The following is a 113897-nucleotide window of genomic DNA, read 5'->3' as shown; positions in this document are numbered from 1 at the left end:
TCCAGCTCCACCCAGTGGAACTGCACGGCCGCATAGGGATTGCCCGCGATCTGGCGGCCCTTGCGGCTGTCATAGTTGGTGAACCAGACGATGCCGCGCTCGTCGTAGCCCTTGATGAGCACGATGCGGGTGCTGGGGCGCATGTCGCTGCCCACGGTGGCCAGGGTCATGGCGTTGGGCTCCGGCACTTCGGCGCTGATGGCTTCCTGGAGCCACTGGTCAAACTGCTGCAGGGGGGCGGCGTGCGAGGCGTCTTCGTTGAGTTCAGCGCGCTCGTAGCTCTTGCGAAGGTCGGCGATGGAGGTGGTCATGGGCACGATTGTGCACGCCGGTTTTGTGGCGTCGCGGGGCCTTCCGTGGCCCCGGTTGTTGCCGAATGGATATTCGCTTATATTGACACACCGATGAAACCCAAAGACGACGAAAAACAGCGCGCCATTGCCCAGGCCACCTTCGAGCTGGTGGCCCAGACGGGCCTGAGCGGCCTGACCCTGGCCGACATCGCCCGCGCAGCGGGCATTGCCACCAGCACGCTGTATGTGTATTACCCGTCCAAGGATGAACTCATCAGCCAGCTCTACCAGGATGCCAAGACGGTCACGGCCGCCCGCATCATGGAAGGCATCGCGCCCGGCATGCCCTACCGCGCCCGCGTGCGGCGCGCCTGGGGCAACCTGCTGCGGCACCGGCTGGACCAATATGCCGAGGTGGTGTTCCAGGAGCAGTACTACAACTCGCCCTGGTTCACCGAGGGCAACCGCGAATTCTCGACCCGTTTGATGGCCGGTTTTTTTGCGTTGATGGAAGAAGGCCAGCAGCAAGAGATCCTGAAGGCAGTGCCCATCCCGCTGCTCACGGCCAGTCTGGTGGGGTCGGTGCGAGAGACGGGCAACCTGATCCGCACCAAGGTGCTGCCCGATGAGGAGGCCGTGCACCAGATGGCTTTTGGGCTGTGCTGGGACGCACTGAAGGCCTGAGCAGGAGATTGCGATGAATTTGTCTACCTGAGGTTGATCTTTTAATCGAATTTATATTCTCTTAAAAATGCCACTCACCACGCTCCAACCGTTTCATGGCCGATGGCGTCGCTGACACCATCCCGCTCTGTTCAATCGCCTCCCACCAAACAACAACACCTTCCCCACGGAGAACCCCACGATGCCTACCCTCAACATCAATGGCAAAGACACGGCTGTGGATGCCGATGAATCCACCCCCATCCTCTGGGCCCTGCGCGACACGCTGGGCATGACCGGCACCAAGTTCGGCTGCGGCCAGGCCCTGTGCGGGGCCTGCACGGTGCACCTGAACGGCGCGCCGGTGCGCTCGTGCATCACGCCGATCTCGGCCGCTGCGGGGCAGAAGATCACCACCATCGAGGCCGTCACGGCCAGCGACAAGGTGGGCAAGGCCGTGCACGCCGCCTGGGTGAAACACGACGTGGCGCAATGCGGCTACTGCCAGAGCGGCCAGATCATGAGCGCCACCGCCTTGCTCAAGGGCAAGAAGAAGCCGAGCGACGCCGACATCGACGCCGCCATGTCGGGCAATGTGTGCCGCTGCGGCACCTATGTGCGCATTCGCGCGGCCATCCATGACGCTGCCAAGACCCTGGCTTGATTGAAGGAGAACACCATGCACTTCGACGCACAGGCCCTGCAGGGCCAGGCCCATGTTTTCATGCCAAAACACCTTCTGGCGCTTATGGATAAAGCGCAAGCAGCTACCAATTCAGGAGTAAACGATGCAATGGAAGGCATCGGAGGTCTCGCACGGCGCACCTTCCTCAAGGTGTCGGCGGCTTCGGGCTTTGCCCTGGGCGCGTTTCCGCTGGTGGCTGCCGCGCAGGGGGCCGCAGCAGCAGCCCCCGCAGGCCTCAAGCCGTTCGAGCAGCCCTCGGCCTTTGTCCGCATCGACGCCGATGGCACGGTCACCGTCACCATCAACCGCCTGGACTTTGGCCAGGGCGTGCAGACCGGCCTGCCGATGATCCTGGCCGAGGAGCTGGACGCCGACTGGAGCAAGGTGCGCAGCGTGCACGGCGATGCCAACCAGGCCTATGCCGACCCGATGATGGGCATGCACCTCACGGGCGGCTCCAACTCCATCAAGAACTCGTACACCCAGTACCGCGAGCTGGGCGCCCGCACCCGCGCCATGCTGGTCTCGGCCGCCGCGGCGCAGTGGGGCGTGGATGCCTCGGCACTGCGCACCAGCAATGGCTTCGTCGTCGGCCCCGGGGGCAAGAAGCTGGGCTACGGCGCGCTGGCCGAAGCGGCCATGAAGCAGCCCGTGCCCGAAAAGGTCACCCTGAAGGACCCCAAGCAGTTCCGCCTCATCGGCAAGCCCACCGGGCGGCTCGATGCCAAGGCCAAGTCGAGCGGCCAGCAGGACTACGGCATCGACGTGCGCCTGCCCGGCATGCTGACGGCCGTGGTGGCCCGCCCGCCCGTGTTTGGCGCCAAGCTGAAGTCGCTGGACGACAGCGCCGCCAAGGCCATCAAGGGCGTGAAGGCCGTGCTGCGCGTGCCCACCGACCGGGGCGGCGAGGGCGTGGCCATCGTGGCCGATGGTTACTGGCCCGCCAAGCAGGGGCGCGATGCGCTGAAGGTGGAATGGGACACCAGCGCGGTGGGCAAGCCCGACACCACGGCACTGCTAGCGCAGTACCGCGAGCTGGCCGCCAAGCCCGGCAACGTGGCCATGCAGGCCGACATGGCGCCGCTGGCGGGTGCGGCCCACAAGATCAGCGCCGAGTTCGTCTTCCCGTATCTGGCGCACGCGCCCATGGAACCGCTCAACTGCACGGTGAAGCTCGATGGCGATAAGGCCGAGCTATGGATGGGCACGCAGATGCCCGGCCTGGACGCCATGGCCGCCGCCAAAACCCTGGGCCTGCAGCCGCAGAACATCAAGGTGAACACGCAGATGGCCGGTGGCGGCTTTGGCCGCCGCGCCATCCCCACCAGCGACTACGTGGTGGAGGCCTGCGGCGTGGCCAAGGCCGCGCGCACGGCGGGAATCACCGCGCCGGTGCGCACCCTGTGGAGCCGCGAGGACGACATCAAGGGCGGCTACTACCGCCCCATGCACGTGCACCGCGCCGAGATCGGCTTCGACGCCAAGGGCAAGATCCTGGCGTGGGACCACACCATCGTCGGCCAGTCCATCACCAAGGGTTCGCCGTTCGAGGCCTTCATGGTCAAGAACGGCATCGACGCCACGACCACCGAGGGCATGGGCGAGCCGTACAACGTGCCCATGAAGCTGTCGGTGCACCACCCCGACGTGAACGTGCCGGTGCTGTGGTGGCGCAGCGTGGGCTCCACCCACACGGCCTACGCCATGGAAACCCTCATCGACGAAGTGGCGCGCACCACGAAGCAAGACCCCGTGGCCTACCGCATGGCCCTGATGGGCGACAAGCACCCGCGCCACAAGGCCGCGCTGCAGCTGGCCGTGGCCCAGTCGGGCTACGGCAGGAAGAAGCTGGCGGCCGGCCGCGCCTGGGGCGTGGCGGTGCATGAATCGTTCGAGTCGGTGGTGGCCTATGTGGTCGAGGCCTCCGTCAAGGACGGCACGCCCAAGCTGCACACGATCACGGCCGGCGTGCACTGCAACCTGGTGGTCAACCCCAAGAGCGTGGAAGCCCAGGTGCAGGGCGCGGCGCTGATGGGCCTGTCGATGTGCCTGCCCGGCGGCGCCATCACGCTCAAGGACGGTGTGGTGGAGCAGAGCAATTTTGGCGACTTTGCCGTGCCGCGCATCACCGACATGCCGCAGGTGACGGTGCACATCGTGCCCAGTGCCGACCCACCCAAGGGCATGGGCGAGCCCGGCCTGCCACCGCTGGCGCCGGCGTTCGCCAACGCCATCTCGCAACTCACGGGCAAGACCCCGCGCGAGCTGCCGTTCAAGCTCGCCTGACGGCGTTGGCGCCCGGGGAGGGCAGGGAAGGAGGGGGCATGCCATCACCGGCACGCGCCCTGCTGCAGGCGTCCCCGGCGGGCCGCCCCGCGCTGGCGCACGAGATGGCGGCGCCAGTGCTGTTCCAGCTGCCGGGCGCCGCCAGCTTCATCAGCGTCCACCACCTGGTGGTGGACGGCGGCTACACGCTGGCCTGAGGCGCGCGGCGGCCGCGTTGCCGTAGCATGCTGGCGATGTCCACCCCGCACCTCGCCGATACCCCCCCCATGAAGCCGGACGGGCCGCCGGTGCCCGTCGTGCTGGTGCTGGCCTCCGGCCGGGGCGCGCGTTTCGCGGCCTCCGGCGGCCAGGTGCACAAGCTGCGCGCGCTGCTGGCCGGGCTGCCGGTGCTGGAGCACACCCTGAACGCCGTGCGCGCCAGCGGGCTCGCCTGGCACCTCGAGGACGCGGGCCATCCAGGCATGGGCGATTCGATCGCGGCGGCCGTGCGCGCCACGGCGGGGGCGGGCGGCTGGCTGGTGCTGCCCGGCGACCTGCCGCTGGTCCAGCCCGCGACGCTGCGCACCATGGCGGCGGCCCTGGGGCGCTGCGCGGTGGCCATTCCGCTGTTCCACGGAGAGCGCGGCCATCCGGTGGCTTTTGCCGCGCCGTGCCTGCCGGATCTGCTGGCGCTCTCCGGCGAACAGGGCGCTGCCGGCGTGGTGCGCCAGCAGGCGCTGCGGGGCGGGGTCCGGACCGTGGACGTGCAGGACGAAGGCACGGTGACGGACATCGACACGGTGCAGGACCTCGCGCGGGCCGAGCGCATCCTGGCCGCGCGCCGGGCCTGACACCCGCAAAGGAAACGACCCGCTGGCCGAGGTCGCGGCGAGCGGGTCGTGTGCCGGACGCGCCCTTCCGGCGCGCCGTCTTTTCCTTTTTCGGCGGTCTCTACTTCGCTGCGATGACCGCGCAGGCCAGGCGCGGGCCGGCGTTGCCCGTGGGCTGGGTCTTGTAGTCGTCGGGGTCGCGGTGCACGATCAGGCCCTTGCCCACGATGTCGTTGGCCGTGCTGCCCACGCGGATCGTGCGCGACTCGAAGCTGAAGGTGGCCACGCCGTTGGCATCCGCCTTCAGGCTGGGCAGGTCACCCGTGTGGTGCTCGCCCGCGCCGTGGTGGCCGTGCGGCTTGCCGCCCGGGTTGAAGTGGCCGCCGGCGCTCATGCCGTCGCCGCTGGAGCAGTCGCCCTTTTCATGGATATGGAAACCGTGTTCGGCGCCCGGCTTGAGCCCGCGGACCTCGCCCGACACCTTCACCACGTCGCCGGACTGGGCAAACGCCACCGTGCCCGAGGTGGTGCTGCCGCGCGTGGGCTCCAGCTTGGCCGTGGCAGACGGGCCCGACGAATAGGCGGCGCAGCCCGCCAGGGCCAGCACGGCGATGGACGAGAGCCCGAAGGCCCAACGATTCCTTTGCTTCATCAAATACTCCTTGAACGTTAAGAGACGGTGCATCATGCGGACGCCCTGCGCGCTGGTGCAAGACAGGGAGCAGGTTCGCCCGCCAAAAGTGTGCACTATTTGTGGGTCAGCGCAAGCAGCCTGGCGAGCGCGCGGTCGTGGATGCCGTGTTTGCGCAGTTCCTCGTACGTGGCCTGGGCATAGTCGCGCGTGGTGCCAAAACGGCCGCAGGCCTGCGCGAAGATGCGGCGGTACTCGTCGTCGGGCAGCTCCCCCGTGTGGTTGGGGCTTTTTCGTGACAGAGTGAAAGCGAGCGCGGACACGGTCCCCTGGGGCGTGCGGCAGGGCAGCCAGCGCGGGTCGTACACGGCCGTGACCATCTCGCGCTGCCACAGGTTGATGAGCACCTGCCGGGCATGCGCCTTGTCCACGCGGAAGACCATGCCCCGGCAGCTGCCGCCCGACAGCATGCCGAACACCAGGCCCGGGCATTCCGGCGTGCCGCGGTTGATGCGGCTCCACATCCGGAGCGCCCGGTGCCAGCCGTGCACCTTGGCGGCGCGGCGCTCGGCGTAGTCGAAATCCGGGCGCCAGATGAGCGAGCCGTAGCCAAAGATCCACAGGTCGTCGTGGCCACCCCATTCCTTGAGCGCCCGCTCCAGCATGGGGGCCGGGTCGCGAAGGGGCGCGGGAAGATTCGTCATGCGATCACTCTACAATCGAAAGCTTTGCTTCAGCGCCCTGGGGACTTGCGCCGCGAGGTTCCAGGGCCGCCACACCTTCTTTTTCATCACTTCGGGGATCTCCAATGTCTAGTTCTGACGACGATAGCCAACAACGTTTCGCCCTGGGTTTCCTGTTCGCCCTGATCGCACTGGTGATCTCCGTGGTGGTGGGCACCGTGGTGGTCAAGCGTGTCGGCGCTTCCGGCGCCGCCAAGCCCGCGCCCGCCACGGCCGTTGCAGCCAGCGCGCCCGCCGTGGTCGCCGCGGCTGACGCGGCCAGCGTCCGGGTGGAAAACGGCGTGGTGAAGTTCTACTTTGCCAGCGCCAAGGCCGACCTTGCCGCAGGCGCCAACGAAGCCCTGGCCGACGTGGTCAAGGGCGTGGCCGAAGGCAAGAAGGCCGTGATCTCGGGCTTTCACGACGCCACGGGCGACGCCGCCCTGAATGCCGAGCTGGCCAAGCAACGCGCCTTTGCAGTGCGCGATGCGCTCAAGGGCCTGGGCGTGGCGGAAGACAAGATCGAGCTGAAGAAGCCCGAAGAAACCACCGCCACCGGCAGCAACGCCGAAGCGCGCCGCGTGGAAGTGGCCCTGGGCGCCTAGTCCCTGTGCAGTGACCTCCAGCAGGTCGCCCCATGAAAAAACCCGGCAGTGCCGGGTTTTTTTTATGGGTTAAAATTTGCCTCTAGCGCTTATCCATCATGCGCCAGCAGCTATATATTTGATAGTTATTATTAGCGCAAGCCTGCGCCACCAGTCCCCTCGGCGCGCTGTATCAATTCAATCTTGTAGCCATCGGGATCCGTCACAAACGCGATGACCGTGGTGCCGCCCTTGACGGGACCCGCTTCGCGCGTGACGTTGCCACCCGAGGCCTTGATCTTCTCGCACGCGGCGTACGCATCGGGCACGCCCAGCGCGATGTGGCCATAGGCGGTGCCCATCTCGTAGCTCTCGGTGCCCCAGTTGTAGGTCAGCTCGATCTCGGCCTGGCCGGGGTTGCCGCCGTCAAAGCCCAGGAAGGCCAGCGAGTACTTGTACTCGGGGTTCTCGGACTGGCGCAGCAGTTGCATGCCGAGCACCTGGGTATAGAAATCAATCGAGCGTTGAAGGTTGCCAACGCGCAGCATCGTGTGGAGGAATTTCATCCCTTCGATTGTGCAGGCATGTCAAAAACCAGGCAGGTGGTGGTGGCGTGGGCATACAGCGTGCCGTCGGGCCCCACCAGGCGGGCCTCGGCCGTGGCCAGCTGGCGCCCGCAGTGGATCACGCGGCCTTCGGCGCGCACGCGCTGCACCTTGGGCGTGAGCGCCTTGACGAGGTTCACGCCCAGCTCGGCCGTGGTGTAGCCGCGCCCCGGCTGCATGCGCGTGTGCACGGCGCAGCCCAGGGCCGAGTCGAGCAGGGTGGCGAACCAGCCCCCGTGTACGGTGCCCATGGGGTTCAGGTGGGCCGCGCCAGGGGTTCCCTGGAAGATGGCCAGGCCTTCGCCCACCTCCATCAGCTGGAAGTCCAGCGTGCGGGCGATGGGAGGGTAGGGCAGTTCACCGCGCAGCATGGCCTGCATCATCTGCAGGCCGTTCAGGCCGGCGACCTGGTCGGGGCGCGAGACCCCCGCGCCCACGCCGGCCTCCAGGCGGGCTGCGATTTCACGCTCTTGCGCGAGCCATTGCTCGAGTTGGTTGTTCTGGGTCATGCGATACCTCGGAAGGGAATGGGGTTGATGGGCCAGCCGGCTAGTTGCATATGCAATTATTGCAGATACAATTGATCGCATGCAAGCTGAAATCACCCCCGCAAACGCGCCTGCTGCCGTGCCGCCCCAGGGCTGCACCAATTTCAAGCTGCGCCAGCTGATGCGGCGCGTGGCGCACCACTATGACACCGAGATGGCCCGGTGTGGGCTCAAGACCACGCAGTACTCGCTGCTGTCGCACGTGCTCAAGCTCGGGCCCATCCGTCCGGGCGACCTCGCGGTGGAAATGAAGATGGACGCCTCCACGCTCACCCGCAACCTGCGGCCCCTGGTGGATGCCGGCTGGGTCACGCTGGAGGCGGGGGCCGATGCGCGCAGCCGGCTGGTGCACATCACCGACGCGGGGCGCGACAAGCGTGCGCAGGCCCAGCGCTGCTGGAAAGTGGCGCAGCTGTCCCTCAACGACACCCTGGGCGCGGAGCGCGTGAACGCCCTGCATGCGCTGGTGGACGACTCCCTGGCTTTGCTGGCCAGCATGCAGGAAAAGCAGGAGCACGGCGATGACGAATGACACCCAACCTTCCCGCAACCTGGGCGGCGGCAACGTGTTCGCGGCGCCCGCCGCTCCTGCCACCCCGGGCTCACCGATCGCGCTGTGGCTCGTGCTGCTGGCCGCTGCGGGCGCGTTCGCCCTCACCATGGGCACGCGCCAGACCATGGGCCTGTTCCTGTCGGCGCTCAACACGTCCACCGCGCTGGGCATTGGCAGCATCAGCCTGGCCTTTGCGTTCGGCCAGCTCTGGTGGGGCCTGACCCAGCCGTTTGCGGGGGCCGTGGCCGACCGCATCGGCACGGGCCGCGTGATCCTGCTGGGCGTGGCGCTGGTGGCGCTGGGCACCTTCATCACGCCCTACATGACCACCACGGTCGGGTTGATTTTTGCGATTGGCGTGTTGGCCGCCGGCGGCGCGGGCATGGCCGGGCCGTCGGTGCTGATGGCGGCCACCGCGCGGCTGGTACCCGCCCACAAGCGCGGGCTGGCCAGCGGCATCGTCAACGCGGGCGGGTCGTTCGGGCAGTTCGTGATGGCGCCCATTGCCATTGGCCTGACCGCCGCGGTAGGCTGGGCCAGTGCCATGCAGTGGCTGGGTGTGCTGGTGCTGCTGGCGCTGCCTGCGGTGTGGGTGCTCCGGGGCAATTCGAACGCCTTGGCCGCGCAGGCCGCCGCCGCATCCGGCCAGAAGGCACTGACGGCGCGCGAGGCCATCGCGCAGGCGCTGGCCACGCCGAGCTACCGGTATCTGGCGGCGGGCTTTCTGGTGTGCGGCTTTCACGTGGCGTTCCTGGCCACGCACCTGCCGGGCGTCATCGCCGCATGTGGCCTGCCGCCTGAGATCGGCGGATGGTCGCTGGCCATGATCGGCTTGTTCAACATTGTCGGCAGCCTGGCCATGGGCTGGGCCGTGGGGCGCTGGCGCATGAAGTCGTTGCTGTCGCTGCTGTATGCCACGCGCGGCCTGGCGGTGCTGATCTTCTTGCTGGCGCCCAAGACGCCCGCCGTGGTGCTGGTCTTTGCCGCCGTGATGGGTGTGACGTTTCTCTCCACCGTGCCCCCCACGGTGGGGCTGGTGGCCAAGATGTTCGGCACGGCCAACATGGCCATGCTGTTTGGCATCGTGATGCTGGCGCACCAGATTGGCGGATTCTTCGGTGCCTATCTGGGCGGTACCGTCTTCCAGGCCACCGGCAGCTATGACTGGGTCTGGTACATCGACATCGTGCTGGCCGTGGGCGCGGCCCTGGTCAACCTGCCGATCCGCGAAGCCCGCCTGGTGCGCCCCGCGCCCGCCGCAGCCTGACCACGACAACATCCACCCGCCATCCCCTCATCTCCCCATTTGTTGCCATGACCGCTCACCCTGTTTCCACCGCATCCGCCCCCACCGGAATGCAGCCCGTGTACCTGGACGACCTGACCGTGGGCGACCAGTTCAGAAGCGGCGAACACGCCATGGACGAAGCGCAGATCAAGGCCTTTGCCGCCCAGTTCGACCCGCAACCCTTTCACATGGACGATGCCGCCGCCCGCGCCACGCTGTTCGGCGGTCTGGCCGCAAGCGGCTGGCATACGGCGTCCGTGACCATGCGCCTGCAGGTCACCACCGGCCTGCCGATCGCGGGCGGCATCATCGGCGCCGGCGCCGAGGTGAGCTGGCCCCGGCCCACGCGCGCCACCGACGTGCTGCACGTGGTGAGCGAGGTGCTGGAGATCCAGCCCTCCAAATCCAGGCCCGACCGTGGCATGGTCACCGTGCGCAGCGAAACCCGCAACCAGCACGGCGATGTGCTGCAGCTGTCCACCGTGCGCATCGTGGTGCCGCGCAGGCCTGCGGCCGATGGGGCAGGGGCCTGATGTGACCGAACCCCTGAACCCACGCACCCGCATGCTGCTGGAGGCGCCGATCGCGCCCACGCTGCTGCGGCTGGCGGCGCCCAATGTGCTGGTCATGCTGGCGCAGGCGGGCGTCGGGCTGATCGAGACCTACTTTGTCGGCAAGCTGGGCACCGATGCGCTGGCGGGCATGGCCCTGGTGTTCCCGGTGGTCATGCTGATGCAGATGACCTCGGCCGGCGCCATGGGCGGCGGCATCGCGTCGGCCATCGCCCGCGCCCTGGGAGCCCGGCGGCGGGACGATGCCGATGCGCTGGTGCTGCATGCGCTGGCCATTGCGGCGGTGTTTTCGCTGGTCTTTGCCGTGGGCGTGGTGGGAGGAGGGCGCTGGCTCTACACCCGCATGGGCGGCACGGGCGGAGCGCTGGATGCCGCGCTGGTCTATTCCAACTGGGTGTTCGCGGGCGCGTTTCTGGTGTGGCTGTTCAACACCTTGTCGGCCGTGATCCGGGGTACCGGCAACATGGCCGTGCCAGCGTATGTGACGGTGCTGGGCGCCTTCGTGCTGGTGCCGCTGTCGCCGCTGTTCATCTTTGGCTGGGGCCCCATGCCCGGCCTGGGCATCGCTGGCGGAGCCATCGCGCTGATGGCGTACTACCTGATTGGCAGCGCGGTGCTGGCAGCCTACTTGTGGTCGCCGCGCAGCCTGCTGCGGCCATCGTTGGCGCACATCCGGTTCCGCTGGACTCTGTTCAAGGACATCCTGCGGGTCGGGCTGGTGGGCACGGTCTCCACCGTTGCCACCAACCTGGCGATCGGCGTCACCACGGCGCTGGTGGGCGGCTTCGGCACGGCGGCCATCGCGGGCTACGGCACCGCGTCGCGCCTGGAATACCTGCTGGTGCCCTTGGTCTTCGGCCTGGGTGCACCGCTGGTGGCCATGGTGGGCACCTGCATTGGCGCGGGCCAGCGTGAGCGGGCCTTGCGCGCCACCTGGATCGGCGCCGGCATGGCATTTGTGATGGCCGAGGCGATTGGCTTGTGGGCGGCTACGTTTCCCAACGCGTGGCTGTCCTTGTTCAACAGCGATCAGGCCATGCTGGAGGCCGGCGCGCTGTATCTGCGCACCGTCGGCCCGGTGTACGGCTTTTTCGGCCTGGGCCTGGTGCTGTACTTTGCCTCGCAAGGGGCAGGGCGCCTGCTCTGGCCCGTCATCGGCAACATCACGCGCCTGGCGGTGGCGGTGACGGGCGGCTGGCTGGCGCTGCGCTGGGGCGGCGGCTTGGCGGCAGTGTTTGCCGCACAGGGCGTGGCGCTGGTGCTGTATGGCGTGGTCAACGCCTGGGCGATTGCTGGCGGCGCCTGGTTCGGCCCGGTCGGCTGGCCGCGCAGCATGGCGGGCCTGCTGCGGCGCATGCCGCAGGCTTGAAAATTGAATAAAAATAGCCGACGGCGCTTGTACCTCAAGCGCTGGCAGCTATCAATTCAATAGTAATTCGGCGCGTCAGACCGGAACGGTGTAGTTCAGCGTCATGCGCCCGCCATCCACGGTCACGATCTCGCCGGTCACATAGCTGGCGGCATCGCTGGCCAGCCAGGCCACCACATCGGCAATCTCCGACGGCTCGCCCAGCCGCTTCATGGGGGTGCGGCTCATGATCTTCTGCTTGGCCTCGTCGCTGGTCAGCACGGCCTTGGCGGCCAGCTCGGTGGCGATGGTGCCGGGGGCCACGGCGTTCACGCGAATATTCTTGTCAGCCAGCGCCAGGGCCATCACGCGCGTGAGCTGGTTCACGCCGCCTTTGCTCACGTTGTAGCTGGCGATATTGGGGATGGTGAGCACGCCGTTGACCGAGCTCATGTTGACGATGGCGCCGCCGCCCGAGACCACCATGGCGCGCGCGACGGCCTGTGCGACAAGAAACGAGCCTTTCAGGTTGACCCGCAGCACGGCATCGAAATCGGCCTCGGTCACGTCCAGAAAATCCGCCGCGCGAAAGATGCCCGCGTTGTTCACCAGCACGTCGATGCGCCCGTGGGCCGCCAGGGTCCGGGCCACCAGCGCATCCACCTGCGCCTTGTCGCCCACATCGCAGCGCACATACAGCGCGCCCAGTTCCTGCGCCAGCGCCTGGCCGCGCGCATCGTCCACATCCGCGACGACCGTTTTGGCGCCCTCGGCGGCAAACCGCCGCACGCAGGCCTCGCCAATGCCCTGGGCGCCGCCAGTGACGATGCAGACACGGCCCTGGTGGCCGAAGTGAATGGAAGAAGACGGAGTGGATGGGGTCGTGGTGGGGAGGGTCATGGAGAGGGATGGTAGCGGCTGATGGCGGCACGGATCTGGCGGGGTTTGGTGGTTCCCTTATGATTTTATACGATGTATATTATGTTAAATAACAAATATCATTGAGCGCGCTTGAGTTCGAGCATCCCTTCGCGGCACGCTCTGCGCAACCCCGCGCTCTCCTTGGATGAAAGATCCCGGATGACCGCCCGGGCCAGCTACGGCGTGCGGTTGACGGTCAGCCAATACGACCCGGCCTGACAGACCACATCCGCCATCTCGTCAAAGTCCATGGGCTTGACCACATAGCTGTTGACCCCCAGGTCATAGGACAGTGTCAGGTCCCGCTCTTCCTGGGACGACGTCAGTATCACCACGGGAATGCGGCGCGTGCGCTGGTCCTGCTTGATGGCGCGCAGCACCTCCATGCCATCCACCCGCGGCATCTTCAGATCCAGCAGCACCAGCTTCGGGCTGGTTTCATCGTGCTGTTGCGAATACTCGCCAAGCCGAAACAGGTAGTTGATGGCCTGTTCGCCATCCTTGACCCACAGCATCTTGTTGGCAAATCCCCGCTTCTTCAGGGCGCGGATCGCCAGCTCCGCGTCGTTGGGACTGTCCTCTACCAGGAGGATGTCGATTTCTTCAAACAGCTCCATCGCGGCTCTCCCGTGGGACAGTGAAATAAAACGTCGCGCCTTCGCCCAGGCTGCCATCGGCCCAGACGCGGCCTCCGTGGCGGTGGACTATCCGCTGGACCAAGGCGAGACCTACGCCCGTTCCCGGAAATTCGCTGGTGTCGTGCAGGCGCTGAAAAACGCCGAACAGCTTGGCCTTGTACTTTGGATTGAATCCGGCACCATTGTCACGCACAAAGAAAATGTGTTCCTGATCGTCCGTGATGGCACCGATTTCAATGCGTGGATTTTCCTGTTTCGAGCTGAATTTGAGGGCGTTCGACAACAGATTGGTCCACACCTGTCCGAGGAGCACGCGGTCTCCCGTCGCCACGGGCATGGCGCCGATGTGAAGCTGGACCCGGCTGAAATCCTCGCGCTCCTTGAGCGCATTCCAGGTGGCCAGCACCAGCGCCCCCATCTCCACGTCACTCACCTTGAGCGCACGCCGCCCCAGCCGAGAAAAGGCGAGCAGGTCGTCGATGAGCACGCCCATGCGCCGCCCCTCGTTCTGGATGATCTGGATTTTCCGCCGGGCCTCGTCGTCCAGGTTCGCGCCGTGGTCTTCCATCAGCGCCTCGGAGAAGCCAACGATCCACCGCAGGGGCGCGCGCAGGTCATGCGACACCGAGTAGCTGAAGCTCTCCAGTTCCTGGTTGGCGGTTTCCAGCTGCAAGGTGCGCTGGGACACCCGCTGTTCCAGCTCCGCGTTGAGCTGGCGCACGTCCTGGTCGGCGCGCCGGCGCTCCTGCGCTTCGCGCTCCAGGGCCCTGTTGGCCGTTTCCAGGTCTTCGGCGCGCCGGCCGATCTCCGACAGCATGTCGTTGAACGCATCCGCCAGATAGCCCAGCTCGTCCTTCGTCGTCTTCTGCACGCGCAGTGAAAAGTCCTTGCGCTCCGTCACCTGGCGCGCCACGTTCGTGACGGCGAGGATGGGCTTGGTCAGGGCCGACTGAAGCCATGCCGACATGCCTGCCGCCACCAGCAGGCTCAGCCCCATGACGCTCGCGAGGATGCCCAGGTAGCCCCGAAACCGTTGCGCCAGTTCGTAGTCCGCGCTCATGTAGACCGTTCCGACGATCTCCTTGTTTTCGAGAATCCGCTTGAAAACGACCAGTTCGCCGTCTTGCAGTCGCACGCCGTCGGCTTCGGGCAATGCAGGGACCTTGTGCTCGGCATGGGCACCCGCACCGCGGTACTGGGCCACCATCTTTCCGCGGGCGTTGTAGATGGCGGCTGCCCGGATCTGGCGCCGGGTTTCCAGCAGGGACAGGTTTTCCTCCGCGGATTTGTGGTCGTCAAACGCCAGGGCGGGGCCTGTCGCGCGCCCCAGGATTTCGGCCTGCGTCAGCAGGTCACTGGTCACGTTCTGCTTGTAGGCCTGGAGTTCATACAGGGCGAGCGCGGTTCCCGCCACCGACAGCGACACGAAGGTTGCCGCGAGCATCGCCAACGCGAACTTGTGGCGCAGCGAGCGTGCTATGGCGTTGAGCATCTAGCGCCCTTCGGCGTGGACTCTCTGGGCCACCGCGAGCAAGCGGGAGCTGAGGCGCAGCCCGCTTTTTTCCACGGGCGCCAGCGCAACCTCGAAACGCACATGGCGATCCACCAGCAGAAAATTGATCATGCCGCCCAACGCAAGGCCTGCGGGCTCCTCGGTGACTACCAGGATGGGCTGCGCCTGCAATGTGCCCCGCACGGGTTTCAGGCGGGCGGCGTCCCCCTTGCCCACAAACAGGATCGCCACGTCCTCCAGCGGGTCTCCGGCCTTGAGCCGGCTCACCACGATGCTGCGCGAATGGATCTTGCGCCCCTGGACGATCTGCACCAGTTCATCTGCAATGGGATCGGCCCCCAGCACGCCGATCGTGAATGGCGTCTCCACGCTGCCCAGAAAGCCTTCGGGCCAATCCACATACCCGGCAAACTTGTACAGGAACGCGGCCTTGATCTGCGACTCGTCGTTCGGCCAGTCCGGCTGGGCGGCGCAGGGCCCGCAGGCCAGGCCGACCAGGAGCACCCACAGCGCCACCCCTCGCTCCAGCCGCCACGGCGATCTCCAGGTGTTCACAGAGACCACCTGACTCGCAACGCCACGTTGCGCGGAATTTCCCTGCGGTTCAGTGTCGCATTGAATTCCGGGTGGGATCCGTCGAACAGGTTCTGGCCCACGATCGACAGTTCAACGCCAGGCCGCACCGTCCAGCCAAAACGCAGATCGACGGCCGTGTACGCAGGCACGGCGGGGTCCGGCAAGGCCCCTACCCTGCGCACGATGACATCGAGCTCCTGGCGGTGGGGCAGATTGAGCCCGGCACGCAGCATCCACTGGTGGCGGGGATCATTGCCCAGCGCGCGGGGCCCCTCGGGGTCCGAGCTGCCCGGCCGGACCCGAAGGTTCTTGCGCAGCAAGGACAGCCCGCCCGCAAGGCGCAGATGGCGTGCCGCATGCCATTCACCCCAGGCTTCCAGGCCCCAGGTCTTTCCCTCGATCATGTTCTGCACCTGTGCCCCGGGAGGACGCTGACCGCTGCGCAATTTGTCCCAATGGTGCTGAAAGGCGGTGACGGAGTAGGAGAGCGAGGCCGAGGGCTGGGAGCGGTAGCCCAGCTCCAGCACCTTGGCGATTTCCGACTGGAAATCCGGGCCTCCGGCGATCAGAAATGGGGGGTTCGGGGGCAGGTGTATGTCGCGGTCCAGGCGTGCCGGGGCCCGTACCGCCCGCGACACGGCGCCCCACCAGAGCTGCTGCGGGCTCGGTTTCCATTCGAAGCGGGCACTCGGAAGCGACTCCATCCCCGTGAAGTCATTCTTCTCCAGTTTGGTGCCAAGCGTCAGGTTGAGGCGGTCGGTCAGCTTGAATTCATCCTGCACAAACACATTGGCCCAGCGCAGCGAAGCTGCTGCTGGCGTGAATCCAAATATCACGCCAGGGCGGATGTCGTCCCGGGCCTGCCTGTATCCCCCGCCCCACAGCAGCCGGTGGGCTCCCAGGGGCACGCCATGCTGGAACTCCACATCCAGAACCCGTTGCCGCGGCTGGTAGAGGAAGGCATCCTTGCGGTCCGTATAGTCGTAGTAGGCCTGCAGGCGAACGTCCTGCCCTGCCGGAAGTTTTCGCGTCAAGCGCCCAAGAACGTTGCCCCCCGACGCCTCGACCCGCCCCAGGTCAAAGCGGCCAAACAGGCCACGGCTGTCGGTGGCCCCAGCGTATACGTCGCCCTGAAAGGTCAGTTCGCTGCCATTGTCCACCCAGTCCGCGCGCCATCCCATTTGCCCGCGCGAACGTCCATCCGTTGCCGCGGCACTTCCGGTCTGTACCACGGGCCGGGTCGCGTCGCCCTTGGCGTAGACACGGAACGTCCCCCCTCCTCCCAGCACGCCGCCATATCGGAACGATGCGTCCCGGCCCTGATTGCCGGCACCCACGGCGACAAGCCCACCCTGGGTGCTGGCGGAGGATTTCGTGATCACGTTGATCACGCCATTGACGGCGTTGGCGCCCCACAAGGTACCTCCCGGTCCACTGATGACCTCTATCCGGTCAACATCTTCCAGCATGACGTCCTGTTGGTCCCAGAACACCCCGGAGAAAAACGGCGTGTAGACCGTGCGGCCGTCGATCAACACCAGCAGCTTGTTGCCAATGGCATTGTTGAAACCGCGCGCGCTGATCGCGTACTGGCTCGCGTCCAGGCGGGCCACCTGGAGATTGGGCGCCAGCCGCAATGCCTCGGGCAGCGTGGAGGCGCCGGAGCGGCGGATGCTGTCGGAGGTGATCACAAAGATGGCGGCGGAAGCATCCCCGAGGAACTCGGGGTGCCGGGCCGCGGAGGTGATCTGGATGCTTGCCAGTTCTTCCAGTGAGAGTTCGGCAAGCGCGGAGGCTTTGTTATCCTGGGCCTGGATCGGCGACAGGGACAGGGCCAGCAATCCTGCCAAGCATGCTCTGGGTTGAATCACCGCCTGCCTCCCCGGGTTTATGGATGCCAAGCCGTCAGCGCCGACTTGGAAACAATGGTAGGTTGAAAACCGGGTATTGCCTACCGTTCAACGGCGGCCGCGCACGCGAACCGCGCAAATTAAGAATCTCTTGATACCTGGGGTGCAGCCCCCTAGACTCGTCTCCACACGGCAGTGTTCCACAGGGGTGTCCCTGTGGCAGGAGGAATATTTGCAAGTGGTCCCCTTGAATATCCTGATGGTCGAGGATGAGCCCAACGACGCGGAACTCGTAGCGCACGCGTTGCGGCGCGCGGCGTTCAACTTCACGAGCCGCCGCGCGGACACCGAGGAGCGGCTGCGCCATGAGCTGCGGGTGGATGTGCCGGACATCATCCTGTCCGACTTCAGCATGCCGCGCTTCAGTGGCCTCGATGCCCTGTCGGTGGCCAGGGAGGTGTGTCCGGACGTCCCGTTCATCTTCGTGTCGGGAACCATCGGGGAAGAGAACGCCATCAATGCCCTCAAGAGCGGGGCGACGGACTACATCCTCAAGCATGACCTGGGGCGGCTGGCCCCCGCGGTCCGCCGCGCCCTCAATGACGCCCTGTCCGCACGCGAGCAAAAGCGCACGCAGGAGGCGCTAAGGCACAGCGAATTGCGGTTTCGGCTGGCGGCCTCCACCGGCGATGTGTGGGACTGGAATGTCGACACGGGCATCGCGCAAATCTCCGCGCAATGGAAATTTCGCCTGGGCTACCAGGACCATGAAATAGAAAATACCGCGGCGGCGTGGCTGGGCCTGCTGGAGCCGTCCGACCGCCAGATGGTGCTGGACGCTTTCGCTGCCCACATCAGGCAGCAGGTTCCCTACGACGTCGAATACCGGGCACTCGCCAAGGATGGCTCCTACCGCTGGTCGCATGCCAAAGGGCAAGCTGTCTGGGATGAAAGCGGCAAGGCAACCTATATGGCGGGCTCCGTGGTGGACATCACCGAGCGCAAGAATGCGGAACTCAAGGTCAAGCGTCTCAACAGGATCTATGCGGTATTGAGCAGCATCAACTCGCTGATCGTGCGGACGCAGGATCGCAAAGAGCTGTTTCACGAGGCCTGCCAGATCGCCGTCAATGCAGGGGGCTTTCGCCTGGCCTGGATCGGCATCGCTGACATGGAAGAGCAGCATGTGGCGGCGGCAGCCTGGGCAGGGGCCGGAGAAGATTACATCGAGCACATTCCCATGGGGCTGAATGTTCTCGAGCGTGAGAACCACGGCCTGGTGGGCGAATGCGTCGGGAGCTCGGAAACCCTCCTGGTTCAGGACGTCAGAACCGACCCGAGAATTGTCTTGAGGGATGAGGCAATCAACAGGGGATTTCAGAGCTTTGGCCTGTTCCCGCTGTCGGTCAACAAGAAAGTCATCGGACTGATGGCACTGTATGCGTCCGAGAGAGATTTCTTTGATGATGCCGAAATCCAGCTTCTGCAAGAACTGGCCTCTGACATTGCCTTCTCGCTGGACCATCTTGAAAAATCCGAGCGGCTCAATTACCTGGCCTACTACGATGCACTGACGGGGCTTCCCAATAGAAGCCTGTTGCAGGACCGCCTGGACCAGCTGATTCAAGGCGCCGCCAGCACTGCGGAGGACGCGGCGTCTGTGGCCTTGGTCTGGATGAACATCGACCGCTTCAAGAATATCAACGATACCCTGGGCAGGCATGCGGGAGACGCGGTGATCCAGGCGGTGGCCAGGCGGCTGGTGGAAGCCCTGGGCTCCAACGACAAGATTGCCAGAATGGGTGCCGATCATTTCGGCATCATTGCGACCTATCGCAGTGTTCCCGCGGAAATAGCGCATCTTTTGTCGGAAAAGATATTCCCCTTGATGGACCGTCCATTCGTTGTGGAGGGGAAAGAGCTGTACCTGACTTTTCGCACAGGCATATCCCTCTATCCGGACGATGGGCGGGAGGCGGACATGCTGTTTGCGCATGCGGAAGCCGCATCGCGCGAGGCCGGTGCGGCCAAGGGACGGTATCAGTTCTATACCGCCTCGATGAATACCCGTGTGCACAGCCAGCTGAGCATAGAAAGCAAGCTGCACAGGGCCTTGGAGAACGACGAGTTCGTTCTGCACTACCAGCCCAAGGTCGCGCTCCTTGACGGAAAAATCACCGGCATGGAGGCACTCATTCGCTGGAATGACCCCGAGTCAGGATTGGTTCCACCTTCGGTTTTCATTCCCATCCTCGAAGAAACGGGAATGATCATCGATGTGGGCCAATGGGTTCTGGAAAGAGCCATTCGCGACCATGACAAGTGGCGCAGCCAAGGATTGACACCTCCAAGGATCGCCGTGAATGTTTCAGCCGTCCAGATGCGGCGGTCCGATTTCTCGAAGATCCTCGGCCTTTGCCTTAAAGGCAGCAAGGGCGGTGAAGTCCCCATCGATATCGAGATCACGGAAAGCCTCTTCATGGAGGATATTGACGTGAACATCCAGCGCCTCCACGACATCCGTGAAATGGGTGTCCGCCTGGCGATCGATGATTTTGGGACGGGCTATTCTTCGCTGGCCTATCTGAAGCGGTTTCCCATCGATTATTTGAAAATCGACCAGAGTTTCGTCAAAGAGGTCATCTACGACCCCGATGCCGCTGCGATCTGCACTGCGATCATCGACCTGGCCCACAATCTCAAGCTCAAGGTCATTGCCGAAGGCGTGGAAACAGAGGCGCAAATGAGCTATCTGCATCGCAAGAAGTGCGATGAAATCCAGGGGTACTATTTCAGCAGGCCGGTACCTGCCGAGGATTTTGGAGGCCTGCTGGCCGATGGCGTCACCCTCAGGATTCCCCAAAAATCCGCAGAACCCCCCAAGAGAATTCTGATCGTGGACGATGAACCAGGAATACTGGCTTCGATGCGGCGTCTGTTGCGGCGTGATGGATATGAAATATTGACCGCCAACAGTGCAAAAGATGGTTTCGACATCCTGGCGCAACAAGAAGTGCAGGTCATTCTTTCGGACCAGCGCATGCCCGAGATGTCTGGAACGGAATTTCTCTCCCGGGCGCGGGAACTCTACCCCGAAACCATCCGGATTGTTCTTTCCGGGTATACCGATCTGGAATCCATTTCGGACGCGATCAACCGAGGCGCCATCTATAAATTTCTGACGAAGCCCTGGGACGACGATCTGCTGCGGGAAAATATCCGCGAAGCATTCAGGCACCATGACGCTGCCCAGCGCAAAGGCGCTTGAATGGCGCAAACCGCCCCGGGGATTTTGAAGGCCCAGGGCTGTGGGGCCGCGGTCCTTAGCTGTCCGGCCCCAGGACTTCTCCATTCGGCCCCCATGTCACATGGGTCAGTCCCGGCTCCAGAGCCTCCAATCGGCGGCGTTCCAGTTCCGTGGCGCTGAGTTGGCCAAACTCGTGACGCCCGACATCGGCCAGATCGTTCTCGTGGCGAAGCTGATCGGCCCGCTCCAGGGCCGAGCGCACATGCCCGAGAAGGTCTTTCTCATCCCAAGGTTTCAGCAGGTAGCGGAAGACTTCCGCATCATTGACCGCCCGCATCAGGTTTTCCGAATCTGACGATGCGCTCAGCACCATCCGCACCGCCCTGGGCTGAATGGTCCGCACGAGGCTCAGAAACTCCACGCCGGTCATCAGGGGCATCCGGTAGTCCGAAATCACCACATCGAAAACGGCCTCTCTCAGCTTGGCCAATGCCACTTCCGGTTCCACCGTTTCTTCAATGCGCAGATCAGCCCCGAGTCCCGCTCGCAGGCTCCGCTTTATCGCCGCCAGGACATGGGGCTCGTCATCCAGTAGGAGAATTCTCTGCATGCCTGAGTCCTTCGTATTACGGTTTGATCGGCAGGATCATTTCAATACCGTCCCGTCCCTCGCGCAACCTCAGCCGCTTGATCAGCTCGGCCGTCAGCACGTGGTCCGCCGCGAGCAGCACGGCGCCTTCGGTGGACAGGAGGTCCCGCGCCAAGATCATTCCCGGCCGCAGCTGTACGGTGCGCAGCATGCGCGGGGGCGTTTCCGCGCCGGGCGCAGCCTTCAGCAGCATTTGCAGGAAGACATCAACGACTTCGGGGTGGAACTGGGTCCCCCTGCCCCGCGCGATCATCGACCTGGCATCCGCGGCATTCAAGGGCGTGGAGCTGAGGTGGCCGATTTGCAGGTCGTCATACGTGTCCGCCACGGCGAGAATGCACGCGCCCATGGGAATCATCTCCCCCACCAGGCCATCCGGATAGCCCAGGCCGTCGTGCCGCTCATGGTGGCTTCGGATGATGTTGGCCACCGCCTGCATGTCGTCAAGCGCCATGAGCGCCTGCTCCCCGAGCACGGCGTGACGGCGGTACTGGACGGTTTCTTCCTCGGATAGCTTGGGAACAGGCCGGGCCAGCAGGGTATCGGGCAAGGCGATCTGGCCGATGTCGTGCATCAAGCCGGCGATGAACGCGTCCTGCTGGTCCGCCTCGCTCATGTTCATGGCACGCGCGGTGCGGCGGGCTAGGTCCGCCACGCGCCGTGAATGGCCGGAGAGCTGCCCTCCCCTCCACTCCATCAGGTTGGAGAACACCTTGATGGAAGTGAGGTAGTTTTTCTTGATCTTCTGGCTCAGCTGGAGCAACTCACTGGTGCGCGCAGCAACCTTTTCCTCCAGGGTCTCATTGAGCTCCATCAATGCCTGGTTCTTGGACCTGAGAAGGGCCTCCAGGCGGTCCTTCTCATGCTCCAGGGCATGGCGCTCGAACACCTGGTGGGCCGTCGCAAGCACTTCCCCGTCATCCCAGGGCTTGGTGATGTACCGATAGACTTCACCGCTGTTGATGGCCGCGATGGTGGATCCGATGTCCGCGTACCCCGTCAACAGGATTCGCGTCGTTCGGGGCCAGCGCTGGCGCACCTGCTCCAGCAACTGGGCGCCGCTCATTCCCGGCATCCGCATGTCGGAAAAGATCAGGTCCACGGGTTCCTGCTCCATCTGGGCAATCGCCTCGGCACCGCTGGTGGCGGTCGTTACCTGGTATCCACTGCCCCGGAACAGGCGCTTGAGCGAAGCCACGATGTTGGGCTCGTCGTCCACGCACAGAATTCGCCAGACGCGTGCCTCCTCCTGCGATTGGCCGACCTCCGGAGACAAGGTCGGAAGAGCGGCCGTGAGGTCGATATCGGCGTTCACCCCTTACGCCTCCGCTGCGTGGCGTATCGGCAGCGTGACACGAAAGCGCGTCCCGACACCCGGTTCGCTGAAGACATCGATGCTTCCCAGGTGCTTCTTGACGATTCCGTACGAAAGCGAAAGGCCCAGCCCGGTGCCCTTGCCGACCGCCTTGGTGGTGAAGAACGGATCGAAGATGCGCCCCAGATTCTCCTTGGCGATGCCCTCGCCCGTGTCCTGGATCTCCACCCACACCCGTGAGTCGTCGGCGCCGGTGAGGATGGTGATGGTGCCCCTGTCCGCCTGGATGGCATGGGCGGCATTGACCAGGAGGTTCATGAAGACCTGGTTGAGTTCGGAGGGGAGGCACTCGATGTCGGGAAGCTCCCCATATGCCTTGACAACGTCCGCCTTGTATTTGATTTCGTTGTTGACGATGTTCAGGGTGGAATCGATGCCGTGGTGCAGATCGGCCAGCACCCACTTCTGGGAGGTGTCCACCCTCGAGAAGTCCTTGAGGTTCTGAACGATGTTGCGCACGCGGGTAATGCCGTCTTTCGATTCCGCCATCAAGGAGGGAATGTCTTCCTTCAGGAAATCCAGCTCTATTTTTTCGCGCAATGCCTTGAGGCGCACCGCCACCGGGGTATCACCGAGCGCAGACTCCGCCTCTTCATAGGCCGCGAGCATCTGGAACAGGTCGCTCAGATAGCGCTCCAGGGTGCCGAAATTGGAGAATATGAATCCAATGGGGTTGTTGATTTCGTGGGCGACACCCGCGGCCAGCTGCCCGATGGATGCCATCCTTTCCGACTGCATCAGCTTGTCCTGCGCATCCGAGAGCTTTGCATTGAGCTGCGTCAACTCTTCGTTGGATCGCAGCAGCTCCTTGACCCTGTCTTCCGTGGTGTCAGGGGACGACACGGCCGACGGCGTGTCCATGGTGCTTTCGCGAAGTAGTGGGTCGTGAGAATTCATGTAGGGCACCTCTTTCAGGCCAGGAGTGCGTGGCAGACAACCTCATGCTGCTCTGCCACCGCATCGAAAACTGCCATGTAGTCACCGTCGGCCAGTGCCAGTCTGCCCCAGGCATCCAGGGCCAGCAAGGGCACCATATCGTTTTCCTTGTGTGAGAGATCCAGGCCGTGCGCAATGTTGTCGGCGACATGCACGAGGTCCGTCAGGCACAGGCCGCTGGCAGGCGGCGGGCGGTGGTGGCATGAAATGGCCGCAACAATCTCCGGCGCAAAATGCCAATGCTCCGCGATCACCCCGCCGACCTCGGCATGGTCAACACCAAAATAGTGGCGCTCCGCGGCATGCATCAGGCAATCGTGTTCCAGCTGGTAAGCAATGGCCTGGGCATACTCGTCCTCGTAGGAGCTCACGAGCACCAGCCGCCCGATGTCATGCACCAGCCCCAGGGTGAACGCCGCATCCTCGTCCAATCGCGTGCGCTGCGCCAAGGCTCTGGCGGTGAGTGCCGTGCCGATCGCATGGCGCCAGAACGCATCAAAGTCGAACCCTTGGCAGCGGGAGTTCGCAAAACCGCCCACCAATCCCGCGGCCGTGGCCACGCTGCGCAGGGTGCGAAGCCCGAGAATCGCGGTGGCCTCTGCGATGGAGGTGACCTGGCGAGGAAGGCCATAGAAGGAAGAGTTCGCCAGCCGAAGCGTCTTGGCGGCGATGGCCTGGTCGTGCGATATCTTCACGGCCAGCTGTTCGGCGGAAACATGGCTGTCCCCAAAGGACTGGATCAGTTCCAGCACCACCGCGGGAAGCGCCGGCAGCTCATGGACACTGCGCAATATGGCATCTGCAGTGAGCTGCTTCATGGTGTCTCCGCGGAGCGATATCGCAGGATCAGATGAAACAGCGGATTGAGCTGGCCAGCCCGCATGGCAGGCCGGAACAGATGCAGCAGGCGTTTTTCCGTCTGTGCCTGCTGTGTGGCTGGATCCAGCTTGTCGACAATGCCCGAAACACCTTCCGGCGGATTGACGAAGACGGTGTCGATGCCCCGCTGCTGCAGGCTGTTCAGGATCCCGCGCGTGATGGGCGTCCCCGCCGGGAGCAGAAGCTGTCCGTGCGCGTCCAGCACCGGCTGGGCCAGGAGCATCCCCTCCGGGGTCCATTCAATCGAGGTGGAAAGAGCTTGCATGGGAGTCCGTAGGTGTCAGGCCGCGCTGCTGGGAACCAGGACCAGCAGCCGCCCCCGTGAATGATTTTCCCCTCCCACCGATCTGCACACCACGCGAAACGCCCCGCCGGCAACCTGGACATCGTGGTAGCTCTGGTCCGCGAAATGCCATACCTTGCGAAGATCCTCCGGCAGGACCTGTTCCGCGTCCTGCCCGAGCAAAGCCGCCGTGGTGCCAAAGAGCGCTTCGGCATCCGCGTTCACAAACGCCACCATGCCTTCCAGGTCGATCCCGATGACGGCGGCCGGAATATTGTCCAGCACCTCCCGCGCAACGCTCAGGCTACTCTCTTCACGGTGGATCTGCTCCCGCTGGTTCGCCAGCAGCTGTTGCAGGCGGTCATTGACCGCGCTGAGCTCCTCGTTGGCACTGAGCACCGCATTGGCCAGGCGCCGATTCTCATCCGCCATCTCCTTCTGGGAGAACGCTTCCGCGACGTGGCTGCGAAGCCTCTCGTCATCCCAGGGCTTGGTGAGGAACTTGTAGATGGCCCCTTCATTGATGGCATCCGTGATGGATTGCAGTTCGGTATAGCCGGACAGAACCATGCGGATAGTGTCGGGATACAGCTCCTTGGCCCGGCGCAGAAACTCCACCCCCGTCATGCCGGGCATGCGCTGATCCGAAACGATCACGTCCACCGAATTCTCGGCCATCCGCTGCAAGCCCTGCGCGCCGCTGTTGGCGGTCACGATGTGATAGCCATCGCGGCGCAACAACCTGCGCAGCGCCGAAACGATGCTGTCCTCGTCATCGACCAGCAGCAGCGTGCGCCGGTGGGTGCGGCGCAGCAGCAGGTGCTCCGGCAGTGCCTGGCCTTTGCTCAGCAACGCGCTCATGTCGTCGGCGCAGACGGGGCCGCTGAAGTAGAAGCCCTGCATCTGGTCGCAGCGGTTGGCGATGAGCAGCGCCAGCTGGCCTTCGGTTTCCACGCCTTCCGCCAACACCTTCATCTGCAGACTGTGCGCCATGTTGATGATGGCGCGCGTGATGGACACGTCCTGCGATGCCGCCGTGACGTCGTGGACGAACGAACGGTCCACCTTCACGACATCGATGGGCAGTGTGCGCAGGTAGCTCAGGCTGGAATAGCCCGTCCCGAAATCATCGAGCGAGATCTCGATGCCCAGCGCCTTCAGGTCGCCCAGAATCCGCGCGATGCGCGTGCTCTCGCCCATCAGGGCGCCTTCGGTGATCTCCAGTCCCAGCAGCCGGGGATCAAGGCCGGTTTCAATGAGCACCTTTTGTATCCGCTGGACCAGATCAGGCTGCTGGAGCTGGCGGGCCGAGAGGTTGACGGCAATCCGGAAGCTGGCGTGCCCGGCACGCTGCCACTCCAGCGCCTGGCGGCAGGCAGCGCGAAGCACCCATTCGCCGATGGGCACGATAAGGCCGGTTTCCTCGGCGACGCGTATATAGCTGGACCTGGGTATCAGGGTGCCGTCCGGGGAGTTCCACTCCAGGAAGGCCTCGGCGCCAATGACGGTTCCACTGACCAGTTCCAGCTTGGGCTGATAGTGCAGATCAAGCTCATTGCGCTCCAGGGCCCGGCGCAGCCCGGACTCCATGGCGAGCCTGGAGATGGCCTTGGAGTGCATGCCGGAGCTGAACACGCAGATCTGGTTCTTGCCCAGTTCATGGGCACGGTACATGGCCGCCTGAGCCTGCTGAAGCAGCTTTTCCGGGTCCTCGCCGTGCGCCGAGTACAGGGATATTCCGATGTCGCACGTCACCTTGATTTCGTTGTCGCCAATCGCGACGGGCAGCGACAGCGCATCCACCAGCGAGGCCGCGACGGTGCGCGCCAACTGCTCGTCCACATTGCCCTCGCGCGCCAGCACCAGCGAAAACTCGCCACTGCCAAAGTGCGCCAGCAGGTCATCCTCGAACGCCTGGGGCTGCAGCCGCGTTCCCACCTCCATGAGCAGCTGGTCCCCTGCCGCGTAGCCCAGCGATTCACTCACGAGCTTGAGCCGGTCGATCTCCACGCTCAGGACGGCAATCTGCCGCCCTTCCCGCGCCGCCTCGCGCATCCTCGTATCAAGATACTCCGTCAACGCGCTGCGGTTGGGCAATCCGGTCACTTCATCCGTGTTCGCAAGCTTGTCCAGCCGCTGCTCCGCCGCGCGCTGCAGCGTGATGTCCTGCAGGAGCGTGACCGTCCTGACCACCCGGCCCTCGTCGTCGGCGTCGGCCAGCACGCGGTGCAGCACCGTGCGCAAACTGCCGTCCGAATGAACGATGCGGTGCTGGAACTCGCAGACATCGTCAGGTGACACGCCTTCGCTGATCGCCTGCACATACGGCCGTTCCACAGCGGGAACCCGGGCCAGCAGCCAGTCCTTTCCGGCCGGAGCATCAGTCTGGGGGATTCCGAAGATGGCGTGCATGCCGGACGACAGGGTGACGGTGCCTGACACCAGATCCATCTCGGCGGAGCCGATGCGGGCGAGTTCCTCGGCATTGCTGAACAACTGAGCGCGTTGCTGCGCGTAGCGGGTCGCCGTTCGAATGGCGCTGACATCGTGCAGCGTGACCAGATCCGCCGCTTCCTCCCCCAGAAAGATCCGCACGCCCCATACCTGGGCATTGAACTTCTCGCCGTTCTTTCGCAGGCATTCGATCTCATAGGCTTTGCCGGGGACTCCGGCGACCCGCGCATTGGCCTGCTCGCGCACCATGTCCCGGTGCTCCGGCGCGCACAGCAGCATGGGATCCATGCTCTCCAGCATTTCCTCCTTGGTGTAGCCGAAAAGCTCCACGAGCTTGGGATTCACGAAGAGGAATCTGCCCTTGCGAATCACAAATACGGCCGCTTGCACCTGCTCCACCAGCCGCTGGTAGTCGGCATCGGACAGATGAACCTCCGTGTCGAAGGGGGTGCCTTCGGCTGTGTGGGTACTCATTGCAGAAAGCCTTTGCCGCCGGGGAAAGGGACGCAACCGAGTTCGTTCAACGGCGTCGGGTATTTTCGACTCAAAGGGGGACCCTCGACTCTGAAATTGGCCATGCGTTGCGAAGAATGAAGCGAGGCCGACCGTGAGCCGGATGCTTCATCATTGATCAGTGCCCAAGGGCCGCAATAGCCCGCTGCGGCGCACAAGGCTTGCTGGCAACTTTACCCATCTCGTTGCCGCTTGTCACGATATTGCGATCAATGCACCACGAGGGTATTCCCAGCAACGCGAAGGCGCTTTGCGCGGAGAATATGCGCCGGTGCTGCGGCCCCTTGCACACCATTTTTTGTGCCGGACGCGGTAGGCGCCCGTCAACCCGGCGGGATGGAGGGAGCCCCTGGCGGGGCGGCGCAGAATTGCTCGAACAGCACGTCCAAGACCGCCAGGGCCTGCGGACTGGCGATCTCATAGTAGATGTGTTTCCCTTCCCGGCGCGTGTTCACCAGGCGTTCTTCGCGCAGTACGCCCAGTTGCTGGGACAGGGTCGGCTGGGAAACGCCCACCAGTGCTTCCAGCTCCCCCACCCTTTTCTCGCCTTGCGTGAGCTGGCACAGGAGGAGAAGGCGGTCGGGGTTGGACAGCACTTTCATCAGGCGGCAGGCAGCGTCGGAGGCGCGGCGAAGTCGGTCGAGGTCGCTCGCGGTGTCGATGGGCATGGTCATCGCTGTGGTTTCGATTCAGGTGTCATGGGTTGCGAGGGAACAAGTCTGCGCCAGCGCGGGACATCGTCGCCGGCCCGGGTTTCAGCAGCGCCTTCGGATTTTGATGCTTCAGAGCGCGCCTTCAGCCCGGGGCCTCGCGGGCGGCGGGTGCAGCGCGTGCCGCGGCCGCCCAAAAACGATACCTCACACTGAAACAACAGGCACCGGCCACAAATCAGTTTACATTTTGAGCGACGGTCTGTAAGACTGTTGCAAAAAAGGGGGTCGACATGCTCTCCAGGTTTTCGGCGGCACGTTGCGTTGCCTGCTGGGTGAAAGTGGCGGTTCTGGTCGGATTCGCGCTGGCAGGGCCCGCAACCCATGCGCTGGACAAGCCCACGGGTCCCGTGGTCCTCACCATCGAGGGGGCGATCAGCCAGGCGAACAACGGTTCGCAGGCCCAGTTCGACATGGCGATGCTGGAAAAGCTGCCCCAGCACAGCTTCTCCACCCAGACGCCGTGGTATCCCAGCGCGGTCTCCTTCACCGGCCCGCTCCTGCGGGATGTCCTGGCGGCGGTCGGGGCGAAGGGGACGAGCATCACGGCCGTGGCGCTGAACGACTACAAGACGGAGATTCCCGTGGATGACGCCACGCGCCACGACGTGATCATCGCCCGCCTCATGAACAACCGCCCCATGCGCGTGCGCGAGAAAGGCCCGCTTTTCGTCATCTACCCGTTCGATACCAAGGCGGAATTGCGCAGCGAGCTGTACTACAACCGCGCGGCCTGGCAGCTGAACGTGCTGCGCATCCGCTAGCGTCTGGGCCCTTGATCCCCAGCACCACGCCATGCTGCGCAGCAAACACCTTCTGCGGCTGATCATTGCGGGCCTGGTGGTGGCGTATGTGGCGATCGCCGGCGTGCAGTACCACCAGTACCGCAGCGTGGAAGCGGTCATGCGCCGGGGTGACGTCAACGCGCTGTGGTCGTTCCTGCAGCTCAGTGTCGAATACGAGAAGCTCGACCACGCGCTGCACCAGTTCGAGATCGATCCCGCCAGCATGCCCCCCGACCGCCTGGAGCTGCGCTACGACCTGTTCCTGAGCCGTTTCAGCGCACTGGAGAGCGGTACCGCCCGCACCCTGATGCAGGGAGAGCCCATCTACGGCAACGCCCTCGACGCATTGCAGAACTTTGTCGCCGCGGGAGACAGCCATTTTGGACAGAGCGTCGACGCGGCCTCCCGCCACGCGAACATGAAGCTCTTGCGGGTGGAGCTGAACAGGCTTCGCGACATCATCCAGGAACTGTCGCTGCAGGCATCGCGCATCTCGGCCCTGCTGGGCGACCGGCGCAATGCGGAAGTGAAGCGCCAGACACTGCTGACCACCGGGTTGACGGCATTCCAGGCCATCCTGACCTTCCTGCTCGCGTTCGCGATGGCCCGGCAGTTTCTCAAGCGCGAAAAGGCCAGATCCCTCGCCCTGGCAGCACAGGCCGAACTGGTGGACGCCCTCAGGCGCAACGAGGAGGCGCTGGAAGCCCGCGTGGCCCAGCGCACGGAGCAGCTGCAGCAGGTCAACGCGGCATTGCGGGAACACGAAGATGAACTGGTGGTGGCCCAGGCCAAGGCCGAGGATGCATCGCGCATGAAATCCGACTTCCTGGCCAACATGAGCCATGAGATCCGCACGCCCATGAACGCCGTGATTGGCATGAGCCATCTGGCCCTGGGAACGGAGCTGACCGCACGCCAGCGCGACTACATCGAGAAGATCCAGCGGTCGGGCCAGCACCTGCTGGGCCTGATCAACGACATCCTGGATTTCAGCAAGATCGAGGCAGGCAAGCTCGAGGTCGAGGTGGTGGATTTCGACCTGCATGGCGTGCTCGACAACGTGGCCAACCTGCTGAGCGACAAATGCGCCGCCAAGGGCCTGGAGCTGATGTTCGATGTGGACTCGCACCTGCCCGCCGACCTGCGGGGAGATCCGCTGCGGCTGGGGCAGATTCTCGTCAACTACGCCAACAATGCGGTCAAGTTCACGGACGAGGGCGAGATCATCGTGCGGGTCCGCGAGGCAGCGCGGGATGCCCAGGGCGTGCTGCTGCGCTTCGAGGTGCAGGACACCGGCATTGGCCTCACCGAGGAACAGCAATCAAGGCTGTTTCGCTCTTTCGAGCAGGCCGACACTTCCACCACGCGAAAGTACGGCGGTACCGGGCTGGGGCTGGCCATCTCCAAGAAGCTGGCCGGCCTGATGGGCGGGGACGTGGGCGTGCAAAGCCTGCCCGACCGGGGGAGCACGTTCTGGTTCACGGCGCGGCTCGGCCTGGGAGACTCCACCCAGCGCCCGCTGCTGCCGGAGCCCGACCTGCGTGGGCGCCAGGTGCTGGTGGTGGACGACAGCGAACAGGCGCGGCAGATCCTCGCGGAGCTGCTGTCCAGCATGAGTTTTTCGGTGACGCTCGCCAGCTCAGGGGCCCAGGCCGTGGAACTGGCACGCGCCGCCGGCGAGGCCGGGCGGCCCTGTGAAATCGCCTTTCTGGACTGGAAAATGCCCGGCATGGACGGGTTCGAAACCGCCCGCCAGCTCGCACGGCTGCCCCACCCTCCCCGCCCCGTCATCGTCACCGCGCATGGCCGCGACGATGTGCTGGACGAACTCACCCGCACGGGCGTCGGGCTGATGCTGACCAAGCCGGTGAACCCATCACAGCTGTTCGATGCCGCCATGCGGGCATTGGGCGGAACACAACGGGTGGACGAAGCGCGGCGCCTGCCGCCCCCGGCGCGGGGCGCAGGCCTGGACTCGATCCGGGGTGCGCGCGTGCTGCTGGTGGATGACAACGACCTGAACCAGCAGGTGGGCCGCGAACTGCTGGCCAGTGCCGGGCTGGTGGTGGATTCGGCCGCCAACGGCCAGGAAGCGCTCGACATGCTGGCCCGCGGCGCCTACGACATCGTGCTCATGGACATGCAGATGCCGGTGATGGACGGCCTCACGGCCACCCGCCGGCTGCGTGAGAACCCAGTCTGGGCGCGCCTGCCGGTGCTGGCGATGACGGCCAACGCAATGAGTGGCGACCGCGAACAGTGCCTGGACGCCGGCATGAACGGCCACATCGCCAAGCCCATCGACCCGGAGGCCCTGTTTGCCGCGCTGCGGCAGTGGATTGCACTGCCCCACACGGGGGGCACCGGCGATGCAGCGCTGGCAGCGCGGCCCACGGCGGATGCGCCCGCCGCGGCAATGGCGCCGGCAGCCGACCCCCTGGCACACATCGAAGGCCTCCATACGGCCGCCGGGCTGCGGCGGGTGCTGGGCAAACGCGCCGCCTACGAAAGCCTGCTGCGCAAGTTCGTGGTCGGCCAGGCCCGCGCCGTGCAGGAGACGCGCGCCCATCTGGCGGAAGGCCAGCCACAGGCGGCTCGGCGCGCCATGCACACGCTGAAAGGCTCGGCAGGCACCATTGGCGCGGTGGGCCTGGCCGAACTGGCGCATGCCGCGGAACAGGCCATCGCGCAGAACGCGCAGGCCGGCCCCCTGGAGGCCCTGCTGCAGCCGGTGGAAGCTGCCTGCCAGGCGCTGGTGACGGCCCTGCAGAAAGCCCTGCCCCCCGAGTCCGACGCCGCCACCAGCGCGGCCGCCGCGCCCCCTGGGTCACCACACGCGCCCATGGATGCGGCGCACGCCCGCGACCTCCTGGCACGCCTGGACGCCTTGCTGGCGGACAGCGACTCGGAAGCCGTGGAGCTGTTCAGGGACTCCGGCCCCCGCCTGCAGGCCCGGCTGGGGCCCGCCGCCTATGCCGACATGAAGCGGCTGCTGGACAACTATCTCTTCGCCGACGCACTCGCGGTGCTGCGCCAGGCGTGGATTCCCGACGCACGACACACGGAGGACCCAGTTCATGAATAGTCCATTGGAATCAAGCGGCGGCAAATGCACGGTGCTGGTGGTGGATGACACGCCCGGCAATCTCTCCTTGATGAGCGACCTCCTGCGGCCGGACTACAAGGTCAAGCTGGCCCCCAGCGGCGAGCGCGCGCTGCAGATCGTGGCGGCCGAAAAACCCGACCTGATCCTGCTGGACATCATGATGCCGGACATGGACGGCTACGAGGTGCTGCGGCGCCTGCAGTTCAACCCCGACACCGAGGCCATCCCGGTGATTTTCCTCACGGCCATGAGCGCCACCGACGACGAGACGGTGGGACTGGAGCTGGGCGCCGTGGACTACATCACCAAGCCCGTCAACCCCGCCATCACCATGGCCCGGGTGCGCAACCATCTGCAGCTCAAGCGCGCGCGGGACCTGCTGGCCCACCACAACCACTTTCTGGAGCAGGAGGTGGCCAACCGCACGCGTGCCCTGGCCGAACTGCAGGACGCCACCATCCGTGCCATGGCATCGCTGGCGGAAACGCGCGACAACGAGACAGGCAACCACATCCGGCGCACGCAACACTATGTGGAAGCGCTGGCCCGCAAGCTGCAAAACCACCCGCGCTTTCGCGATGAGCTCACTGAGGATGCCATCGAGGTGATCTTCAAGTCCGCCCCCCTGCACGACATCGGCAAGGTGGGCATACCCGACCGCATCCTGCTCAAGCCGGGCAAGCTCACGCCCGAAGAATTCGAGATCATGAAGACCCACACCACGCTGGGGCGCGACGCCATCGTGGCGGCCGAAAGCGAAACCACGCAGGACAACCCCTTCTTCCGCTACGCCAAGGAGATCGCCTACAGCCACCAGGAAAAGTGGGACGGCTCAGGCTATCCCGAGGGGCTGGTGGGCAACACCATTCCCCTGTCGGCACGGCTGATGGCGGTGGCCGACGTGTATGACGCGCTCATCTCCGAGCGGGTCTACAAGCCCGCCTACTCCCACGAGCACGCGGTCGAGATCATCCGCGACGGCCGGGGCAGCCACTTCGATCCCGACATGGTGGACGCCTTCCTGTCGCTCTCCGAGGAGTTCCGGCGCATTGCCCAGCGTTTCGCCGACGGAGAGCACGCGCTGCAGGCCCAGATCGACCGCATGGCCAGCGACCTGACCGAGGAAGACCGCCTGGTGCCAGGCGGCCAGGGCGCCTAGCCGCAGATGCCCTCTTCATGCGGGTGGTGGCAAGGAGATTGCACGCTGCCACCGTCCTCCTGCGCTGCCATCGCCGCCGTCCGGTGGCCGTCCAGTCCCAGCTTGGCGAGCAGCCGCACGTCGGCATCCACATCCGGGTTGCCCGTCACCAGCAGCTTGTCGCCATAGAAGATCGAATTGGCCCCGGCCAGGAAACACAGTGCCTGCACGGCTTCGCCCATCTGCTGGCGCCCCGCGGACAGGCGCACGCGGGCCTTGGGCATGGTGATGCGGGCGACGGCGATCATGCGCACGAAGTCCAGCGGGTCGATGGGCTCGCTGTCGGCCAGCGGCGTGCCCGGCACGCGAACCAGGCTGTTGATGGGCACGGACTCGGGGTACGGGCTGAGGTTGGCCAGCTGCGCGATGAGCCCCGCGCGGTGCACGGGCGCCTCGCCCATGCCCACGATGCCGCCGCAGCACACGCTGATGCCCGCGCTGCGCACGTGCTGCAGGGTGTCGAGCCGATCCTGGTAGGCGCGGGTGCTGACCACGTCGGTGTAGTACTCGGGCGCGGTGTCGAGGTTGTGGTTGTAGTAGTCCAGGCCCGCATCCTTGAGCGCCTGCGCCTGGTGCGATTCGAGCATGCCCAGCGTGGCGCAGGTCTGCAGGCCCAGGCCCTTCACGGCGCCGATCAGGGCGCTGACCTTCTCGATGTCCCGGTCCTTCGGGGCGCGCCATGCCGCACCCATGCAGAACCGCGTGGCGCCGGCGTCCTTCGCGGCCTGGGCAGCCCGCACCACCTCGTCCACCTCCATCAGCTTGTCGGCCTTCACACCGGTGTCGAACTCGGCGGCCTGCGGGCAGTAGCCACAGTTCTCGGGGCAGCCTCCGGTCTTCACCGACAGCAGCGTGGCCAGTTCGATGTCTCCCTCGGGCCAGTGCTGGCGATGCACCGTCTGCGCTTCGAAAAGAAGGTCCATCAGCGGCCTGTCGAGCAGCGCCTGGATGGCGTCCACGCTCCAGGGGCCTCGCGGCGCTGGCGACGCGGGCCGGCGATGCAGCTGAACGGTCTGGGTGGCCGCGGTGGCGGAGGTCATGGAAGTCATGGCGATCGGTTCCCTTCAAGTCATCTGCTCCATGGCGGCACGGGGCCGCCATCGGCAGGGGTTACACAGCGCGCGCCGGCCTGGGCCAGGAGGTTGTCCGGCCGGTGCGCGGCGACGTGGGCGGATTCTGGAGGAGAAAAAGGCACAAACGCATGCCGAAGGGTCACAAAAAGTGCCAACAAAAGTACGTCGCCAACAGCCCCCAAGTCCTTGTTTTTTTGTGCGCAGAACACGGGATTTTCAGCGCATTTGACGGCAGGTTGGCGCGTGGTGGAGGGCGGCCATCGCGATGCAACCGCAACGCGGCGCTATCTGTGCCCATCTGCCGCCCCGCGTGGCCCAGGGGCGCCTGACGATGGGCGACGTTGGCGCATGCCGTCGCCCCCGCACCATCGGCAGCCAGCCGTTGTTCAGCCCAGCGCCGCGATCACCTCGGCCGGCGCCTGCACCAGCTCGATCAGAACGCCTTCGCCAGCGATCGGAAACTCGTCGTTGCTCTTGGGGTGCAGGAAGGTGATGTCATAGCCCGCAGCGCCCTTGCGGATGCCGCCGGGCGCAAAGCGCACGCCTTTGGCAGTGAGCCATTCCACCGCCATGGGCAGGTCGTCGATCCACAGGCCGATGTGGTTGAGCGGCGTGGTGTGCACGGCGGGCTTCTTGTCGATGTCCAGCGGCTGCATGATGTCCACCTCCACCTTCCAGGCGCCCCGCCCCATCGCGAGGATGTCTTCATCCACGTTCTCGCGCTCGCTCTGGAACGTGCCCGTCTGCGTGAGGCCCAGCATGTCCACCCACAGGGTCTTCATGCGTGCCTTGTCCGTGCCGCCGATGGCGACCTGCTGAATGCCCAGGACTTTGAAGGGCCGCTCTTTTGCCGTCATGATTTGCTCCTTGATTGATAGCTATAAATGCAGTTACGTACAGCGCAAGCGGCCTATTCCGCGCAGAAGGCCGCTTGGCCTCATGCCTCGCGCAGCACCCAGCTGCTCAGCGTGGCGAAGTATTCGCGCAGCCGCGCGTTGTAGCGCGTGGCCAGGGGGGTGGGCGCCGCCACCGGCACCATGGCCGTGAAGCCGTGGCCTCGCGCGATGCGCAGGGCGCGCGGCAGGTGGAAGTCGCTGGTCACCAGGGCCAGCGGGGCCGTGGCCGGCACCCCACGCGCCAGCAGCAGGGGGCGCCCCAGCGCCAGGTTCAGCGCGGTGCTGGTGCTTTCCGCCTCCAGCACCAGGCGCCCTGCGGCGACGCCATGGCGCTGCTGCAGATAGCGGGCCATCACCTCGGCTTCGGTGTGCGTTTCACCCCATACCTCGCCGCCGCACACGGCGATCAGGGCGGTGGGCTGCAGGCGGGCCAGCGCGGCCGCCGTGTCCAGCCGTGCTGCCAGCGCCGGCCGGGGTTGCCCGTTCTGGATGCCGCCCCCCAGCACCACGATGGCCTGCACGGGCGGCACCTGTGCAGGCGGGATGCCGGCATTCTCCAGAAAGGCCCAGAAAACCCCCAGGCTGGCCATCCAGGCCGCCAGGCCCCACCAGCCCGCGCGCCACAGCTGCTGGCGCCGCCGCCCACGGTGCCGCCAGCCCGCCAGCGGAGTCCACCACGCGGCCAGGGCCAGGAAGACCGCCCCCAACGCGGCGGGCAGCATGGTGCCCAGATCGAGGTGCCCCAGGACCATGAGCACGGCGCCATCCACCAGCAGCACGGCGCCGGCCAGCCCGAGCAGCACACGCAAGACCACGGTCATCGCGGTGTGTGGCCAGGCCAGCGTGTTGCGCGGACCGGGGCGCTCGGCGGCATCACTGGAACTCAATGATCACGTCGTCCACCGCCAGCGACTCGCCCTTGCCCGCCACCACCTTGCCCACTACGCCATCCTGCGCAGCAAAGAGGATGTTCTCCATCTTCATGGCCTCGATCACGGCCAGCTTTTCACCGGCCTGCACCTTCTGGCCGGGCTGCACCGCCACATCCACCAGCAGGCCGGGCATGGGCGAAAGCAGGAACCTGGACAGGTCCGGCGGCGCCTTGAAGGGCATCAGCTTGTGCAAGCGTGCACCGAGGGGTGACAGCACGAGCGCATCGATCTGCGTGCCGTTGTGCGCGATGCGCAGGGCCAGCGGGTTCTTGCCCACGCCGCGCTCGACCTGCGCGGTAAACCCGGCGCCATTGCACTGGCCTTGCACCCGGATCTGGCCCAGCGTGGCGGCGCTGCTGATCTGGTAGCTCTTGCCGTCCACGGCCACCACGCTGGAGCCCGACTTGTCCTGGAAGTCGGTGACCGAGACCGCATGGTGCTCGTTCTGCCCCTCGGCCCCCAGCGTGACCACCACGAACTGCTCGCCCACCTTCACCTCGTGCCCTGCCAGCTGGCCGCTGATGCCCGAGGCGCGCGCACGGTAGCGGCGGTTCATGAAAGCGGCCAGCGCCACCAGGAACAGCGGGTCCTCGTGTGGCACGTCCTCGGAGTGGAAGCCCTTGCCGTAATGTTCGGCGATGAAGCCGGTGTTGAACTCGCCGGTCACGAATTTCGGGTGGGCCAGCAGGGCCGCCTGGAACGGAATGTTGCTGCTGATGCCCCGGATTACGAAGCCGTTGAGCGCCGCGCGCATCTTGGCGATCGCATGGTCGCGGTCGGTGCCGTGCACGATGAGCTTGGCGATCATCGAGTCGTAGTACATCGGGATCTCGCCGCCCTCATACACCCCTGTGTCCACGCGCACGCCCAGCTTCTTGTCGGTGTCGCCCTGGAACATGCTCTGCTCCGGCGGCTGAAAACGCACCAGGCGGCCGGTCGATGGCAGGAAGTTGCGGAACGGGTCCTCGGCGTTGATGCGGCACTCGATGGCCCAGCCGTCGCGCTTCACGTCGGCTTGCGCGAGCGGCAGCTTCTCGCCTGCGGCCACGCGGATCATCAGCTCCACCAGGTCCAGGCCGGTGATGCATTCCGTCACCGGGTGCTCCACCTGCAGGCGGGTGTTCATTTCGAGGAAGTAGAAGTCCTGGTCCTTGCCGACCACGAACTCCACCGTGCCCGCGCTCTGGTACTTGACCGCCTTGGCCAGCTGCACCGCCTGCTCGCCCATGGCCTTGCGGGTGGCATCGCTGATGAAGGGCGACGGCGCCTCTTCAATCACCTTCTGGTGGCGCCGCTGGATGGAGCATTCGCGCTCGTTCAGGTAGATCACGTTGCCGTGGCTGTCGCCCAGCACCTGGATCTCGATGTGGCGCGGCTCCTGCACGAACTTCTCGATGAAGATACGGTCGTCGCCAAAACTGTTGCGGGCTTCGTTCTGGCAGCTGGTGAAGCCTTCAAACGCTTCCTTGTCGTTGAACGCCACGCGCAGGCCCTTGCCGCCGCCCCCGGCCGAGGCCTTGATCATCACGGGGTAGCCGATGCCCTTGGCGATTTCCACCGCCTGCTCGGGGCCCGCGATGGCGTCGTTGTAGCCCGGGATGGTGTTGACCTTGGCCTCGTTGGCCAGCTTCTTGGAGGCGATCTTGTCGCCCATGGCCGCGATCGAATGCGCCTTGGGGCCGATGAAGGCAATGCCTTCGTCCTCGCAGCGCTTGGCGAAGGCTTCGTTCTCCGACAGGAAGCCGTAGCCGGGGTGCACGGCCTGCGCGCCGGTCTGTTTGCAGGCGGCAATGATCTTGTCGGCCAGCAGGTACGACTCGCGGCTGGGCGCCGCGCCGATGTGCACAGCCTCGTCGGCCAGCTTGACGTGGCGCGCTTCCTTGTCGGCGTCGGAGTAGACGGCGACGGTGGCGATGCCCATCTTGCGGGCGGTAGCGATGACGCGGCACGCGATTTCGCCACGGTTGGCGATCAGGATTTTGGTGAACATAACAAGTTCCTCAAAAGGAAATTTCAAAAACCAGTAACTAGGACGGAAGGACAGCGCTGAAGTAACGTGTCAATGAAGCGCTGCTTTTCACGCGGCGACACCAAAACGCTTCGACCCGCTCCATAGCGAATGCATAAGCGGTCCAGCGACAGGGCGGGCGAGGAAATCCAACTGCGCGATGGCGAGACCTCGCATACATCGCCCAAGGCTATGCGCCAGCGGAACGGACCACTGCGAACCAGCAACTCCTCAGCCGTGAATGTGTAGTTGGTGTCAAGCGCCACCCACGCCGGCAGTACCAGCGCAAAGGCCAAGATGACCGCCACCAGCGCAAGCACCGGTGGCGTGGCGCCCGAATTCAGCACCAACGGCCCAGTAAGCCCTGCTACTGCGGTTATCGCCGTCAACGCAGCGAGCGGGCCGATGGCGACAAGCCATGAGTCCACTCTGGAGGGGAAGAACGCGCGGGTCTGTGCCATTTGCCTGCTGCCGATGCCCTGCTTACAGCGGGATGTTCCCATGCTTGCGCCATGGGTTTTCCAGCTTCTTGTCGCGCAGCATGACCAGCGACCGGCAGATGCGCTTGCGTGTCTCGTGCGGCAGGATCACGTCGTCGATAAAGCCACGTGCGCCGGCCACAAACGGGTTGGCAAAACGCTGTTTGTATTCCGCCTCGCGTGCGGCCAGCTTCACGGGGTCGTTCTTGTCTTCGCGGAAGATGATTTCCACGGCACCCTTGGCACCCATCACCGCGATCTCGGCGTTGGGCCAGGCCAGGTTCACGTCGCCGCGCAGGTGCTTGGAGCTCATCACGTCGTACGCGCCGCCGTAGGCCTTGCGGGTGATGACGGTGATCTTGGGTACGGTGCACTCGGCATACGCGTACAGCAGCTTGGCGCCATGCTTGATGATGCCGCCGTATTCCTGGCTGGTACCGGGCATGAAGCCGGGCACGTCCACAAACGTGACGACCGGAATGTTGAACGCATCGCAGAAGCGCACGAAGCGCGCGGCCTTGATGGAGCTCTTGATGTCCAGGCAGCCCGCCAGCACCAGCGGTTGGTTGGCCACGATGCCCACGGTCTGGCCTTCCATGCGGGCGAAGCCGATCAGGATGTTCTTGGCGTACTCGGGCTGCAGCTCGAAGAAATCCCCGTCGTCCACGGTCTTGAGGATCAGCTCCTTCATGTCGTAGGGCTTGTTGGGGTTCTCGGGCACCAGCGTGTCCAGGCTCCGGTCCATGCGGTCGGCCGGGTCGTTGCTGGGACGCACCGGGGCCTTTTCCCGGTTATTCAGGGGCAGGTAGTTGTACAGGCGGCGCAGCATCATCAGCGCCTCCACGTCGTTCTCGAACGCCATGTCGGCCACACCGCTCTTGGTGGTGTGCGTCACGGCACCGCCCAGTTCTTCGGCCGTCACTTCTTCGTGCGTCACGGTCTTCACGACTTCGGGGCCGGTCACGAACATGTACGAGCTGTCTTTCACCATGAAGATGAAGTCGGTCATGGCGGGTGAGTACACGGCGCCGCCGGCGCTCGGGCCCATGATCATGCTGATCTGCGGAATCACGCCGCTGGCGAGCACGTTCTTCTGGAACACGTCGGCATAACCGCCCAGCGAGGCCACGCCTTCCTGGATGCGGGCGCCGCCCGAGTCGTTGAGGCCGATGACCGGTGCGCCGACCTTCATGGCCTGGTCCATCACCTTGCAGATCTTTTCGGCGTGCGTTTCGCTCAAAGCACCGCCAAACACCGTGAAGTCCTGGCTGAACACGAACACCAGGCGGCCGTTGATCATGCCGTAGCCCGTCACCACGCCATCGCCGGGGATCTTGTTGTCCTCCATGCCGAAGTCGGTGCAGCGGTGCTCGACGAACATGTCCCATTCCTCGAACGTGCCGTCGTCCAGCAGCAGCTCGATGCGCTCGCGCGCGGTGAGCTTGCCCTTGGCGTGCTGCGCATCGATGCGCTTTTGCCCGCCGCCCAGGCGTGCCAGCGCACGCTTTTTCTCCAGTTGATCCAGGATGTCTTGCATGGTCGTCGTCCTTTGGTGAATTCGGTGGTTTGTTTACTATTTATTTGATAGCTGCTTGCGCTGTACTGGATTGCGCCAGCAGCAGATTTCGTGCTGCAGTCGATGCCGCGATGCGCCCTGCGGCCACATCGGCCTGCATCTGGGGCAGCAGCTCCCTGACCTGCGGGTGCTGGCGAAACGCGAGCTTGAGGCCCGCGTCGATGCGCTCCCACATCCAGGCGAGCGATTGTTTTTCGCGCCGCGCTGCCAGGCGGCCGTTGGTGGACTGCATGTCGCGAAACAGCGCCACGGTGGTCCAGAAAGCATCCACCCCCTGCCCCAGCAGAGCGCTGATCTGCAGCACGCGCGGTTGCCACAGCGCGCCGTGCGTCGCGTGGTCAGGGTTGCCGTGCATGCCGAGCAGGCGCAGGCTGGAGGTGATCTGGGCCTCGGCGCGCGTGGCGGCGTTCTTGTCGATGTCGGCCTTGTTGATGACCACCAGGTCGGCAATCTCCATCACGCCCTTCTTGATGGCCTGCAGGTCGTCGCCCGCGTTGGGCAGCTGCATGAGCACGAACATGTCCGTCATGCCCGCCACCGCGATCTCGCTCTGGCCCACGCCCACGGTTTCGACGATGACCACGTCGTAGCCCGCGGCCTCGCAGACCAGCATGGCCTCGCGCGTCTTCTCTGCCACGCCCCCCAGCGTGCCGCTGGAGGGGCTGGGGCGGATGTAGGCCTTCTCGTGCACCGACAGGTGTTCCATGCGCGTCTTGTCACCCAGGATGGAGCCGCCCGAGACGGTGCTGGAGGGGTCGATGGTGAGCACGGCCACGCGATGGCCCTGGCCAATCAGGTACAGCCCGAGCGCTTCGATGAAGGTGGACTTGCCCACGCCGGGCACGCCGCTGATGCCCAGGCGAAACGCCTTGCCGGTATGGGGCAGCAGCTGCGTGAGCAATTCATCCGCCTGGGCGCGGTGGTCCGCCCGCGTCGATTCGAGCAGGGTGATGGCCTTGGACATCGCGCGGCGCTGCGTGGGGCCGGGCTGGCCAAGCACACCTGGATAGAGGTTCATGGCGACATCCTCGCGGCGGCCTTCTCGAATGCGGGGCTCCACCGGTACTCCAGGTCGAACTCCTGCTCCTCCACCAGTTGAAAGCCATTGCGCACGTAAAAGCGGTTGGCGCCACTGCCGCGCAAGGCGCCCAGGGTGATGTCCTGGCCCAGCGCCCTGCCCTGTGCCTTGGCCCACTCCAGGGCCCACGCCCCGGCGCCCCGGCCCTGGCGACCGGGTCGGACGTACAGGTGGTGCAGCCTCATGCGTGCGGGGTCCGCATACGGGAGCAGCGTGAGGTAACCAATGCGCTCGTCACCTGCCACGATGTGCCGCATATAGGCCGGCACAAAGGCATCGCGAAGCCTTTCCCGCACCCGCACGGGGTCAAAGCGTCCCAATCGCTCCAGGCTTTCGCGCATGGCCTCTGCACGCAGGTCGGCCATGGACTCAAAGTCTGCTTGCGCAACGCTTTCAAAGCCAAACATGGGATGGCGAAAAGGCTCGGAAGGAAAAGGCGAACTCAAGCGGTAACCGCCTTGCGAATCTGCTCCAGCACATCCTTGGCGCTGGCCGGAATCGGCGTGCCCGGGCCGTAGATGCCCTTCACGCCCGCTTCGTACAGGTGCTCATAGTCCTGCGCCGGGATCACCCCGCCCACGAACACGATGATGTCGTCCGCGCCCTGGTCCTTGAGGGACTGGATGATGGCGGGCACCAGTGTCTTGTGGCCGGCGGCCAGCGTGCTCACGCCCACGGCGTGCACGTCGTTTTCAATCGCCTGGCGCGCGCACTCCTCGGGCGTCTGGAACAGCGGGCCCATGTCCACGTCGAAGCCCAGGTCGGCAAACGCGGTGGCCACCACCTTGGCGCCCCGGTCGTGGCCGTCCTGGCCCAGCTTGGCGATCATCACGCGCGGGCGGCGGCCTTCCTTTTCGGCAAATTCGTTGATCTCGGTCTTGAGTTTGTCCCAGCCTTCGGCCGAGTCATAGGCTGCTGCGTACACACCGGTCACCTTTTGCGTATCGGCGCGGTGGCGCCCAAAAACCTTCTCGAGCGCATCCGACACCTCGCCCACCGTGGCGCGCAGGCGCACCGCCTTGATGGCCAGGTCGAGCAGGTTGCCTTCGCCGCTTTCTGCTGCGGAAGCAAGAGCATCCAGCGCTTGCTGTACAAGGTCTGGATCGCGTTTTGCACGGATATTTTTCAGGCGCTCGATCTGCCCGTCTCGCACCTTGACGTTGTCGATCTGCAGGATATCGACCGGGTCTTCCTTGGCCAGCCTGTACTTGTTGACACCCACGATCACGTCCTTGCCGCTGTCGATGCGCGCCTGCTTCTCGGCGGCGGCGGCCTCGATCTTGAGCTTGGCCCAGCCGCTGTCCACGGCCTGGGTCATGCCGCCCATGGCCTCGACCTCCTCGATGATCTTCCAGGCGGCATCGGCCATGTCCTGGGTCAGCTTTTCCATCATGTAGCTGCCGGCCCAGGGGTCCACCACGTTCGTGATGTGCGTCTCTTCCTGGATGATGAGCTGCGTGTTGCGCGCGATGCGCGAGGAAAATTCGGTGGGCAGCGCGATGGCCTCGTCCAGCGCGTTGGTGTGCAGGCTCTGCGTGCCGCCAAACACGGCCGCCATGGCCTCGATGGTGGTGCGCACGATGTTGTTGTAGGGGTCCTGCTCCGTCAGGCTCCAGCCGCTGGTCTGGCAGTGCGTGCGCAGCATCAGGCTCTTGGGGTTCTTGGCGCCGGTCTCTTTCATGATGCGGCACCACAGCAGGCGCGCCGCGCGCATCTTGGCCACTTCCAGGTAGAAGTTCATGCCGATCGCCCAGAAGAAGCTCAGGCGCCCGGCGAACTCGTCCACGTCCATGCCCTTGGCGATGGCGGTCTTCACGTATTCCTTGCCGTCGGCCAGCGTGAAGGCCAGCTCCAGCGCCTGGTTGGCGCCAGCTTCCTGCATGTGGTAGCCGCTGATCGAGATCGAGTTGAACTTCGGCATGTTCCTGGCCGTGTACTCGATGATGTCGCCAATGATCTTCATCGACGGCTTGGGCGGGTAGATGTAGGTGTTGCGCACCATGAACTCTTTCAGAATGTCGTTCTGAATCGTTCCGGAGAGCTTGTCCTGGCTCACGCCCTGTTCTTCCGCCGCCACCACGTAGCCCGCCAGCACCGGCAGCACGGCGCCGTTCATGGTCATCGAGACCGACACCTTGTCCAGCGGGATCTGGTCGAACAGGATCTTCATGTCCTCCACCGAGTCGATGGCCACGCCGGCCTTGCCCACGTCGCCCGTCACGCGGGGATGGTCGCTGTCATAGCCCCGGTGCGTGGCCAGGTCGAACGCCACCGACACGCCCTGCCCGCCTGCGGCCAACGCCTTGCGGTAGAAGGCGTTGGATTCCTCGGCGGTGGAAAAGCCCGCGTACTGGCGGATGGTCCAGGGGCGCACCGCGTACATGGTGGCCTGGGGGCCGCGCAGGTAGGGCTCGAAGCCGGGCAAGGTGTTGGCGTATGGCAGGCCGGCCGTGTCCTGCGCGGTGTACAGCGGCTTGACGGTGATGCCGTCGGGCGTGACCCAGTTGAGGGCGCCGACGTCGCCACCCGGTGCCGACTTGGCGGCGGCCTTGGCCCAGGCTTCGAGCGAAGACGCGGCGAATTCGGGAGTGTTGTTGGGGGGGGTGTCACTCATGGCGAAAACTTCTCCGAAGATGGCGTTGCAGGCGTAAAACGGCGCGGGGACGGTTCCCGATGTGGCGGCGAGTTTACATCATTCATAATTATTGATTCAAAATATTCCTCTGAGCTTACAATCCGCCCCATGTCTGCCCTTACCCTCACGCCGCGTGCCCTCTACGAAGAAGTCGCCGAGCAATTGCGCCAGCGCATCTTCCGCCGTGAGCTGGAGCCCGGCAGCTGGATCGACGAACTCAAGATCGCCGAGGAATTCGGCATCAGCCGCACCCCCCTGCGCGAGGCGCTCAAGGTGCTGGCCGCCGAAGGCCTGGTCACGATGAAGGTGCGCCGTGGCGCCTATGTGACCGAAATGTCCGAGAAGGACCTGCGCGATGTCTACCACCTGCTGAGCCTGCTAGAGAGCGACGCGGCCGGCGTGGTGGCCGCCACCGCCACCGCGGCGCAACTCCAGGCGCTGCAGGCCCTGCATGCCGAACTGGAGGCGGCCGCCGGCGAACGTGAACGGTTCTTTGCCGTGAACGAGCGTTTTCACATGCTGCTGCTGGAGCTGGCCGACAACCGCTGGCGCAGCCAGATGGTGGCCGACCTGCGCAAGGTGATGAAGCTCAACCGCCACAACTCGCTGCTCAAGCAGGGGCGGATCGAGGACTCGCTGAACGAGCACCGCGCCATCCTGGCGGCGATGGTGGCGCGCGATGCCCAGGCCACGGCCCGCGCCATGCAGGCCCATTTCGCCCACGGCCTGGAAGCCGCGACCTGACCGGGCATTCAGCCAGCCACTTCCACCCGGTTGCGGCCCCCGGTCTTGGCCGCGTAGAGGGCTTCGTCCGCTCGGTGCAGGAGCTCGTCAAAGCTGCTGTCCCCCTCGTTCTTCAAGGCCACGCCCAAGGAAATGGTCATGGCCAGCGGCAGTCCGTCCACCGAGAGCGGGCGGGTGGCCACCAGCCTGCGCAGCCTCTCCCCGGCGGCCCGCGCGGCCCGGCTGTCCGCGGCGTCCCACAGCACCACGAACTCCTCTCCGCCGTGGCGCGCCGCGAAGTCGGCCCCACTGCAGGAGGCCTGCAGGTGCCCGGCGACATGCCTGAGCGCCACGTCGCCCACCGCATGCCCATGGCAATCGTTGATGGCCTTGAAGTGGTCGATGTCGATCAGCGCCAGGGCCAGGCCGCCCCCGCGCGCACCCGCCTGCGCGAAACGCTGTTCGCCCACCGCAACCAGGGTGCGGCGGTTGGCCAGGCCCGTCAGATAGTCCGTTGAGGCGGCCAGCTCCCACTGGCGGCCGATGCGCTGCGAGCACATCAGCAGGAAGCCGGTGGTGCCCACCACGGGCAGGATGGCGGTGATCATCGGGCTGGCCATGTTGATCCAGGCCCCATCTCCCGTGACATCGAACGACGGGCTCACGCCCTTGAGCAGGAAGTAGCCTGCGCGAAATACCGTGAACGCCGCCACGGCGGCAAACAGGCTGGCCATCACCCGGCGGCTGCGCGCGCCGTCATGCGACTTCTGCGAGGCCAGCAGCGCGAAGCACGCCAGCAGCAGGAAGGCGCAGCTGCCCGACAGGATCAGCACGCGCATGCCCGTGTGCGGCCGTGCGATGGCGAACCAGGCAATGCCGCCAATCCCCACGATCGCAGGGGCCAGCAGCCAGAGCCTGTCCGGCAGCCCATAGAACTGGCGCAGCGCGCGCCAGTAGCCGGTGCACCCCAGCAGCACGAGCCCATTGGCCATGGGCGATGCCAGCCCCAGCGGCAGCCGGTACTGCACCGCGTACAGCACCGCGCTGGCGGCCAGCAGCAGCGTGGCCGTGCGCCAGGTTCCCGCGCTGGGCCGCAAGGCCTCGGGAAAGTCGTTGCGCATCAGCCCCAGGACCCAGCCATTGGCCAGCATCATCAGCGTGGCGACGATAAAGATGGTGATGGGGTCCATGGCGGAAGGGCGCGGTAGAGACGGCGGTCCGGGCAGCGGCGGGAGATGGAGAGGAAGGGGTCGGCACGCCACGGTGATGCCATGGCTGTGCGAGGGACGTGCGAGCGAGCCTGTGCGGATTGTGGCCGAGGCGCCGCACCGGTGCCACGGATTTCGCGCGGCACGGGGCACACTGGGGCCCATCATTCCACAAACCGGAATGCACCATTTGCAACGCAACAGGGTGTTGCGCCCCGCCCTGGTGCGGGCCCGGTCGTTATGATCCCCCGGGTTTCCACCGAGGCAACGGCGCGGCCCGCGCCCGACGCCGCCACCGCCGCCGAGTTCGATGACCCCCTCCCTTCCCGATATCGCCAGCGTCCAGACGCTGCCGCAGCTTCTTGCCTTGCGCACGGCCCTCACCCCGGACGCCGAGGCCTACCGTGCCTTCGACACCACCGCGCAGGCGTGGGCCAGCCTGACCTGGCGGCAGACCGCGCAGCGCGTGGCCGAATGGACGCAGGCCCTGGCCGCCATGCAGCTGCCCGCGGCCGCGCGCGTGGCCATCCTGCTGCCCAACGGCCTGCACGCCATGTGCGCCGACCAGTCCACCCTGGCCGCCGGCTGCGTGCCGGTGCCGCTGCACGCCATCGACAACCCCGGCAGCATCGCCTACATCCTCTCGGACTGCGAGGCCTCGATGCTCATCGTGGCCAGTGCCCAGCAATGGGAGAGGATCCGCGACACAGGCACGGAATTCCCCGCGTTGCGCGCGGTGATCGTGACCGAGCCGGACGCCGCCTTCGCCGCCACCCCGCCCTCGTCGCACGGCCCCGCCGTGGGCTCGCTGGCGCAGTGGCTCGAAGGCGCCGCACAGGCAGCGCAGCAGGCCTTGCCCCCCGCGCCCGGCCCGGACAACCTCGCCGCCATCGTCTACACCTCGGGCACCACCGGCAAGCCCAAGGGCGTGATGCTCACGCACCGCAACGTGGTCAGCGACGTGAAGGCCGTGCTGGAGCGCATCGCGCCCACGGTGGACGACGTGTTCCTGTCGTTCCTGCCGCTCTCGCACACGTTCGAGCGCACGGGCGGCTACTACCTTCCCATCGCGGCAGGCAGCTGCGTGGCGTATGCGCGCTCCGTGGCCCTGCTGGCCGAGGATCTGAAGACGGTGCGCCCCACGGTGCTGGTCTCGGTCCCGCGCATCTACGAACGCATCCACGCCAGGCTGCTCGAAAAGCTCTCGCCATCGCCCTGGAAAATGCAGCTGTACGAGGCCGCACAGAACAGGGGCTGGGCCCGCTTCTGCGCGGCGCAGGGTTTGCCGGCGCCCGCCCCCGAGGCCGGCAAGACTGCGGGAGGCTGGATGGCCGCACTGCCCTGGCCGCTGCTGCAAGCCCTGGTGGCCACGCCCTTGCTGGCCCAGTTTGGCGGCCGTGTGCGGGTGGCCGTGAGCGGCGGCGCCCCGCTGTCGCCCACCATCGCCAAGTGCTTTCTGGGCCTGGGCCTGCCGCTCATCCAGGGCTACGGCATGACGGAGACGGCGCCCGTGGTGTCCGTCAACGCACTGCACGACAACGATCCGGCGTGCGTGGGCAAGGCCTTGCCCGGCGTGGAAGTGCGCATTGGCGAGAACCGCGAACTGCAGGTGCGCGGCCCCATCGTCATGAAGGGCTACTGGAAGCGGCCCGAAGACACGGCACGCATCCTCGGCCCCGACGGCTGGCTGGGCACGGGCGACCAGGCGGACATCGTGGGCGGCCGCATCTACATCAGGGGGCGCATCAAGGAAATCATCGTCACCTCCACCGGCGAAAAAGTGCCGCCCGGGGACCTGGAGCTGGCGCTGCTGGCCGATCCGCTGCTGGAGCAGGCCTTCGTGGTGGGGGAAAACCGCCCCTTCATCGCCTGCGTGGCCGTCCTGCAGCGCGACGAATGGCAGCGCCTGGCGGCCGACCTGGGCCTCTCCGCGCAGGACGCCGCCAGCCTGAACCACCCCAGCGTGCACCGGGCCGTGCTGGCGCGCATCGAAAAAAACACCGCCAGCTTCGCCCGCTATGCCGTGCCCCGCGCCGTGCACTGCACGCTCACGCCCTGGACGATCGAGAACACTTTCATGACGCCCACGCTCAAGCTCAAGCGCAACAACCTGATGGCGTTCTACGCGGAGGCGATCGAGGGGATGTACCAGAAGCCGGGCGGGCGATAGACAGGCAGGCAGGCAGGCAGGCAGGCACGAAAATCCGCCCGCCATCGCCAGTCCCCCACCCGCAGCGCATGGGGGTCGGGCTTCCTCTGCCCGCCGGGGCCGCGCTGGGGGTCAGCCGCCTGTTGGCTCTCCGGCTTGCTGGTCCAGTCGCAGCAGGCGGCAAGGGTGTGTTGTTTTGGGATGGGATCTACGCCGCCATGGCCGTCCAGCCCGCCTCTGCCGCATAGGCCGCGCCAAACCGGTTCGCCAGAAAGTCCCGCAGCCGCACCGACTCCTGCCCCACGAACCCCTGCTGCGGCAGCCGCCCCTGTGCCACCAGGTCCAGCGCCGTGCAGATGCCCGCCGCCGTGGTGAGCTGGATGGCGCTCAGCGTGTGCCCTGCCACCTGGCTGCCGACGATGCGGGCGGAATACGACTCCTGCACCAGCCGGCCTCCCCGCAGGCCCGCGGCGGTGGCGAAGATGACGATCACATCCTGGTCGGTGGTGGGAACCGCGGTTTCCAGGATGTCCTTGAGCAGGTCGCGCCGGTCGCGCAGGCGCAGGTCGTTGAGCAGCAGTTTCAGGATGGCGCAATGGCCGGGATAGCGGATGGACTGGTAGTCCACCTGCCGCGCTTTCCCGGACAGCGTCTCCGTCAGCGTGCCCAGGCCGCCCGAGGTGTTGAAGGCCTCGTATTCCACGCCGTCGAGCGCGAAGGTCTCCAGGCCCTCCAGCGCCGGCACGGTGGTGCGCACACCATCCACGATGGCTTCGCAGGGGTTGCAGTATTCGTTGAGGAGGCCCTCGGTGCTCCAGGTCAGGTTGTAGCGCAAGGCGCCCTGCGGGTAGCGCGGCAGCGCCCCCACGCGCATGCGCAGGGTGTGCAGCGTGTCGAAGCGGCGGGCCAGGTCGTTGCCCACGATGCCGATGAAGCCTGGCGCCAGACCGCACTGGGGCATGAGCACGCTGCGGGCACTGGCGCCGAGTGCGCGGATGGCCTGGGTGCTCGCCACGTCCTCGGTCAGGTCAAAGTAGTGCACGCCTGCGGTTGCGCACAGCGTGGCCACGGATACGGCGCGGTGAAACGGCAGCGCGTTCAGCACGGCGAAACGGCCGTCGATGACCGCCTTCAGGCTCGCGTCGTCCGTCGCCAGCCGGGTGGATACGCCCAATGCGGCCACTTCGGCCAGGCGCGCCGGGTCACGGTCCACCACCAGGATGTCGTAGTCGCCAGCCTGCTGCAGCAGCAGCGCCATGGCAAAGCCGATGTGGCCCGCGCCGAGGATGGTGATGGCACGGCGGGCGGCGGTGCTGGAAGTGGTGGAAAGGATGGTCATGGCGGTGCTCCCGGTGGTGCCCACCGCGTGAAGCGGTGAGAGGTGTTGCAGATGCCTTGATGCTAGGCAAGGGCGCTGTCAATGTGTAGTGCTTATATCGTCGAAAACTGCTCTTTGTTTTTTCATAACGGCGAATATGATGGACGTTATGACTTTCTGGAGAAATTGCCCATGACCCAGGCCCTGGACGACACCGACCGCCAGCTGCTGAGCCTGCTCCAGGCCAACGCCCGCGAGGGCACGGCCACGCTGGCGCGCAGGCTGGGGCTGGCCCGCACCACCGTGGTGGCGCGCATTGCACGGCTGGAGCGCTCGGGCGTGGTCGCGGGGTACGGCGTGCGGCTGGGGGCCCGGCTCGATGCCACCACCGTGCGCGCGTGGTGCTCCATCAGCGTGTTGCCCAAAACAGCGCCCGCCGTGTTGCGCGCGCTGGAGGCCATGGCCGAGGTCGAAGAGGTATCCGCCGTGAGCGGGCCGTTTGACTACCTGGTGTTCCTGCGCTGCACGAGCCATGAGCAGCTCGACACCCTGCTCGACAAGGTGGGCCAGCTCGACGGCGTGCACCAGACGCAGACCAGCATCGTGCTCAGCCGCAAGATCGACCGGCGCAGTGTGGGGGTGTGACGGCGGCTGCCGCCAGCGTATTCACTTCAATTTTCATAGCTGCCAGCGCTTTATAGATAAGCGCCAGAGGCCCATTTCATTGAAAAACCTTGACAGGCAAACTCAGGCGTCGAACTGCGCCGGGTTCTTGCCCTGGATGGGCGCGTAGAACGCCTTGATGCTCGCCAGGTCGCGTTCCACATCGCCCGTGGGCTCGAACACAGGCCCCAGGCCTCCCACCTTGCGGCCGTAGTCCACGAAAGCCAGCACGATGGGTACGCCCGCCTGCTGGGCGATGTAATAGAACCCCGTCTTCCAGTGCCGCGTCTTGCCGCGCGTGCCCTCGGGCGGCACGATCAGCTGCATGGGGCCGTCCGCGTCCCGCATGGCCTGGGCCGAGCTGGCCACCAGGTTGTTCGCCTGCTCCCGGTTCACCGGAATCCCGCCCAGCCAGCGCATCACGCCGCCAAACGGCGCCCTGAACAGGCTCTGCTTGCCCATCCAGTACACCCGCAGGCGCAGCGAAAACGCCAGCATCAGCGTGTACGGCAGATCCCAGTTGCTGGTGTGGGGGGCGGCGATCAGCACGCTCTTGGCGGCGTGGGCGGGCAAGGCTCCCTCCACCTTCCAGCCCGTCAGGCGCAGGGTGGCGCGCGAGAAGGCGCGCAGCAGCGTGTTGACAACCGGCGTGTCAAAAATCGTGTGGTGCATGGGGAAACAGGGGCAGGCGACGCCCGCGCAGAAGGCGGCTGCAAGGCAGCCAGCCACCCGGCAGGCATGGGGCAGGAACATCAAAAAGCGCCGCGAGTATCGCCGATGCGGCCTTGGCCCCGCCTTGCGGCAGGACAAGGCTTGGCGCCTGTCGCCACGGCGGGGACGCGGGGCGCTTTCATTTTGATAGCGGCAAGCGCTTGTGGATCAAGCGGCAGCGTCCTTTTTTTCTCATGACCACGGGCTGGCGCGGATCGTTGGCCAATGGGATAATCACGGCCCTCCCCTGCAGCCTCCGTCGCCCGCCCCGTCCGGGCGTGCCGCTGCGGGCCTTTCCCCCGTTCTCCTTGCCTGTTTGCCTGCTGTGGAATCCCCCGCTTTGAGCCCCTGGCGCATGTCCGTCGCGCCGATGATGGATAGTTGCGATTAACCAACATCCATGCGGCTTTCCAGGGTTTTGTGTGCAATCCGTGTGCAGTCTTGGGCAGTGCGCAAGAAACGTGTGACAGTGGTTTTACTTGCCCGCACAATGTTTGTTCAACTTTCCAGGATCTCAGATGAACGAATCAGTTGCCTCATCCAAAGCAGACGCAATGCTCTTGGCCATTCTCACAAATCAACCAGAGGTGCTCTACAAAGGCACGATGACGGACATTTCCAACGCTGAGCAGACCGCAGAGGCGCTTGCAGCTTTCCGCCGGCGGCTCATCGTGAAACTCATGGAACAGGCCACGTAGTCAGCCCACCGCCTTGCACATCAGCACCAGCTCGCGGTGGTCTGAGCGCACGTCTACCAGGCTCTCAATGCCGTAGGTGGTGCCGTTGTGGACCACGCGATCCTGCGCGGTCATCCATGGGCGAAACCGCATCCTGATGCGCGCCGTCACCTCAGACACGGCAGCTTGCGCGGCCAGGTACTCCCGGCCCGTCAGCGGCTCCACAGCAGCCCAGCAGGTGAACAGTGGTGCCCAGGACTCGATGGGCTGGCCTAGCTCGTCGTAGGTGGTGCTGTAGCGCTCCACCGTAACGCGCTGGTCAAGGTCGCCCGCTTTCATGAGTGCACCCGGTACGGGTTCAGCAGAGCCTCGAAAGCCGGGTTCTTGCTGTACGGGCGGTCGCTCACGCTCTCGCGGTGTTCGTAAAGCGTGCCCACCAGCAGCAGCGCGGCCGACTTCACCGGGGCGGCGGCGGTGTCGTCCACGCTGGTGACGTTCATGTAGTCGGCCACGGCAGCGGTGGCGGTAGCGATCAGCGCGCCCAGCAGAGCGTCTTCGTCGTCGTGGTCAATGCGGCAATGCTGCTTCGCTTCGTCCAGGGTCAATAGTGCGGCCATGTCGGTTCCTCAGTTGTAGGGGTGCCAGCGCCGTGGTGAAAGGTAATCAGGGGCCCGGCAGCATTGGTGAATCACTCACTTCTGCACGCCGTCCGTGAAAGCCCACTCGCTGGCTGTCGGGGTTTTGCTGAAACGCGGCACTGTCCGACTGATCCGCGTCCGGGCTACGCCTTGCGGCCCCTCCCGGCTAGGGACATCACACGAACGTGAAGGCGTCAAACCCCACGAACTGCGCTTGCTCTGCTCTGGATGCCACGCCCATGGCCATCGCCAGGGCCTGCAATCCGTCAATCCGTCCTGTTGCCTTCGCCTTGTCCAGCTTTCTGGCGCCGGTCGGGTCTTTCGTCACCACGGCATTGGCGGCGCACATGGTCAGCACCGGGTGGCCGCCGTGGGCGATGCGCCCATTCAGCAGCTCGGCTTCCAGGGCATCCAGCGCGGGCGCCATGTCCTTGAAGCCCTGGCCCCACTCCACCAGGGGCAGATCGGCGCCGATCTTGTCCAGCTCCTTGCGCAGCAGCTCGATGCGCCATCGGTCATAGGCCACGGCCTGCACGTCCAGATCGGACAGCAGCGCGGCCATGTCCTGCGCGACGTGCTCATAGTCCACCGTGGCGCCGGGTGTGGTGTGCAGCAGGCCCTGGCGTGCCCACACGTCATAAGGGGCACGATCACGGCGCGCGCGGTCTGCCAGGCCGATTTCAGGCGTCCAGAAGTGCGGCACCACATGCCACACACCATCGACCTGGCCCACGATCACCAGGGCGGTAAGGTCGGTGCGGGCCGACAGGTCCAGGCCCGCGAACACCGGGCCGTCGAAGGGCAGCACGCGCGCTGCGCAGGACTTCCACACGTCCGGGCTGATGAAGGGGGAGACAGTCGAAACCCGTTGGTTCAGCAGCAGGTTGCGGGCGGTGTTCTCCATGCTCGGCATGCGCCGGGCCTGCGTCAGTTGCTCGCGCAGGTCGTCCAAGCTGCGGAACGTGCCCAGGGCGGGGTTTGCTGCCTTCCATGCGGCCTCATCCAGCAGGTCGCAGCCTGCGGGCGCTTCGTACACCTGGCAGACGATGCGTGGGTCTTTGCTGGCCCTGGCGTCGTCAATCCACTGGCTCAACAGGTCGGCATCGTTGGCAGCTTGGGTGCTGATGGCGATCAGCAGCGGCGCTTCGTGCGCGCCCTGGCTGGTGGTGATGGCGTCCACAAAGTCGGACTGCGGGCCACGCACTTGGCCGATTTCGTCCAGGATGGCCAGCACCGGGGACAGGCCGTGTGCCGTCTTGCCGTCCGCTGCAAGGGCCTTGTACTCGGTGTTCAGGGGCAGGCCCAGCAGGCGCTTGCCGCTCGGCACAATCCGCACAATGGGCGTCAGCTTGGGAGACAGCTGCACCATCTTGGCGGCCAGGTTGAACACCAGAGCGGCCTGGTCGCGGCTCATGGCGCCGGACACTAATTGGCTGTTTTGCTTCGCCTCGGGGCCCACCAGGTGCGCCAGCAGCAGGCCCGCGATCAGCCCGCTCTTGCCGTTCTTGCGGCTCACGCTCAGGATGGCGCGGCGCGTGCCTGCGGGGTTGTCGTAGATAGCCCGGATGAAGTCTTTCTGAAACTGGTCCAGCACCAGCGGCTGGCCCACCTGCGCGCCATCGGGCACCAGGCAATAGCGCTGGATGAACTCGATAACGCGGTCGGCTCTGGTCATACCGCGCGCAGCCTCGGGATCAGGTCGTCGCCTTCTTCCTGGCGGGCCTTGCGCTCCAGTTCCAGGGCCTTGGCGGCGTCCTCGGATTTGCCCACGGTGGCCTCGGCATGGACGTGCAGCACGCGGGTCAGCGCGACAGCACGGCGGGCCAGCGTCTCCACCACGGCGGCCAGGGGGTGCGGCTTGTCGCCCAGCAGGTAGCCAGCGGCCGCCAGGGTAGCGTGCAGGTCTTCAATGTCGGCCTGCGTCCTGGCCAGCGTTGCGGCGGTGGTCAGATCCACCTCGGTCCAGGTGTCGCGGGCGCGGGCCAGCATGATGGCGTTCCAGAATGGGCGATCACCAGGGCGCAAGGTGACGTGCGCAGGTGGCTCCAAGGGCCCCAGGGCTGCGGCTTGGGTGGCTGCGATGGCGGCTGCAGCGGAGTCGGAGCGCTTGCGGCGGGGCGTCACCTTCATGGCTCGTTTCCTCGGTTAGCGATTGCGTGAGGGGAACTGGTCGGTTCTGGGCTATCGGTTGCCCGTGATTTCTCATTCCATGGATGCGCCGGGTTGATGGGGTTGCCCTCGGCATCGCATCCCATGCGCGCCGGTCTGCCGTACATGTCGGCCATGGTCTTGATGCTGTGACAGGGCTTGCAGCAGCTCACCAGGTTCTCCCGGCTGTTGTCCGCTGGGTCGTTGTTCTTGTGGTCCACCTCAGTGGCAGGCGTGATGACACCGGGCGGGCAGTATTGGCACAGCGGCTGTTCTGCCAGCACTGAGCGGCGCAGCCGATACCAGGCTTCGGAGTTGAGGGGCAGCAGTCGCCCGTTGCCCTTCTTCGTCCAGCGCTTGGTGCGAATGTCCGCCATCTGCAAAGGCTTGCGCGGCAGGTCGTCCACCATCTTCAAGCCTCGTGCCTTCCAGGGGTCCAGCATCTTCACGCCATGGCCTCCTGTTGCTTGCTCGGGTATGGCAGCGGCGCCGGAGTGGAATCGGGTTCCACTGCCTTGGGCTGGTCGTCCAGGCCCTCAATGGCTGGCAGGTTCTCCAGCTTGCGGGCTTCGGACTTGAGCATCCATCCGTCTGCAATGCCTGAGCTATAGAACGCGGCGCGGTTGGCACTGTCACCACGCAACAAGCCCTCCACCTGATGCTCGGCAAAGTACATGCGGCGCCCTGCATCGGTCAGGCACTTGGCTGCAATGCCTTGCTCCCATGCCACCAGGTGGCGGCGTAGGGTTTGGGTCACGAACTGGCGGGCCATCTCCACGCTGTTGGAGTAGTTGCCATTCCTCAGATCACCGATGACCGTGGGCGGGCAGCGGAACAGGCGGGCCACTTCCTCCACGCTGAACTGGCGGGCGGCGATCCACTCGGCATCCTCCAGGGTCATGGACAGGGCCTGAAAGTCCACGCCTTCCTCCAGCACAGCAGTGCGGCCCGCGTTGCTGCCTCCAGCGTGTTGGCTGGCCCAGCTCTCGCGGATGTTGGTGCGCTGTTCGGGCTTGAGCTTGCCGGGGAACTTGAGCACGCCCAGCATCTTGGCGCCGTTGGTGAAGGTGTTCACCCCATGCTCACCCTCTGCAAGGGCCAGTTCCACCACACCACGGGCGGCAGCGATGGGCGAGATACCCAGCACGCCGTCATCGCCCAGGCGGTGGCGCAGGTGCAGCACCTCATGGGCCAGCAGGCGGTGAACAATGCCCTTGGTGTCGGTGTAGTCGTAGGCCAGCTTGTCGCCCACGCGCAGCACTGAGACACGATCCGGCGACAGCGGCCACAGCTCGCGCACCTGGCCATCCCAGCCGCGCACGATACGGGCAAAGGCGTTGCCGCGCAGCAGCACGGCGGCTTGCAAGTACTCGCGGAACTCCAGGGCGGTCTGCTCAGGGTTGGCCTGGTCGTGCAGCACCTTGTAAAGCGGGTGGTCTGCGGCGCGCTCCCGGTCTTCTTGAACAGGATCAGGGGCAGGCTGGCGGTCGTTTCGCTGATGGCCTGCACGCAGGCATAGACAGCGCTCACGCCTTGGGCGGTCTTGTCGTTCACCGGCCCATTGCGCAGGCTGGCGAAGTTGCTCCAGTACGGATCACCGCCGGAGACGCTGCGGCGCTCCAGGCCGATGGCAGACAGGGCGCGGGTGATGATGCTCATACGGTTTCCATCCATGCGCGGTTCAGGTCAACAAAGCCCTGTTGATGCGGGCGGCTGCGCATGGCTACCGTGGTGTCTTGATAGGCGGGGTCTGACGTGAGGGTGATTTCCACCAGATCCACGTCCAGCAGCTCGCGCACCAATTGCGCACCGCGTTGCTCCCAGCGGTCGCCACCGTCGCGCACCTTGAACCCGAAGGAACAACCGGCCACGTCGCCACGATCCACCAGGATGGCCAGATCACGCCCATGGCTGGTGTCAGGCAGGGCAAGGGTGAAAGCCAGTCCATGCGAGTCCTCCCTCAGTTGCAGCGTGCCGCCTCGGGTCGTGCCCAGCAGCGCGGTGCCGTCGTGGTGATACAGGGCGCGAATGTTGGAGCCCGTCGCCAGCGATTTGGCGAAGGCACCTTGCCGGATGACCTCTGAAAAGTCTCCCAGGACTGCCTCGGAATTGAACACGGCGGCATAGCCGGTCAATGTCTTGTTGCCGGTCGCCTTGAGCGTGCCGTGTCCGCGAAGCTCCAACATGTCGCAGCTCCTTAGATGGCCAGGTCGTCGGCCACCACGAACGCCTCGGGGTGTCGCACTGCGGCGTCCACCGTGGCCATGGCGCGGATCAGGACATTGCCCTTGCTGTAGGCGCCTTCGGCGTAGGGGTTCACCAGAATGTCCACCTCGGACCAGATACCCAGCATCACCTGGCTCCAGTCGCCAGCGATCACGCGGCCAGTGTTCGGGGTGCCGGTCTTTTCTGCGACTTGGTTGGAGAAGTACGCGGGCAGGTCGCCCACCTTGCCGCCCTCCAGGATGTAGCCCGCGATGCCTGCGGCCTTGAGGGTTCCGGCCAGCTTGGCTTTGGCCTTGGTGCTGGCCACGATGTTGGCGGCGCTGGCGTTCACGATGTCCAGCTTTTGCAGCATGGCCAGGACGTTCTGCCAGCTCAGGGTGGCGAGGCTGGCGGTCTGGATGCCGCTGGTGGACAGCACGCCCACCGGCTCATTCGTGCCGCCACCCTTAATCAAGGCGCTGTCGATGGCTTGGGCCAGCATGAAGGACAGGTCATCACGCACCAACTGCTCAATGTCGGGCGAGCTTTGCATGATGAGCTGGCGGGACTGTTCGGTGATGCCCCCCGCGTGCTTGGGGGCCAGGGTCACGCCGTCGAAACTCATATCGCCAGTGGGCAGTGCGGCGTTTTCAGCCACCCAGCCCACGGTGGTGCCGGTGCCGTGCTTGGGGATGCTCAGGTTGCCGGACAGGCCCGACAGCACGCGCACGCCCAGGCGGCGGGCCAGCAGCGAGTTGCGGAAGGGCTCGATGTACTGGTCTGCGCGGTGGATAGTGGGCACCAGTTCGGGCGCGGTGCTGGTGGTGTTCACTGCGCGCGACTCGATGGCCGACAGGGGAACAAACACGCCCTGCGCCTTGCGGCCTGTGCGGCGCTCGGTTTCCTGCGCGAACTCGGCAGCGGCGCCCGACAGGCTGCGGCCTTCCATCTGGGCGCGGATCACTTCCACCACGTTGACCTGGCGCTGTACTGCGGAGAAAGAGCGGTCGCCCACCGGATCACCCAGGGCGCGGCGTTCACAGTCTTCCATGAAGGTGGCGCGCTGTTCGTCGGCCTCCAAGCTGGTGATTTCCGCCTTGAACTTGTCGAAGGCCGATTGCTCGGCAGGGTTCAGGCTGCGCTTTTCCGTTTCGGCGGTGGCGAGGATGCGGCGGGCTTCGGCCACCTTGGCGGCGCGGGCTTCACGAATGGCTGCGAGTTGCATAGCGAGGGTCTTTCAAGATTGGCCCACGCTATCGGCGGGCGGGTTGCGATAGTATTAAAGCTATCACAAATTAGAATCGATAGCAAATATCTATCGAATGGACAAAGAAGAACCCGCACTTGGCGGGTTGGTGGTCAGGGCTTCGGGTACTGGCGCTGCAGGTGGTCCAGCAGGTCACCACGCTGGTGCGGTGGCACCTCCATGCACTGCCTGCGCCATTCCTCGGGGTCGTCTTTCCAATGGGCGGCGGCTCGCATGGCGGTGTCCAGCAGTTCGGTGGTGATGCGTGCCGATTCCAGAATGCACGCGATCAGCGCAGGCTTGTGGCCCAGGACGGCGGCGCGCTGCGCTTCTGTCAGCTTCCCAGCGGGCACCACGATGCCTGTTTTATCTGGCGTCACGTCGGGCTCAATGCCGCACTCGATCAGGTCGGCCAGGATGGCTTCGGGCGTCATAGAACCTCCGTCGCCGAAGACTCCAAGGCTCCCGAAGATTCCAAAGATTCCACGTTTCCAAAACTGGAGCCTTCGGAATCTTCGGCGGAATCTTGGGGCGAGATCATCGTGAAAGCCACTTCGGTGGCATTGCGAAGGCGCCACATCCACCCGCCTTTCATGCCGTCCTTCTTGCGCATGACGCCCACCTTTTTGGACGCGGCCCAAATTTGTTTCTTGGTGAAGCCTGCGGCCTTGAGTGGCTTTGCGGCCTCGTCGCAGCTTGTCCAAAGAACGCTATCCAGCTCGGAGCGAAGCATCTCCACCGCGTCGCTGGTGTCGTCCTGCGGTTCGTCGTCCGGGTCTGTCAGCAGCTCGCGTGCCGTGCCTTCTACCGCCTTACCCCACGCGATGTGCGAGGCATGAATGCTTGGCAGTGGTTCGGACTGTTCCAGGTGGTATTGGAACCCGCCATCGTCCGGGCCGATGTTGCTTTTGCTGCGGGCGAGGATGCGCGTGTCCTGGCCTTCTTCGTCGCCCTTCACCTTTGCCGCCACCATGACCACGCGGGCCACAGCAGTAAACGCCACGCTTCCCACCACACGCTGCGCCGGGTCGGTGCCCTGGCCACCTTTGGCAAAGTGGGTGATGCCCAGCACTGCGCAGTCGCACTTTGCAGCAAGATCAACCAGGGGTTGCAGTGCGCGGCGTACCTCGGTGTTCTTGTGGCTGTCGCCAGTAACGGCGCTCACCACAGGGTCGATCACCAGCAGACTGATGCCGCCGATTTGCTCGATGGCCTCCAGCAGTTGCCCCAGGTCGCGGGCGGGGTCGAATGGCACTACTTCACCGTCACGGCGTGCGCCCTCGATGAAGTAGCACCGGGCGCGATCAGCACCGGCAGCCATGAGTCGCGGCACCAGCGTATCGGCGGGGTCGTCTTCGCCGCTCCAGATCAGCACGTTGCCGGGTGCGCAGCGCGATCCGTCTGGCCAGCGTCCTCCGATGGTGATGGTTGCTGCCATGGCCAGCGCGATGGTGGTTTTGCCCTGTCCGGGTGCCCCAGCGAGGATATGCAGCTTCCCCATGGCAAGCCAGTATTGCCAAAGCCAGCGATATGGCTCTGGCATCAGGTCGCTGCCACAGGTCAGGATCACCTTGTCCAGCGGTGGCAAGCCAGAAATATCTGGCGAGTCCGGCAAATTCGGAAAGATGGGGCCACGTCGTTGGATGTCTGCGTCCAGCTGGGACACCGTTTTTTGGTAGTCGCGCTTCATGCAAACACCTCCACCAGGCGAGAGATGCGGCCCGATGCGGTCAGCACGCGACACAGATCCACCTGCGACAGCACCACGCCGTGCGCCACGTTCCCGGCGGCGATGGCCACTAGGTTGGCTTCCACTGCCAGCACCTCCAGCGCCTGGCGCGGCGAGAGCGGAGCGGGCTTGTGCTGGGTGGCGGGGCGTCCGTCATCAATCCAGGCGTCCAGGGCCTTGGCGGCCTCTACGAACTCCAGGCCATGCTGGGCCATGTGGTAGGCCAGCACATCGCCACCACGGGCACCACAGCCAGCCATGCACGCGAATGCACCGCTTTCTGTGTTGATCCGCATGGAATCACTGCCGCCGTGGAATTTGCACTCGGTGGTGCGCCACTTGCCGCGCCCGGTCAGCTTCAAGCCTTCGGACTCGTAGTAACCCACCGCGTCGGGGAGATTTCGGCGGTCGAACCCCATTACAGCGCCTCCTTTGCGGCCACGCTGTTGCGCTCACGGGTAATGCCCTCCAGGTACTTCGCCACCGCCTTGCGCGGGTACAGGTAGCGATTACCCAGCAGGATATAGGCAGGCCCCATGCCGCGTTTGCGCCACGCTTCAACCGTTTTCGGCGTAGCGGCTGCGAGCGCCTGAAAATCCTCCTCGATAAAACAGTCCAGGCGTTCGGCCATGTGGCGAACGCGCTCTGTCTCTTGAATGGCTGTAGCGGTCATTAACCCATCCTTTCCGGCTTATGCGCCAGTCGTTGCGATGGGTCGAATGTGCTTGGCAGGTAGCAAAATTGCACCGCAATTGCGGTTACTTCGCCGCAAGTGCGGTATTAGCCCCCAATACTCTTACGAGCCAGGGGGAACACCTTCTCTAGGTTTCTTGTGCTCACGCCATCAAAGTCTGTGTAACGCTGTTGATCTAGGAATGCCTTAACCGCCGCCTCATCAACCCCGTGGTGATTGAGGCACGCCAGCAGTGAACCGATGATGTTGTACAAGCTATTGCGCTCGCGCTCTCTGAGCGGCTTCTCTTGCGACTCCACAATTTTTTTCGTTGTCGAATCAGTGTGCGATTGCCCATTGATGTTAAGCAGATACTCTTTGTAGAGCCTTTCGACAACCTCTGAAATCTTAGTATCGTGCCCAACGCTTACCATAAATGCGTCAGCCATCTCCAACGGGATAATCCAGTCAAAATCTACGGGGCGTCTCGTCATCCTTAGTAGCGTTATTTGATGATATGGAGTTACAACACCTTTGCGCGCGGCCTCGTTAAGTTCAGCCAGCCAATGGAGAAACAATAGCTCTTCTTCTTCTTTTGAAATTGGTCGTGCGGGTATTCCAAAATACAGCAAAATCACAGCCAATATTTGCCATGCCGCTATTTGCTTCGCTTCGTAGACTGTTTCAATCCAAGTGTCGATTCCAATCCCGCGATACTCTCCGAACGGGGTTTTGATAATTGCCTGTCCGTGTACCGCATCTAATACCTTCGCATATAGCTTCTTCACAGCGTTCCCTCACGCTCCCTGAAAAGGTGCCAGCCCAGCCCGCCAGGGGAAGCGGGTTTTCGGGGATCAGCCTAGGGCTGGCGAATGGTTTAGGCCAGCGACTTGATAAGGGAGTGCTGCCGAGAAATAACGTAGGCTAAGCCTTGGGGGGCTTCGGAAAAAAGCCACTCCGGCTCATTGATGGCTATGTCGTGCCGCTTCATGGATTCGTGCAGCTCTCCATTCAAGCTGTCCCGATCCCGGATTTCGTCTATGAGGTCGCGCGCCTTGCTTATCCAAGCCACCAGATCAGACAGGGCGGCAGCCTCCAATGCAGCCGACTCGCGGTCGATAGGGGTTACAGTTTCGATAGCCATGGTGAAAGTCCTTCTTTCGTTGTGGTCAGACAGCCTCGGCGGTTCCATCGCCTTGGCTGTCGCCTTGTTGCCCTGCTTTGTCCGGTGCAGGGCTTGCCGGTTTCTTGATAGCGTCGTGCACGTCTTCGGGCTTGATGGCCGTGTACCGGCGCAGCATGGCCCAGGTCTTGTGCCCAGTGAGTAAGGCCACCTGCGGGATGCCCAGGCCCATGCGGAAGAACTGAGCGGCGGCGCGGTGGCGCAGGTCGTGAAAGTGCAAATCCTCGATACCCAGGGCGGTGCACGCCCGCGTGAACGATGCCGATATGCTGCGTTCGTCGTAGGGGAACAGGAACCCGGTTTCGCGCTCCTTGATGATGGGTTCCACGATGGCCCAGGCATCGGGCAGTAGTGGCACGGTCTGGTTGTTGCCGGTCTTGTTGCGTGGGTCCTTGCGGTCGCGGATCATCACCGTTTTGGCTTGTCGGTCCACATCCTCGATTTCCAGCCGGGTGATTTCGCCCTGGCGCATCCCCGTGGCCAGTGCGAACTGGCACACCGTCTGCATGGGGATTTGCTGGCGCGCCTTGGTCGCCCAATGGGCATAGATGCGGGCCAGCTCGTCGTCAGTCGGCTCCCGCTCACGCTCTTTGCCCCGGGTGCTCAATCCCCGGTGCGTGAGGCTGGCGCGGGCCTCCAATGCCAGGCGCTCGGGCAAGTCGAGTTGGCGCGCGTGCCTGCCCCACTTGAGCACTGCCGACAAATAGGACAAGTCGGCGGCGATGGTCACGCCCCCTGCCCCGTCGTCCTGGCGGCGGTCGATAAAGTCGCGCAGCACCACGGCATTCAGGTTGGACAGCTTCACCTTGCCCAGCTCGCGCTTGAGCATGGCGAGCGTGGCCTCTTTCGTCTTGCCGGGTAACTTGGTGCTGGCCTCGGTGTACTTTTCGATCAGGTCTGCCAGCGTGGCACCCTTGGGCACAGGGGCATATCCACCGGCGGCGATGTGGCTTGCCTGCGCTTCAATTTGGGTTGCCCAGTCCTTGGCTTCGCGCTTGGTGGCGAAGGTGGCAGCGCGGTACATGCCCGCCCTTCTTATCTGGGCGCGCCACTTGCCGGACGGTAACTGAGAAAATGTCGCCATGTGTGTGCAGTCGTGTGCATCGGTTGATGCCCAGATTCTGCACTTTTAAGGCCTCTCATGTGCACGCCGTGTGCACTTTATCTTGCACACAGCAAAAAACACCGGTTTCCACCTTGGAAAATATCGTTAAAAATCAATTACTTAGCCCATGGCGCATGAGCGTTGCGCCGATGATGGATTGGACCGACCGCCATTGCCGCTACTTTCACCGCCTGCTGACGCGCCAGACCTTGCTGTACACCGAAATGGTGAATGCGGGCGCGATCATCCACGGCGGCACCGAGCGCCACCTGCGCTTCAACACGGAAGAGCATCCCGTGGCCCTGCAGCTGGGCGGCAATGAACCCGACAAGCTGGCCCAGGCCGCGCGGCTGGGCGAGGAATGGGGCTATGACGAGATCAACCTGAACTGCGGCTGCCCCAGCGACCGGGTGCAGCGCGGCGCGTTTGGCGCCAGCCTGATGAAGGCGCCGCAGCTGGTGGCCGACTGCGTGAAGGCCATGAAGGACGTGGTGGCCGTGCCCGTGACGGTCAAGCACCGCATCGGCATCGACAAGCAGGAAGACTACGGCTTCGTGCGCGACTTCATCGGCACGGTGGCCGAGGCGGGCTGCACCGTGTTCATCGTGCACGCGCGCAACGCGTGGCTGCAGGGCCTGTCTCCGAAGGAGAACCGCGACATCCCGCCCCTGCGCTACGAGGTGGTGCACCAGCTCAAGGCCGAGTTCCCGCAGTTCACGATCGCCATCAATGGCGGTATCCAGGCCGACGAGGTGGTGCTGCAGCAGCTCGAACACCTCGACGGCGTGATGATCGGCCGCGAGGCGTACCACAACCCCTGGTGGATGGCGCGCTGGGATCAGCTCTACTACGGCAGTCAGGGTGGCACGCCCTGCCCCCTGACCCGCGAAGAGGTCGAGCTGGCCATGGTCGAATACATGGAGCGCGAGGCCGCACAGCATGGCACGCCCTGGCCCCACATCGCCCGCCACATGCTGGGCCTGCGCCACAGCCTGCCGGGCGCCCGCGTCTGGCGCCAGGTGTGGAGCAACCACCTGCTCAAGGACCGCCCCGCGCGGGAAGTGCATGCGCTCGCGATGCAGTCGTATGCGCCGTCCGCTGCCGCACAAGCGGTGGCATAGCGCGGTTCACGCCCGCGGCGCCTGTCTGGCCAGCCAGGTTTCCAGAGGCTCTGGCCTCCCGAACAGATAGCCCTGCAGGCAGTCGCACTGGCTGTCGGCCAGGAAGTCCGCCTGGGCGCGGGTTTCCACGCCCTCCGCCACCACACGCAGGCGCAGGTGGCGGGCCACGGAAATGATGGACTGCACGATGGCGGTGTCGTCCGGGTCGTCGGGCGTGTCCTGCACGAAGCTCCTGTCGATCTTGAGTTCGTACAGCGGCAGCCGCTTGAGGTAGGCCAGGCTGGAGTAGCCCGTGCCAAAGTCGTCGATGGAAAAGCGCACGCCCAGCCGCACGATCTCGGTCATGCGGGCAATGGTGTCGTCCAGGTTCTCGATGAGAAGGCTTTCCGTGACCTCCAGGATGAGGTTCGCCGGCAGGGCGCCGGTGCGGGCCAGCACATGGCGGATGCGCTCCACGAAATCGTCCTGGCGGAACTGCCGCTGGCTCACGTTGACCGACAGCGACAGGCTGTGCCCCGCCGCCTGCAGGCGTGCCAGGGTTTCGCAGGCCTGCTGGATCATCCAGTCCCCCATGCGCAGGATGAGCCCCGAACTTTCGGCGATGGGGATGAAGCGGCTGGGCGGCACGGCGCCGCGCTCGGGGTGGTCCCAGCGCATCAGCAACTCGCCGCCGACCACCGTCCCGGCCGCATCCACCTGGTTTTGCACGAAAGCGGCCAGCTGCCCTTCCGCGTGGGCCTGCTTGAGGTCCTGCTCCAGGGCCAGGCGCTCCTGCACGTCGGACTGCATCGCAGCCTCGTAAAAGCGGACGCGGTTGCGGCCCAGGTCCTTGGCGCGGTACATGGCCGTGTCGGCCTCGCGCAGCAGGTCCTCCACGCCCTCGTCCCGCTGGGGAAACAGCGTGATGCCGATGCTGCCGGTGCTGCTGTAAAGATGGGTGTCGATGGTGTAGGGAGCCTCCAGCGCCAGCCGCATCTCCTCGGCCATCTGCAGGGCGGCCCGGCCGGCGGATTCCATGTCGGAGGCCAGGTTGTGCACGAGCACCACGAACTCGTCCCCGCCCAGGCGCGCTACCGTATCCCCGGGGCGCAGCCGCTGCACGAGGCGGTCGGCCACCTGCATCAGCAAGGCATCGCCCAGCGTGTGGCCGCGCGCGTCGTTGATCTGCTTGAAGTTGTCCAGGTCGATGTAGAGCACCGCGCCGACCTGGGCCGCTTTGCGGGCACTGCGCAGCGCCTGTTCCATGCGGTCGAGCAGCATGCGCCGGTTGGGCAGGCCGGTGAGTCCGTCGAAGTAGGCGAGCTGATGGGTGCGCGCCTCGGCCAGCTTGCGTTCGGTGATGTCGCGCGACAAGGCGATGAACCGTGGCCCGGCGCCCGGCGCCGCGCTTTCCTTGCGCGCAATGGACAGCTCGAACCAGTGCGTGGTGCCATCGAGTTCCAGCCGGTACTGCTGGCCGGTGGAATAGCCGGTGCGGTGCGCCTCCTGCAGCGCGGCATGGCAGCCAGCGGCCGCCTCGGGGGGCACCACGTCCGTCACGAGCCGGCCAAGGAACATCTCGGGCGGCAGCGCCAGCAGCTCGGAGCGCGCCGACCGGTAGTGGTGGATGCGGCCGTCCAGCCCCAGTTCAAAGAGCAGGTCGGGAATCGCGTTGAGGGTGCTTTCCAGGTCGTCGCGCGTGGCCCGCAGCGCGGCCGTCATGTCCAGCGCCAGCGCCACCGCCCTCTCGCGCCCCGTGGCCAGCAGCCACGTGAACCACGCCAGCAGCAGGCTCAATGCCGTGCCCATCACGGCCACGGGCAGGTGGCTGTTGTCCTCGTGACGCAGCTCGAACGCGGGCAGTGGCGACATCTGCAAGGTCCAGCGCCGCCCGCCAAACTTCAGCTCCCGGGTGGCCTGAAGCCCTGGGGCTTCCGCGGCGGGGGCCTGCGCCGCGGGCTCGGTGTTGGTGAACAGGCGCGTGCCGGATGCCGTGGGGCCCGGCACCATGCCGTCGAGGATCTGAAACCCGATGTCCGAATCGAACTCCCTGGCCATGCCGCGGACCACATCGGCGATGCGAAAAGTGGCGCTGACCCAGCCCACCAGTCCCGCACGCCGGCCATCGCCAGACCGCATGTCGGCCACGGTATCGTGCAAAGGCAGGTACATCGCCAGGCTTGGCTCGCTGTCCGGGCGAAGCGCCAGCGGGCCGGACAGCGCCAATTCGCCCGTGAGGCGGGCCCTGTCGAGCGCATCCCTGGCGGCGGGAACCGTCAAGGTGTCGAAACCCAGGGTGTCGAGGTTGCCACCTTCCAGCGGCTCGACATGGGTGATGGGCGCGTAGAGGGGCCGCGCTCCTGCGGGCCGCACGCTGTAGCCCGGAAAACCGCGCGTGCGCATGTCGTGGGTGTGCGCTTCAAGGGCCGAGGCGGGCAACTGCAGGATGAGCGCGATGCCCTGCAGGCCGGGCCGGGTCTCCTGCAGCTGCAGCGCGCCCACATAGGCCTGAAACTCTTCACGGTCAATGCGCTCCGACCCTTCGAAGTACCCCTTGACCCCGCGCAGCACCACCTCGTACGTCGCGAGGCGGTCCGCCAGGTTGTAGGCGATGTGGTCAGCCGCCACCTGGAAATTCTGCTCGCGCTTGGCCCGCGCGCCGCGCTCCTCGCTCTGCCAGTACAAAAAGGTCAAACCGAGCATGAGTGCCGCGACCAGGGGTGGCAGCACCACGGCCAGCCACCGCTGGCTGGCGGCGCCGTCCAGGCGCGAAGCCTCGCGCACGCCATCAGCCGCCGCAGGCGGGCCCCCTGGGGGATGCGGCGGCCGGGTCATGGCTTTCCTGGCCTTGCCGGGAAGGGCGTGGGGGACGGCGGATGGGACAAGGCGTGCGGGTTCCCTTGGACAGGTGGGGACAGATCGGCACCATTATCGGCCCCGGCCCCCCGCGGCAAAGAGGCAGGGGCGTCCCCACGGGCTTTCCGTACATCCTGCATCAGGCTCCGGCGCCGTGGCGGATATGCTTGCATGGACAGGCGCCACGCCAGCCCACCGATCCGAACCCACCCAGAACGCAGAGACACGGCATGCCATCCCTTGATTTCGACCTGGAGGAATCCCATTTCCGCGCGTTCTACGCGCAGCAGTCCGCCGCGCTGGAGGCGGCTTGCGCAGCCCTCACGGGCATGGTCGCGGCCGTGGTCACGCGTGCGGGAGGCGTGGACATCGCCAAGGTGGAAGGCCGGGTGAAGGAGGTGGATGAATGCATCCGCAAGTTCGTGCGCAAATATCGTCCGTCACTGGAAGAAAGCAACACGGCCTACGAAATCCAGGGCTACATCACGGACCTGGTCGGCGTGCGCGTGGTGTGCCTCTATGAGGATGAACTGGAGAAGATCGCCCAGATCGTGCGTTCGCACTTCGCGGTGATCGATGTCACGGACAAGGTGACGGCGGTGGAAAGCACCGAGGCATCGTTTGGCTACAAGGGCCTGCACCTGGACCTCAAGCTGAGCACCGCCGAACGCGGCTTGCCCGAGCACGCGGCCTACGCCCACCTGCCCTTCGAGCTGCAAGTGCGCACCATCATCCAGGACTCCTGGAGCGTGCTGGACCACCGGATCAAGTACAAGAAGTCCATTCCCGGCCAGCTCAAGCGGCGCATCAATGTGCTGTCTGCCTTGTTCGAGCTGGCCGACCGCGAGTTCCGCCAGATCCGCGATGCCACGGCCGCGGAACTGCTCCAGGCGCCCGACGAGACGGAGGAACCCCTCGCCGATGCCGCACCCGACGACAGCAACCCGCAGGCTCCCAGCAAGGCGCCGGCGCCCAGCAGCGAGCTCAACGCGTTCACCTTCCTCAAGATCGCGACGCACTTCTTCAAGGACTTCGAGTTCGAGCCGTCCAAGGTGGACGGTTTCGTGGATGACATCCAGGTCTGGTCTCCCGGCATGACACGGGCACGCTTCAACGCGCTGATGCGCGAGACCGTGGGCGTGGTCAAGCGCTACAAGCAGCATTTTGAAGAGCAGAACCCCCAGGCGAGCTTCAACCCCTACACCGTGATCCGGCACTGCCTGTACCTGAGTAACAAGGCGGCGTTCCGCCCGGCATTGCGCAACTCGGCGCGCGAATCCTTTGAAGCGTGGCTGCAGGAGCACGCGGAGCCCAGGCCGCAATAGTCTGCGAAAGGCATTCCACGGCCTCTCTCATTACCTTCTTTGCTATTGGGTTTGTAGCAAGGCGGGCTTGGGGCATCCGGCAGGAGCGGGACGTGCCCTGGACACCCCCGGCCTGTCGCATAGGTGACTGGTCATTGGTGGTTTTCCTCCATGCGCTTGTTACCAAGTGCTGCTATATTGCACTGCAACAAAACGGAGTTTCGCCCATGCTGTATCACATCTACGAAACCCAGCGCTCGCTGATGGAGCCATTTACCGATTTCGCACAGGCCGCTGCCAAGCTGTTCAGCAACCCCATGTCGCCGTTCAGCGAAAGCCCGTTGGCGCAGCGCATGTCCGCAGGCTACGAACTGCTGTACCGCCTGGGCAAGGACTACGAAAAGCCGGCGTTCGAGATCCACTCCGTGGACGTGGATGGCGTGGGCGTGGCGGTGCATGAACGCATCGAGATGGACAAGCCGTTCTGCGAGCTGCGCCGCTTCAAGCGGTTCTCGGACGACCCCGCGACCCTGACCAAGCTCAAGGCCCAGCCCGTGGTGCTGATCGTGGCTCCCTTGTCGGGCCACTACGCCACCTTGCTGCGCGACACCGTGCGCACCATGCTCAAGGACCACAAGGTCTACATCACCGACTGGAAGAATGCCCGCCTGGTGCCCCTGGCCGATGGCGAATTCCACCTCGACGACTATGTGAACTACGTGCAGGAATTCATCCGCCACCTGCAGGGCGTCTATGGCAATTGCCATGTGATCAGCGTCTGCCAGCCCACGGTGCCGGTGCTGGCTGCCGTGTCGCTGATGGCCAGCCGGGGTGAAACCACGCCGCTGAGCATGACCATGATGGGGGGGCCGATCGACGCCCGCAAGTCGCCCACGGCCGTCAACAACCTGGCAACGAACCGCAGCTTCGAATGGTTCGAGAACAACGTGATCTACCGCGTGCCAGAGAACTTCCCCGGCGCGGGGCGGCGTGTGTACCCCGGCTTCTTGCAGTACACCGGCTTCGTGGCCATGAACCCTGACCGCCACGCCAGCAGCCACTACGATTACTTCAAGGACCTGATCAAGGGCGACGACGCCAGCGTCGAGGCCCACCGCAAGTTCTACGACGAATACAACGCCGTGCTCGACATGGACGCGGACTACTACCTGGAAACCATCCAGACCGTGTTCCAGGACTACAAGCTGGTGAACGGCACCTGGGACGTACGCTCCCCCGAAGGCAAGATCGAGCGCGTGCGCCCGCAGGACATCAAGACCACCGCGCTGTTCACCGTCGAGGGCGAACTCGACGATATTTCAGGTTCGGGGCAGACCGAGGCCGCGCATGACCTGTGCAGCGGCATCGTGCGCAAGGAGCAGCGCCACCTGGAAGCCAAGGGTGCAGGCCATTACGGCATCTTCAGCGGCCGGCGCTGGCGCGAAGTGGTGTACCCGCAGGTGCGCGCCTTCATCCTGCAGCATGAACAGCCCCAGAAAAAGGCCGCGGTACCCGTGACGGAAACCCCGGACGACAACCCCCCCAGCCTGGCGCCAAAAAAGGTCGCTGCCCCCAAGGCCGCCGCCAGGACGGCTGTGAAAGCCGTAGCGCCCGTGGCCACCCGCTGGGTGGCCCCCGCTGGCAACCGCACCAAGCCCACGGGAGCGGCGGCGCCCGCCGAGGCAGACCCGGTCGCGGCGGCCAAGGCGACCGTCAGCGCCGCAACGCCATCCCGCACCCGCCGCAGCGCGGCCCGCAAGGCTTGAGCGTACCGCCGCACATTCCCAGCCCTCCCCCCGCAGCACCGTCAGCGCTTGCGGTGCGGATTGACGCGGCATTGCCCCAGACGCAATGCACGCGCTGCGGCTACCCGGATTGCGCGGCATACGCCCACGCCATTGCGGAGCATGGCGTCCCCATCAACCAGTGCCCTCCCGGCGGGGCCGAGGGCATTGCCCGCCTCGCCGCCATCACCGGGCAGCCGGTCTTGCCGCTGAGCGCCGAGCATGGCACGGAGGCCCCGCGCGCCGTGGTTTTCATCGACGAGGCGTGGTGCATAGGCTGCACGCTGTGCATCAAGGCCTGCCCGACCGACGCCATCGTGGGTACCCACAAGAAAATGCACACGGTCATTGAGCCTTACTGCACTGGCTGCGAACTGTGCGTGCCTGTGTGTCCGGTGGATTGCATCCACATGGAAAACATCAGCGGCGCCACCACCGGCTGGTCCGCCTGGTCCGCGCCGCTGGCCCAGCAGGCACGCCAGCGCTATCAGGCACACCGCGAACGCCTGCCCCTGGAGGCGGTGGTGGAAGACAAGGATTTTCCCGAGATCAACGGGGCTGCCATGCCCACCATAGCCTCGGCAGACCACAATCCGTCCACCTCTCTCATCCGAGGCGAAGAGGACAAGGCCCAGGCACTGCGCCAGGCCGCCATTGCCGCCGCGCTGGAACGTGCCCGCCAGCGGCGCGCCCAAAACCCGCGCTAGACGCACAAGGCAGTGAGGAGGCCTCCGCCCCTCCTTCTGCCTTTCTGCACAGAAGCCCGCCAGGTGTGCTCAGCGCGCCGCCAGCGCCTTGTACACCCCACACCCCACATACAGATCTCCCACGCGGCTGACATAGGACATCTTTGTCTGCACCGCGCCGGTGGAGGGGTTGGTGATGTTGTACTCCACCCAGCCCGGGGCATGGTCGGCCTGGCCGACGATATCGCTCACGAGGCGGTCCCCCGCGATGCCCGGGATGTCCTGTACGCGTGTGCCCACCTTGGCGGTGTTGCCACCAAAGGCAAGATAGGTGCCGGCGGTATCCAGCACGAACACATACATGTCCCGGTCGTGGTACGGCTGGCTCTTGTCGGTAATGCTGCGCAGGAACTGGTCGCGCGAAGTGCTCTTGTGCAATGCCACTGCCCTGCTCACCAGCGCCACGGCCTCCTCGGCGGTGCCCTGCTGCAGGCGAAATGCCGACACCGCGCGCGACAACGTGGATGCCCGGCTCTCCAGGGCTTCGGCCTGTTGCACGGCATGGCCCACCATCTGGGCGTTGTGCTGGGTGATCTGGTCCAGCTGCTGCACCGCGGCACTGACCTCGCGCAGGCCCGTGCTCTGCTCGGTGCTCGACCCGGAGATCTCGGACATGCTGGCCGCCACGCTGCGAATACCTCCCGCCATGTCGGAGATGCCCTCCCCGGCCGAACGGATCAGGCCTGCGCTGGCCTCGACCTGGCTGACCGAGGCGCCGATCAGCTCGCGGATTTCGTGCGCCGCATCGCTGGACCGCTTGGCCAGCGTGCGCACCTCCGCGGCCACCACGGCAAACCCGCGGCCCTGCTCACCCGCCCGTGCGGCCTCGACGGCGGCGTTCAGGGCCAGGATGTTGGTCTGAAATGCAATGCTGTCGATGACGCCGATGATTTCGGTCATGCGCCGCGCCCCTTGCTGGATGGCTTCGACCGATTGAACGGCACGTGCCATGGCTTGCGCGCCCGCATCGGCCGCGCTGCGCACCTGGGCGGCCCGCGCATCGGCACTCTGGGCCGTCTGCGCGTTGTTCTGCACGGCGGACGACAACTGTTCCACGCTGGCCGCTGTCTGTTCCAGATTGGCCGCCTGCTGCTCGGTGCGGTCGGCCAGGGACCGGTTGCCCTCGGCCAGGCTCTGGCCCGCATGGGCCACCAGCGCCGCGTTGCTGCGGATGTCGGCCACCATGGAGGAGAGCGTGATCACCATGCGGTCGAGCGACTTCGCCATCTCTGCGACCTCATCGTGCCCATGGTCGCCGCGGGCCTGTGCGCGCAGATCCCCGCCCTGGGTCAGCTCGATGGTCCGCGCCAGCCCGGCGAGGTCGCTCGAGAGGCTGATGTAGAGCGCCAGCAGGGCATAGGCCACCGCTCCGGCACCCAGCGCGAACAACCACCAGGGCGATCCCCATGCCGCGATGGCGAGCGCGGCCGCCACCAGGAAACCCAGCGAGAGCAGTTTGCCAGGCAGATGCCACCTGCGCATCCACCAAAGTCCCGGACGCAGCGGTAGGAATCCTGACATCATGTCTCCTCTTGTCGTTCTTGCAACTGGCGCGAATCCTAGGGGCCGGCACTTACGGCGGATTGACAGACCGGGTGCAGGGGGCCTGCCGGGGCGCCGCCCACCCGGGCCCGCAGCCCGCGCATGCTGCGGCAATGGACCGGGCCCATCGCCCATAATGGCGCCCCATGAATCCCCTGCTTTCCCATCTCCAGCCCTACCCTTTCGAGCGGCTGCGGCAGCTATTCGCGGGGGTGGCTCCCCCGGCAGCCTACAGTCCCATCAGCCTGGGCATGGGCGAGCCACGCCATCCTACACCGCAGTTCATCAAAGATGCACTTAGTAACAACCTCAGTGGGCTGGCGAGCTACCCGGCCACGGCGGGGGAGCCGGCTCTGCGCGAGGCCTTCACCCGATGGCTGAATCAGCGGTATGCGATCACCCTGGACCCCGCGACCCAGGTCCTGCCCGTGAACGGTTCGCGGGAAGCGCTTTTCTCGTTTGCGCAGACCGTCATCGACCCTTCACAGGGCCAGCCGCTGGTGGTCTGCCCCAATCCGTTCTATCAGATCTACGAAGGCGCCGCGCTGCTGGCGGGCGCCACCCCCTACTACGCGGCCAGCGATCCGGCGCGCAACTTCGCGGTGGATTGGGACGCCGTGCCGGAAGCGGTGTGGCAGCGGACCCAGCTGCTTTTCGTGTGCTCCCCCGGCAACCCCACCGGCGCGGTCATGCCGCTCGGCGAATGGAAGAAGCTCTTTGAACTGAGCGACCGCTTTGGTTTTGTCATTGCCTCGGACGAGTGCTACAGCGAGATCTACTTCCGCGACGAACCTCCATTGGGCGGCCTGCAAGCCGCAGACCAGCTGGGCCGCGGCGGCTACAGGAACCTCATTTCCTTCACCAGCCTCTCCAAGCGCAGCAACGTGCCCGGCATGCGCAGCGGCTTCGTGGCGGGTGACGCGGCCCTCATCAAGGCGTTCCTGCTGTACCGCACCTACCATGGCAGCGCCATGAGCCCCATCGTGCAGGCGGCCAGCATTGCCGCCTGGGGCGATGAACAGCACGTGGTGGAGAACCGCGCGCGCTACCGCAAGAAATTCGCCCAGGTCACGCCCTTGCTCGCCGGCGTCATGGAAGTCGCCCTGCCGGATGCCGGCTTCTACCTGTGGGCCAAGGTGCCCGAAGCCCTGGGCATGGACGACGCCGAGTTCGCGCGCGCCCTCTTGGCTCAATACAATGTCACCGTGCTCCCCGGCAGCTACCTGGCCCGCGAGGCCCAGGGCAGCAACCCCGGCGCCCAGCGCGTGCGCATGGCCCTGGTGGCCGAAACCGAAGAATGCGTGGAAGCCGCGCTGCGCATCGTGCAATTCATCCAATCCCGTACTGCCTGATCTGATCGACAACGACATGACCCAACAACTCCAAACCCTCATCGACAACGCCTGGGACAACCGCGCCAGCCTCTCGCCCTCCGCCGCCCCCAAGGAAATCCAGGACGCTGTCGAGCACGTGATCGCCGAGTTGAACAACGGCAAGCTGCGCGTGGCCACGCGCGAAGGCGTGGGCCAGTGGACCGTGCACCAGTGGATCAAGAAGGCCGTGCTGCTGTCGTTCCGCCTCAAGGACAACGAAGTGGTCAAGGCCGGCGACCTGGGCTTCTACGACAAGGTGCAGACGAAATTCGCCCACCTCTCCGAAGAAGAGATGAAAGCCACGGGCGTGCGCGTGGTGCCCCCCGCCGTGGCGCGCCGCGGCAGCTTCATCGCCAAGGGCGCGATCCTGATGCCGTCGTACGTGAACATCGGCGCCTACGTGGGCGAAGGCACCATGGTCGACACCTGGGCCACCGTGGGCTCGTGCGCGCAGATCGGCGCCAACGTGCATCTGTCGGGCGGCGTGGGCATCGGCGGCGTGCTGGAGCCGCTGCAGGCCGGCCCCACCATCATCGAAGACAACTGCTTCATCGGCGCGCGCTCCGAAGTCGTCGAAGGCGTGGTGGTGGAAGAAAACTCGGTGCTGGGCATGGGCGTGTACCTGGGCCAGAGCACCCCCATCTTCAACCGCGCCACGGGCGAGATCAGCTATGGCCGCGTGCCCTCTGGCTCGGTGGTGGTCAGCGGCAACCTGCCCAAGACGGCCGCCAACGGCGCGCCCTACAGCATGTACGCCGCCATCATCGTCAAGCAGGTGGACGCGCAGACGCGCTCCAAGACCAGCATCAACGACCTGCTGCGCGACTGATCGCGGCTGACCGGCCCCGCACCTGACCGGCACGATCAGCGCCACCCCAGACAAAGACGACAAACAGAGGGACACACCATGAGCACGATGGAACGGATTCTTCGCCTGATGGCCGAGAAAAAAGCCTCCGACGTCTATTTGTCGGCCAATGCGCCGGCGCTGATCAAGATCAACGGCGAGTGCGTGCCGATCAACAACCAGATCCTGCCGCCGGATGCTCCGCGCAACCTGCTCTCCGAAGTGGTCCCTCCGGACCGCATCGAAGAGCTGGAAGAAACCGGCGAGCTCAACATGGGCGTGCCACTCAGCGGCGTGGGGCGTTTTCGCGTCAGCGCCATGCGCCAGCGGGGCAGCTATGCGGTGGTGATCCGCTTCATCTCGCAGCAGATCCCGGAATTCAGTTCCCTGGGCCTGCCTCCCGTGCTGCGCGAGCTGATCATGGAAAAGCGCGGGCTCATCCTGGTGGTGGGCGCCACGGGCTCGGGCAAGAGCACCACGCTCGCGTCCATGATCGACACCCGCAACGAAGCGCTGACCGGCCACATCCTCACCATCGAGGACCCGGTCGAGTACCAGTTCAAGAACAAGAAATCCATCGTCAACCAGCGCGAGATTGGCAGCGACACGCAGTCGCTGCAGACGGCCCTGAAGAACGCGCTGCGCCAAGCGCCCGACGTGATCCTGATCGGGGAAATCCGCGACCGCGAAACCATGTCCGCCGCCATTGCGTATGCGCAATCGGGCCACCTTTGCCTGGCCACGCTGCACGGCAACAACAGCTACCACGCGCTCAACCGGATCCTGTCGTTCTACCCCGTGGAAGTGCGCCCCACCATGCTGGGCGACCTGGCTTCCGCGCTCAAGGCCGTGGTGTCGCAGCGCCTGGTCCGCAAATCGGATGGCGGCCGCGTCCCCGCGGTGGAAGTGATGCTCAATTCCAAGCTGGTGTCCGAGCTGGTGGAGAAAGGCGATTTCTCCGGCGTGAAGGAAGCGATGGAGAAATCCATGGCGGAAGGTTCGCAGACCTTTGAGGAAGCGCTGGCGCACCTGATCATGGAATCCAAGATCGACCGCAAGGAAGGCCTGGCGTACGCGGATTCCCCCACCAACCTCATGTGGCGCCTGCAGAACGACTTCTCCCTGGCGGCCAATGCGGCCAAGGCCCAGAAAGAAGCGCGGGATACCCCGGACGACCAGCCTTCGTTCACCGAGATCGTTTTGGACGTGAAACCGGCTGCATGATCCCTCCTGAGTCGCCTTCGGCGCACTGCCCCCGGGGTGACGGCGCCCTGGCTGCGGCGCGTGCCCGGGGCCACACGCCCGGGCCGGGTCCGTGCATGACGCGGCGTCTGGGACAATCGACTATTTAAACGCCCCCTGTCTTACCCACCCCTTCCCATGTCCCGCACACTGCATCTGGCCGAACAGCTCATCGCCCTGCCCTCCATCACCCCCGAGGACGCGGGCTGCCTTGACGTGCTGGCGGCCCGCCTGGCCGCGCTGGGATTCGTGTGCGAACGGCTGGACAGCGGCCCGGCGGATTTCCGTGTCAGCAATTTGTGGGCAAAACGGGCTGCAGCCCAGGGTGGAAAAGCGCCATCAGCTATCAAAACAATAGTATTCGCAGGCCACACCGATGTCGTGCCCACGGGGCCGCTGGCGCAGTGGAGCAGCGATCCCTTCGTCCCCACCCACCGTGGCGGCAAGCTCTACGGCCGGGGCGCCAGCGACATGAAGACTTCCATCGCCGCGTTCGTCGTGGCGGTCGAGGAATTCCTGGCGCACACGCCAGAGCCCCTGGTCCAGCTCGCCTTCCTGCTCACCAGCGATGAGGAAGGCCCGTCAGTGGACGGAACCAAGGTCGTGGTCGAGCAGCTCAAGGCGCGCGGCGAGCGACTGGACTACTGCATCGTCGGCGAGCCCACGTCGGTCGAACGCACCGGCGACATGATCAAGAACGGCCGGCGCGGCACGCTCAGCGGCAAGCTCACCGTGCGGGGCATCCAGGGCCACATCGCCTACCCGCAACTGGCGCGCAACCCCATCCACCAGGCGCTGCCTGCCCTGGCCGAACTGGCCTCGACGGTATGGGACCAGGGCAATGCCTTCTTCCCGCCCACCAGCTGGCAGATCAGCAACATGCATGGCGGTACGGGCGCCACCAACATCATCCCGGGGGACGTGGTGGTGGACTTCAATTTCCGCTTCTCCACCGAATCCACGGCGGAAGGCCTCAAGCAGCGCGTGCACTCCGTGCTCGACCGCCACGGGCTGGAGTACGACCTGCGCTGGACGTTGGGCGGACAGCCTTTTCTCACCACGCCGGGTGAACTGGTGGACGCCGTGCAACAGGCCATCGCGGCGGAGACCGGCCTCACGACCGAGCTCTCCACCACGGGTGGCACCAGCGATGGCCGCTTCATCGCGCAGGTCTGCCCCCAGGTGATCGAACTGGGCCCGCCCAACGCCAGCATCCACAAGATCGACGAACACGTGGTGGTGGCCGACATCGAGCCGCTCAAGAATATCTACCGCCGCACACTGGAAAACCTGCATGCGCAGGCGCTAGCAGCCCCCGAGGCCGCCCCGGCGGTGCGTGCATGAGCACGGCGGCACCCCACGCCGTGGCGGGCACCACGGTCGGCGCGCTCGTCGAATCGGGCAGCCGGCAGCTGGCCGCAGCTGGCGTTTCCTTTGGCCATGGCACCACGAACGCCCACGATGAAGCCGCCTGGCTCGTGCTGTGGCGCCTGGGCCTGCCGCTGGACAGCGACCTGTCGGACGCGCCCGATTCCCTGAGGAACCAGTCTGTCGCACCCGAGCAGGTCGCCCTGGTGGCCACCCTTTTCGAAGAACGCGTCCGCACGCGCAAGCCCGCCGCCTACCTCACGCAGGAGGCCTGGCTCCAGGGCGTGCCGTTCTACGTGGACGAACGCGCCATCGTCCCGCGCAGCTTCATCGCCGAGCTGCTTGTCGACGGCGGCGCGGACGAGTACCTGAGCGACCACACCCACCGGGTGCTGGACCTGTGCACGGGCAACGGCAGCCTGGCCGTGCTGGCCGCCATGGCCTGGCCCGAGGTGCTGGTGACGGGTGCCGACATCTCGCCCGACGCCCTGGCCGTGGCCCGGATCAACGTGGACAAGCACGGCCTGCAGGACCGCATCCAGCTGCAGCTCTCCGACGGCCTTCAGGCCCTGCCCGGCCCCTGGGACCTGATCCTGTGCAACCCGCCCTACGTGAATGCGGCCAGCATGGCCACCTTGCCCGCCGAGTACCGCGCCGAGCCCGCACTCGCCCTGGCCGGCGGCAGTGATGGCATGGACTTCGTGCGCCAGCTGTTTGCTGCCGCGCCCGCCTGCATGAGCGAGGATGCCGTGATCATTCTGGAGATCGGCAACGAGCGCGCCTACTTTGAAGCAGCCTTCCCCCAGTTGCCTGTGTTCTGGCTCGATACCAGCGCTGGCGAAGACCAGGTTTTGCTGGTGACCCGGCGGGCCCTGGCCGCCCAATCCCGTCTCGCGGCACAATAGAGGGTTGCGCGCCGCTGCCGCTTGCATCGGCTGCACCGATTGCAGCAGCGCTGGCCCCCTGCTTTTTCATGCCACCCGCCCAGCGCGGGTGCGCCTTTTTGTGAACTCCGGATGATCACCCTCAAGAACGTTACCTTGCGACGCGGCGCCAAAGTCGTGCTCGACAGCGTTTCCGCCACCATCAACCCCGGCGAGAACGTCGGACTCGTGGGCCGCAACGGCGCGGGCAAGTCCAGCCTGTTCGCCCTGCTCAGCGGCAAGCTCCATGAAGACGGTGGAGACTTCTACATCCCCGCGAGCTGGCGCATGGCCGAAGTCGCGCAGAACATGCCCGAGACGGACCAGTCCGCGACCGAGTTCGTGCTGGAAGGCGATACGCGACTGGCCGAGGTCCAGCAGCAGTTGGTGGAGGCCGAGGCCAGCGACGACGGCATGGCCATTGCCCATGCGTATTCCGACCTGCACGACGCCGGCGCACACGACGCCGTGGCGCGCGCCCAGGCGCTGATCCTGGGCCTGGGCTTTCGCGTGAGCGAGCTGGAGCAGCCGGTCAACAGCTTTTCGGGCGGCTGGCGCATGCGCCTGCAGCTGGCGCGGGCCCTGATGTGCCCCAGCGACCTGCTGCTGCTGGACGAGCCCACCAACCACTTGGACCTGGACGCGCTGGTCTGGCTGGAAGCCTGGCTCAAGCGCTATGCGGGCACCATGATCGTGATCAGCCACGATCGGGAGTTCCTCGACGCCATCACCAACGTCACCCTGCAGATCCAGCAAGGCGAGTTGAACCGCTACGGCGGCAACTACAGCAAGTTCGAGGAATTGCGCGCCCAGCAGCTCGAACTGCAACAGGCCAGCTTTGCCAAGCAGCAGGAGAAGATGGCCCACCTGCAGAAGTTCATCGACCGCTTCAAGGCCAAGGCCAGCAAGGCCAAGCAGGCGCAAAGCCGCGTCAAGCAGCTCGAACGCATGGAGAAGATCGGGCCGGTGCTGGCCGAAGCGGACTTCACGTTCGAGTTCAAGGAGCCGGCCAACCTGCCCAATCCGATGCTGGCGATCAGCGACGCATCGTTCGGCTATGTGGATGACGAGGGCGCGGCCACCACCATTCTCAGGGGCGTGAACCGCTCGGTGCTGGCGGGCCAGCGCATCGGCATCCTGGGCGCCAACGGCCAGGGCAAATCCACCCTCGTCAAGACCATCGCCCGCACCATGAAACCCCTGGGCGGCAGCGTGACCGAGGGCAAGGGACTGAACATCGGCTACTTCGCCCAGCAGGAACTGGACGTGCTGCGCCCCGCGGAGAACCCGCTGGAGCACATGATCCGCCTGGCCAAGGAGCTGGGGCCCGATATCAAGCAACCGAGCCGCGAACAGGACCTGCGCAGCTACCTGGGCACATTCAACTTCACGGGCGACATGGTCAAGCAGGCCGTGGGCACCATGAGCGGCGGCGAAAAGGCGCGGCTGGTGCTGGCGATGATCGTCTGGCAGCGCCCCAATCTGCTGCTGCTGGACGAGCCCACCAATCACCTCGACCTGGCAACTCGCGAAGCCCTGGCCATGGCGCTCAACGACTTCGATGGCACGGTCATGCTGGTCAGCCACGACCGTGCGCTGCTGCGCTCGGTCTGCGAGGACTTCTGGATGGTGGGCCGGGGCGTCGTGGGGCCTTTTGACGGCGATCTGGACGACTACCAGCGCTACCTGCTCGAGGAATCCAAACGCCTGCGCGAGGAGGCCCGCCTGGCCGAGCAGGCGCAGACATCCTCAGCGGCGAGCCAGGCACCACCCCCAGCCGCCGTGGCACCTTCGCCAGCGGTGGCACATCCCGCCCCCGCGACCGCCCCGGCCCCCACACCGGCCGCCGCCCCCGCCCCTTCGCGCGATGGACGGGAGCAGCGCAAGCTCGATGCCCAGGTGCGTCAGCAGCAGGCGGAAAAAACCCGGCCCCTGAAAAAGGAGCTGGAACAAATCGACAAGCGCCTGGCCGCCCTGTCCACCGAGCGGGCCGCGTTGGAGCACAAGCTCACCCAGGCCCTTGCGCCGGCGGAGATCGCCGAGTGTGGCCGCAACCTCAAGGCAGGGAACGACGAGACAGCCAGGCTGGAGGAGCGTTGGCTGGAAATTTCTTCGGCCCTGGAAGAAATGTCGGCGTCGGCAGCGGGTTGAAAATGTAAATCCATGTAAGCCAAAAAACTCTATTTTTTGGCATTGGCGCATATCTGGAAAGCATTTAGTGCTTCATTTTTAATAGCGATTTACATTGTAAACAGACGGGCACTGGCGGTTGCATTTTTTTGCGAAACGCTGTCAACGGACTGTGGATTGGCTGCGTTGTTGGTACATCACAGGAGTTTTCAGCATGAATACCACCGCAATCTTGTCCGCCTGGCCAGAAGACGAACGCGACCGCAAGCGCGCTCCCGCCCGCCTCTGAAGGCGCCGCAGCCAGCGTTTCCCGCCCGAAGGCCCTCAAATGCCAGCCACCACCATGAAGCACGAACCATACCAAGGTGTGGGCCATGCTTGCACCGGGTGGCGCATTTCATAGCCCCATCGAGGCAAGACGCCCGGCAGTCCTTCCCTCTTGCTCCTCCCCAACAAAAAACCCCGCACTGCGGGGTTTTTGTTCTTTTGCGGCAAACAGCGGGCCCGGGCCATCAGCCCATGTGCAAGCCGCCATTGACCGAGAAGTCAGCCCCGGTGGCATAGCCCCCTTCTTCCGATGCCAGCCAGGCAATGATCGATGCGATTTCGCTGGGTTCGCCCAGGCGCTTGACGGGAACGGTCGCCACGATCTTTTCGAGCACGTCAGGGCGGATCGCCTTGACCATGTCCGTGCCGATGTAGCCAGGGCTCACGGTGTTGACCGTCACGCCCTTGGTGGCCAGTTCCTGCGCAAGGGCCATCGAAAACCCATGCATGCCCGCCTTGGCGGCCGAATAGTTCGTCTGGCCTGCCTGGCCCTTCTCGCCATTGACCGAGCTGATGTTGATGATGCGGCCCCAGCCCTTTTCCACCATGTCGGCCACCACTTGCTTGGTGACGTTGAACATGCTGTTCAGGTTGGTCTCGATCACCGCATCCCAGTCTTCGCGCGACATCTTGAGGAACATGCGGTCGCGCGTGATGCCCGCGTTGTTCACCAGCACGTCGATGTTGCCGTGTTCCGCCTTGGTCTTGCCAAAGGCCTCGACCGTGGAATCCCAATCGCCCACATTGCCCACTGACGCATGGAAGGTGTAGCCCAGGGCCTTTTGCTCACCCAGCCACTTGGCATGGTCGCGGGTCGGTCCGCAACCGGCAATGACCTTGAAGCCCTCCTTGTGCAGGCGCTGGCAAATGGCGGTTCCGATGCCGCCCATGCCGCCGGTGACGTATGCAACTTTCTGGCTCATGTGATTTCTCCTTGTTGATTGGTGATGCCTTCAGCGTCCACTCTACCCAAGAAATCGGACACTGCCGTGAAGGAAAACACTGAAGCCCTTTCCTTTTTGACAGATTGGCCTGCACCGCGGCCAGGACACCCTGAATTCGGCGCGCGCTGCCACGCCTTGATACAAAAAAGGTCCACGGCCATACCGGCATGCGGACCGCAGCCTGACGGCGTTCGGAAATAAAAAAAGCCGCGCGAACGCGGCCTCGGCCCGGGATCGGTGGAGGTTGCGCGGCATGGACTGCCGCGCCCCCCCTGGCGCCTCAGCGCTCCACCGCGAGCGATACGCCCATGCCTCCGCCAATGCACAGCGCGGCGAGCCCCTTCTTGGCGTCGCGGCGCTGCATTTCATGCAGCAGCGTCACGAGGATGCGGCAGCCGGACGCGCCGATGGGGTGGCCGATGGCGATGGCGCCGCCGTTCACATTGACCTTGGCCGGATCGATGGCCAGCTCCTTGTTCACGGCACAGGCCTGGGCGGCAAAGGCTTCGTTGAGTTCGAACAGGTCCACATCCGCGGCACTCCAGCCCGCGCGCTGCAGCGCCTTGCGCGATGCAGGCACAGGGCCCATGCCCATGGTGGCGGGGTCCAGGCCGCTGGTGCCGAAGGCCGCGATGCGTGCCAGGGGCTTGAGACCCAGTGCGGCGGCCTTCTTGGCGCTCATCACGACCACGGCGGCCGCGCCGTCATTGAGACCCGAGGCATTCCCCGCCGTCACGCTCCCTGCCTTGTCGAACGCGGGGCGCAGGCCGGCCAGCGCTTCGGCATTGGTCTTGCGGTTGAGGTATTCGTCGGCATTGAAGACGATGGGGTCGCCTTTCTTCTGCGGCAGGCTCACGCCCACGATTTCGTCAGCGAACCTGCCGGCATCCTGCGCGGCAGCGGCCTTTTGCTGGCTCGCCAGCGCCAGGGCGTCCTGCATGTCGCGGGTGATGCCGTACTGCTTGGCCACGTTCTCGGCCGTGATGCCCATGTGGTACTGGTTGTAGACGTCCCACAGGCCATCGACGATCATCGAGTCGACCATCTTCCAGTCGCCCATGCGCTGGCCGTCGCGCGAACCGTTGAGCACGTGGGGCGACAGGCTCATGCTCTCCTGCCCGCCGGCCACGACGATCTCGCTGTCGCCCCATGCCACGGCCTGCGCCGCCAGCATCACGGCCTTGAGGCCCGAGCCGCACACGGCGTTGATGGTGAGCGCGGGGGTCTCCTTGGCCACACCGGCCTTCATGGAGGCCTGGCGCGCCGGGTTCTGGCCCACGCCCGCGGTCAGCACCTGGCCCATGATGACTTCACCAATCTGGTCGGACGAGAGGCCCGCGCGCGCGATGGCTTCGCGTATCACGATGGCGCCCAACTCGGTCGCGGGCGTCTTGGCCAGTGCGCCACCAAACTTGCCCACGGCGGTGCGGGCGGCCGAAACGATGACGATGTCTTCCATGGAATGTCCTTGTGGTTGGGGGTTGTTGCTTGGTAATTCTCGCAGCGCCGCGGATCAGTGCTTTTGCGTATCCGCCGGTGCCGGCGCTGCCCCGGCGCGGGGCGCCAGACAGGGGCCGCAATGGGGGGCGGCGCCGCCGTCCCTGATCGGCAATGCACGCCAGAGGCGACCCGGGGGCTTGCGCATGTCACGCCTTCTGCTTGACGTAGCTGCCCGGTGCCGGCTCGGTGGCCCTGAATTTCGTGCCCTTGCCGTAGGCCTTGGGGGCCGCGATCTGCTTGCCGGCATGGCCCTTGAGCCATCCGGACCAATCGGTCCACCAGCTGCCGGGGTGTTCGGTCGCGCCCTCCAGCCAAGAGTCCAGCGTGGCGGGCAGCTTGCCGTCCGCGCGGATCCAGTGGCTGCGCTTGCCCTTGGCGGGCGGGTTGATGACGCCGGCGATGTGGCCCGAGGCCCCCATCACGAAGCGCTTCTTGCCGGGCAGCACCTGGGTGGATGCATAGGCGGCGTTGATGGGCACGATGTGGTCTTCGCGCGAGCCGTAGATGTACACCGGCAGCGTGAGGTTTCCAAGGTCCATCTTCTCGCCGCACACGGTGAGCCTGCCGGGCTTGACCAGGTTGTTCTCCAGGTAGAAATTGCGCAGGTACCACGCGTAGAACGGCCCGGGCAGGTTGGTGCTGTCGCTGTTCCAGTACAGGAGATCGAACGGCGGCGGCGTCTCGCCCTTGAGGTAGTTGCCCACCACGTAGTTCCACACCAGGTCGTTGGGACGCAGGAAGCTGAAGGTCGATGCCAGGTCCTGCCCCTTCATCAGCCCGCCCTGCCCCATCTGCATCTCGCGGAACTTCACGAACGCCTCGTCGATGAACACATCCAGAATGCCGGTGTCCGTGAAGTCGATCAGGGTGGTGAGGAACGTGGCGCTGGCCACGGGCTCGTCGCCCCGCGCCGCCAGCACGGCGAGCGCATTGCTCAGGATGGTGCCGCCCACGCAGAAGCCCAGCGCGTTGATCTGTTCGGCGCCGGTGATGTTCCGCACCACGTCGATGGCCGCCATCGCGCCATCTTCCACATAGTCGTCCCAGGTCTTGTGGGCCAGGGCATCGCCGGGGTTGCGCCAGCTCACGACAAAGGTGCGATGGCCTTGTTCGACGGCGTAGCGGATCAGCGAATTCTCGGGCTGCAGGTCGAGGATGTAGAACTTGTTGATGCACGGCGGCACCAGCAGGAAGGGGCGCTCATAGACCTTGGCGGTGAGTGGTTTGTATTCGAGCAGCTGGAACAGCTCGTTCTCATACACCACGGCGCCCTCGGTGGTGGCCACGTTGCGGCCCACCTCGAACAGGCTTTCGTCGGTCATCGACACATGGCCCTGTGTGATGTCGTGCAGCAGGTTCTGCATGCCCTTGGCAATGCTCTCGCCCTTGGTTTCGATGGCCTTCTTCTGCGCCTCGGCGTTGAAGGCCAGGAAGTTGCTCGGCGCCATGGCGGCCATCCATTGCTCCACGCCGAAACGGATGCGGGCCTTGGTCTTTTCGTCGGACTCCACCGCCTCGGCCAGGCCCATCAGGGTGCGCGCATTGAGCAGGTAGGCGGCGGCCGAGAAGGCCGCGACGGGGTTGCTGGCCCAGCCCTCGCCGGCGAAGCGGCGGTCCTTGACCTCGGGCGCGCCCTGCAGGCCCTGGGCCCACAGTTCCTGCGCTTCCTTCAGGTACTGCTGCTGCAGCGCCTGCAGCTTGCTGGGTGAAAACTTCAGAGGGGGGGTGGCGGGTACCTGCGTACCAAGGTCCAGCTTCTGGAACGACTGCAGTGCCTGTGACCAGCTTTGCCCGAAAATCTGCTGGAACTGCTGGGCGCTCTCGGCCCATGGTGATTCAGAATTCATGCTCTTTCCTCAGTGATTGGTCGCTCGCAGCGGCAGGGCTTCTTGTTTTTTGTGTCTCGGGTTCATTGTTGCCGACCCACTTCAGCATGGCAACGGATTCAACGCTCGCAGCGAACATAAACCAATGTACCTCATCGTCATCGCCTGGACCTACGTCACCCTCATGATGGCGGTGGCCGAAGCCACCAGCCCCACCGGGACGCTGCTGGGCGCCGTGATCACGTTCGCGCTGTATGGGCTGCTGCCCATGGGCATTCTGGTGTACATCCTGGGCACGCCTTCGCGCAAGCGCGCGATCAAGGCGCGTGAAGCCGCGGAGCAGGCCGCCCACGATGCCGAGCAGGCCGCGGGGGCCCGCGAGGCTGGCGGCCCCGGTTCCTCAGCCGCGCCAGATGCAGGCAGCGAAGCGCCCGCTGCCGCCCAGGGCGGCGCTGTCGCGCCGGTGGGAAAAGAACCTTGATGCGTTCGTGACGGTGCACCATGGCGGTGTTCCGTCATTGCCGTGGACATGGGTGATTCCGAGCGCCTGCAACCGCCGCCGCGCGAGGCCCGCCAGATCGCACAGGTACTTGCCGCTGGCGTGGCCGCTGGGCGCGAAGCAATCCTGCAAGGCCGGGGCAGTGTCGCAAAAAGCCGCCCGCACCTCGGGACCCACCTCGAACGCCTGCGGGCCGATGCAGGGCCCCAGCCAGGCCAGCGTGTCCTGCGCCACCCCTTGCAAGGGCAGGATTGCTTCAATTTTTATAGCATCGCGCGCTTGATCCGCCTGGGCCAGCGCGACAAAACGCTTGAAAACCGATTCCAGCACCCCCTGCCCGTCCACCCCCGCGAGCCCGCGCCATCCCGCATGGGCCGCCGCCACGGCCCGGCCTGAGCGGTGGGCGAACAGCACCGGCAGGCAGTCGGCCACCATGATGGTGCAGGCGACCGCGGGAACCGCCGCCACGCAGGCGTCGGCCTCGATGCCGTTGGGCGTGCCGCCGTCGAGCTGCACCACGCCATCGCCATGCACCTGGCTCAGAAACACGGGCCGCGTGCCCGCTGTCACTCCTTCGAGGGCGGACTGAAGCCGAAGGCGGTTGGCGCGGACAGCGGCGGGGTCGTCCCCCACATGCGTGCCCAGGTTCAGGCTGTCATACGGCGGCAGGCTCACGCCACCCGCGCGGGTGGTGCACAGCGCATGCACGCCCGGCGGCAAGGGCCAGTCCGGCACCAGCCAGTCGGTGGCCTGCGGGGAGTGCGTGCGAAGGGTCAAGCTTCGTTGTCCGGACAGGCGGAAGGCTGGGCCTTCTGGAATGCGGGCAGCGCCATGCAGGCGTCGAACGCGCCCATGGTGAGCGGCAGGCCGCCCAGGTCGACCTTAAAACGCTGGGCGTTGAAGATCTGCGGCACCAGGCAGCAGTCGGCCAGCGTGGGGGTGCCGCCCCAGCACAGCACCGAGGGCGCCAGCCCCTGGGCCGCGCGCTCCTGCGAGAGCAGCACCAGCTGCCGCTCGAAGGCCTCGAGCCCGCTGCGCAGCCAGTGGTGGTACCACGCGTTCTTGGCGGCTTCATCCACCTTCAGCTCCCGCACCAGGTACTTGAGCACGCGCAGGTTGTTGATCGGGTGGATCTCGCACGCCACCATCTGCGCCAGCGCCCGCACGCGCGCCCGGTCCAGGGCCGTGGCGGGCATCAGGGCGGGTGTGGGATGGGTCTCGTCCAGGTATTCGATGATGGCCATCGATTGCGACAATGCCTCCCCGCCATCGGTCACCAACGTGGGCACCAGGGCATCGGCGGCGAGGGCCGCGTAGGCAGGCTGCTGGTGCTCGCCCTTCACGAGGTGCACGGGAATGTAGTCGTAGGCCAGGCCCTTGATCTGCAGCGCGATGCGCACGCGAAACGAGGCCGAGGAGCGGAAGTAGTTGTACAGCTGCATGGGGATGGGGATGGGGATTGCTTCGATGGATAGGTGGGCGTGCGTGCCGTGGAGAGCGGCGGTTGTACGGTGCGTCCCGCAAGCCCTGCCACGGCCCGGCGGGGCCGGCGTCATGCGCCCGAGGCGCCGGCCGGGTCCTGGTGGTTGTAGACGACCTTGGTGAGCAGCACCATCAGGTCGCCGCGCTCCTGCGCGTTGAGGGGCGCCATCAGACGCTCCTGCACGCGCTGGGCGGCATCGCGCATCTGCAGGGCCGCCACTTCGCCTTCCGGCGTGATCCACAGCAGCTTGCGGCGGCGGTCGCGGGTGTCGGGTTCGCGGCGGATCCAGCCGCGCTTTTCCAGGCGCCCGATCACCGACCCCGAGGTGGCCGCGTCGAACGCCACGCGGGATGCCAAGGTGACCTGGTCTTCCCCGGGCCGGGCCAGCAGTTCATGCAGGATGGCGAACTGCACGGGCGTCACGTCAAACCCCGCTGTCTCCTCCATGAAAAGCGCCACGGTACGCTGGTGGGCACGGCGCACCAGGTGGCCTGGCGTGTTGTGGAAATCGAAGCTCTTTGCCATGGGCGCGAGTGTAGCGTCCCACAGCAAGACGCCCGCACCCATGGCACACTGCCACACTTCGGCCCGGCCCGCAGGGCAACCCGCCCGCACGCCAGGCCCGCACCCGTTCCATCGCACCCAGAGACAAGAAGAAAGGCAGACATGAGCTACGTGTTTTCTCCCGCACCGGTGGCCAGCGTGCCCGTGGCCGGCAGCGCCGACCGGTTCCCCGTGCACCGCATCTACTGCGTGGGCCGCAACTACGAAGAACACGCCAAGGAAATGGGCTTCACCGGTCGCGAGCCGCCGTTTTTCTTCATGAAGCCGGCCGATGCCATCGTGGTGGTGAATGCGGGCGAGACGGGCCAGTTGCCCTACCCCAGCCTCACGGCCAACCTGCACCATGAGATCGAACTGGTCGTGGCCATTGGCAAGGGCGGGAAGAACATCCAGGCCGCCGATGCGCTCACCCACATCTACGGCTACGCCGTGGGCCTGGACATGACGCGCCGCGACCTGCAGAACGACATGAAGAAACAGGGCCGCCCCTGGTGCATCGGCAAGGGCTTCGACGCGAGCGCGCCCATCGGCCCCATCACGCCCGCCGCGCAGGCCGGTGACGTGGAGAAGGCCGGCATCTGGCTGCAGGTCAACGGCGCGGACCGCCAGCGCAGCACCGTGGCCCAGCTCATCTGGAACATCGCCGAGACCATCGAGCACCTGTCGGCCGCATGGGAGCTGCAGCCCGGCGATCTGATCTACACCGGCACGCCCGAAGGCGTGGGCGCCGTGGTGCGCGGCGACGTGCTCGAGGGCGGCGTGGACGGCCTGGGCACGCTGCGGCTGAGCGTGGTGTGACGCCCTGCGGCCTGGGCCACCTGGCGCACAGGCCCGGGCGCGCAGCCAAAAGCTATCCTTTCATAGCTGCCAGCGCTGATGGAACAAGCGCCAGCAGCCTATTTGAATCAAAACCCCCGATGACCTTCCGCAGCCCCATCAAACACTGCCGCGCCTGTGGCACCGCCGTGGTCTACCGCCTGCCGGACGACGGCGACACCAAGCAGCGCGCGGTGTGCCCCACCTGCAGCACGGTGCACTACGAGAACCCGCTCAACGTGGTGGGCACCGTGCCGACCCTGCCCGATGGACGCGTGCTGCTGTGCAAACGCAACATCGAACCGCGCTGGGGCAAGTGGACGCTGCCGGCGGGCTTCATGGAACTGGACGAAACCACGGCCCAGGGCGCTGCGCGCGAGACGGACGAGGAAGCCGGCGCACAGATCGAGATGGGCCCGCTGTTCAGCCTGCTCAATGTGCGCCGTGTGGGGCAGGTGCACCTGTTCTACAGGGCCCACCTGCTCAGCGACCAGTTCAACCCCGGGTATGAAACCATAGAGGCGCGGCTCTTCACCGAAGACGAGGTGCCCTGGGACGAGATCGCCTTCCGTACCGTCAAGGAAACGCTGGAAGCGTTTTTTGCCGACCGCAAGGCGGGCAGCTTCGGGCTGCACTGCATCGATATCGAATAGCGCCCGGCCCCTGGACGGCCCAGCCCGGGGGGTACGTGCCCCCGGTCCGCCGGACGTGCCGACCCTGCCTCAGTGGAGAAACAGGTTCCAGGGTGCAGGAACGGTGGTGAGGATGGAGCGGCCGCTGAAGCCCGCCTGCGCCGGCTGAACCACCGACGCATTCACCACGCCCGCGTTGCCGCCGTTTCCGCCGCTGGCCCCGCCGCCCCCTCCAGCAAGGGACGATCCCCCCGAGAAATCGTCCAGACCCATCGCGCCGCCATTGACCAGCAGCGATCCCGTGACCACGGGCGTGGAGGACGCCACCAGGTGGATGATGCCGCCCCCACCACCACCTCCCGCGCCCGCGCCCACCGCGTTGCCAAGGTTGCCGTTGAAGCCATTTCCGCCATGCCCGCCGTTGGCCAACAGTGCGCCCGCCACCGTGATGTCGCCGCCGGCCGCGATGACGATCACGCCTCCTGCCCCGCCACCGGCCCCGGCGGCGTCCGCGCCCGGGGGCATGGCGTTCTGCCCGTTGCCGCCATTGGCCTTGATCACGCCCGATGCGGTGACGGTCACATTGCCCCCGGCAAGGATCACAAGTGATCCGCCCCCGCCTCCACCCGTGTCCTGCGCGTTCGGCCGGCTACCCGCCCCACCCGCGGCGGCTGGCGGTTTCAAGAGCCGCGCGGCAGAGAGTGCTGGCAGTCCGATACCGCCTTGGGGTGTCCCGGGTGACGACAGCGCAATACCGGGGTGTGGCGTGACATTGCTGGCCCCTTGCGACCCTTCAAGGACGGTGATGGAGCCGGAAATGGTCACGTCGCCGGTCGCGCGCAGCACGGTCCCGCTGGGAAGCGTCAGCGCTCCCGCGATGTCGATCGTGGAAAACTGCATGTGGTGCCGTCCGCCAAGGCTGTTGAACCCTGCTGTCGTGGACAGGTCGATGGTCGAGGCGATCGACACGGTATAGGCCCCCGCGGAGCCATCACCATACGCCGCGACGGAGCCTGCGGGCCCTTGGGGCCCCGCGGGCCCCTGCGCACCTGCAGGCCCTTGCAGCCCCGTGGCGCCCGCTGGGCCCACGGGGCCGGTGGCACCCTCAGGACCGGCCGCGCCTGCAGGGCCCACCGCTCCCGGGGTTCCCGGGGCACCTGCCGCTCCGGCAGGCCCTGCGGGCCCCATCGGCCCCGTGGCGACGCCCGCCGTGCAGCCTCCCACCGCGCCGCTTGCGCTTTCAAAACAGAGCAGGCTGCCTTGTGCGGGCGCGCCAGCCAGTCCGGGCATCCGGATCCTGCCCGCATCGTCCACGCGAAAACGCACGGTCTGGGTTGCCGAATCGGTCACCACGAGGGCGCCGCCAGGTGGAGGCGTCAACCGGATATCTGCGGCCCCGCCGAGGCAGGGGGTCAGTGCAAAACCGCAAGCAAGGGCATAGCTCGGCAGCGAGAAACGAAAGCGTCTTGGAGTCATTTTCTGTGGGTCGTGGATGCACGATGGGCGGGACGCGGCGAGCTTCGCTCCCTGCCAAGGGCGACAGGACCGGTTGCAGGCACACCGCGGTGAAGGGATGAATGAAATGGGTCACGGCGGTCTCCGGTGGCCCGTAAAAGCACCCGGCGGGAGCGCCCGGCCCCAGGCAAAGCGCATTTGCGGAAAATGCCCCCGGGGACGGCACACGTAACAATTTCATCGCCGCGCATCCTAGCGGCGGTCATGGGCTGGCGCCAGCAAAAAGTGACCGAACCGGCCCGGCCGGGACCGCGAGCCGCCCGCAGCCGTGCTCAGCCGCCCACGCGCTCTTCGGCGGGTGCCGGGGGATAGCCCGGATCGGTCGTGACGGGAGGCAGGCCCTGGCCTCCAGGCGGCCGGGGCGCTGCAGGGCCCAGGGGCCACGCTGCTGGCGCGGAGGGCACCGGTGCTGGCGGTGCCGTATCGCTGCCAAACAGCCCGCGTATCCAGTCGCGCATGACGCCGAGCGAGCTATCCGCCGGCGGGGGCGGTGGGGTGGTGTCGAACTCATCGAAGAACCGCTCCTGGCCGTCGATCACCTTGGCCCGGATCGCCTGCTGCATGAACTCGCCCACCATGGGCAGCGCGCTGCGGGCGCCCTGCCCCCAGTAGTCGCTGCGCAGCGTGATGCGGCCATCATTGAAGCCCGCCCAGGCCCCCGCCACCACGCGGGCATGCATGAGGATGAACCAGCCATCCGTGTTGTCCTGCGTCGTGCCGGTCTTGCCCGCCACATCGGCCTGGATGCCATAGCGTGAGCGGATCGCGGTGGCGGTGCCCCTGTCCACCGCGCCGCGCATGGTGTTGCGCAGCGTCTGGGCCGCGCGGCCTTCGAAGACCGCCTCGGGCACCGGCTTCGCGAAGGTCTCGAGCACCTTGCCGTGGCGGTCCTCGATGCTGGTGATGAGCACCGGCTCCACATAGCGCCCCAGGTTCACGATGCTGCTGTAGGCCGAGATCATTTCCTTGAGCGTGACCGGGCTCGTGCCCAGCGCCAGCGATGGCACTTCCTCGAGTGGCGACTGCCGCACCCCCAGCGCCCGCGCCACTTCGGCCACGCGGGCGGGGCCGACCTGCTGCATCACCTGCGCGGTGATGGTGTTCTTGGAGAGCGCCAGTCCATCCGCCAGCGTCATGGGCTCGTCGCTGGGCGGGCGCCCGTCGGTGGGGCGCCACACGCGGCCACCGCCCAGCGGTATCTCCACCGCGGCATCCATCAGCGTGTCGCCGGGCGATGCCCCCTTGGCAAAGGCCGCGCCGTACACGAAGGGCTTGAACGTGGAGCCGGGCTGGCGCCGGGCCGCCTGCACGTGGTCGAACGGGTCCTGCGCGAAGTCGCGGCTGCCCACCCAGGCCAGCACATGGCCCGTGACGGGATCCTGCGCGAGAAACCCCGCCTGCACGCGCGTTTTCTCGGAGCGCAGCTTCTGCAGGAAGGCGTCGTCGGCCAGGAGCGCCTTGAGCGCCTCGGCGGGCTCTTCCCCCTTGTCCAGCGCGGCGCGGTATTCGCTGCTTTCGCGCACCAGGGTCTGCACCAGTTCGTTCTGGGGCCCCCAGCCATCGCGCTTGCTCCAGGCGGCATCGGCCACGCCCTGCAGCTGGCGGCCCTGGCGCGCCACGGCCTGATTGGCATAGGCCTGCAGGCGCGAGTCGATGGTGGTGCGGATCACCAGGCCATCCGAATACAGGCTGTAGCCCTTGCTGTCGGCCCAGTCGATGAGCTGCTTGCGCAGCTGGATCGCAAAGTGCGGCGCGGGCCCCATGACCTCGGTCTGGCGTTCGAAGTTGACGCGCAGCGGGCGCTTTTGCAGCGTGTCGAACTGTGCCTGCTCCAGCTTGCCGCGCTTGACCATCTGCGACAGCACGGTGTTGCGCCGGGCCTGCGCACGCTCGGGGTTGAGCACGGGGTTGTAGTAGGCCGTGCCCTTGAGCATGCCGATCAGCGTGGCGCTTTCCAGCACATTGAGCTTGTCGGCCGACTTGTCGAAGTACGTGCGCGCGGCCATCTCGATGCCGAACGCGTTGTACAGGAAGGGCACGGTATTGAGGTAGGTTTCCAGGATCTCGTCCTTGGAATACGACAACTCGATCTTGAGCGCCGTGATGGCCTCCTTGAGCTTGCGCGTGAGGGCCTGGGGGAACACGCGCGAGCGGCCGATCTCCTCCGGAAACAGGTTGCGCGCCAACTGCTGCGTGATGGTGGAGCCGCCCTGCGGGGCGCCGCGCAGCGTGTGCACCACCGACGATACCGTGCGCCTCCAGTCCAGGCCGAAGTGGTCGTAGAAGCGGTGGTCCTCGGTGGCGATGAGCGCGTTCACCACATGCGGAGAAATCTTGTCGAGCTCCACCCATTCGCGATTGGCCCAGCGGTACTCGGCCAGCAGCTTGCCGTCCACCGACATGAGCTGCGCGGGCAGCTCGCTCTTGGCCTTGCGGATGTCGCTGATGGAGGGCGTGAACGGGATCAGGACCAGGGTGTATGCCAGCACCGCGGCAGGCAGCGCGAGGGCGCCCCACAGCAGCGCGCGGCGCAGCGGGCGGGGCATCCAGGCAAACAGGCCGGCCAGCCAGCGGAACAGGGCCGCGGCGCGGGCCTGGAAGGAAAGCAGCAATGTGCGCATCAAGAACTCGGAGTAAGGGGGAGAGCGCCTCAGGCGCCCGGACCCGACAGCAGCGCCAGCATGCCCGCTTCGTCCAGCACCGGCACGCCCAGCTCCTGGGCCTTGGCCAGCTTGCTGCCGGCTTCATCGCCCGCCACCACATAGCTGGTCTTCTTGCTGACCGAACCGGCCACCTTGGCGCCAGCGGCTTCCAGCATGTCCTTGGCCGCGTCGCGGCTCAAGGTCGGCAGGGTGCCGGTCAGCACCACGGTCTTGCCGGCAAGGATCTGCGGGGCGCGTTCGGCCACCGGGCCCTCGGGCCAGGTCACGCCGCAGGCGCGCAGCTGCTCGACCACCTCGCGGTTGTGCGGCTGCTGGAAGAACGTGTGCAGGCTCTGCGCCACCACCGGGCCCACATCGTTCACCTCCAGCAACTGCTCCACGCTGGCGTCCATGATGGCGTCCAGCGTGCCAAAGTGCCGCGCCAGGTCCTTGGCCGTGGCCTCGCCCACGTGGCGCAGGCCCAGGCCGAACAGAAAACGCGGCAAGGTGGTCTGCTTGGATTTTTCGAGCGCGGCCAGCACGTTCTGGGCCGACTTCTCGGCCATGCGCTCCAGCGCGATGAGGGAGGTGAGGCCCAGGCGGTACAGGTCAGGCAGCGTGCGGATCACATTGGTGTCCACCAGCTGGTCCACCAGCTTGTCGCCCAGCCCCTCGATGTCCATGGCGCGGCGCGCGGCGAAGTGCAGGATGGCCTCCTTGCGCTGCGCGGCGCAGAACAGGCCGCCCGTGCAGCGGTGGTTGGCCTCGCCCTTTTCGCGCACCACGGCGCTGCCGCAGACGGGGCAGGCCTTGGGCATCTTGAAGTTGGGCACATAGCCGGTCCGATTGCCCGGCATCACGCCCACGACTTCGGGAATCACATCGCCCGCGCGGCGCACGATGACGGTGTCGCCCACCCGAACGCCCTTCTTGCGGATCTCGAACAGGTTGTGCAGCGTGGCGTTGGTGACGGTGACGCCTCCCACGAACACGGGCGCGAGGCGCGCGACGGGCGTGATCTTGCCGGTGCGGCCCACCTGCACGTCGATGCCTTCGATCTTGGTGGCCATCTCCTGCGCCGGGTACTTGTGCGCCACGGCCCAGCGCGGCTCGCGCGTCTTGAAGCCCAGGTCGCGCTGCAGCTGCAGCGAGTTGACCTTGTAGACCACGCCATCGATGTCGTAGGGCAGCGCATCGCGGCTGCCGCCCACCTGCTGGTGAAATGCTACCAATTCCGCAGCACCCGCCGCAATCTGCACCTGCGCCGCCACCGGAAAACCCCATGACTTCAGGGTCTGCAGCATCTCGTAGTGCGTGCGGAACACCGGCCCTCCCTCGCCGGGCGGCGTGACGGCGCCCAGGCCATACGCAAAAAAGCTCAAAGGGCGCTGGGCGGTGATGTTCGAGTCCAGCTGGCGCACCGCGCCGGCTGCGGCGTTGCGCGGGTTCACGAAGGTCTTGCCGCCCTGCTCCCGCTGCCGCTCGTTGAGCGCATCGAAATCAGCGCGGCGCATGTAGACCTCGCCGCGCACTTCGAGCAGCGGGGGCACGCCCTCGGGCAAGGTCAGGGGTATCTGGCGAATGGTCCGGATGTTGTGCGTCACGTCCTCGCCCACCTCGCCGTCGCCCCGCGTGGCGGCCTGCGCGAGGCGGCCGTTTTCATAGCGCAGGCTCATGGCCAGGCCATCGAACTTGGGCTCGGCCACGTATTCGATGGCGGGGTCCGATTCCGCCAGGCCCAGCTCGCGCCGCACGCGCGCATCGAACGCCTGCGCGCCGGTGGCCTCGGTGTCGGTTTCGGTGTGGATGCTGAGCATGGGCACCGCGTGGCGCACGGGTGTGAGGCCTTCCATCACCGCCCCGATCACGCGCTGCGTGGGCGAGTCGGACGTGATGAGGTCGGGGTGCGCCGTCTCCAGGGCCTGCAGTTCCCGGAACACGCGGTCGTACTCGGCATCGGGCACGGTGGGCTCGTCCAGCACGTAGTACTGGTGCGCCCAGCGGTGGAGTTGCTCGCGCAGCGCTTTGATTTTGATAGCTGCCTGCGCTTGGCTGGTCTGCGCTGCGGCCGAAAAAAGTTCTGATTGTTCAGTCATGGTGGCCCAAGCTGGGATTCCTTTTGACAAACCCCAGTTCCCTGCCGCCCGCGAAGCCCACGGATTCATAGAGCCGGTGGGCCTGCGCGCGCTGCGCGCCCGACAGCAGGAAAACCTTGCAGCAGTTCAGGGCCCAGGCCGCGTCCAGGGCGAACTCCAGCGCTGCCCGGGCCAGCCCCTGGCGCCGGAAGCGCCCGCCCGTGATGACATGCTCGACGACGCCGATGGGCATCCCGGCGCTGGCGAAATTGGGCACGAGCGCCAGCATGCAGGTCGCACCGACCTCGCCATGCCGCAGCGCCACCACCAGCCGCGCGCTGGGGGACCGCAACACGGCGCGAAAGCTGTCCAGCGATGCATCGTCGCCCAGCACAGGGTCCTGGGGCCGCAGTTCGCGGTACAGCGCCCTGACGGCGCCGTGATCGGCCTCGTGCGCCAGCCGGACCAGCGTTGCGCTCATGCGGCGGCCTAGCTGAACAGCCGGCGCGCCAGCACCGACCCCGCCGACAGGTCGCGCCCGTCGAGCTGGTCGTACAGCAGCTCCAGGTCCGAGGCGATCGGGTCCATGGCCATGGCAGGCAGCGGCTGGCCGTTCTGGTCACAGAGCACGCCGTCCATGGCCTCGCACAGCGCGGCGGCGGCCTCGCGCAGGCGCGCAAAGGGTTGTTCGGTTCGGTGGACCTGCGCCACGTCCAGGCTCAGGGTGATGTCGCGGATGGCGGACTGGTCCGGGTCTTCGGCCAGTGCCGCCTGCGTGTCGTAGCCGAGCGTGAGCAATGGCGGCAGGCCTTGCGCGCCGGCCGGCAGCACCAGGCGCCCGGGCATGGCGCCCGGCACGAAGCCCACGCGCGCGGCGTTCTGCTGCACGTAGCCGGGGCTCCAGGCGGCCTGGCGCGCGCGCAGCATGAAGGCCAGTTGCGCGTCGTGGTCGCTGGCGAACTGGTCCAGCTCGCGGGCGCGGGCCACTTCCTGCAGCATGTCGGGAAAATCGGGGGCGGCATTGATGGCGTCCGCAAACGCCTGGGCCTTGACGACGAATTCCGAGAACTCGATCTCGTTGAGCGCGCCCATGCGGTTGGCAAGCTGCACGCCCGCCTGGAAGCTCTGGTAGCGCTGGCCGGGCGCCGGCGTCTCCCACTGCTGGGTGGCTTCGTTCAGGCCTTCGATCGCAAACGGCTTGCTGCCGGCCCGGCGCGTGGGAGGCAGCGCCGCCAGCGCGGCATCGCCGGACACGGACACCTCCGGCTGCAGCGGTGCGATCACGTCGATGAGCGGGTCCAGCCCGGGGCGGCGCTCCAGCGAGAACGGCGGCACGGGCATCTGCAGGGCCTCGCTGGCATCCACCGTGTGCTCGGAAGGCTCGGGCCCGCGGTCCAGGCCGTGAAAGTCCCCGGGGGGCAGGTCGGCGGCCGCGCCCGCCTCGAAACCTGGCTCCTGGCGCAGCGCGGGCTCGGCCGCGCGCTCGCGTTCCGGCTCTGGCGGCAAGGCGCGCTTGGGCGCGTTGCGGCGCGAGGTCCAGGTGTTGTAGGCCACGATGAGGGCCAGCACCAGGCCGCCGATGATGGCCAGACTCAGTTGCAATGTGCTCATAAAAGAAATTCTCGGCTAACGGCTATCCGCTGCATGGCGCAAGGGCCGCCGCGGTGAAAATGCGCGCGGCCTGTGCGCGAGACGCCGAGCAAGGGCCGCCCCGCAGCAAGGGCGTCGTCCCCCTGGGGGGAAGGTGCGAAGCGCCTCAGGGGGGTGCTCATATTTCCGCCATGGAGAGGGCCGATTCCATATCGACAGCCACGATGCGCGACACGCCCTGCTCCTGCATGGTCACGCCGATCAGCTGTTCGGCCATTTCCATCGCGATCTTGTTGTGGCTGATGAACAGGAACTGCGTGCCCTTGCTCATGCTGGACACCAGCTTGGCGTAACGCTCGGTGTTGGCGTCGTCCAGCGGCGCGTCCACCTCGTCCAGCAGGCAGAACGGCGCCGGGTTGAGCTGGAAGATGGCGAACACCAGCGCGATGGCCGTGAGAGCCTTCTCGCCGCCCGACAGCAGGTGGATGGTCTGGTTCTTCTTGCCGGGCGGCTGCGCCATCACCTGCACGCCGGAATCGAGGATTTCGTCGCCGGTGATGATGAGCTTGGCCTGGCCGCCGCCGAACAGCTCGGGGAACATGCGGCCAAAGTGCGCGTTCACGGTGTCGAAGGTGCCCGAGAGCAGCTGGCGTGTTTCACCGTCGATCTTGCGGATCGCGTCTTCCAGCGTGTTCATGGCCTCGGTCAGGTCGGCCGTCTGCGCATCGAGGAAGACCTTGCGCTCGCTGGCGAGCTTGAGTTCGTCCAGCGCGGCGAGGTTCACAGCGCCCAGGGCGGCGATCTCGCGGTGCAGGCGGTCGATTTCGCTTTGCAGACCGCCCACGCGCACGTTGCCGTCGGTGATCGACTGGGCCACGGCCTCGAGGTCGGCCTGCGCGTCGGCCAGCAAGGTGGTGTACTGCTCCAGGCCCAGGCGCGCCGCCTGTTCCTTGAGCTGGAATTCGGTGATGCGGGCGCGCAGCGGGTCGAGCGCGCGTTCGAGCTGCATGCGGCGCTCGTCGCTGGCGCGCAGCTTGGTGGTGAGGTCGTCGTATTCGCTGCGCTGGGCGCCGAGCGCTTTTTCGCGCTCCATCTTCACCTCCAGGGCGGCCTGCAGGCCACCTTGCGCGGCGGCGTCGGACAGGCGGGCCAGCTCATCGCGCGCGCGCTGCTGCTCGTCGGCCAGGGCCGTGGCCTGCTGCGTGGCGGTTTCGATGGAACGGTTGAGTTCGGCGCGGCGCGCCTCCAGGCTGCGCTGCGAGAACGTGGCCTCTTGTGCCTGGCGCTCCAGCGTGCGCTGCTGTTCGCGGCAGGCGGTGAGCTTGCGCTCGGCCTCGATCACGCGGTCGCCCAGCTGGGCCTCGCGCTCCTGGCTGTCGGCCAGCTGCATGTCGAGTTCTTCAAAGCGCGCCTCGGCGGCCACGCGGCGTTCCTGCAGGTCGGCCAGCTGGGCCTCCACCTCGGCCAGGTCGCCGTCGATTTGCTGGCTGCGCGCGCGGGTCTGTTCGGCCAGCTGGGTCAGGCGCAGGGTCTCGACCTGCAGCTCGTGGGCGCGGCTTTGTGTTTCGGTGGCTTCGCGGCGCGCGGCCACGAGGCGCTGCGAAGCATCGGCGTACGCGGCCTCGGCCCGCACCAGGGCCGTGCGCGATTCTTCGGCGATGAGCGCTTGCGCGCGCAGCTCTTTTTCGAGGTGCTCGATCTCCTGCGCGCGGGCCAGCATGCCGGACTGCTCGGAATCCTGCGCGTAAAAGCTCACGCTGTGGGCGCTGACCGCATGGCCGGTAGGAACAAACACCACCTCCCCGGGTTGCAGCGTGCCGCGGCGGGCCAGGGCGTCGTCCAGCGTGGGCGCGGTGTAGCAGCCTTGCAGCCAGTCCGTGAGCACGGCACGCAGGCCGGCATCGTTCAGGCGCAGCAGGTCCGACAGGCGGGCGTGGGGTGACGAGGTTTCGGGGTGGCCCGCGGCGGGAGCGCTGTAGAAGGCCAGGCGCGCGGGCGGCGCGTCGGTGCCGCCCGAGCCCAGGAAGCCACGCACCATGTCCAGGCGCCCCACTTCCAGCGCAGCCAGGCGCTCGCGCAGCGCGGCTTCCAGCGCGTTTTCCCAGCCGGGCTCGATGTGGATGCGGCTCCACAGGCCTTGCAGGCCGTCGAGCCCGTGTTTGGCCAGCCAGGGGCGCAGCTTGCCGTCGGTCTTGACCTTTTCCTGCAGCGCCTTGAGCGCTTCCATGCGCGCCGACAGGTCGGCCTGGCGCGCGCTTTCGGTGTTCACGGCCTGCTGGCGGGTGCGGCGGTCGTCGTCCAGCTGGGGCACGGACTCCTGCAGCTCGTGCAGGCGGGCTGCCGTGGTCTCGGCGATCTCTTGCGCCTCTTCGAGCTGCTCGCGCAGGTTCGTCAGGCGGGCTTCATCGGGCGCGGCCAGCGCATTGCGGTCGGTGCGCAGGCGTTCGAAGCGGCTGTCGAGCTGGCGGCTTTGCTCGTCGATGCTGCGCTGCTCGGCGGCCAGCACGCCAATCTGCTGCTGCACCTGCACCACGCTGCTGCGCTGCTCGGCCGTGCGGCTTTGCGCCTGTCGCAGGGCTTCTTCCAGGTCGGGCAGCTGCATGGCCTGCTCTTCGACCTGGGCGGCCAGCAGTTCGGCGCGTTCTTCGGCGTCCACACCGGCACCGGCCAGGTTTTCGAGCTCGATATCGGCCTCTTCCTTGCGGGTCTGCCACTGGGCGATCTGCTCTGCCAGCGTGACCAGGCGCTGCTCCACGCGCTGGCGCCCTTCGATCACGTAGCGGATCTCGGCTTCGAGCTTGCCGACCTCGGCCGTGGCCTCGTACAGCCGGCCCTGGGCCTGGTTCACCTGGTCGCCCGCCGCGTAGTGGGCCTGGCGGATGGTTTCGAGGTCGGACTCGACGGCGCGCAGGTCGGCCATGCGGGATTCGAGGTCGTTGACGGCTTGGAGGCCGTCCAGGCGCACCTTGTTCTGCTGCTCTTCGGCCTCGGCGCGCTTCAAAAACCACTGCTGGTGCTGCTTGAGCGTGGCGTCGGCCTGCAGGGTGTTGTATTTGGCGGCCACCTCGGCCTGCTTTTCGAGCTTTTCGAGGTTGGCGTTCAGCTCGCGCAGGATGTCCTCCACCCGCGTGAGGTTCTCGCGCGTGTCCGACAGGCGGTTTTCCGTCTCGCGGCGGCGCTCCTTGTACTTGGAGACGCCAGCGGCTTCTTCGAGGAACAGGCGCAGTTCCTCCGGGCGCGACTCGATGATGCGGCTGATGGTGCCCTGGCCGATGATGGCGTAGGCGCGCGGCCCCAGGCCTGTGCCCAGGAACACGTCCTGCACGTCGCGGCGGCGCACGGGCTGGTTGTTCAGGTAGTAGCTGCTGGTGCCGTCACGCGTGAGCACGCGCCGCACCGCGACCTCGCCGTACTGGCCCCACTGGCCGCCCGCGCGGTGGTCGGAGTTGTCGAACACCAGCTCCACGCTGGCGCGGCTGGCCTGCTTGCGGGTGGTGGTGCCGCTGAAGATCACGTCCTGCATGGACTCGCCACGCAGCTCGCTGGCCTTGCTCTCGCCCAGCACCCAGCGCACCGCGTCCATGATGTTGGACTTGCCGCAGCCGTTCGGGCCCACCACACCGACCAGTTGCCCGGGCAGCATGAAATTGGTGGGTTCAGCGAACGACTTGAAACCGGAAAGCTTGATCGAGGTAAGACGCACGGGTCAGGGAACGGGCAAAAAGAGGATGAAGGCGGGGATGCAAAAGTGGCGCCAGGCGGACGTTCCGGGCCGGAACACGCAGGCCGCAGCAAGGGCGGAATGATACCGCGCCGCCTGCAGCCCCCCGGCCCCCGGCTGACGGGCAGGGGCACACGGCCGGGGTGCAGCGCAAACATTTGGCAAAAACCAGCTATTGCGCTTATCCCGACTTGATTTCATGCTATCGATTTTGACAGATCCTGTACCGACAGGGTGGCGGGCGGGCTGGTGCGGGCCGGTGTGCCAGGGCTACGCGTGCTGCGCGCCCGTCCCATTCGTTTTGCGCACCAGCGCCTCGAACTCGGCCACCGGCACGGGCGGGCTGAACAGGTAGCCCTGCCAGGCGTGGCAGTGGTGGCGCTCCAGAAACTCGCGCTGGGCCTCGGTTTCCACCCCTTCGGCGATCACGCGCAGGCCCAGGCTGGTGCCCAGCGCCACCACGGTGCGGGCGATGGCGGCGTCGTTGGGGTCGGTGAGCACGTCGCGCACGAAACTCTGGTCGATCTTGAGCTGGTCCAGCGGCAGGCGCTTGAGGTAGGCCAGCGACGAGTACCCCGTGCCAAAGTCGTCCAGCGAGAAGCCCACGCCGTAGCCCTTGAGCTGGCCCATCTTCTCGATGGTGTCTTCCACGTCGTCCAGCAGCAGGCCCTCGGTCATCTCCAGCTTGAGCTGGTGCCCCTGGGCGCCCGAGCTGGCCAGCGCGGCCAGGACTTGGGCCACGAAATCGCCCTGGTGGAACTGGCGCGGGCTCACGTTCACCGCCAGGCTCAGCACGGCCAGCTCGGGCTGCGCGGCCCAGCGGGCCAGGCACCCGCAGGCCACCTGCAGCACCCATTCGCCCAGCGGGAGGATCAAGCCTGTCTCCTCCGCCAGCGGGATGAAATGCGCGGGGGAGACAAAACCGTCGCGTGGATGGCGCCAGCGCAGCAGCGCCTCGGCACCGGTGATGCGGCCCCGGTCGATCTGCGGCTGGTAGTACAGCTCGAACTGGCCCTGTGCCAGGCCAATGCGCATGTCGCGCTCCAGCGCGGCCCGTGCGCTCACGGCGGCCTGCATCTGGGGGTCGTAGAAGCGCAGCGTGTCGCGGCCGGCGTTCTTGGCCTGGTAGAGCGCCAGGTCGGCGCGCTTGAGCAGTTCGTCCACGGTCTCGCGCATGCCGCTGAAGATGGTGACGCCCATGCTCAGCGAGCTGTGGTGCGCGGTGCCGTTGAGCATGTAGGGCTCGCGCAGGGTGGCCAGGATGCGCTGGCCCACCTCTTCGCTGCGGGCCGCGGCCTCCTCGGGGTTGTCGCCCAGGTCTTCCAGCACCACGACGAATTCGTCGCCTCCCTGGCGGGCAACAGTGTCGTCCTCGTGCACGCAGCCGCGCAGGCGGTGCGCCACCTGCAGCAGCAGGTGGTCGCCGCTGTCATGGCCCCGGGTTTCATTGAGTGTCTTGAAGTTGTCCAGGTCGAGCAGCAGCAAGGCGCCGCTGCGCCCGTGGCGGGCACTGGTGGCCAGCGCCTGCTGCAGCCGGTCCATGAGCAGGCGGCGGTTGGGCAGGCGCGTGAGCGGGTCGTAGTAGGCCAGGTGGTTGATCTCCTCCTCGGCCGCCTTGCGCTGGCTCAGGTCCTGCATGGTGACCAGGTGCCCGCCTTCCACCTGCACCCCCGAGACTTCGACGGGGCGCAGCTGCCCGTCATGGCAGCGGATGAGGTACTCGGCGCCGGGGATCACGCCGTCGCCGGCCTGGGCGCTCTGCGCCGCCTCGCGCCAGCCCTGGCGCACGGTTTCGCGCTCCTCGCGCTCCGGGAACGCGCGCTCCCACCAGGTGTCCACGTCGGGCACCTCGGCCTCGGTGTACCCGCAGATCTGCACATAGCGCTGGTTGCGAAAGCTGATGCGCCCGTCGGGCTGCACCAGGCACAGGCCCATGGGCAGGCGCTCCAGAATGCCCCGCAGCCGGTGTTCGTTGGTGCGCAGGGTGTCCTCCATGCGCTTGCGCGAGGTGATGTCCTGCACCACGGCGATGTGGTGGTCGGGCGTGGCCCCGGGCACCCACATCGGCGACACGGTGAGGTCGACCCACACCGAATGGCCGCGCTTGTGGATGTAGCGCTTTTCCAGCCGGTATTCGGGCACCTCCCCTGACTTGAGGCGCTCCAGGTGCTGCGCGTCCGTCTCCAGGTCGTCGGGGTGCGTGATGGCCCGGATGTTGAGCTCCTGCATCTCCTCGGGGCTGTAGCCCACGATGTCGCCATAGCGCTGGTTGGCGCGCAGGAACCGGCCGGTGGAGGTGTCCAGCAGCGCGACCCCCACGCTGGCCTGGTTGAACAGGGCGCGAAAACGCTCCTCGCTCTCGTGGCGGGCCTCGTCCGACGCCTGCGCGCGCACCAGCGCCATGGTGCGCTGGCGCACCAGCAGCCCGACCGTGGAAGCCAGCAGGAGGGACACCAGGATGCCCCCCAGCCCCGCCAGGACCGGCAGCCGCGCCTCGGACGGCGAGAGGAACGAGCGCGCGGGATGGAAGGTCAGGCGCCAGCGCCGGTCGTGCACGAGCAGGTCGCGCACAAACGGCTGCGCATCGGGCAGCGCCGCCGACGACTGCGCCAGCAGGGGCCGGACGGTGGTGTCGGTGGAGCCCGCGCGCACCGAGCCATGGTCCTCCATCGACACGGCAATGCCGTTGAGCAGGCCCTGGCTCCCCAGCGCCTGCACCAGGTCGAACACCCGGATGGTGGACGCCACCGCGCCCAGGAAGCGCGGCTCCGGCGTGCCCGCCGTGTAGTCGAACACCGGCACGCGGATCACGAAGCCCGCGCGGTGCTTGTCCTCCTGCAGCAGGTCGAACGGGGCCGAGGCCACCGTGTGGCCGCTGTCCCGGCTGTACTGCATGGCGGCCAGGTTGGTGGGCTGGGCGCTGATGTCCAGGCCCAGCACGCTTTCATTGCCCGCCATGGGCCACAGGTACTCGGCCACGAAATACTCGGCCCGCTCGCCCGGTGGCCGGATGGCGAAGTCGGGGTAGCCGTGGGTGGACAGCGAGGTGTCGGCGCGCACCCGGGCTTCATAGGCGGCTCGCTCGGCGCCCGGCACCCAGCGGGTGAACGACAGGTTGCGCACGCCGGGATACCGCTGGCCCACTTCCAGGTCGCTCGCCGCGCGCTCGAACTCCGCGCGGGTCAGGTGCGGATTGGCCGTGAACAGGCCGCGCAGGCCGTTGACGACTTCGGTATGCCCCTCGATCCGCTGGCTCAGCGCGTCGGCGAACGCGCGGGCCTCCTGCATGAACCGGGTCTGCCCGGCCTGGGCCACCGAGTCGGCCTGCTGCCAGGCCAGCCACAGGCTGACCGCCACGCCCAGCACGGCCACGCCCAGCCCGGCCAGCCAGTGCCGATAGCGACCGTCTGGCGTCAAGGAAGCCATGGCAGGAAACGGGTGGGCATGCAGAATCAGAACAGCGTCTGGGCCGTGGTGGTGGGTGGTGTTGCGGTGGGTCGTTGGCCGCGCCAGGGCCCGGCCGCAAGGCGCAGGATAGCGGCAATCCGCAGCCCTTTGGAGCAACCTGCGGCAGAACAACTGGTTACCAATGAGTTATTTGGTGGAAAGTGCCGTCAGCGCAACACCCTCATGCGCCAGCAGCTATGAATTGATGAGCACATTTCATAACCTGCGTCAGGACGCCGGCCCCGTGCGGCTGTCGGCCACGGGGTACGGCGCGAACCGGCTCCAGTTCTCGTTCACGTCCAGCGCCCGGCCAATGGGAGGAAACGCGCGCTGCGGGCAGGCGTCGCGCTCGCACACCTTGCAGCCCATGCCGATGGGCACGCCCCCGTGCGGGTTCGCGAGATCCAGCCCCTGCGAATACACCAGCTGCGGCGCGTGGCGGACATCGCAGCCCAGCGCCACCGAGAACTCCTTGCCCGGCGCCCCCCAGCCGCCGCCGCCGCGCGAGACCGTGCGCGCCACCCACAGGTAGGCGCGGCCGTCGGGCATGCGCGCCAGCTGGGGCACGATGCGCCCGGGCTGGGCAAACGCCTCGTACACGTTCCACAGCGGGCAGGTGCCGCCGATCTTGCTGAAGTGAAAGTGCGTCGCCGACTGGCGCTTGGAGATGTTGCCCGCCCGGTCCACCCGCACGAAGAAGAACGGCACCCCGCGCGCGCTAGGCCGCTGCAGGGTGGACAAGCGGTGGCACACCGTCTCGAACCCCACGCCGAACTGGTGGCCCAGCCGGTCCAGGTCGTAGCGCACGGCTTCGGCCGCGCGCAGGAAGGCCGTGTACGGCAGCACCAGGGCCCCCGCAAAGTAGTTCGCCAGGCCGATGCGCGCCAGCGCCCGGGCCTGGTCGCCGGACAGTCCCGCGCCGTCGGCGATGCGCCGCAGCAGCGGCCCCTGCTCCAGGAACGCCAGCTGCGTCGCCATCTGGAAGGCGCGCTGGCCCGGCTCCAGCCCCGCGGCGAGCTTCAGCACCCGCGTCCCGGGCTCGAAGACGCGCTGCGCGTTGCCCGGCAGCGCATCCGTCGCGCTGCCCACCCGCACGCCATGGGCGGCCAGCAGCCGCTCCGCCAGGCCCTCGTCCGAGCGCCCGGGCTGCAGCGACCAATCGGCGGCGCACTGCTCCGCCGCGTCGTCCAGCTCGGCAATATGGTTCTGCCGGGCAAAGAAAAAGTCGCGCACTTCTTCGTATGCCATGGGGGGATGGCCTTGCAGCGGCGGCATGCCGCGCTCGTCGCCCAGGCCCCACTGCGCATTGAGCGCGCCCAGGGCTTCCAGCCGCTCCAGGGCCTGCCGGTGGCGCTGGTGCAATGCCAGCAAGGTGCGGGCCACGGCGGGCATCCCGGCGGCCAGCTCCCGGATTTCGGCCAGCGAGACGGCATCGCCCGCCCCCTCCCCGCCCAGGCCCGCGGGGAGGTCGGCCAGCACCTCGCGCAGGCCCGTGATGAGGCGCGCCTCGTCGTCGTCCGAAAAGCGCTGCACATCCACGCCGAACACCGCGTTAATCTTGAGCAGCACCGACACCGTGAGGGGCCGCTGGTTCTGCTCCAGCTGGTTGAGGTAGCTGGCCGACAGGTCCAGCGCGCGTGCCAGCGCAACCTGCGTCATGCCGCGTTCTTCGCGCAGGCGGCGCAGGCGCACGCCCATGAAGGTTTTTCTCATCGCAAGGTCCAGGGGTCAAGAAGATAAATATTTGCAATATTTGCAAATCATCCAGAAATACTTCGCAATCATTCGCCGATTCAGGGGTGGTGCCGCGAATCCCAGATGCGTACATTGCGAATCATGCACCAAGCGACCCACCCGCACCAGCCCCCCGGCACCCAGGCGTTCACCGAAATGGTGTTCCCCGGACGCACCAACCACTACGGCACCCTGTTTGGCGGCCAGGCGCTGCTGCTCATGGGCCAGGCCGCTTTCGTCACGGCCAGCCGGCATGCGCGCAGCGCCGTGGTGATGGCGCGCTGCGGCGGCGTGGACTTTCTGGCGCCCGTGCCCCAGGGGCAGGCGCTGGAACTCCATGCCCGCGTGGTGCGCACCGGCGCCAGCTCGATGACCGTGCAGGTCGAAGGCGCGGCACATGACCTGGCCTCGGGGCGGCACCTGCCCGCCCTGTGCGGCACGTTTGAAATGGTGGCCGTGGACGCCACGGGCCGCCCCACCCCTTTTTCCCCGATGGAGACACCATGAGCGATACCGCAACCCCGAGCACCAGCGCACCCGCGGGCTTCAGGCCCAAGAAATCCGTCGCCCTGTCGGGCGTGACCGCCGGCAACACGGCGCTGTGCACCGTGGGCCGCACGGGCAACGACCTGCACTACCGTGGCTACGACATCCTGGACATCGCCGATGTCTGCGAGTTCGAGGAGATCGCCCACCTGCTGGTGCACGGCAAGCTGCCCACCGCCGCCGAACTGCGCGGCTACAAGGCACGCCTGAAAGCGCTGCGCGGCCTGCCGGCCAATGTGAAGGAGGCGCTGGAGCAGCTGCCCGCCAGCAGCCACCCCATGGACGTGATGCGCACAGGCGTGTCGGCCCTGGGCTGCGTGCTGCCCGAGAAGGACGGGCACCACACGCCCGGCGCGCGCGACATCGCCGACCGGCTGATGGCATCGCTCGGCTCGATGCTGCTGTACTGGTACCACTGGTCCACCCAGGGCAAGCGCATCGAGGTGGAGACGGAAGACGACTCCATCGGCGCGCACTTCCTGCACCTGCTGCACGGCCAAAAGCCGCCCGCCGCGTGGGAGCGCGCCATGCACACCTCGCTGAACCTGTACGCGGAGCACGAGTTCAACGCTTCCACCTTCACCGCGCGCGTGGTGGCCGGCACCGGCAGCGACATGTACTCGTGCGTCACCGGCGCCATCGGCGCGCTGCGCGGGCCCAAGCACGGCGGCGCCAACGAGGTGGCCTTCGAGATCCAGAAGCGCTACGACAACGCCGACGAGGCCGAGTCCGACATCCGCCGCCGGGTGGAGGCCAAGGAGGTGGTGATCGGTTTCGGCCACCCGGTCTACACCGTGAGCGACCCGCGCAACGAGGTCATCAAGCGCGTGGCGCGCCAGCTCTCCGAGGAGGCCGGCAGCACCAAGATGTTCGACATCGCCGAGCGGCTGGAGTCGGTGATGTGGGAGGCCAAGAAGATGTTCCCCAACCTCGACTGGTTCAGCGCCGTGAGCTACCACATGATGGGCGTGCCCACCGCGATGTTCACGCCGCTGTTCGTCATCGCGCGCACCAGCGGCTGGGCGGCGCACATCATCGAGCAGCGCATCGACAACAAGATCATCCGCCCGAGCGCGCACTACACCGGCCCGGACGACCTGCAGTTCGTGCCCATCCAGGACCGCAAGTAAATTCGCCCCCCAGCGGCGACGGACGGTGCCACCGTCCGCGCCCGCCCCACGCCATGAACACCCTCTTCCGCAAGAACCTGCCCGGTACCGATCTGGACTATTTCGACGCCCGCCAAGCCGTCGAGGCGCTGCAGCCCGGCGCCTGGAACCGCCTGCCCTACACCGCGCGCGTGCACGCCGAGAACATCGTGCGCCGGGCCGACCCGGCCATCGTCCGCGAGTGCCTGGTGCAGATCATCGAACGCAGGCGCGAACGGGACTTTCCGTGGTTTCCGGCACGCGTGGCCTGCCACGACATCCTCGGGCAGACCGCGCTGGTGGACCTGGCGGGCCTGCGCGACGCCATCGCGGCCCAGGGCGGCGACCCGGCCCAGGTGAACCCCGTGGTGCCCGTGCAGCTCATCGTGGACCACTCGCTGGCCGTGGAGTGCGGCGGCTTCGACCCCCATGCGTTCGAAAAGAACCGCGCCATCGAGGACCGCCGCAACGAGGACCGGTTCCACTTCATCGAGTGGACGAAAAAAGCGTTTTCCAACGTCCAGGTCATCCCCGCGGGCAACGGCATCATGCACCAGATCAACCTGGAGAAAATGTCGCCCGTGGTCCATGTGGACAACGGCGTGGCCTATCCCGACACCTGCGTGGGCACCGACAGCCACACGCCGCACGTGGATGCCCTGGGCGTGGTCGCCATCGGCGTGGGCGGCCTGGAGGCCGAGAACGTGATGCTGGGCCGCGCCAGCTGGATGCGCCTGCCCGAGATCGTGGGCGTCAAGCTCACCGGCCAGCGCCAGGACGGCATCACCGCCACCGACGTGGTGCTGGCCCTGACCGAGTTCCTGCGCAAGTCCAGGGTGGTGGGTGCCTACCTGGAGTTTCATGGCGAAGGCGCGGCCAGGCTGACCATTGGCGACCGCGCGACCATCTCGAACATGGCCCCCGAATACGGCGCCACCGCCGCCATGTTCAGCATCGACGCGCAGACGCTGGAGTACCTGACCCTCACGGGCCGCGCGGCGGAGCAGGTCAGGCTGGTCGAGACCTACGCGAAGCACGCCGGCCTGTGGTCGGACTCGCTCAGGGAGGCCGTGTACGAACGCCATCTGGAGTTCGACCTGTCCAGCGTGGTGCGCAACCTGGCGGGCCCGTCGAACCCGCATGCGCGCGTGGCCACCGCCGATCTGGCGGCCAAGGGCATCGCGGGCGCCTGGCGCATGCCCACGCCGGAAGAAGGCACGATGCCCGACGGCGCCGTGATCATCGCGGCCATCACGAGCTGCACCAACACCTCCAACCCGCGCAACGTGATCGCCGCCGCCCTGCTCGCCCGCAATGCGAACCGGCTGGGCCTGGCGCGCAAGCCCTGGGTCAAGACCTCGCTGGCCCCCGGCTCCAGGGCCGTGGAGCTGTACCTGAAGGAAGCCGGCCTGCTGCAGGACCTCGAAAAGCTGGGCTTCGGCATCGTGGCCTTCGCCTGCACCACCTGCAACGGCATGAGCGGTGCGCTCGATCCGGCCATCCAGCAGGAGATCATCGGCCGCGGCCTCCACACGGCCGCCGTGCTCTCGGGCAACCGCAACTTCGACGGGCGCATCCACCCCTATGCCCGGCAGGCGTTCCTGGCCTCGCCGCCGCTGGTCGTGGCCTATGCGATCGCGGGCACGGTGCGGTTCGACATCGAGAACGACGTGCTCGCGGTGGTGGACGGCAAGCCCGTGCGCCTGAGGGACATCTGGCCCGCCGACGAGGAAATCGACGCCGTCGTGAAGGCCGCCGTGAAGCCCGCGCAGTACCGCGCCGTGTACGAACCGATGTTCGCCATCCGGCACGACGACGGCCAGCGCGTATCGCCGCAGTACGGCTGGCGGGCGCAGTCCACCTACATCCGCCGCCCGCCCTACTGGGACACCGAAGGCGTGGGCGCGCTGGCCGCGAACCCGCGCACCTTGAAGGGCATGCGGGCGCTGGCCCTCCTGCCGGACAACATCACCACCGACCACCTCTCGCCCTCCAACGCCATCCTGCCCGACAGCGCGGCCGGAGAGTACCTGCACAGCATGGGCCTGCCCGAGGAGGACTTCAACTCCTACGCCACCCACCGCGGCGACCACCTCACCGCCATGCGCGCCACGTTCGCCAACCCGCAGCTCGTCAACGAGATGGCCGTGGTGGATGGCCAGGTCCGCAAGGGCTCGCTCGCCCGGGTGGAGCCCGAAGGCCAGGTCATGCGCATGTGGGAGGCCATCGAAACCTACCTGCACCGCCGCCAGCCGCTCATCATCATCGCCGGCGCCGACTACGGCCAGGGCTCCAGCCGCGACTGGGCCGCCAAGGGCGTGCGCCTGGCGGGCGTCGAAACCGTGGTGGCCGAGGGCTTCGAGCGCATCCACCGCACCAACCTGATCGGCATGGGCGTGCTGCCGCTGGAGTTCAAGGACGGCACCACGCGGCGGACCCTGGGGCTCGACGGCACCGAAACCTACGACGTGCAAGGCCAGCCGCAGCCACGCGCCACGCTCATGCTCGTCATCCGGCGCAAGAATGGCGAGGTGGTGAAAGTGCCCATGGCCTGCCGCCTGGACACCGCCGAGGAAGTCTCCGTGTACGAAGCGGGCGGCGTGCTGCAGCGCTTCGCCCAGGACTTCCTGGCCCAGAATGTCAAGCAAAAACAGCCCCTGGCGCAGTCATGACAAGCGCTGACTGCTATCAAATTTGAAAAATCCGACATGACGACACTCTTTGCGCCACAGATCCGGATCCCCGCCACCTACCTGCGAGGCGGCACCAGCAAGGGCGTTTTTTTCCAGTTGCAGGACCTGCCCGAGGCGGCCCGGCAGCCCGGCGCCGCGCGCGACGCGCTGCTGCTGCGCGTGCTGGGCAGCCCCGACCCCTATGGCAAGCAGATCGACGGCCTGGGCAATGCCTCGTCGAGCACCAGCAAGGCCGTGATCCTCAGCCGCAGCACGCGCCCCGACCATGACGTGGACTACCTGTTCGGCCAGGTCTCCATCGACCAGCCCTTCGTGGACTGGAGCGGCAACTGCGGCAACCTCTCGGCCGCCGTGGGGCCCTGCGCCATCCACATGGGGCTGGTCGATGCGGCGCGCGTGCCGCGCGACGGCACCGCCGCCGTGCGCATCTGGCAGGCCAACATCGGCAAGACCATCGTGGCGCACGTGCCGATGGCCGCCGGGCAGGTGCAGGAGACGGGCGAATTCGAGTTGGACGGCGTGACCTTCGCGGCCGCCGAGGTACAGCTTGAATTCCTCGACCCGGCGGACGAGGGCGAGGACGGCGGCGCGATGTTCCCCACGGGCAACCTGGTCGACCGCCTGGACGTGCCGGGCGTCGGCAGCTTCCAGGCCACGCTGATCAACGCGGGCATACCGACCATCTTCCTCAATGCCCGGGACATCGGCTGCACCGGCACCGAGCTGCAGGCCGCCGTCAACGGCGACGCGCAGGCGCTCGCACGCTTCGAGGCCATCCGCGCGCACGGCGCGCTGAGGATGGGCCTGATCCGGGAGCTGGCCGAGGCCGCCACGCGCCAGCACACGCCCAAGATCGCCTTCGTGGCACCGCCCGCCGGCTACACGGCCTCCAGCGGCAGGCGCGTCGAGGCGCAGGACGTGGACCTGCTCGTGCGGGCGCTCTCCATGGGCCAGCTGCACCACGCCATGATGGGCACGGCGGCCGTGGCCATCGGCACCGCCGCCGCCATCCCGGGCACGCTGGTCAACCTCGCGGCGGGCGGCGGCCCGCGCGGTGCGGTGCGCTTCGGACACCCGTCCGGCACGCTGCGCGTGGGCGCCGAGGCCGCACAGGTCGACGGCCGGTGGCAGGTCACCAAGGCCGTGATGAGCCGCAGCGCCCGCATCCTCATGGAAGGCTGGGTCAGGGTGCCCGTCCCCTGAGCGGCGGCGCGGTTTCAGGAAAAGTGCGGCACGCCTGCGTGCCGCCATTGAACCAACAGCGAAGAAGAAAATGATGAACACCAAGCAGCGACTCAAGTCCCTGGCCGAAGCCCGCCGCGGCATCCTCGTGCCCGGCGCGTTCAACGCCCTCTCCGCCCGCGTCGTGGCCGACCTGGGCTTCGAGGCTCTCTACGTCACCGGCGCGGGCGTCACCAACATGTGGTTCGGCCTGCCCGACCAGGGCTTCATGGGCCTCACGGACATCGCCGACCACACGGCGCGCATCCGCGACGCGGTGGAGCTGCCGCTCATCGTGGACGCCGACACCGGCTTCGGGAACGCGCTCAATACCTACCATGCGGTGCGCACGCTGGAGCGCGCGGGCGCCGACTGCATCCAGCTCGAAGACCAGGTCAGCCCCAAGCGCTGCGGGCATTTCAACGGCAAGGAGGTCATCTCCACCGAGGAGATGCTGGGCAAGATCCGGGCGGCGGTGGACGCGCGCCGCGACCCGGACACCCTGATCCTGGCCCGCACCGACGCCTGCGCCACCCAGGGCTTCGAAGCCGCCGTGGAGCGCGCGCAGCGCTACGGCGAGGCCGGCGCCGACATCCTGTTCGTGGAGGCCGTGACCACGGCCGAGCAAATCCGCACCCTGCCCCGGCGCCTGGCCGACAGGCCCCAGCTCATGAACATGGTGATCGGCGGCAAGACCCCCATCGTCAGCGCCGAGGAACTGGCGGGCCTGGGCTACGGCATCGTGCTGTACGCCAATGCCGCGCTGCAAGGTGCCGTGGCCGGCATGCAGAAGGCGCTGGCGGTGCTGCGCGAAACCCGGCGCATCGACGAAGACCCCGCCCTGGTCGCGCCCTTTGCAGAACGCCAGCGCCTGGTGCGCAAGCCCGAATGGGATGCGCTGGAGCGCAAATACCAATAAAAAGCAGTCCTGGCGCTTGCTGCAAAAGCGCAAGCAGCTACATATTCAATAGCAATCAAACGGCCTGACGCCACGCGGTGCGGCCAATCCGCGGGCGTCAAGCCAGCGCGCGACGGCGTAGCGTTTTACGCACACGCCACGGCACAGCCGCGGGCCGCGCTGCACAATGGGTTTTCCGTACCTTGTGCGCGCCCTGCCAATGCAAAGCATTTCTTCCGCGAACATCGTAGACCTGCTGCTGGATGCCGTCTGCATCGTGCAAGCCGACAGCCGGATCGTGTTCGTGAGCCCTGCCTTCGAGCGCATCTTTGGCTATGCGCCCCAGGAGGTAGTGGGGCGGCGCATGCTGGACATGGTCCACCCCGAAGACCTCGAGGCCACCGAGCGCCAGGCGCGCAGCGTGACCGAGGGCCATCTGCAGCTTCAGTTCGAGAACCGCTATGTGCGCAAGGACGGCACCGTCGCGCACATCCGCTGGACGGCGCGCTGGCTGCCCGACCGGCAGCTGCGGCTGGCCGTGGCCCACGACATCACCGAACGCAAGTTCACCGAGTCCATGCGCGGGGCGATCTACGCGATCTCCGAAGCGGCGCAGACAGCGCCCAACCTGGATACGCTGTTCGGGCGCATCCACCACACCGTCGGGCAGTTGCTGCCCGCCACCGATTTTTCGGTGGCGCTGTACGACCGCGAGAACGGCGCTCTGAGCTTTCCCTACCACGTGAGCGACGGGCTGCCCATGCCCGCCCCCATGGCGCTGGTGCGCGATTCGCTGTGCGCCGAGGTCATCCGCAACGGCAGCACCCTGCTGCTCACGCCCACCACGCGGGCCGGGCTGCCCGTGGAGGTGCCGCACGAACACCTTCCGCTGTACTGGCTGGGCGTGCCGCTGCAGACACCGCAGGGCGCCATCGGCGCGCTGGTGCTGCAAAGCCATACCGGGCAGTACCGCTACACCGACAAGGACAAGGAGCTCCTGCAGTTCGTCTCCACCCAGGTCGCGGCCGCCATCGAACGCCAGCAGATGCACGAGCGCCTGGAGCACATGGCGCAGTACGACCAGCTCACGCACCTGCCCAACCGCCAGCTGTTCCTGGACCGACTGAAGACCGCCCTCGCCCGCGCCCGGCGGGACCAGGGCCAGCTGTCGCTGCTGTTCATCGACCTGGACCATTTCAAGGACGTGAACGACACCCTGGGCCATGCCATGGGCGACCTGCTGCTGCAGCGGGTGGCGCAGCGGCTGCTGGAATGCGTGCGCGGCTCCGACACCGTGGCCCGCCTGGGGGGCGACGAGTTCGTGGTGCTGCTCGAGCATGGCCCCGCGCAAGGGCACACCACGGCGGTGGCCGAAAAGATCCTGGCGGCATTCGGCCAGGCCTTCGACCTGGAGGGCACGAGGCTGGCGATCCACCCCAGCATCGGGGTGGCCCTGCACCCCGAGCACGGCAGCGAGGTGCACCACCTGCTGGGCCACGCCGACGCCGCCATGTACCTCTCGAAGAAAAACGGGGGCAACCAGGTGCGGCTTGCGCCGCAGCCCCGCGCGGACAGGGGCCCTTAGCGGCCTGGGCCGCCCGCACCACCGGACCGCCATGCACGCCCCACGCCCCGGCGACACCTGCGCCGCGCCCACGCCCCGCCGCCGCGCGGCGACCCTGCAGTTCGTGAAGCGGCTGGGCCTTGCCGTGCTGGCCTTGCCGGTGGCGATGGTCCTCACGTTCGCGGCCTTTCCGTTCTGGTCGTGGCTGGAGCGCACGACCGGCATCGAAAGCATGGGCCGCGAAGGCCCGGCCAGCTGGTGCTACCTGGCCACCTGGGGGCTGCTCGCGCTCGCCCTGGCGGGGCCGGCCCTGCTGCGCGCCGTGCGAAGCCTGCGCCCGGCCCGGGGCCACCGGGCGGGGCACTAGCCACCGCCCGGCAAGCCGCTGCGCCACGCCCCCCCCGGCGGCGAGCGGCGATGTCGCTGCACAATGCGCCTTTCGCACCCGCGCCCTTCACCCACGGCCTACGGCCCCGCCCCCATGCTCTACAACGCCCTCAAGCTCGCCCATGTCCTGTCCATCGTGGTGTGGATAGGAGGCATGGTGTTCGCGCATTTCTTCCTGCGCCCCGCCGCGCAGTCGCTGGAGCCCGCGCAGCGCGTGCGGCTGATGCACGACGTGCTCCAGCGCTTTCTCGCGGCGGTGTCGGTGGCCGTCGTGGTCGTGCTGGCCAGCGGGCTGTGGATGATCGGCCGCGTGGCCAGGCAGGCCGTGCAGGCCGGCGGCTCGTTTTCCATGCCGCTGGACTGGACCGTCATGGCCACCCTGGGCCTGGTGATGATGGCCATCTTCGGCCACATCCGCTTCGCGCTGTTCAGGCGCCTGCAGCGCGCGGTGGCCGCCTCGGACTGGCCTGCCGGCGGCCAGGCCCTCGCCAGCATCCGCAGCTGGGTAGGCGTCAATCTGGCGCTGGGCGTGGTCACGATCGTCGTCACCCTGCTGGCCTGACGGCGCGCCGCCGCTTCCTGCCCATGCTCACGCACAAGCAGCTGCGCTACTTCGTGGACATCGTGGACGCGGGCA

The 113897-nt window shown here is 66.3% G+C and carries 101 protein-coding genes (2 of these 101 running past the window's edge); 41 read left to right on the top strand and 60 right to left on the bottom strand.

The genetic code is table 11. The features are described 5' to 3' along the window. Positions 1 to 311, bottom strand: the beginning of a protein-coding gene (pdxH, locus tag KW843_RS10265; protein ID WP_218295021.1) for a pyridoxamine 5'-phosphate oxidase. 328 nt of this gene lie to the left of the window's left edge; only the first 311 of its 639 coding nucleotides appear in the window; its start codon is at positions 309 to 311; its stop codon lies off the left edge, out of view. 93 nt (positions 312 to 404) lie between these two features. Between pdxH and KW843_RS10260 the strand changes: the two genes are divergently transcribed. The 5 genes from KW843_RS10260 to KW843_RS10240 all read left to right on the top strand — a co-directional run bounded on the left by KW843_RS10260 (position 405) and on the right by KW843_RS10240 (position 4757). Further along, positions 405 to 977 carry a TetR/AcrR family transcriptional regulator gene (locus KW843_RS10260; protein WP_218295020.1) on the top strand — a complete coding sequence of 191 codons (573 nt, stop codon included), beginning with the start codon at positions 405 to 407 and terminating at the stop codon, positions 975 to 977. A gap of 181 nt (positions 978 to 1158) precedes the next feature. Then, the gene (locus KW843_RS10255; RefSeq protein ID WP_192425055.1) at positions 1159 to 1620 is read left to right on the top strand and encodes a (2Fe-2S)-binding protein; all 462 of its coding nucleotides are present in this window, start codon (positions 1159 to 1161) and stop codon (positions 1618 to 1620) included. Positions 1621 to 1635: 15 nt separating this feature from the next. After that, positions 1636 to 3927: a xanthine dehydrogenase family protein molybdopterin-binding subunit gene (locus KW843_RS10250; RefSeq protein ID WP_218295019.1), complete on the top strand. Its 2292-nt coding sequence runs from the start codon at positions 1636 to 1638 to the stop codon at positions 3925 to 3927. A gap of 38 nt (positions 3928 to 3965) precedes the next feature. After that, positions 3966 to 4124 (top strand): hypothetical protein, encoded by a 159-nt coding sequence (locus KW843_RS10245; protein ID WP_218295018.1) that lies wholly within the window; start codon positions 3966 to 3968, stop codon positions 4122 to 4124. 36 nt (positions 4125 to 4160) lie between these two features. Continuing rightward, the gene (locus KW843_RS10240) at positions 4161 to 4757 is read left to right on the top strand and encodes an NTP transferase domain-containing protein (protein ID WP_255594655.1); all 597 of its coding nucleotides are present in this window, start codon (positions 4161 to 4163) and stop codon (positions 4755 to 4757) included. A 100-nt stretch (positions 4758 to 4857) separates the two neighbouring features. On the opposite strand, the gene KW843_RS10235 is transcribed toward KW843_RS10240, so the two are convergent. After that, positions 4858 to 5388 carry a superoxide dismutase family protein gene (locus KW843_RS10235; RefSeq protein WP_218295017.1) on the bottom strand — a complete coding sequence of 177 codons (531 nt, stop codon included), beginning with the start codon at positions 5386 to 5388 and terminating at the stop codon, positions 4858 to 4860. A gap of 95 nt (positions 5389 to 5483) precedes the next feature. After that, entirely contained in the window at positions 5484 to 6071 is a 588-nt protein-coding gene (locus tag KW843_RS10230; protein ID WP_218295016.1) for a gamma-glutamylcyclotransferase, read from the bottom strand. 104 nt (positions 6072 to 6175) lie between these two features. On the opposite strand from KW843_RS10230, the gene KW843_RS10225 reads away from it, so the two are divergent. Next, positions 6176 to 6694: an OmpA family protein gene (locus KW843_RS10225; RefSeq protein WP_218295015.1), complete on the top strand. Its 519-nt coding sequence runs from the start codon at positions 6176 to 6178 to the stop codon at positions 6692 to 6694. Between the two features lie 131 nt (positions 6695 to 6825). Here KW843_RS10225 and gloA read toward each other — a convergent pair whose 3' ends face one another. Both gloA and KW843_RS10215 read right to left on the bottom strand, forming a co-directional pair. Then, entirely contained in the window at positions 6826 to 7239 is a 414-nt protein-coding gene (gene gloA / locus KW843_RS10220; protein ID WP_010458830.1) for a lactoylglutathione lyase, read from the bottom strand. Further along, positions 7236 to 7787: a PaaI family thioesterase gene (locus KW843_RS10215; protein WP_218295014.1), complete on the bottom strand. Its 552-nt coding sequence runs from the start codon at positions 7785 to 7787 to the stop codon at positions 7236 to 7238. The genes gloA and KW843_RS10215 overlap by 4 nt, the downstream gene beginning before the upstream one ends. Before the next feature lie 79 nt (positions 7788 to 7866). On the opposite strand from KW843_RS10215, the gene KW843_RS10210 reads away from it, so the two are divergent. From KW843_RS10210 to KW843_RS10195, 4 genes are read left to right on the top strand one after another with little or no spacing between them, the layout of a single operon-like run. Then, positions 7867 to 8358 (top strand): MarR family winged helix-turn-helix transcriptional regulator, encoded by a 492-nt coding sequence (locus KW843_RS10210; RefSeq protein WP_218295013.1) that lies wholly within the window; start codon positions 7867 to 7869, stop codon positions 8356 to 8358. Further along, positions 8348 to 9646 carry an MFS transporter gene (locus tag KW843_RS10205; RefSeq protein ID WP_255594654.1) on the top strand — a complete coding sequence of 433 codons (1299 nt, stop codon included), beginning with the start codon at positions 8348 to 8350 and terminating at the stop codon, positions 9644 to 9646. Before KW843_RS10210 ends, KW843_RS10205 begins: the two co-directional genes overlap by 11 nt. A 47-nt stretch (positions 9647 to 9693) precedes the next feature. After that, positions 9694 to 10200 (top strand): MaoC family dehydratase, encoded by a 507-nt coding sequence (locus KW843_RS10200; RefSeq protein ID WP_218295012.1) that lies wholly within the window; start codon positions 9694 to 9696, stop codon positions 10198 to 10200. Next, positions 10184 to 11608 (top strand): MATE family efflux transporter, encoded by a 1425-nt coding sequence (locus KW843_RS10195; RefSeq protein WP_218295011.1) that lies wholly within the window; start codon positions 10184 to 10186, stop codon positions 11606 to 11608. The genes KW843_RS10200 and KW843_RS10195 overlap by 17 nt, the downstream gene beginning before the upstream one ends. 75 nt (positions 11609 to 11683) lie before the next feature. Here the strand turns inward: KW843_RS10195 and KW843_RS10190 are convergent, their stop codons facing one another. The 5 genes from KW843_RS10190 to KW843_RS10170 form a co-directional block, all read right to left on the bottom strand. Beyond that, positions 11684 to 12487, bottom strand: coding sequence for an SDR family NAD(P)-dependent oxidoreductase (locus tag KW843_RS10190; protein ID WP_218295010.1), 804 nt, complete (start codon positions 12485 to 12487; stop codon positions 11684 to 11686). A gap of 197 nt (positions 12488 to 12684) precedes the next feature. Next, positions 12685 to 13125, bottom strand: coding sequence for a response regulator (locus KW843_RS10185; protein ID WP_218295009.1), 441 nt, complete (start codon positions 13123 to 13125; stop codon positions 12685 to 12687). After that, positions 13112 to 14590, bottom strand: coding sequence for an ATP-binding protein (locus KW843_RS10180; protein ID WP_218295008.1), 1479 nt, complete (start codon positions 14588 to 14590; stop codon positions 13112 to 13114). The genes KW843_RS10185 and KW843_RS10180 overlap by 14 nt, the downstream gene beginning before the upstream one ends. Positions 14591 to 14638: 48 nt before the next feature. Beyond that, positions 14639 to 15214 (bottom strand): YfiR family protein, encoded by a 576-nt coding sequence (locus KW843_RS10175; protein WP_218295007.1) that lies wholly within the window; start codon positions 15212 to 15214, stop codon positions 14639 to 14641. Continuing rightward, positions 15211 to 17085 (bottom strand): TonB-dependent siderophore receptor, encoded by a 1875-nt coding sequence (locus KW843_RS10170; RefSeq protein ID WP_218295006.1) that lies wholly within the window; start codon positions 17083 to 17085, stop codon positions 15211 to 15213. The genes KW843_RS10175 and KW843_RS10170 overlap by 4 nt, the downstream gene beginning before the upstream one ends. A 247-nt stretch (positions 17086 to 17332) precedes the next feature. Between KW843_RS10170 and KW843_RS10165 the strand changes: the two genes are divergently transcribed. Further along, positions 17333 to 20353, top strand: a complete 3021-nt coding sequence (locus KW843_RS10165; RefSeq protein WP_218295005.1) for an EAL domain-containing protein — start codon at positions 17333 to 17335, stop codon at positions 20351 to 20353. 55 nt (positions 20354 to 20408) lie between these two features. Here KW843_RS10165 and KW843_RS10160 read toward each other — a convergent pair whose 3' ends face one another. The 7 genes from KW843_RS10160 to KW843_RS10130 all read right to left on the bottom strand — a co-directional run bounded on the left by KW843_RS10160 (position 20409) and on the right by KW843_RS10130 (position 28089). Continuing rightward, a complete protein-coding gene (locus tag KW843_RS10160) occupies positions 20409 to 20942 on the bottom strand; it encodes a response regulator (protein WP_218295004.1) in 534 nt (177 codons plus the stop codon). Between the two features lie 16 nt (positions 20943 to 20958). Beyond that, entirely contained in the window at positions 20959 to 22296 is a 1338-nt protein-coding gene (locus KW843_RS10155) for an HD domain-containing phosphohydrolase (protein WP_370628478.1), read from the bottom strand. A 3-nt stretch (positions 22297 to 22299) separates the two neighbouring features. Then, a complete protein-coding gene (locus tag KW843_RS10150; RefSeq protein ID WP_369642467.1) occupies positions 22300 to 23253 on the bottom strand; it encodes an ATP-binding protein in 954 nt (317 codons plus the stop codon). 14 nt (positions 23254 to 23267) lie between these two features. Then, positions 23268 to 24110: an HDOD domain-containing protein gene (locus KW843_RS10145; protein WP_218295003.1), complete on the bottom strand. Its 843-nt coding sequence runs from the start codon at positions 24108 to 24110 to the stop codon at positions 23268 to 23270. Next, positions 24107 to 24436, bottom strand: coding sequence for a hypothetical protein (locus tag KW843_RS10140; protein ID WP_218295002.1), 330 nt, complete (start codon positions 24434 to 24436; stop codon positions 24107 to 24109). Before KW843_RS10140 ends, KW843_RS10145 begins: the two co-directional genes overlap by 4 nt. Positions 24437 to 24451: 15 nt before the next feature. Then, positions 24452 to 27418, bottom strand: a complete 2967-nt coding sequence (locus tag KW843_RS10135; RefSeq protein WP_218295001.1) for an EAL domain-containing protein — start codon at positions 27416 to 27418, stop codon at positions 24452 to 24454. Positions 27419 to 27744: 326 nt separating this feature from the next. After that, positions 27745 to 28089, bottom strand: coding sequence for a helix-turn-helix transcriptional regulator (locus KW843_RS10130; RefSeq protein WP_218295000.1), 345 nt, complete (start codon positions 28087 to 28089; stop codon positions 27745 to 27747). A gap of 275 nt (positions 28090 to 28364) precedes the next feature. On the opposite strand from KW843_RS10130, the gene KW843_RS10125 reads away from it, so the two are divergent. The 3 genes from KW843_RS10125 to KW843_RS10115 are packed head-to-tail and all read left to right on the top strand — an operon-like array spanning position 28365 to position 33181. After that, on the top strand, positions 28365 to 28895 hold the full coding sequence (locus KW843_RS10125; RefSeq protein ID WP_255594653.1) for a molybdopterin-dependent oxidoreductase: 531 nt from the start codon (positions 28365 to 28367) through the stop codon (positions 28893 to 28895). Positions 28896 to 28926: 31 nt separating this feature from the next. Then, on the top strand, positions 28927 to 32001 hold the full coding sequence (locus KW843_RS10120) for a response regulator (RefSeq protein ID WP_218294999.1): 3075 nt from the start codon (positions 28927 to 28929) through the stop codon (positions 31999 to 32001). Beyond that, positions 31994 to 33181 carry a two-component system response regulator gene (locus KW843_RS10115; protein WP_218294998.1) on the top strand — a complete coding sequence of 396 codons (1188 nt, stop codon included), beginning with the start codon at positions 31994 to 31996 and terminating at the stop codon, positions 33179 to 33181. Before KW843_RS10120 ends, KW843_RS10115 begins: the two co-directional genes overlap by 8 nt. On the opposite strand, the gene bioB is transcribed toward KW843_RS10115, so the two are convergent. The 9 genes from bioB to scpA form a co-directional block, all read right to left on the bottom strand. Continuing rightward, positions 33178 to 34269 carry a biotin synthase BioB gene (gene bioB / locus KW843_RS10110; protein ID WP_218294997.1) on the bottom strand — a complete coding sequence of 364 codons (1092 nt, stop codon included), beginning with the start codon at positions 34267 to 34269 and terminating at the stop codon, positions 33178 to 33180. The genes KW843_RS10115 and bioB overlap by 4 nt on opposite strands. Positions 34270 to 34679: 410 nt before the next feature. Then, entirely contained in the window at positions 34680 to 35150 is a 471-nt protein-coding gene (locus KW843_RS10105; protein WP_218294996.1) for a VOC family protein, read from the bottom strand. 80 nt (positions 35151 to 35230) lie between these two features. Further along, positions 35231 to 36076, bottom strand: coding sequence for a YdcF family protein (locus KW843_RS10100; protein ID WP_369642472.1), 846 nt, complete (start codon positions 36074 to 36076; stop codon positions 35231 to 35233). Beyond that, complete coding sequence (locus tag KW843_RS10095; protein ID WP_218294995.1) at positions 36063 to 38111, bottom strand: acetyl/propionyl/methylcrotonyl-CoA carboxylase subunit alpha; 2049 nt, start codon at positions 38109 to 38111, stop codon at positions 36063 to 36065. The genes KW843_RS10100 and KW843_RS10095 overlap by 14 nt, the downstream gene beginning before the upstream one ends. 23 nt (positions 38112 to 38134) lie before the next feature. Beyond that, complete coding sequence (locus KW843_RS10090; protein WP_218294994.1) at positions 38135 to 38590, bottom strand: PH domain-containing protein; 456 nt, start codon at positions 38588 to 38590, stop codon at positions 38135 to 38137. Positions 38591 to 38612: 22 nt separating this feature from the next. Continuing rightward, positions 38613 to 40145, bottom strand: a complete 1533-nt coding sequence (locus KW843_RS10085) for an acyl-CoA carboxylase subunit beta (protein WP_010458871.1) — start codon at positions 40143 to 40145, stop codon at positions 38613 to 38615. Positions 40146 to 40185: 40 nt separating this feature from the next. After that, positions 40186 to 41202: a methylmalonyl Co-A mutase-associated GTPase MeaB gene (gene meaB, locus KW843_RS10080; protein WP_218294993.1), complete on the bottom strand. Its 1017-nt coding sequence runs from the start codon at positions 41200 to 41202 to the stop codon at positions 40186 to 40188. Beyond that, a complete protein-coding gene (locus KW843_RS10075; protein ID WP_218294992.1) occupies positions 41199 to 41627 on the bottom strand; it encodes a GNAT family N-acetyltransferase in 429 nt (142 codons plus the stop codon). The genes meaB and KW843_RS10075 overlap by 4 nt, the downstream gene beginning before the upstream one ends. Before the next feature lie 77 nt (positions 41628 to 41704). Beyond that, on the bottom strand, positions 41705 to 43876 hold the full coding sequence (gene scpA / locus KW843_RS10070; RefSeq protein WP_218294991.1) for a methylmalonyl-CoA mutase: 2172 nt from the start codon (positions 43874 to 43876) through the stop codon (positions 41705 to 41707). A gap of 129 nt (positions 43877 to 44005) precedes the next feature. Between scpA and KW843_RS10065 the strand changes: the two genes are divergently transcribed. Beyond that, a complete protein-coding gene (locus KW843_RS10065; protein WP_218294990.1) occupies positions 44006 to 44641 on the top strand; it encodes a GntR family transcriptional regulator in 636 nt (211 codons plus the stop codon). 8 nt (positions 44642 to 44649) lie between these two features. Here KW843_RS10065 and KW843_RS10060 read toward each other — a convergent pair whose 3' ends face one another. Beyond that, positions 44650 to 45810 (bottom strand): GGDEF domain-containing protein, encoded by a 1161-nt coding sequence (locus KW843_RS10060; RefSeq protein WP_218294989.1) that lies wholly within the window; start codon positions 45808 to 45810, stop codon positions 44650 to 44652. A gap of 328 nt (positions 45811 to 46138) precedes the next feature. On the opposite strand from KW843_RS10060, the gene KW843_RS10055 reads away from it, so the two are divergent. Next, entirely contained in the window at positions 46139 to 47998 is a 1860-nt protein-coding gene (locus tag KW843_RS10055) for a long-chain fatty acid--CoA ligase (protein WP_218294988.1), read from the top strand. 187 nt (positions 47999 to 48185) lie between these two features. Here the strand turns inward: KW843_RS10055 and KW843_RS10050 are convergent, their stop codons facing one another. Beyond that, the gene (locus tag KW843_RS10050; protein WP_218294987.1) at positions 48186 to 49316 is read right to left on the bottom strand and encodes a saccharopine dehydrogenase family protein; all 1131 of its coding nucleotides are present in this window, start codon (positions 49314 to 49316) and stop codon (positions 48186 to 48188) included. A 171-nt stretch (positions 49317 to 49487) separates the two neighbouring features. Here KW843_RS10050 and KW843_RS10045 point away from each other — a divergent pair, with 171 nt between their 5' ends. Beyond that, a complete protein-coding gene (locus tag KW843_RS10045; protein WP_218294986.1) occupies positions 49488 to 49940 on the top strand; it encodes an Lrp/AsnC family transcriptional regulator in 453 nt (150 codons plus the stop codon). 102 nt (positions 49941 to 50042) lie between these two features. On the opposite strand, the gene KW843_RS10040 is transcribed toward KW843_RS10045, so the two are convergent. Beyond that, positions 50043 to 50630 (bottom strand): lysophospholipid acyltransferase family protein, encoded by a 588-nt coding sequence (locus tag KW843_RS10040; protein WP_218294985.1) that lies wholly within the window; start codon positions 50628 to 50630, stop codon positions 50043 to 50045. Between the two features lie 557 nt (positions 50631 to 51187). On the opposite strand from KW843_RS10040, the gene KW843_RS10035 reads away from it, so the two are divergent. Continuing rightward, positions 51188 to 51367: a hypothetical protein gene (locus KW843_RS10035; RefSeq protein WP_218294984.1), complete on the top strand. Its 180-nt coding sequence runs from the start codon at positions 51188 to 51190 to the stop codon at positions 51365 to 51367. Here the strand turns inward: KW843_RS10035 and KW843_RS10030 are convergent, their stop codons facing one another. From KW843_RS10030 to KW843_RS09960, 15 genes are all read right to left on the bottom strand, one after another. Then, positions 51368 to 51685 (bottom strand): phage head closure protein, encoded by a 318-nt coding sequence (locus KW843_RS10030; RefSeq protein WP_218294983.1) that lies wholly within the window; start codon positions 51683 to 51685, stop codon positions 51368 to 51370. It abuts the gene before it with no gap. Then, a complete protein-coding gene (locus KW843_RS10025) occupies positions 51682 to 51963 on the bottom strand; it encodes a head-tail connector protein (RefSeq protein WP_218294982.1) in 282 nt (93 codons plus the stop codon). The genes KW843_RS10030 and KW843_RS10025 overlap by 4 nt, the downstream gene beginning before the upstream one ends. A gap of 196 nt (positions 51964 to 52159) precedes the next feature. Beyond that, positions 52160 to 53659 (bottom strand): terminase large subunit, encoded by a 1500-nt coding sequence (locus KW843_RS10020; protein ID WP_218294981.1) that lies wholly within the window; start codon positions 53657 to 53659, stop codon positions 52160 to 52162. Then, positions 53656 to 54114, bottom strand: a complete 459-nt coding sequence (locus tag KW843_RS10015) for a TerS protein (RefSeq protein WP_218294980.1) — start codon at positions 54112 to 54114, stop codon at positions 53656 to 53658. Before KW843_RS10015 ends, KW843_RS10020 begins: the two co-directional genes overlap by 4 nt. Next, positions 54111 to 54581: an HNH endonuclease signature motif containing protein gene (locus KW843_RS10010; protein ID WP_218294979.1), complete on the bottom strand. Its 471-nt coding sequence runs from the start codon at positions 54579 to 54581 to the stop codon at positions 54111 to 54113. The genes KW843_RS10015 and KW843_RS10010 overlap by 4 nt, the downstream gene beginning before the upstream one ends. Next, positions 54578 to 55552: a phage portal protein gene (locus KW843_RS10005; RefSeq protein ID WP_370628477.1), complete on the bottom strand. Its 975-nt coding sequence runs from the start codon at positions 55550 to 55552 to the stop codon at positions 54578 to 54580. Before KW843_RS10005 ends, KW843_RS10010 begins: the two co-directional genes overlap by 4 nt. A 235-nt stretch (positions 55553 to 55787) precedes the next feature. Next, positions 55788 to 56318, bottom strand: a complete 531-nt coding sequence (locus KW843_RS10000) for an HK97 family phage prohead protease (protein ID WP_218294978.1) — start codon at positions 56316 to 56318, stop codon at positions 55788 to 55790. An 11-nt stretch (positions 56319 to 56329) separates the two neighbouring features. Next, entirely contained in the window at positions 56330 to 57562 is a 1233-nt protein-coding gene (locus KW843_RS09995; protein WP_218294977.1) for a phage major capsid protein, read from the bottom strand. 134 nt (positions 57563 to 57696) lie between these two features. Beyond that, the gene (locus KW843_RS09990; RefSeq protein ID WP_218294976.1) at positions 57697 to 58017 is read right to left on the bottom strand and encodes a hypothetical protein; all 321 of its coding nucleotides are present in this window, start codon (positions 58015 to 58017) and stop codon (positions 57697 to 57699) included. Beyond that, positions 58014 to 59273 carry an AAA family ATPase gene (locus KW843_RS09985; RefSeq protein ID WP_218294975.1) on the bottom strand — a complete coding sequence of 420 codons (1260 nt, stop codon included), beginning with the start codon at positions 59271 to 59273 and terminating at the stop codon, positions 58014 to 58016. The genes KW843_RS09990 and KW843_RS09985 overlap by 4 nt, the downstream gene beginning before the upstream one ends. Beyond that, on the bottom strand, positions 59270 to 59731 hold the full coding sequence (locus KW843_RS09980; protein WP_218294974.1) for a CHC2 zinc finger domain-containing protein: 462 nt from the start codon (positions 59729 to 59731) through the stop codon (positions 59270 to 59272). The genes KW843_RS09985 and KW843_RS09980 overlap by 4 nt, the downstream gene beginning before the upstream one ends. Beyond that, positions 59731 to 59985, bottom strand: a complete 255-nt coding sequence (locus tag KW843_RS09975) for a hypothetical protein (protein WP_015014154.1) — start codon at positions 59983 to 59985, stop codon at positions 59731 to 59733. The genes KW843_RS09980 and KW843_RS09975 overlap by 1 nt, the downstream gene beginning before the upstream one ends. Before the next feature lie 107 nt (positions 59986 to 60092). Beyond that, positions 60093 to 60773, bottom strand: coding sequence for a hypothetical protein (locus KW843_RS09970; protein ID WP_218294973.1), 681 nt, complete (start codon positions 60771 to 60773; stop codon positions 60093 to 60095). 89 nt (positions 60774 to 60862) lie between these two features. Further along, positions 60863 to 61129 (bottom strand): hypothetical protein, encoded by a 267-nt coding sequence (locus tag KW843_RS09965; RefSeq protein ID WP_218294972.1) that lies wholly within the window; start codon positions 61127 to 61129, stop codon positions 60863 to 60865. A gap of 25 nt (positions 61130 to 61154) precedes the next feature. Beyond that, the gene (locus tag KW843_RS09960) at positions 61155 to 62192 is read right to left on the bottom strand and encodes a site-specific integrase (protein WP_218294971.1); all 1038 of its coding nucleotides are present in this window, start codon (positions 62190 to 62192) and stop codon (positions 61155 to 61157) included. A gap of 128 nt (positions 62193 to 62320) precedes the next feature. On the opposite strand from KW843_RS09960, the gene dusA reads away from it, so the two are divergent. After that, a complete protein-coding gene (gene dusA / locus KW843_RS09955) occupies positions 62321 to 63394 on the top strand; it encodes a tRNA dihydrouridine(20/20a) synthase DusA (RefSeq protein WP_370628476.1) in 1074 nt (357 codons plus the stop codon). A 6-nt stretch (positions 63395 to 63400) separates the two neighbouring features. On the opposite strand, the gene KW843_RS26920 is transcribed toward dusA, so the two are convergent. Further along, complete coding sequence (locus KW843_RS26920; RefSeq protein WP_218294969.1) at positions 63401 to 66208, bottom strand: EAL domain-containing protein; 2808 nt, start codon at positions 66206 to 66208, stop codon at positions 63401 to 63403. 251 nt (positions 66209 to 66459) lie between these two features. On the opposite strand from KW843_RS26920, the gene KW843_RS09945 reads away from it, so the two are divergent. The 3 genes from KW843_RS09945 to KW843_RS09935 all read left to right on the top strand — a co-directional run bounded on the left by KW843_RS09945 (position 66460) and on the right by KW843_RS09935 (position 70024). Beyond that, positions 66460 to 67554 carry a GTP pyrophosphokinase family protein gene (locus KW843_RS09945; RefSeq protein ID WP_218294968.1) on the top strand — a complete coding sequence of 365 codons (1095 nt, stop codon included), beginning with the start codon at positions 66460 to 66462 and terminating at the stop codon, positions 67552 to 67554. A 206-nt stretch (positions 67555 to 67760) separates the two neighbouring features. Beyond that, the gene (locus KW843_RS09940) at positions 67761 to 69299 is read left to right on the top strand and encodes a polyhydroxyalkanoate depolymerase (protein WP_218294967.1); all 1539 of its coding nucleotides are present in this window, start codon (positions 67761 to 67763) and stop codon (positions 69297 to 69299) included. A 71-nt stretch (positions 69300 to 69370) separates the two neighbouring features. After that, a complete protein-coding gene (locus KW843_RS09935) occupies positions 69371 to 70024 on the top strand; it encodes an RnfABCDGE type electron transport complex subunit B (protein WP_370628475.1) in 654 nt (217 codons plus the stop codon). A gap of 69 nt (positions 70025 to 70093) precedes the next feature. On the opposite strand, the gene KW843_RS09930 is transcribed toward KW843_RS09935, so the two are convergent. Beyond that, entirely contained in the window at positions 70094 to 71584 is a 1491-nt protein-coding gene (locus tag KW843_RS09930) for a methyl-accepting chemotaxis protein (protein WP_218294966.1), read from the bottom strand. A 167-nt stretch (positions 71585 to 71751) separates the two neighbouring features. On the opposite strand from KW843_RS09930, the gene dapC reads away from it, so the two are divergent. From dapC to KW843_RS09900, 6 genes are all read left to right on the top strand, one after another. Then, entirely contained in the window at positions 71752 to 72957 is a 1206-nt protein-coding gene (gene dapC / locus KW843_RS09925; RefSeq protein ID WP_218294965.1) for a succinyldiaminopimelate transaminase, read from the top strand. Between the two features lie 16 nt (positions 72958 to 72973). Beyond that, positions 72974 to 73807, top strand: a complete 834-nt coding sequence (dapD, locus tag KW843_RS09920) for a 2,3,4,5-tetrahydropyridine-2,6-dicarboxylate N-succinyltransferase (RefSeq protein WP_218294964.1) — start codon at positions 72974 to 72976, stop codon at positions 73805 to 73807. Positions 73808 to 73885: 78 nt separating this feature from the next. Beyond that, the gene (locus KW843_RS09915) at positions 73886 to 75049 is read left to right on the top strand and encodes a PilT/PilU family type 4a pilus ATPase (RefSeq protein WP_218294963.1); all 1164 of its coding nucleotides are present in this window, start codon (positions 73886 to 73888) and stop codon (positions 75047 to 75049) included. A gap of 156 nt (positions 75050 to 75205) precedes the next feature. After that, complete coding sequence (gene dapE / locus KW843_RS09910; protein WP_218294962.1) at positions 75206 to 76411, top strand: succinyl-diaminopimelate desuccinylase; 1206 nt, start codon at positions 75206 to 75208, stop codon at positions 76409 to 76411. Continuing rightward, a complete protein-coding gene (gene prmB / locus KW843_RS09905; RefSeq protein ID WP_218294961.1) occupies positions 76408 to 77340 on the top strand; it encodes a 50S ribosomal protein L3 N(5)-glutamine methyltransferase in 933 nt (310 codons plus the stop codon). Before dapE ends, prmB begins: the two co-directional genes overlap by 4 nt. A gap of 111 nt (positions 77341 to 77451) precedes the next feature. Beyond that, on the top strand, positions 77452 to 79509 hold the full coding sequence (locus KW843_RS09900) for an ABC-F family ATP-binding cassette domain-containing protein (RefSeq protein WP_218294960.1): 2058 nt from the start codon (positions 77452 to 77454) through the stop codon (positions 79507 to 79509). A 491-nt stretch (positions 79510 to 80000) separates the two neighbouring features. On the opposite strand, the gene phbB is transcribed toward KW843_RS09900, so the two are convergent. The 3 genes from phbB to KW843_RS09885 all read right to left on the bottom strand — a co-directional run bounded on the left by phbB (position 80001) and on the right by KW843_RS09885 (position 84106). Continuing rightward, positions 80001 to 80738 (bottom strand): acetoacetyl-CoA reductase, encoded by a 738-nt coding sequence (gene phbB / locus KW843_RS09895; protein ID WP_218294959.1) that lies wholly within the window; start codon positions 80736 to 80738, stop codon positions 80001 to 80003. 301 nt (positions 80739 to 81039) lie between these two features. Then, positions 81040 to 82218, bottom strand: coding sequence for an acetyl-CoA C-acetyltransferase (locus tag KW843_RS09890; RefSeq protein ID WP_218294958.1), 1179 nt, complete (start codon positions 82216 to 82218; stop codon positions 81040 to 81042). Positions 82219 to 82405: 187 nt separating this feature from the next. Next, positions 82406 to 84106: an alpha/beta hydrolase gene (locus KW843_RS09885; RefSeq protein WP_218294957.1), complete on the bottom strand. Its 1701-nt coding sequence runs from the start codon at positions 84104 to 84106 to the stop codon at positions 82406 to 82408. A 124-nt stretch (positions 84107 to 84230) separates the two neighbouring features. On the opposite strand from KW843_RS09885, the gene KW843_RS09880 reads away from it, so the two are divergent. Next, on the top strand, positions 84231 to 84566 hold the full coding sequence (locus KW843_RS09880) for a hypothetical protein (protein WP_218294956.1): 336 nt from the start codon (positions 84231 to 84233) through the stop codon (positions 84564 to 84566). On the opposite strand, the gene KW843_RS09875 is transcribed toward KW843_RS09880, so the two are convergent. The 3 genes from KW843_RS09875 to KW843_RS09865 all read right to left on the bottom strand — a co-directional run bounded on the left by KW843_RS09875 (position 84486) and on the right by KW843_RS09865 (position 86592). Continuing rightward, positions 84486 to 85361, bottom strand: coding sequence for a polyphenol oxidase family protein (locus KW843_RS09875; protein WP_218294955.1), 876 nt, complete (start codon positions 85359 to 85361; stop codon positions 84486 to 84488). The two genes, KW843_RS09880 and KW843_RS09875, sit on opposite strands and share 81 nt — an antisense overlap. Beyond that, positions 85358 to 86026 (bottom strand): maleylacetoacetate isomerase, encoded by a 669-nt coding sequence (maiA, locus tag KW843_RS09870; protein WP_218294954.1) that lies wholly within the window; start codon positions 86024 to 86026, stop codon positions 85358 to 85360. The genes KW843_RS09875 and maiA overlap by 4 nt, the downstream gene beginning before the upstream one ends. 110 nt (positions 86027 to 86136) lie before the next feature. Then, positions 86137 to 86592 carry a MarR family winged helix-turn-helix transcriptional regulator gene (locus KW843_RS09865; RefSeq protein ID WP_218294953.1) on the bottom strand — a complete coding sequence of 152 codons (456 nt, stop codon included), beginning with the start codon at positions 86590 to 86592 and terminating at the stop codon, positions 86137 to 86139. Positions 86593 to 86733: 141 nt separating this feature from the next. Here KW843_RS09865 and KW843_RS09860 point away from each other — a divergent pair, with 141 nt between their 5' ends. Continuing rightward, a complete protein-coding gene (locus KW843_RS09860) occupies positions 86734 to 87429 on the top strand; it encodes a fumarylacetoacetate hydrolase family protein (RefSeq protein ID WP_218294952.1) in 696 nt (231 codons plus the stop codon). Between the two features lie 119 nt (positions 87430 to 87548). Further along, positions 87549 to 88100: an NUDIX hydrolase gene (locus KW843_RS09855; protein WP_218294951.1), complete on the top strand. Its 552-nt coding sequence runs from the start codon at positions 87549 to 87551 to the stop codon at positions 88098 to 88100. Positions 88101 to 88169: 69 nt separating this feature from the next. Here KW843_RS09855 and KW843_RS09850 read toward each other — a convergent pair whose 3' ends face one another. From KW843_RS09850 to KW843_RS09820, 7 genes are all read right to left on the bottom strand, one after another. Next, the gene (locus tag KW843_RS09850) at positions 88170 to 88979 is read right to left on the bottom strand and encodes a hypothetical protein (RefSeq protein WP_218294950.1); all 810 of its coding nucleotides are present in this window, start codon (positions 88977 to 88979) and stop codon (positions 88170 to 88172) included. Positions 88980 to 89866: 887 nt separating this feature from the next. Beyond that, a complete protein-coding gene (locus KW843_RS09845) occupies positions 89867 to 92215 on the bottom strand; it encodes a penicillin-binding protein 1A (protein ID WP_218294949.1) in 2349 nt (782 codons plus the stop codon). A gap of 29 nt (positions 92216 to 92244) precedes the next feature. Then, positions 92245 to 94332, bottom strand: a complete 2088-nt coding sequence (ligA, locus tag KW843_RS09840; RefSeq protein WP_218294948.1) for an NAD-dependent DNA ligase LigA — start codon at positions 94330 to 94332, stop codon at positions 92245 to 92247. Further along, complete coding sequence (locus KW843_RS09835) at positions 94325 to 94792, bottom strand: GNAT family N-acetyltransferase (protein WP_218294947.1); 468 nt, start codon at positions 94790 to 94792, stop codon at positions 94325 to 94327. The genes ligA and KW843_RS09835 overlap by 8 nt, the downstream gene beginning before the upstream one ends. 8 nt (positions 94793 to 94800) lie before the next feature. After that, positions 94801 to 95922 (bottom strand): cell division protein FtsZ, encoded by a 1122-nt coding sequence (locus KW843_RS09830; RefSeq protein ID WP_218294946.1) that lies wholly within the window; start codon positions 95920 to 95922, stop codon positions 94801 to 94803. 157 nt (positions 95923 to 96079) lie between these two features. Further along, complete coding sequence (gene smc / locus KW843_RS09825) at positions 96080 to 99604, bottom strand: chromosome segregation protein SMC (protein ID WP_218294945.1); 3525 nt, start codon at positions 99602 to 99604, stop codon at positions 96080 to 96082. 288 nt (positions 99605 to 99892) lie between these two features. Next, the gene (locus tag KW843_RS09820) at positions 99893 to 103048 is read right to left on the bottom strand and encodes an EAL domain-containing protein (RefSeq protein ID WP_218294944.1); all 3156 of its coding nucleotides are present in this window, start codon (positions 103046 to 103048) and stop codon (positions 99893 to 99895) included. 18 nt (positions 103049 to 103066) lie between these two features. Between KW843_RS09820 and KW843_RS09815 the strand changes: the two genes are divergently transcribed. After that, positions 103067 to 103270 carry a hypothetical protein gene (locus tag KW843_RS09815; protein WP_218294943.1) on the top strand — a complete coding sequence of 68 codons (204 nt, stop codon included), beginning with the start codon at positions 103067 to 103069 and terminating at the stop codon, positions 103268 to 103270. Between the two features lie 27 nt (positions 103271 to 103297). Here the strand turns inward: KW843_RS09815 and KW843_RS09810 are convergent, their stop codons facing one another. Next, on the bottom strand, positions 103298 to 104782 hold the full coding sequence (locus tag KW843_RS09810; protein ID WP_218294942.1) for a short-chain fatty acyl-CoA regulator family protein: 1485 nt from the start codon (positions 104780 to 104782) through the stop codon (positions 103298 to 103300). Between the two features lie 123 nt (positions 104783 to 104905). On the opposite strand from KW843_RS09810, the gene KW843_RS09805 reads away from it, so the two are divergent. From KW843_RS09805 to KW843_RS09765, 9 genes are all read left to right on the top strand, one after another. After that, positions 104906 to 105310 carry an acyl-CoA thioesterase gene (locus KW843_RS09805; protein WP_218294941.1) on the top strand — a complete coding sequence of 135 codons (405 nt, stop codon included), beginning with the start codon at positions 104906 to 104908 and terminating at the stop codon, positions 105308 to 105310. Beyond that, positions 105307 to 106479: a 2-methylcitrate synthase gene (prpC, locus tag KW843_RS09800; RefSeq protein WP_218294940.1), complete on the top strand. Its 1173-nt coding sequence runs from the start codon at positions 105307 to 105309 to the stop codon at positions 106477 to 106479. The genes KW843_RS09805 and prpC overlap by 4 nt, the downstream gene beginning before the upstream one ends. Before the next feature lie 53 nt (positions 106480 to 106532). Continuing rightward, entirely contained in the window at positions 106533 to 109169 is a 2637-nt protein-coding gene (gene acnD, locus KW843_RS09795; protein ID WP_218294939.1) for a Fe/S-dependent 2-methylisocitrate dehydratase AcnD, read from the top strand. Between the two features lie 36 nt (positions 109170 to 109205). Continuing rightward, the gene (gene prpF / locus KW843_RS09790) at positions 109206 to 110393 is read left to right on the top strand and encodes a 2-methylaconitate cis-trans isomerase PrpF (protein ID WP_218294938.1); all 1188 of its coding nucleotides are present in this window, start codon (positions 109206 to 109208) and stop codon (positions 110391 to 110393) included. 73 nt (positions 110394 to 110466) lie between these two features. Next, positions 110467 to 111330 carry an oxaloacetate decarboxylase gene (locus tag KW843_RS09785; protein ID WP_218294937.1) on the top strand — a complete coding sequence of 288 codons (864 nt, stop codon included), beginning with the start codon at positions 110467 to 110469 and terminating at the stop codon, positions 111328 to 111330. Positions 111331 to 111529: 199 nt separating this feature from the next. Next, positions 111530 to 112894 (top strand): GGDEF domain-containing protein, encoded by a 1365-nt coding sequence (locus KW843_RS09780; protein WP_218294936.1) that lies wholly within the window; start codon positions 111530 to 111532, stop codon positions 112892 to 112894. A 31-nt stretch (positions 112895 to 112925) separates the two neighbouring features. Beyond that, entirely contained in the window at positions 112926 to 113240 is a 315-nt protein-coding gene (locus KW843_RS09775) for a hypothetical protein (protein WP_218294935.1), read from the top strand. A 114-nt stretch (positions 113241 to 113354) separates the two neighbouring features. Continuing rightward, positions 113355 to 113822, top strand: coding sequence for a CopD family protein (locus KW843_RS09770; RefSeq protein ID WP_218294934.1), 468 nt, complete (start codon positions 113355 to 113357; stop codon positions 113820 to 113822). 23 nt (positions 113823 to 113845) lie between these two features. Then, positions 113846 to 113897: the 5' end (the start) of a LysR family transcriptional regulator gene (locus KW843_RS09765; protein WP_218294933.1), read on the top strand. 881 nt of this gene lie beyond the right edge of the window; the window shows 52 of its 933 coding nt (coding positions 1-52); the start codon lies at positions 113846 to 113848; its stop codon lies off the right edge, out of view.

Origin of the sequence: Acidovorax sp. sif1233 (assembly GCF_019218755.1) — a bacterium.
In the GTDB taxonomy this organism is placed as follows: domain Bacteria; phylum Pseudomonadota; class Gammaproteobacteria; order Burkholderiales; family Burkholderiaceae_C; genus Acidovorax.
This window is presented reverse-complemented; position numbering and strand designations above follow the sequence as displayed.

Coding starts and splice junctions, on each gene's coding strand:
- KW843_RS10260 (WP_218295020.1), top strand. CDS start 405: ATGAAACCCAAAGACGACGAAAAACAGCGCGCCATTGCCCAGGCCACC.
- KW843_RS10255 (WP_192425055.1), top strand. CDS start 1,159: ATGCCTACCCTCAACATCAATGGCAAAGACACGGCTGTGGATGCCGAT.
- KW843_RS10250 (WP_218295019.1), top strand. CDS start 1,636: ATGCACTTCGACGCACAGGCCCTGCAGGGCCAGGCCCATGTTTTCATG.
- KW843_RS10245 (WP_218295018.1), top strand. CDS start 3,966: ATGCCATCACCGGCACGCGCCCTGCTGCAGGCGTCCCCGGCGGGCCGC.
- KW843_RS10240 (WP_255594655.1), top strand. CDS start 4,161: ATGTCCACCCCGCACCTCGCCGATACCCCCCCCATGAAGCCGGACGGG.
- KW843_RS10235 (WP_218295017.1), bottom strand. CDS start 5,388: ATGAAGCAAAGGAATCGTTGGGCCTTCGGGCTCTCGTCCATCGCCGTG.
- KW843_RS10230 (WP_218295016.1), bottom strand. CDS start 6,071: ATGACGAATCTTCCCGCGCCCCTTCGCGACCCGGCCCCCATGCTGGAG.
- KW843_RS10225 (WP_218295015.1), top strand. CDS start 6,176: ATGTCTAGTTCTGACGACGATAGCCAACAACGTTTCGCCCTGGGTTTC.
- gloA (WP_010458830.1), bottom strand. CDS start 7,239: ATGAAATTCCTCCACACGATGCTGCGCGTTGGCAACCTTCAACGCTCG.
- KW843_RS10215 (WP_218295014.1), bottom strand. CDS start 7,787: ATGACCCAGAACAACCAACTCGAGCAATGGCTCGCGCAAGAGCGTGAA.
- KW843_RS10210 (WP_218295013.1), top strand. CDS start 7,867: ATGCAAGCTGAAATCACCCCCGCAAACGCGCCTGCTGCCGTGCCGCCC.
- KW843_RS10205 (WP_255594654.1), top strand. CDS start 8,348: ATGACGAATGACACCCAACCTTCCCGCAACCTGGGCGGCGGCAACGTG.
- KW843_RS10200 (WP_218295012.1), top strand. CDS start 9,694: ATGACCGCTCACCCTGTTTCCACCGCATCCGCCCCCACCGGAATGCAG.
- KW843_RS10195 (WP_218295011.1), top strand. CDS start 10,184: ATGGGGCAGGGGCCTGATGTGACCGAACCCCTGAACCCACGCACCCGC.
- KW843_RS10190 (WP_218295010.1), bottom strand. CDS start 12,487: ATGACCCTCCCCACCACGACCCCATCCACTCCGTCTTCTTCCATTCAC.
- KW843_RS10185 (WP_218295009.1), bottom strand. CDS start 13,125: ATGGAGCTGTTTGAAGAAATCGACATCCTCCTGGTAGAGGACAGTCCC.
- KW843_RS10180 (WP_218295008.1), bottom strand. CDS start 14,590: ATGCTCGCGGCAACCTTCGTGTCGCTGTCGGTGGCGGGAACCGCGCTC.
- KW843_RS10160 (WP_218295004.1), bottom strand. CDS start 20,942: ATGCAGAGAATTCTCCTACTGGATGACGAGCCCCATGTCCTGGCGGCG.
- KW843_RS10150 (WP_369642467.1), bottom strand. CDS start 23,253: ATGAATTCTCACGACCCACTACTTCGCGAAAGCACCATGGACACGCCG.
- KW843_RS10145 (WP_218295003.1), bottom strand. CDS start 24,110: ATGAAGCAGCTCACTGCAGATGCCATATTGCGCAGTGTCCATGAGCTG.
- KW843_RS10140 (WP_218295002.1), bottom strand. CDS start 24,436: ATGCAAGCTCTTTCCACCTCGATTGAATGGACCCCGGAGGGGATGCTC.
- KW843_RS10130 (WP_218295000.1), bottom strand. CDS start 28,089: ATGCCCATCGACACCGCGAGCGACCTCGACCGACTTCGCCGCGCCTCC.
- KW843_RS10125 (WP_255594653.1), top strand. CDS start 28,365: ATGCTCTCCAGGTTTTCGGCGGCACGTTGCGTTGCCTGCTGGGTGAAA.
- KW843_RS10120 (WP_218294999.1), top strand. CDS start 28,927: ATGCTGCGCAGCAAACACCTTCTGCGGCTGATCATTGCGGGCCTGGTG.
- KW843_RS10115 (WP_218294998.1), top strand. CDS start 31,994: ATGAATAGTCCATTGGAATCAAGCGGCGGCAAATGCACGGTGCTGGTG.
- bioB (WP_218294997.1), bottom strand. CDS start 34,269: ATGACTTCCATGACCTCCGCCACCGCGGCCACCCAGACCGTTCAGCTG.
- KW843_RS10105 (WP_218294996.1), bottom strand. CDS start 35,150: ATGACGGCAAAAGAGCGGCCCTTCAAAGTCCTGGGCATTCAGCAGGTC.
- KW843_RS10095 (WP_218294995.1), bottom strand. CDS start 38,111: ATGTTCACCAAAATCCTGATCGCCAACCGTGGCGAAATCGCGTGCCGC.
- KW843_RS10090 (WP_218294994.1), bottom strand. CDS start 38,590: ATGGCACAGACCCGCGCGTTCTTCCCCTCCAGAGTGGACTCATGGCTT.
- KW843_RS10085 (WP_010458871.1), bottom strand. CDS start 40,145: ATGCAAGACATCCTGGATCAACTGGAGAAAAAGCGTGCGCTGGCACGC.
- meaB (WP_218294993.1), bottom strand. CDS start 41,202: ATGAACCTCTATCCAGGTGTGCTTGGCCAGCCCGGCCCCACGCAGCGC.
- KW843_RS10075 (WP_218294992.1), bottom strand. CDS start 41,627: ATGGCCGACCTGCGTGCAGAGGCCATGCGCGAAAGCCTGGAGCGATTG.
- scpA (WP_218294991.1), bottom strand. CDS start 43,876: ATGAGTGACACCCCCCCCAACAACACTCCCGAATTCGCCGCGTCTTCG.
- KW843_RS10065 (WP_218294990.1), top strand. CDS start 44,006: ATGTCTGCCCTTACCCTCACGCCGCGTGCCCTCTACGAAGAAGTCGCC.
- KW843_RS10060 (WP_218294989.1), bottom strand. CDS start 45,810: ATGGACCCCATCACCATCTTTATCGTCGCCACGCTGATGATGCTGGCC.
- KW843_RS10055 (WP_218294988.1), top strand. CDS start 46,139: ATGACCCCCTCCCTTCCCGATATCGCCAGCGTCCAGACGCTGCCGCAG.
- KW843_RS10050 (WP_218294987.1), bottom strand. CDS start 49,316: ATGACCATCCTTTCCACCACTTCCAGCACCGCCGCCCGCCGTGCCATC.
- KW843_RS10045 (WP_218294986.1), top strand. CDS start 49,488: ATGACCCAGGCCCTGGACGACACCGACCGCCAGCTGCTGAGCCTGCTC.
- KW843_RS10040 (WP_218294985.1), bottom strand. CDS start 50,630: ATGCACCACACGATTTTTGACACGCCGGTTGTCAACACGCTGCTGCGC.
- KW843_RS10035 (WP_218294984.1), top strand. CDS start 51,188: ATGAACGAATCAGTTGCCTCATCCAAAGCAGACGCAATGCTCTTGGCC.
- KW843_RS10030 (WP_218294983.1), bottom strand. CDS start 51,685: ATGAAAGCGGGCGACCTTGACCAGCGCGTTACGGTGGAGCGCTACAGC.
- KW843_RS10025 (WP_218294982.1), bottom strand. CDS start 51,963: ATGGCCGCACTATTGACCCTGGACGAAGCGAAGCAGCATTGCCGCATT.
- KW843_RS10020 (WP_218294981.1), bottom strand. CDS start 53,659: ATGACCAGAGCCGACCGCGTTATCGAGTTCATCCAGCGCTATTGCCTG.
- KW843_RS10015 (WP_218294980.1), bottom strand. CDS start 54,114: ATGAAGGTGACGCCCCGCCGCAAGCGCTCCGACTCCGCTGCAGCCGCC.
- KW843_RS10000 (WP_218294978.1), bottom strand. CDS start 56,318: ATGTTGGAGCTTCGCGGACACGGCACGCTCAAGGCGACCGGCAACAAG.
- KW843_RS09995 (WP_218294977.1), bottom strand. CDS start 57,562: ATGCAACTCGCAGCCATTCGTGAAGCCCGCGCCGCCAAGGTGGCCGAA.
- KW843_RS09990 (WP_218294976.1), bottom strand. CDS start 58,017: ATGACGCCCGAAGCCATCCTGGCCGACCTGATCGAGTGCGGCATTGAG.
- KW843_RS09985 (WP_218294975.1), bottom strand. CDS start 59,273: ATGAAGCGCGACTACCAAAAAACGGTGTCCCAGCTGGACGCAGACATC.
- KW843_RS09980 (WP_218294974.1), bottom strand. CDS start 59,731: ATGGGGTTCGACCGCCGAAATCTCCCCGACGCGGTGGGTTACTACGAG.
- KW843_RS09975 (WP_015014154.1), bottom strand. CDS start 59,985: ATGACCGCTACAGCCATTCAAGAGACAGAGCGCGTTCGCCACATGGCC.
- KW843_RS09965 (WP_218294972.1), bottom strand. CDS start 61,129: ATGGCTATCGAAACTGTAACCCCTATCGACCGCGAGTCGGCTGCATTG.
- KW843_RS09960 (WP_218294971.1), bottom strand. CDS start 62,192: ATGTACCGCGCTGCCACCTTCGCCACCAAGCGCGAAGCCAAGGACTGG.
- KW843_RS26920 (WP_218294969.1), bottom strand. CDS start 66,208: ATGACCCGGCCGCCGCATCCCCCAGGGGGCCCGCCTGCGGCGGCTGAT.
- KW843_RS09945 (WP_218294968.1), top strand. CDS start 66,460: ATGCCATCCCTTGATTTCGACCTGGAGGAATCCCATTTCCGCGCGTTC.
- KW843_RS09940 (WP_218294967.1), top strand. CDS start 67,761: ATGCTGTATCACATCTACGAAACCCAGCGCTCGCTGATGGAGCCATTT.
- KW843_RS09930 (WP_218294966.1), bottom strand. CDS start 71,584: ATGTCAGGATTCCTACCGCTGCGTCCGGGACTTTGGTGGATGCGCAGG.
- dapC (WP_218294965.1), top strand. CDS start 71,752: ATGAATCCCCTGCTTTCCCATCTCCAGCCCTACCCTTTCGAGCGGCTG.
- dapD (WP_218294964.1), top strand. CDS start 72,974: ATGACCCAACAACTCCAAACCCTCATCGACAACGCCTGGGACAACCGC.
- KW843_RS09915 (WP_218294963.1), top strand. CDS start 73,886: ATGAGCACGATGGAACGGATTCTTCGCCTGATGGCCGAGAAAAAAGCC.
- dapE (WP_218294962.1), top strand. CDS start 75,206: ATGTCCCGCACACTGCATCTGGCCGAACAGCTCATCGCCCTGCCCTCC.
- prmB (WP_218294961.1), top strand. CDS start 76,408: ATGAGCACGGCGGCACCCCACGCCGTGGCGGGCACCACGGTCGGCGCG.
- KW843_RS09900 (WP_218294960.1), top strand. CDS start 77,452: ATGATCACCCTCAAGAACGTTACCTTGCGACGCGGCGCCAAAGTCGTG.
- phbB (WP_218294959.1), bottom strand. CDS start 80,738: ATGAGCCAGAAAGTTGCATACGTCACCGGCGGCATGGGCGGCATCGGA.
- KW843_RS09890 (WP_218294958.1), bottom strand. CDS start 82,218: ATGGAAGACATCGTCATCGTTTCGGCCGCCCGCACCGCCGTGGGCAAG.
- KW843_RS09885 (WP_218294957.1), bottom strand. CDS start 84,106: ATGAATTCTGAATCACCATGGGCCGAGAGCGCCCAGCAGTTCCAGCAG.
- KW843_RS09880 (WP_218294956.1), top strand. CDS start 84,231: ATGTACCTCATCGTCATCGCCTGGACCTACGTCACCCTCATGATGGCG.
- maiA (WP_218294954.1), bottom strand. CDS start 86,026: ATGCAGCTGTACAACTACTTCCGCTCCTCGGCCTCGTTTCGCGTGCGC.
- KW843_RS09865 (WP_218294953.1), bottom strand. CDS start 86,592: ATGGCAAAGAGCTTCGATTTCCACAACACGCCAGGCCACCTGGTGCGC.
- KW843_RS09860 (WP_218294952.1), top strand. CDS start 86,734: ATGAGCTACGTGTTTTCTCCCGCACCGGTGGCCAGCGTGCCCGTGGCC.
- KW843_RS09855 (WP_218294951.1), top strand. CDS start 87,549: ATGACCTTCCGCAGCCCCATCAAACACTGCCGCGCCTGTGGCACCGCC.
- KW843_RS09850 (WP_218294950.1), bottom strand. CDS start 88,979: ATGCAGTTTTCCACGATCGACATCGCGGGAGCGCTGACGCTTCCCAGC.
- KW843_RS09845 (WP_218294949.1), bottom strand. CDS start 92,215: ATGCGCACATTGCTGCTTTCCTTCCAGGCCCGCGCCGCGGCCCTGTTC.
- ligA (WP_218294948.1), bottom strand. CDS start 94,332: ATGACTGAACAATCAGAACTTTTTTCGGCCGCAGCGCAGACCAGCCAA.
- KW843_RS09835 (WP_218294947.1), bottom strand. CDS start 94,792: ATGAGCGCAACGCTGGTCCGGCTGGCGCACGAGGCCGATCACGGCGCC.
- KW843_RS09830 (WP_218294946.1), bottom strand. CDS start 95,922: ATGAGCACATTGCAACTGAGTCTGGCCATCATCGGCGGCCTGGTGCTG.
- KW843_RS09820 (WP_218294944.1), bottom strand. CDS start 103,048: ATGGCTTCCTTGACGCCAGACGGTCGCTATCGGCACTGGCTGGCCGGG.
- KW843_RS09815 (WP_218294943.1), top strand. CDS start 103,067: ATGCAGAATCAGAACAGCGTCTGGGCCGTGGTGGTGGGTGGTGTTGCG.
- KW843_RS09810 (WP_218294942.1), bottom strand. CDS start 104,782: ATGAGAAAAACCTTCATGGGCGTGCGCCTGCGCCGCCTGCGCGAAGAA.
- KW843_RS09805 (WP_218294941.1), top strand. CDS start 104,906: ATGCACCAAGCGACCCACCCGCACCAGCCCCCCGGCACCCAGGCGTTC.
- prpC (WP_218294940.1), top strand. CDS start 105,307: ATGAGCGATACCGCAACCCCGAGCACCAGCGCACCCGCGGGCTTCAGG.
- acnD (WP_218294939.1), top strand. CDS start 106,533: ATGAACACCCTCTTCCGCAAGAACCTGCCCGGTACCGATCTGGACTAT.
- prpF (WP_218294938.1), top strand. CDS start 109,206: ATGACGACACTCTTTGCGCCACAGATCCGGATCCCCGCCACCTACCTG.
- KW843_RS09785 (WP_218294937.1), top strand. CDS start 110,467: ATGAACACCAAGCAGCGACTCAAGTCCCTGGCCGAAGCCCGCCGCGGC.
- KW843_RS09780 (WP_218294936.1), top strand. CDS start 111,530: ATGCAAAGCATTTCTTCCGCGAACATCGTAGACCTGCTGCTGGATGCC.
- KW843_RS09775 (WP_218294935.1), top strand. CDS start 112,926: ATGCACGCCCCACGCCCCGGCGACACCTGCGCCGCGCCCACGCCCCGC.
- KW843_RS09770 (WP_218294934.1), top strand. CDS start 113,355: ATGCTCTACAACGCCCTCAAGCTCGCCCATGTCCTGTCCATCGTGGTG.